The organism is Shewanella algidipiscicola (assembly GCF_003605125.1).
Lineage (GTDB): Bacteria > Pseudomonadota > Gammaproteobacteria > Enterobacterales > Shewanellaceae > Shewanella > Shewanella algidipiscicola.
This window is the reverse complement of record NZ_QPQT01000001.1, coordinates 115,343-230,685: the sequence shown is the minus strand read 5'-3', so window position 1 is coordinate 230,685 and position 115,343 is coordinate 115,343. Positions and strand designations below refer to the sequence as shown.

The window sequence follows — 115,343 nt, the reverse complement described above, 5'->3', positions numbered from 1 at the left end:
TCATATTCAGAGGTGAGCCAATAGGTTAGGTTACCCACCTGAGCTGCGGTTTCTAAGCTGTAGGTCATCTCGACAAACATATCTTCGCTGTAAATGGCTGCGGCGACCGGCACCTGATTGCGCGCTAAAATATTAACATCGTATAGCATGGGCCAATCGGCTTTTTCGGCTAACAGGTGCGCGGCATGTTTGAGCGGTTTAAGGTTAGTAAATTGCTCAAAAAACCATGGGTATACCATTTCGCCAGTAAATAAAAATGGACTATCGGCACGGTAGTTAAACTGTTCGAATTGGCCTCGTACGCGCTGCGCCGCCCAGTTTGATGCGTGCTGCTGGCAGTAGATGCTCTCGTGCAACAAGGCAAAAATCGGGTTGGTATTAAAGTCGAGTAACTGGCAAAAATGGGCTAAAAACAGCGGATTCATCTGCAGGCCTTGGTCGCTCTCCATCAAGGCTTGCTCTAACAGATAATATACCGCTTCTGGGCCTTGCTCCATGCCAATATTGATCCCCAGCAGTTGCAACATTTCTACCGTAAGTCGCTCGCCTGTGGCGATACGCACCTCATGGGTACTGATATATTGTGCGAGGTTTTGTATTAATGGCTGCGCGTCGGGAAAGCGCGCGAAAAAGTCGCTATTTTTGCGTTGCACTCTTTGATAGGTGGCTTGATAGACCTCATCACAGCGGCGAGTGAGCGAGGGAATTCCGCCGGTGATGTAGGCCTCTTTGAGGCCATGGGGGGCATCGTTAAGGTATTTTAGGACACAAAAGCCGCCAAAACTTTGCCCAAGAATACTCCACTTTTTACCCGGACAAAGCTGCTGACGTATCGCTTCAGCATCGGCAATGATACTATCGGCGCGAAAATGGCTAAGGTACTCGGCTTGAGCAGTAGCGTCTAAATGGCTCAGCGACACAGCGTTAACGGGTGACGACAGCCCGGTACCGCGTTGGTCGAGGAGTAACACCCGATATTCTTGCAAGGCTCTTTTTATCCAGCCGCTGTTTGCCACAGGCCTTACGGCGCCAAATCCTGGGCCACCTTGAAAAAACACTAGATAAGGCAGTGCTTTATCGCTGTGGCTGGGTGAGACGAGTTCGCGAGCAAACACACTGATGCGCGGCCCATTGGGCTGTTGGTGATCCAATGGCAGCATAAAGGTGTGTTTAATGGATTGGATCCCAGACAGTATTTGGCAATTGCTCATGTGTATCCTTTTGATTTTCAGTGGATGTAGCCCGCAAGAATTGTATATAAAAACAATAGCGTGGCATAGATTATCCTAGATCAATATATTGATAACCGATATTAGTTAAAACTGACGTGTTATCCTAATCTATGCTTAATTGAAAGAGTGGAAGTAGCAGATGAAATATCAAATTGTGCCGGTCACACCTTTTCAGCAAAACTGCAGTATTATTTGGTGTGAAAAAACCAAGTCAGCTGCAGTTGTCGATCCCGGTGGCGATATCGCTCGTATCGAGCAGCAATTGGCTCATCATGGTTTAACGATAACGAAAATCTTGTTAACCCATGGTCATATCGATCATGTTGGCGGTGCAAAAGCGCTCAGTGAAGCCACTGGCGTCGATATTATTGGCCCTCATAAAGACGATGAATTTTGGTTGACTTCGTTAGCGGAGCAGAGCAAACATTTTGGTTTTTTACCGGCACAGCCTTTTGTCCCCAACAGATACCTTGCGGCGGGTGATACCATCTCGGTTGGCGAACAAACATTGCAAGTCTTGCATTGCCCCGGACATACGCCTGGGCATATTGTGTTTTTTAATCAGCAAGCGAAGTTGGCGTGGGTGGGCGATGTGCTGTTTAAAGGCTCTATTGGTCGCACCGATTTTCCGCAGTCAAACCATCAACAGTTAGTCGAGTCGATAACCCAAAATTTATGGCCATTAGGCCGCGATGTGACCTTTATTCCGGGCCATGGACCTATCTCTAATTTTGGCGCCGAGCGCGAGCAAAACCCTTTCGTTGCCGATCAGCTATTAGCCTAACCTTTTCATACTGGCCTCATCCTTGCCATTAGTCGCCATCGTTTCATGACGAGTGGCGACTTAGTGTGCCGTTGATTTTGACATAACAATAATGTGAGTTTGCTTATCTGTGCTTTGTTAGGGTAGGTTGTAACCTGCAGTGGATTGTAACGCGTCACACGCAGGAGGCTGACGGCAATGTCACATCATATTGAAGATCTAGTGAACAGCTGGCAAGCGGCGCCCGATGACGACTGGGTGCTGGTAGTGATCACTCGGGTTGAAGGTTCGGCCTATCGTAAAGTGGGTGCCATGATGCTGATCCACTCTCTGGGCAAGAGCGTTGGGGTGATCAGTGGTGGCTGTTTAGAGGCTGATTTAAAACGTTACGCCCAAAAAGCATTACAAACTCAGCAAGCGCTGAGTGTCTGTTACGATGCCAGCGACGAGTCTGACGCCAGCTATCAACTGGGTTGTGGCGGCGTGGTGCACTTGATGCTAATTCCCCTGTGCCGTGAAAATCACTACCTTAATTTCCCCACCCTGAGTCAGGCGTTAAAGTTGGGAGGGCGGTGCTATTACCAGCTCAGCTTGTGTCATTCGAGGGCGCCGCAAGGGGCGATAACCACAGCGGTATGGGCCAGTCAGGCACAAATTGATAAACAAGCGCTTAGCCTACAGTTGAGTGACTTTAACCGAGCGGGGATTCATCAGAGTGAACAGGCTACCTTAGTGATCCCGCTGCGCAGTCGTTACCGTATTGCCATTTTTGGCGGCGGTCTGGACGCCCAGCCAGTGTGTCGTATCGCCATGGAGCTAGGGTGGCAGGTTGATGTGGTCGATGAACGCACCAGTTATGCGCGTAGTCATGATTTCGTCGGTGCCCGCGTGCTTAAGCTGCCAATCGAGGCGCTAGATGCGTCATTTTGGCACGGCCTCGATGGGGCGATTATTATGCACCACAATTTATCCCTCGACGCTAAGGCCTTGGCTTCGCTACATACCAATGGCGTAAATATCGCCTATATTGCCCTGCTTGGTCCTGGGCATAGGCGCGATTGCGTGCTGGCGTTAGCCGAGCTCACCTCTGATGCGATTAAACCATTTTTTTCGGCGCCGGCAGGCTTGGCCTTAGGCGGAGAGCTGCCCGCATCGATTGCGCTGAGCATCTTGTCTGAGTGTCATGGGGTGTTGCATCAGGCCAAACTTGGGGCGTTGCAAGAGGTGATGTTATGACGCAGACAACTCAATCGCCATTCCAAACTCAGTCGCCATTACAGATGATCGCCTTGCTGGCCGCAGGCGGGAGCCGCCGTTTTGGTGGGGCCAAATTAGCCGCGCCCATTGAGGCTGACAACTCAATTGATGACTCACAAACGGGCCACAAACAGACACTTCTTGGGGTCGTGTATGGGCGTTTGTCTCAGGTTGCCAGCCATGTGGGCGCACAGTTAGTGGTGGTGGTCGGTGGGCATCGTGAGGCGGTGATCGACGGTTTACCTGTCGATGCCAAGGTATTGGATAACCGTCACTGGCAACAAGGGATGGCCAGCTCCATTGGCGTTGCGACTGAGTATGCGCAGGCAAGGGGCGCCGAGTCGTTAATGATCACCTTGGGCGATCAACTTGGCTTACAAGTTACCGATTACTTAACCCTGTATGGCGCCCGCGCGCAAGCCTGTACCCGTGTTAGCGCCTATTATGCCTCGGCCCCTGCGGTGCCCGCGATATTTCATCGTGATGACTATACTGCATTACTCACATTAAAAGGGGATAGGGGGGCCAAGGCGCTGCTTAGACGCCGGTATCAAGAGGGCAAACTGATTGCCGCAAGCTTACCTCGTGCTGAACTTGATATCGATACCCAAGAGCAACTGCATGATTTTTATAAGATATAGGTGCTCAGTACCTGTTTAACTAGTCGAACACCCTGTAGTCGCTGTCGGGGTTATCAAGGAGAAATAAGATGTCCAAGAATTCATTAGGACTCAAGATTAACGGCAAAGATTACACCTTGGATGCCGACCCCAATATGCCTGTGCTGTGGGCCATACGCGATATTGTTGGGCTCACTGGTACTAAATTTGGTTGCGGTGCAGGCTTATGTGGCGCCTGTACTGTCCATGTCGATGGTCAACCTCAACGTGCCTGTTTAACCAGCCTAAAACAGGTACAAGGTAAGCAGGTCACCACCATCGAAGGCTTGACATTTGAGCCGTTAAAACGGGCCTGGCGTGAGCATAATGTGCCTCAATGTGGTTATTGCCAAGCGGGGCAGTTGATGTCGGCTGCGGCCTTGTTAACTCAGACGGCGCAACCGACAGAGCGCCAAATCGATGAGGCGATGGCAGGTAACCTGTGTCGCTGTGGTACCTATACGCGCATTAAGGCGGCGATTCAAACGGCATCGGGTCAAAAAGTCAGCCAAACCGACGCCCGTAGCGAGTCTGAGCAGGAGGCACAAGCATGAGTCAATTCACTGCAGTACAAAATTTTAGTCGCCGCGACGTATTAAAGCTGTTTGGTGTTGCCGGAGGCGGATTAGCCTTAGGAGCCAGTGGCGTAAGTTGGAGCCCGATGGCGCTTGCACAGCAAGGCACGTCAGAGTCTCGGCTTAATCTGTTTATCGCTATCGGTGAAGATAATCAGGTGTATTTAACGTGTCATCGCTCAGAAATGGGTCAGGGGATCAGAACCGGGATCCCGCAAGTGTTGGCCGATGAGTTGGGTGCTAAATGGGATAATGTGGTGGTGGTACAAGGGCTGGCGGATGAGCGTTACGGCAGCCAAAATACCGATGGCTCGCGCAGTATTCGCCGTGGTTTCGATAAGATGCGTGAGATGGGCGCGATGGCTCGTACCATGCTAGAACAAGCTGGTGCAGAGCGCCTCAAGGTGCCCGCCTCTGAGCTAAGCTGCATTGACAATGAGGTGGTGCATTCTGTCTCTGGTCGACGCCTGAGTTTTGGTGAGCTCGCCTTAGCGGCCGCTGCGCTGCCCTTGCCCGATCCTGCTAGCTTAACGCTGAAATCGGCGGGGCAGTACACCCATATTGGTAAATCCCATGGGATTGTCGATATGGAGGATATTCTCACTGGCCAAGCAGAATTTGGTTACGATGTGCAGCTTGATGGGATGCTATATGCCAGCATTACACGCCCCCCCGTGGCGGGCAGCGTCCTAAATCATCTGGATGACACTCTGGCGCGTGCCACCGCTGGCGTGGTCGATGTGATCACCTTGCCAGTGCCTATAGGTGCGCCGAGTTTCCAACCCCTAGGCGGCGTGGCGGTTGTTGCAACCAATAGCTGGAGCGCCATCGAAGGGCGCAAACAACTGAGTATCCGTTGGGGGAAATCGCCAAATGACGCGCATGACTCACAGCAGTATTTAGCCGAGCTCAGTGAGCGGGTGAAGCAACCGGGCAAAGTGGTACGCCAACAAGGGCCTGTCAATACTGATTGGCCAAAAGAGCAGACCATCAGTGCTCTCTATACCGTGCCTTATCTGGCCCATGCCATGATGGAGCCCCCGACAGCCACCGCCAGAATGACTGCCGATGGTGTTGAGTTGTGGGCATCGACTCAGACCCCGCAAAGTGCGCAGCAAACCGTGGCTAATGCGCTGGGGCTCAAAGTTGAGCAGGTGATCATTCATGTGACCTTGCTCGGTGGGGGATTTGGGCGTAAGTCGAAACCCGATTTTTGTGTCGAGGCCGCCTTATTAGCCAAACAAACTGGTAAGCCGGTGAAGGTCAGTTGGAGCCGCGAAGATGAGCTGCAAAACGGTTATCTGCATGCCATTAGCGCCCAGTATTTTAAAGGCAAAGTGGGGGCCGATGGCGTCGAAGCCATACTGCAACGCAGTGGTTTCCCGAGCATCAGTTCTACCTTTAATGCCAGTGTTGATGAGCCTAGCGCCTCAGAATTGGACATGGGCTTTGTCGATGTGCCGCTGAGTATCAACAGCTTACGCTGCGAGTCGGTAAAAGCGCAGGCTCATACACGTATCGGGTGGCTGCGCTCGGTGTGTAATATTCAGCACGGGTTTGGCATTGGCTCATTTGTCGATGAATTGGCACATAAACGCGGCCTACCCACAGTGCAAATGTGGCGCGAATTGCTTGGCAGCGATAGGCACGAAACCTTTGAAAACCAAGGGTTCACCTATGGTAACTATGGTGACTCTCTGAGTCGCCACCCTGTGGATACGGCGCGCTTTAAAGGGGTGATCGATGCGGTCGAACAGGCCATGGCTCGTCAACCTAAGCCCACGTCGGGTCAAGGGTGGGGGTTTGCCGTGCACCGCAGCTTTACCGCGTTTGTCGCCACTGCCACCTTGGTTGAGGTGACGGATAATAAACTCAAGGTGCTTAAGTCGATTATTGCTATCGATGCCGGTACCTTAGTTAACCCAGATCGCGTTCGCTCTCAGCTTGAAGGGGCGGTGATGTTTGGTTTGACCCTCGCCTTAATGGGGCAAATCAGCTTTAAAGCGGGGCGGGTAGAGCAGTCTAATTTTCATGATTACCCATTGTTACGTATGTCACAGTGCCCTGATATTGAGACAATCATCATCGCCTCGGATGCCGTGCCTGCTGGGGTGGGTGAGCCAGGCGTACCACCGGTGGCGCCAAGTGTCGTTAATGCTATTTTTGCTGCGACGGGCAAACGTATTCGGCAGTTGCCAATTAACGCCCATATGTCGGTGTAATGTCACGTCAATAAACTGCTCCAGGTTAATTGGCATGACGTAAGCGCAACCTAAACTATGCCCCGTTATACGTGAGAGCGGGTTACTTAAGTGTTACTTGGGCACATCAGCATGCTGTGCCCAAGTGATTTTAGTGTAATTGTTTAAAGATTTGTCATTAAAATCGATAGTCGATGTTGATCGCCTCTTGAGTGTTGCATCACTTTTGTTATGGGTGTTAATATCGCCGCCATCTTACCTCCCTTGATTTTAGGTGCGCTCAGCCGTTTGGCATCATGCTGTTTTGACTTTGTGGGTATGCAACAGCTAACACCATCTTGAGCATGGCGTTAAGCCTCACAAGCTAAGGTGGCTTGGCAGGTGTGTTCCCTAAAGCCTAACGCATCGTCTATGTCACATTTTCTTCCGCTATCCATACAGTAAAATCTTGCCTAGCCGATATAAATCTTCGACATCGTCAAGACTTCAGCTGCTAATGCGGAAAACGTTAGTCTGTGAAATAGCTAGAGGCTCACCTCGTCGTATAAAAATAAGTGGACTCCCATGAAAGCAATCGAATTTAGAAAGATAGATGCATTAATGATTAAGTTAAGCCTCAATGGTAAATTTGGGGTGGTGTGCGCTATGGTCAGCCTCATTACCTTAAGTATCGCCTTGCTTAATCTCAATCAACTTACCCAATATGCCCACAGCAGCTCTGTCGCACGGGCGCAGGCCAGTCTCGATGCCTATGCCAATATCGCGAAATCACAACAACTCACTGAATCAACACTTGCGCAGTTTGCCACGCAGCACGGATTGAGCTTAGCCAGTCGTGCCGTTAATACGCGTCAGGGCGATAATGTCACCGTCAGCGCTCCAATTGCAGGTCAATTTTTACAGACGAGCACCAATGTGGCTCAGTGGGAAAAAGAGATTAAGGGCGATGCGTGGTGGATGTTTTGGTTGGCGTTGATTGGCTTATATCCTTTGTATCAACTCAGTTACTGGATCTCGACATCACTTGGGGCCGGCTTATGGGACATGTATGCTGCCATCAAGCGTTTAGCCGATGGTGATTTATCATTTAGGCTTAACTTTTTCGGTACCGATGACTTCAGTCTGATCGCCCGCGAAATCGATCGCAGCGCCGACAATATGAGTGAAATGGTCACTGCCATTGGTAATAATGCGGCCACGCTTGCCAATGCCGCCGATGAATTTAATCAACAAGCGCAGCAAAATGATGAACTGGCTAAATTTCAGCGGCAGTTTCTCGACACTGTGGCGGTGGCGATGGATCAAATGACTGCTGCCATTAGTGAAGTATCTCAAAATGCAGCCAATGCCTCAGATCATACTAAACAAAATGCCGATGCGGCGGCCGACAGTAAATTACGCATCGGTGAGGCGATGGCGCGTATTGGCCAGCTCAGCGAGCAAATCGCCTCGGCGTCTAGCGCGGTAGATACACTGTCAACCAATGCCAGCGAGATTGGCGCTGTGGTTACCACTATTAACGGCATTTCCGAGCAGACCAACTTATTGGCATTAAATGCGGCCATTGAGGCGGCGCGTGCGGGTGAGCAAGGCCGCGGTTTTGCCGTGGTGGCAGATGAGGTGAGAACCTTAGCCGGCCGCACTCAGCTGGCGACGGTTGAAATTCAATCTATGATTGAAGGCTTGCAAACGGGATCTGGTCAGTTGGCCAGCATTACTAATGAGATTGTTGAGCAGGCCGAACTTGGCCGCAGAGCCATAGAAACTGTGGGCGTTGATATTGATAATATGGCTGATTCAACCGATCATGTTTTTGATATGAATTCACAAATTGCGGCGTCAGCCGAGCAGCAAAGTGTGTCGGCCCGTGATATTGGCGGCCAGTTAAATGATATTCGTCAGCAGTCGCAAACCATTAAAGAAACCGCCGAACGCTCAGTGGTTCTGGCCACCTCACTTAAGCAGTCATCGACTGAACTTGAGGGGATTTTAAGCCAATATCGTTTGAGTTAATGCCGCTAATTAGGCTGTAAGCGGTGACGTACAGAATAAAAAGCAGTACAAAAAAGGTTCAATGACGTCTTGTTAAGACGATATTGAACCTTTTTTAAATGGGGTACTTTACTGGTGCTGCGCTTAATGACTCAATTTGCTAAGCAGTCCGTTACCCCTTTGGCTCCCTCTAATTCCCTTTTACTCGCTTTAAGTTGCGCTAACAGCGTGGCATCTCAACAATATGCGTTTCGCTCGGGCGTATGACAAGCCCCCCTGTTGGCACAAATGAGCGTGAGATAAACGGCCGATTTCTCATCAGCTTATCTCATCAGCTCTTGAAAGCGCTGGTTATTTAAAGGTGCTCCAAATTGGCGCATGATCCGACGGCTTTTCGATAGCGCGCAGCTTGTAGTCGACATCAGATTCGATTAAGCGCTCAGCCAGTGATGGCGTGGCTAAAATCACGTCGATACGCAGACCGCGGTTATCATCAAACCCCTTGCTGCGATAATCAAACCATGAATAGCGTTCACAGCGAGTGGGGTGTAATTGCCGGAATGTATCAACTAGACCCCAATCGAGTAGCGTGTTGAGCCATTGACGCTCTTCTGGTTGAAAACTGCACTTACCGGTTTTTAACCAACGTTTAGCGTTCACCTCACCGATACCAATATCCAAATCGATGGGAGAAATATTGATATCCCCTATGATGGCTATATCATCTCCAGGATGACAATGGGTATTGAGATAGTGCATTAAATCTTGATAAAACTTACGTTTAGCGGGGTATTTCGTTTCATGGCTGATGTTTTCGCCCTGAGGGAAATAGCCATTTATCACGGTTAACGGTCTGCCATTGTCTTGCTCAAAAGTGGCGATGATCATGCGGCGCTGAGCATCGTCCTCGTCGGTAGGAAAGCCTTTTTGTACACAGAGCGGCTCGCGCTTAGACAGCATGGCTACCCCATAGTGTGCTTTGCCACCGTGGTAGTGCACCTTGTAGCCCATAGCTTCGACGTCTGCGAGCGGAAACGCTTCATCATGGACCTTAGTCTCCTGTAAGCCGATAATATCGGGGGCATGGCTATCGATCAGGGCTTGAAGCTGGTGCAGTCTTGCCCTGAGGCCATTGATGTTAAATGATACGATTTTCAATGTGTTTGATCCTGTAAATGCTATGGCAATACGCGTTTAAACGGTTTGACGATGACATTGGCATAGACACCTGCGGCTACGTATGGGTCTTGATCTGCCCAGGCTTGTGCGGCTTCCAATGAGTCAAACTCTGCCACGACGAGTGAGCCAGTAAAACCAGCCTCACCCGGGTTTTCATTATCGATAGCGGGATGGGGACCGGCCAGCATCAGCCGACCTTCGTCGGATAGCTCTTGTAGCCGCGCCACATGTGCAGGACGCACTGATAAGCGTTTTTCTAAACTATTTTCAATATCTTGAGATGAGATCATATACCACATTATTTGAGTTCCTTTTTATGTTCTTCTGGCATGTGTTTATAGAGATAGACCACAGTAACTACAGTGTTAAGTAGGGTAAGTGCCGTAAGGCCAAACACTTTAAAGTTAACCCAAGTCTCTTGAGGTAGGCTAAAGGCGACATAAATATTCAGTAGAGCACAGCCCACAAAAAACAGCACCCAATACCAAGTAACGTGTGCCCATATGTTATCGGCGACAACCAACTCTTTGCCCAGCATGCTCTTTAAAATAGGCTTATTAATGAATTGACTGACAGCCAAAGCGAGTGCAAAGAGAGCATATACCACGGTCACTTTCCATTTGATAAAGGCATCATCATGAAAGACTAAGGTTAATGTGCCGAAAAAACTGACCATGACGAAGGTGATAAGGTGCATCTTTTCAATTTTTTTGTACATCAGATAGGTGACGATCAATTGTAACGCCGTTGCCGCTATCAGGGCGCCGCTGGCGATATAGATATCGAAAAATTTGTACACTGCGAAGAAGATCACTAATGGCAAAAAGTCGAGCAGTTGTTTCATAAGTTTGGTTTCAATGAGTCAATAAACAGATTGGCCGAAGTGTAGCACGCATGCTAAGTGTGAAAAAGATATCCACTGGGCAGAGGCGGCTAATTGCGATGAATTTAAATTAATCGGCTCAAGCAAGCCTTTATCTGGCATGCGCGCTCATGTTGGCTGGCGGCAGAGGCGATACCATTGGCTGTGGTCATTCCTCAAACTGCAACTGTAATGAATGCAGTTCGAGTTGGAAATCTCCCGCCTGCTTGTCGCTGATTAAGATCCCCACGGCGCTCAGTTGATTAAAGTCGGGTTTGGGGCGCGTAGGGTAGTCGCGGCCACGAAAGGTTTCGATAAATTGCTGCGGGGTAAATTGCCATTGCTGTGGCGTCCCGTTTAAGGGGGTAAAACCTGCCTTATAGGTAGTTTGGGCCATACCATTACCCGTTTTGATCCGCAGTTGATAGCGCTTACCGTCACCTTTTGCCGTAAGAGTAATGCGGATTGCGGCGCTTTTTTGCGCCACAAGGGCGGCGGATGATGTGTCTTTACCCTTCAGTTGCCGGGGCGTTATCGGCTGGTTGATGGAGGCAAATCCGCCATTGTTTTCCAGTGAAACCGTGCCAAAAAAAAGCAAGGTGTCGCCATGATTATTTATTCGACTGCTTGAGCGTCCGCCCATCACGCCGTCATTAACTATGCTCCACTGCTGTTGTGGCGTGTCAGCGAGATTCAGTAGTTCGATACAGTACATGTGAGCTCCTGCGTTGGCAGTGGCGTAAATATCATCAGCAGTGTTCATTTAATTACGCGCACAGCGAAATTAATGGCATGGCTTGCAACAACTGCTGTAAATCGCGGTACACAAAACGTGCCTGGTGTTGATAGGCTTTGTGTTCGTCAAAGGTCAACAGCACCGATTGCATGCCAGCGCGATTAGCCGCATCGACGTCATAATGATGGTCACCGACAAAGGCAATTTTATCCGCCGCTAGCCCCCATAGGGTTGCCACTTGTATAAGACTGGTGGGATCAGGTTTGGCTGGGCCATCTTCGCGGCTTAGAATAAGGTCAATGGGAAGATTGTTTTGCTCCACTTTTTGCAGCGCCGCCGCTTTACTGTTGCGGGTGACAATTGCCATAGGGATCTGCTGCATTAAAAGGAAATCCAATAAGGCCTCGGTGCCATTGAGCAGTCGCGCTTGCTGCGCATCAAGCTGCTCCGCTTGTTCAATAATGCGTTGGGCTTGGGCCGCTTGTACAGCAGGTAGCCTGGCAATAAAATGCAAAATATCTTGCTCGACTGGGCACTGAATCGCTTGACGTAATGCACTAAAATTCAAATTAGAACTGACTAACGTGCCATCTAAATCGAAAATAACGCCTTGAAAGCTGTGAGTGAAACGTTGCATCCTAATTCCTTATTTGACCTCATTGGCTAGCTTATTCAGTTTCTGGATAAAGGCAGCTAACTTGGCGTCGCTTGGGTAGTCGAGCAAATATTTCCCATGAAATAATAAGGTCAGAGTAACCTGATTATATTTCAGGTAGGCGGTATACCCGTCATAATCGCTCCAAGCCAGCATCTCTTCATAACAGTAACTGTCGTCACTCTCAGTGTTTAGCTGTTGGGTATTTGCCTGCTGTGAGTCTTGGGCTTTAGTGCCTTTATCGATCACCAGCGCATAGACTCGTAGCGCTTGGGTCATATTAATGGCGTGATTCATTGGGCGTCCATTTAACTGCAGTATTGAGTTAGAGGGATAATTCAATACTGGTTTTGTTATCGTGTTGGGGCGTCACGCCAATCATCTCATCATAGGCGGTATAAAGTTCAAAAGTGGCTTTACACACCCCCATCTGTTTCAACTGCACTTTGGCTTGCTCCAGAGACTGATATTGCATCGGGCTGAGATCGTCATAGGTTAACTGATAAAAATTACCTTGGGGATCTTCGCCGCCAACAAGGTAGTGGGTGGCATCGGCGGTGTTAATGATGGTGGGTGAAAGGTGCTTTGCTTTAAAGAGTTCAATCAGTTCATCTTGCGTCATGTCTAACTCCCGAGACCATAATGGTCATGGTATTACGCGAGCCCGATATCAATCGATCACTTATCGACAGTCGCTTCGTTGCTTTATGTTAAAGCACAGGCAATAGCCCACGTCTGTTGCATTATAGTCGTCATCAGAGGTGAATAATGTCTCCAAGGTGCTTTTGTTTTGTTAACAAAAACCTATAATGGCAGAGCAGATCAAGATTAAAACAATAAAATGAACAAATTGGAGTGATATTGATGATTAAACAGTTTAATACTGTTAAGCAGGCGATAGCGTTATCGCTGGGGATTTTCAGTTTTAGTAGTAGCGCCGCAGATGTGTTAACGGCCGAAGAGGTCATAGGCCTACAGCAGGTAGCCCAGGTGCAAGTGAGCCCATCGGGCGATAATGTGGCATTTACCCGTTATGTGCCTCGCCAATTGTATAAAGAAGAAAATGGTGCCCATTGGGCCGAGCTTTACTTGGTGGACGGTAAGGGGGTTGAGCGTCCTTACATTACTGGGCAGGTGACCATCACCAATATTCAGTGGTCTGCCGATGGTTCGTTGGTCTACTTCTTAGCCAAGATGGGCGAAGATAAACACACCGCCCTGTATCGAATCCCTTTTAATGGGGGGCAAGCGGTTAAGACCTTGTCGCTAAAGGGAACGGATGTCGCTGACTATGCTCTGAGCCATAATGGTAAGCAAGTCGCCTTAATCGCTAAACCAGCCAAAGATAGCAGTGTCGATGAATTGAAAAAACTCGGCTTTATGGCCGAAGTTTATGAAGAAGACTTAACCACGAAACAGTTATTTGTGCTGGACTTGGCCGTTAGTGATAAGCCGTTAACCCCTGTTGCTTGGCCAATAGATGATGTGGTGTCTGCAGTGCAGTGGTCGGCAGATGACAGCCAGTTATTGGTGAAAACTCAGCCCACCGCGTTGATTGATGATCAATACATGAAATCTCAATGGCACATTGTCGATGCCAACCAACAAAAGATCATGACCTCTTTTATCACCGAAGGTAAATTAGGCTCGGCAGAGTTTTCTTATGATGGGCAATACGTGGCGATCCTAGGGGCGCAGGACAAGCACGATCCCGCGTTAGGTCGTCTCTATCTGGCCGAGACGAAAACAGGCAAGATCAGCTCATGGTTACCTAATCACTTAGGTCATGTGAGTGATTTTGAGTGGAAAAACAAGAGTAACGAACTGTATTTTATCAGTAATATTAACACCGACTCCATCGTGGGTTTACTCAGACCCGGGAGCAGCGATTACCGCACGGTAGTCAAACCTGGGCAGCTTATCGCCTCACAACTGAGCTTATCTGACTCGGACAAGACCCTAGTGATGCGTGCCAATAACGCTAAGCACCCTAATGAGGTCTACCGGATTGGAAGCCGTGACTCTAGCGCCACGCGTTTGAGTAATTCTAATCCTTGGCTAGACAATAAACGCTTTGCGAAGCAAGAGTCTATCTCATTTACCACCAGTGACGGTGTCGATATTGGCGGTGTTCTTATCTACCCATTGAACTATAAAAAGGGGCAGCGATACCCTTTAATCATGTCGGTACATGGGGGGCCAGAGAGCCATGATAAAGATGGATGGTTAACCAACTACTCGCGTCCAGGGCAGCTAGCAGCGGCGCAAGGCTACGCAGTGTTTTATCCTAATTATCGCGGCAGTACAGGTAAGGGGGTTGATTACTCTAAGCTTGGGCAAAACGATTATGCCGGTAAAGAGTTTGACGATTTAGTTAGCTTTAAAGATCACCTTGTGGATATGGGGCTGGTGGATGCCAAGAGAGTCGGCATTACAGGCGGCTCCTACGGCGGTTACGCCTCTGCGTGGGCGGCGACTAAGTTAACTGATCATTTTGCTGCCAGTGTGATGTTTGTTGGGGTGACTAATCAACTGTCTAAGTTTGGTACGACAGATATCTCCAACGAGATGCACCTAGTGCATGCACGTTCATACCCATGGGAAAAATGGCAATGGTATTTAGAGCGTAGCCCTATTTATTGGGCGGGTCAGTCTAAGACGCCTCTGCTAATCATGCATGGCAAAGAGGATCCTCGGGTGCATCCGGCGCAGTCAATGGAGCTGTATCGCTATATGAAAGTGCAAGGTAAAGCGGTACGTTTGGTGTATTACCCTGGCGAAGGTCACGGCAACCGTAAAGCGGCGGCTCAATATGATTATCACCTGCGTTTAATGCGCTGGATGGATCATTACCTTAAGCAAGATGCAAGTGACCTGCCTAGCTTCGAGTTAGATCATAAAGCTAAGCTAGAGGCGGTAAAAACCCAAGCTTAAAGCATGGCGTGTGAGCCTGATTGACGCTCAATTAAGTCAACATTAACTCTCATTACGTCGATAAAAAAAGCGCCTGATATTAGGCGCTTTTTTTGTTGAGTCATACGATGAACATGAGTACCGATTCAGCTTGGTTACATTAAGGTGGCGGCTTTCATATTTCGGGTAAATTCGGCTAATGTGGCCAGTAACCTTGCAGGATCATCTTGATGCTCGGCGATGATCTTAACTACGGCAGAGCCCGAAATCGCCCCAACAGCGCCGGCGTTAATCGCCTCGCGTACCTGTGCAGGTTCGGCAATACCAAACCCCAGCAGGGGCGGCGCGCCATTAAAGGCCTTTAGGCGGGCTAAAATATCGGCGATGGGCATGCCCGCCTTCGACTCGGTGCCCGTCACGCCTGCACGAGATAACAGATAGGTATAGCCTTTACCATGCTCGCTCACCTGTTGCAGGGTATCGCTGTCGGCATTGGGCGGCGCAATAAAAATGGGCGCTATGCCATGGTGCGTTGCCGCCTTGATAAAGGGTTTGGCTTCCTCCACGGGCACGTCGGCAATTAGCACCGAATCGACACCGGCCGCCTTGGCCTTGGCATAAAAAGTGTCGATGCCATTGCTATAGACTAAGTTAGCGTACAGTAGTAGGCCAATGGGGATATCGGGATACTTGTTTCGGATCTGGCTTAACATCTCAAAGCAGTGGCTGGCGGTGGTGCCTCTTGCCAGCGAGCGCAGATTTGCCCCTTGGATCACTGGGCCATCGGCGAGCGGATCGGAAAATGGGAACCCCAGCTCTAAGGCATCAGCGCCATTATCGACCAAGGTGTCGATTATTTGTAGCGACAATTCAGGGCTTGGATCTCCCAAGGTAACGAAGGGGACAAAAGCGCCCTGATTAATAGCCTTAAGGGCGCTAAACGTGGCGTCATAACGGTTACTCATTGCCGCTCTCCTGTGGTGCTGACTTGACTTGTTGTTCGAGAATGTCGGCGACGGTGAAGATATCTTTATCACCACGGCCCGACAGGTTAACCACGAGCAGGGTCTCTTTGGTGGCTTGTTTGGCCAGTTTAACGGCGTAGGCGAGTGCATGAGCCGACTCCAATGCCGGAATAATGCCCTCACAACGCGCTAATTGTTGAAACGCTTCTAAGGCTTCATCATCGGTGGCAGACTCATAAGAGGCTCGTCCCGTTGCCGCCAAATGGGCGTGCTGTGGCCCTACCGAGGGGAAGTCCAGCCCTGCCGAGATAGAGTAAGACTCCTCAATTTGGCCCTCTTTATCCTGCATTAGTGGCGCTTTCATGCCAAAGAAAATGCCAGTTTTACCGTGTTTAAGCGGCGCGCCGTGCATCGGCGTGTCTATGCCTAAGCCCGCAGGCTCGACACCGATAAGCTGCACCGAGGGTTCATCGATAAAGTCGGCGAACATCCCAATAGCGTTTGACCCGCCGCCGACGCAGGCGATGACGGCATCGGGTAGGCGTCCTTCGCGCTCGAGGATCTGTTTTTTGGTTTCGGCGCCGATCATCCGCTGAAATTCACGCACTATGGTAGGGAACGGGTGCGGCCCTGCCGCTGTACCGAGTAAGTAGTGGGCTTTGTCATAGCTGCCAGACCAGTCACGCATGGCTTCGTTACAGGCATCTTTTAAGGTGCTAGAGCCTGATGTCACCGGAATGACTTCGGCGCCCATCAGTTTCATCCGAAACACGTTGGGGGATTGACGTTCGACATCTTTGGCACCCATATACACCTTGCATTTTAACCCCAGCAGGGCACAAGCCAGGGCGGTCGCGACGCCGTGTTGGCCTGCGCCCGTCTCGGCGATGATCTCTTTTTTGCCCATGCGTTTAGCCAGTAAAGCCTGACCTAACACTTGGTTTGTTTTGTGGGCGCCGCCATGGAGTAAATCTTCACGCTTTAGGTAGATTTTGACTAAAGGGTTGGGACTTAAATTACGGGTTAAGGTTAAGGCGGTAGGACGCCCGGCATAGTTTTTCAGCAGGTCATTAAATTCGGCTTGAAAGGCTTCATCTTGCTGCGCATCGACAAAGGCCGACTCCAGTTGCTTCAATGCTGGCATCAATATTTGTGGTACATACATACCGCCATATTCGCCAAAGTAAGGGTCAAGCTTAGTCATAATCGTGTCCTAATGTGTTGCCCAGAGTGAGTGCTGGGCGAAATATCAATAAGTGTATGGTCAATCTGCTTAATATTGGCGTAACGCCTTAAAGGCAGCGTTCAGTTTATGGCTATCTTTTAGCCCAGGCGCGCTCTCAAGGCCGGAGTTAAAGTCCAAACCGAAAAATCCTTGTGTTGCCGCTTGTGCAGCGTTTTCGTCATTGAGCCCGCCAGCTAACATGGCCTGTGCTTTATGGGGCAGGGCCAACTGCCAATTAAAACACAGCCCAGTGCCGCCAAATTGGCCAGCGTTATCGACTTGTTTGTTAAGCCGTTGGCTGTCATACAGTAGTCGATCAACCATGGATGGCACTTCGATGTTAAGGTTTGCTGTGCCGCTATCGACGCTAATGGGGAGCGCTTTCCATATCTGCGCGTTGCAATCGAGAGCCTTGAGTGCCTGTTGCAGCGTAGCGATATCTTCGGCGGTTTCCTTGCCATGTAATTGCACCGCAAACAGGTTAAGCGAAGCCGCAATCGCGGCAATAACCTCAGTGGCCTCATTGACAAAAACCCCGACAAATCGTAACGCTTTACCTCTGGCACGTTGGCGCTGTACTAGCTCAAGTGCGCGCGCTGGGCTGATATAACGGGGAGATTTGGGGGCAAAAATCAGCCCGCCGTAGACGGCGCCGGCGTCGGTTGCAGCTTGTATATCAGCATCACGTGTCAACCCACACACCTTGTTGTGTCCCAGTGTCAACATGCGACACGCGATATCTAAATCGTCCTCGGCCATCAAGGAGCTGCCCACCAAAAAACCATCGACTAACGGGCTCAAGCGGCGTACCTGAGCATGCTGGTAAATGCCTGACTCACTGATGATCACCCGATCTTGTGGTATGGCGGGAGCGAGCGCCTCTGTGGTGGCTAAATCGGTGGATAGATCGCGAAGATTGCGATTGTTTATGCCAATGATGGCGGCATCGAGCGCGATGGCTCGCTGCAGCTCGGCTTCGTTGCTCACCTCTGTCAGGATATCGAGTTGATAGACCTGCGCTTGCTGAGCCAGAGTACGATACTGCGCATCATCGAGCACAGATAACATCAGCAAAATTGCATCGGCACCTTGATGCGCCGCCAGCTTGACTTGGTAAGTGTCGACAAAAAAGTCTTTACACAAAATCGGTTGTGCAACGCGCGCCCGCACCTTAGGGATATAATCCATATCCCCTTGAAAAAACTGCTCATCGGTCAGTACCGATATTGCCGCAGCGTAATGGGCGTAAACGTCGGCAATGGCTTCAACATCAAAGTCTTGGCGAATTAGCCCTTTAGACGGACTGGCTTTTTTGCATTCAAAGATAAAACCAGCATTAGGCGCTTTTAATGCATCAAATAGACTGCGATCCGACTGTTTGGGCTGAAGTGATGCTTCAGGAAAACGCAACTTAAGCGCGGCAATATGTGCCGCTTTGGTCGCAACAATACGGGTTAATACGTTACTTTGGCTTGGCGCTGCTTGACTACTCACAATGACTCCTCGTATTAATTGGCAGGGCGGCTGGCGGTGGCGAGCTGCTCGAGTAAGGTGAAGGCTTTGCCACTGTCGAGTATGGCTAAGGCCTGCTTTACCCCCTCGAGGGGAGTGTCGCTGTGGCCCGAAATATAGAGCGCGCACCCAGCATTGACGGCCACAGCATTGCGATGTGCTTGGCTGCCTTGCCCCTGTAAAATGGCGCGCGTGATGGCGGCATTTTCCGCTGGGGTGCCACCTTCAAGCTCGGCTAATGTCGCTTGCTCAACCCCTAATGCCGCTGGGGTTAGGGTATATTGGGAGATCTGCTTGTCTTTGAGCTCGCACACTAAGGTGTCACCATGCACAGCCACTTCATCTAAGCCACTGCCATGCACCACCATGGCCCGCTTGAGCCCTAATGTGTTGAGCACATTTGCGATAGGCTCAACTAACTCACGGCTATACACGCCCAGTACAATATAATCTGGGTTGGCAGGGTTGATAAGCGGACCTAACAGGTTAAACAGGGTGCGGGTTTTTAATGATTGACGCACCGGCACGGCATGGCGCACTCCGCCATGGTAATGGGGCGCAAATAAAAAACATAACCCCAGCTCATCGAGGCAGTCGCGAGCCGTCTCTGGCGCCATGGCTAAGTCGATACCAAATTGCGATAGTAGATCCGATGAGCCTGATTTACTCGATACGCTGCGATTACCGTGCTTAGCTACTTTGGCGCCAGCAGCGGCAGCCACAAAGGCTGCAGTGGTGGAGATATTGATGGTGTTATGACCATCGCCGCCAGTGCCGACTATGTCGACTATTCCTTGGCGACGAGTGGTGGCGTTGGGGATCGGAAACACCTTGGCGGCGGCGCGTAGCGCGTCGGCGGCACCGGAGATCTCATCGATGGTTTCACCGCGCATCTTCATGGCGACCAACATGCCAGCCATAGTGGCTTCACCCATTTCACCTTGAATTATGGCGCTAAAGAGCAAGTTAGCTTGGTCGCGACTGACGCTCTGACCTAAATACAACTTATCGATAATCGCTTGTAGGTCGCTCATTTACAGTGCTCCTTTATCAGTACTTAACCCGAGTTTGTCACCTGTTAGATAGTCCAATGTTTGGGTTAACAACTGGCTGCCTAAGGTGGTCAAAATCGATTCGGGGTGAAATTGAAAGCCAATGGCTTTGAATTCCTTATGGCTAATAGCCATCGGCATGGTGTCTGTGGTGGCTATCACCGCTAAACAGTCGGGTACTTGGGTGGCGACTAAACTGTGATAGCGGGCCACCGGCAGCGGCGAGGGCAATCCGTGGAAGATCCCTTGGCCGCTGTGCAGGGTTGGGCTGGCCTTACCGTGTACCACCTGTGTGGCGCGCTCCACTTTACCGCCAAAGTGTTCAACCATAGCTTGATGGCCTAAGCAGATCCCCAGCATAGGGACTTTGCCCGCCAGCAGGCCAATAAGCGCCATTAAGCAGCCTGCTTCATGGGGGGCTCCAGGGCCTGGTGATAAGATTAACGCCACGGGCTCGGTTTCACTGAGCAGCTTATCGGCGATAAAGCTTGCCGCCACATCGTTACGGTAAATAATCACTTCACAACCTAGGCTGCGAAATTGATCCACCAGGTTGTAGGTAAATGAATCGAAATTATCCAGCAGATACAGTTTCATTGTCCGCCTCCCATCTTGATGGCTGTAATGACCGCTTGTGCTTTTTGGCGGGTTTCATCGGCTTCGGCCTGGGGATCGGAATCAAACACGACCCCTGCGCCGGCTTGAATATGCGCCGTTCCCTGTTTCACAAAGGCTGCGCGGATCACTATGCAGGTATCCATATCGCCTAGGCCATTGATGTAGCCAACGGCGCCGCCATAGCTGCCGCGCCTCGCTTGTTCGGCGCCGCGGATCAATTGGGCTGCACTGACTTTTGGGGCGCCCGTTAAGGTGCCCATGTTCATGCAGGCTTGGTAAGCGTGTAGGGCATCGAGGTCGCTGCGCAGTTGGCCGGTTACGCGGCTGACTAAATGCATCACATGGGAGTAGCGATCCACTTTAAGTAGCTCAGGCACTTGGCGACTGCCGCTTTGGCTAATACGTGCGATATCGTTACGGGCAAGATCCACTAACATCAAATGTTCAGACAGCTCTTTTTTGTCCAGTCTTAATTCCAGTTCGATACGGCTGTCTAGATCAAAATCGATGTCACCATTGGCTTTTTTGCCACGTTTGCGTGTGCCGGCAATGGGATAAATTTCCACTTGATTGGTTGCCGCCTCATATTTAAGGGCGCTTTCGGGTGAGGCGCCAAACAAGGTAAAATCATCGCCGCGAAAATAAAACATATAAGGGCTAGGGTTGGTGAGGCGCAGTGCGCGGTATGCCCCTAATGTGTTCGGGCAAGGCAAGCTAAAGCTGCGTGAAGGCACTACTTGAAAAATATCGCCAGCGATAATATGTTCTTTTAAGTCGTTGACTATGTTTATAAAAGCCTCATCATCAATATTGACTTGGGTGGGCGCATCAATTGGGATTAAGACATCGATAGGCTTGAGTGTGTGACAGGCTCTTTTTAGGGTCTCAGTACGGGCTGCCAGCACTGCCTGAACACTCGCTTGTTGGCTAAAATCATGGGTTATCAAGTTGGCAGTTTGCTGCTGGTGATCGATCAAAATGAGGGTTTCAGCTAAATAAAACAGGTAATCAGGACAGCTATTTTCACTCTCAGGCACCGAGGGCAGGGGCTCGACGGTATCGATAAGATCATAGGCCAATACGCCGCCTAGAAATAACGACTCAAACTCGACATCATCACCGCAATCGATATGTTGCACTAAAGTCCTAAGACCATCTAAAGGTGAGGTGGCTTTGAGTCTGGCGTCTTCATCGAGCTGGGCTGGCGCCTGATTGAGCGTCAGGGTTAAGCAATTACCCTTCAGTTTGGCATTGTCGAGGTTAAAAAAAGCTTTAATGGGCGCTAGCAATGACTGACCATTAGCATTGAGTGCAGTAAAGGTTAGGCGAAATCCTTCACAGCGTATCATCATCGCGGCGTGCGTCATCACGATGCTCTTAAGATGGTCTTTACTGTCTACTTCTGCGGATTCGAGCAACATGGTGTGCGGCGCATTTTGGGTAAGTTGTTGATACAAGTTGAGTGGATCGTCTTGGTAAGTGATCCGCTCCTTTACTGTGTTGACTCTTGCCAAAGAGGGTAGCGCCATGTGTCTGCTCCTGCGTCAATCAAACCGTTAATTTGATTGGTATAAATTAATAAAATACATTAATGAAATTAAACCCTTAAATGCAAAAAGCCCGCATTTAATGCGGGCTTTTTGTTTAAATCTAGTCTCTTTTACATGAGCACAGAAATTCACACCACCCGCTATGTTGGGAAGTGCCACCACCAAATGATGTGATTAAATTGCTGTGTCATAAGATTGTGTCTCTAAAAGTCATGTAAAAGTTAAATTATGTCGTTGGCTATATAAAAGCATCAGCATGGTAGTGATGTCAATGGAATATTTTTCTATTTCTAAAAATAGTGATTAATGCCAAGGCACTGCGCTATTTGAGCATCAATGTTTGTGTAAATAAGTTAAGCCAATTAGATGTTTCTAATGGCAAACTCGAGTAGAATATACGGATGACAGATGAAACGCTTTTAATCGATCTACACAGCCACACCACCGCATCTGATGGCCAATTAACGCCATCCGAATTAGTCGCTCGTGCCCTTGAAAAAGGGGTGCAGGTGTTGGCCATTACTGATCACGATACGACGGCGGGCCTCGATGAGGCGCACCATTTTAACAATGCGCAGCCTAAGCCGCTAAAATTGGTGGATGGCACCGAGATATCGACTCGTTGGAATAACTTTGATATTCATATCGTTGCCTTAAACATCGATAGAACAAACGCCACGCTTGATGGGTTTCTCTGTCAGCAGCGCTCCCTGCGCGAAACCCGCGCTAAAGAGATAGGTCTTAGGTTAGAAAAAGCCGGTATCGAAGGGGCTTACGAAGGTGCAAAAGTGTTCGCGGGTGGCGCGGCATTAAGTCGTGGCCATTATGCGAGATGGCTGGCAGAACATGGCTATGCGGTCAATCAGGCGTCGGTATTTAAGAAATACCTTGCCCGAGGTAAAACAGGTTATGTACCTAATAATTGGTCCGACATGGCCAGCGCCATTGAGATTATTCATCAGGCTGGTGGCGTTGCGGTATTAGCGCATCCAAGTGGCTATAAGTTGTCGGCTAAATGGCTAAAGCGTCTAGTGCGCGACTTTAAAGCGGCTGGCGGCGATGCCATGGAAGTGGTGCTGGGTCAGCAAACTTTAGATGATCGCAATAATTTAATTGCCCTTAGTAAACTTAATCAGCTATTCGCGTCCCTTGGTAGTGATTTCCACTTTCCGGGTAGCTGGATTGAGTTGGGTAAAAATATGTTCCAACCCCAGGGGGTAGACTGGGTTTGGCAAATGGATAAATGGATGGAAAGCCGATGAGTCAATTTTTTTATGTTCATGAGGAAAACCCACAAACGCGGTTGATTAACCAAGCGGCGCAACTGATTAAGCAAGGTGGAGTGGTAGTTTACCCCACCGATTCTGGTTACGCCTTAGGGTGTTTATTGGGTGAAAAGGAGGCGATGACGCGTATTGCGCGCATTCGTCAGATTGATAACGATCACGATTTCTCCTTGATGGTGCGTGACCAGTCTGAGCTGGCAACCTACGCCCGCGTCGATAACCAAGCTTATCGTGTGCTTAAAAACAACACACCTGGGCCGTTTACCTTTATTTTTAAGGCGACCAAAGAGGTGCCTAAGCGTCTACAAAACCCGAAAAAGAAGACCATAGGTATTCGGGTACCCGACAATATTATCGCGCTGGCCTTACTTGAAGCGTTGGATGCACCGCTGATGTCGACCAGTTTGATCATGCCAGGAGAAGAGTTTACCGAATCTGATCCCGAGCATATCCGCGATATTTTAGAGCACCAAGTGGATGTGATTATTCATGGCGGATATTTAGGACAGAAACCCACCACAGTGATCGACTTGTCTGAAGGGGAGATTGAGATACTGCGCGTTGGGGCGGGTGATGTGAGTCAGTTTGGTTAATTTCCTGTCTATTGGGGGATTAAGCAGGTATAATCGCGCGTTTGATAAAAGCCATACCGTTAAGATGGTGCTGGTGACTATCGTTTTACCCTTTGAAAAATAAGGGAGTATTGGGAGAGCGGATGCAGGGTACACAGCAAAGTCTACCTTTAGCCGTGGTACGCGGTGAAGTGGTGAAACACTTACCCGCCGATCTTTTTATTCCTCCCGAAGCGCTCGAAGTATTTCTTGAGTCATTTGAAGGTCCGCTCGACCTGCTGCTGTATCTGATCCGCAAGCAGAAACTCGATGTGGTAGATTTGGCCATTTCACCAGTGACGGATCAATATCTTGAATATATTGAACTGCTGCAAGGGGCTAGGGTTGAATTAGCCGCCGATTATCTGGTGATGGCGGCGACCTTGGCCGAGATTAAGTCTCGGCTTTTGCTGCCTAAACCTGATATGGCTGATGAAGAAGAGGACGATCCTCGCGCGCAATTGATTAGGCAATTAAAAGCTTATGAAGTGATCAAAGAGGCGCAGTTGCGCCTAGATGAATTACCCCGTTTAGAGCGTGATATTTTTCAAGCCAGAGCCTTACCTGCTGCCGATATTAAGCCAGTATTGGTGCCGCCTTCGGTGTCGTTAGTCGAGTTGGCCAGCGCGTTTGCCGCTGTGCTAAAACGGGTTGAAGCGACTGAGCACCATCATGTTCGTCGGGAAACCTTGTCGACACGTGAACGCATGATCCAGATCTTGGCTATGCTAGAAGGTAAGTCTTACGTCCCGTTTGAACACCTGTTTGATGTTGCCGAAGGGCGCAGTGGTGTGGTGGTGAGTTTTCTGGCGCTGATGGAGCTGGTCAAAGAGTTACTGGTTGACGTCATTCAGGCCGAGCCGTTGTCGACCATCCACGTTAGGGCGTATTGAGTTGTCGAAAAATAAACTGCAAATCAATCCAGAACAGCTTAAGCAGCTAATCGAGGCGAGCTTATTTGTGATGGCGAAAACGGTATCGATAAAACATTTAAGCGAGAGCGTGCTGGCCAATTTTAACGTTTCACGGGTTAAAATTAAGGCGGCGATTGATGCTTTGCAGCAAGACTATCAAGGCCGCGGCGTTGAATTAGTTAAAGTGGCAGGGGGCTATCGATTTCAGAGCATTGAAACCTTAAGTCCTTATTTACAACGTTTATGGCAAGAGAAAGCGCCGCGCTATTCAAGAGCGACGCTAGAAACCTTGGCGGTGATAGCCTACCGTCAACCTGTGACACGTGGCGATATTGAGTTTGTCCGCGGTGTAGCAGTCGGTAGCCATATAATTAAGAGTTTGTCCGATAGACATTGGATAAAGATTGTAGGCCATAAAGAGGTGCCGGGACGGCCCGCTCTGTATGCGACTACAAATGAATTTTTAGCCTATTTTGGCTTAGATACGATAGCAGATCTTCCTGCTTTATCTGATGCTGAGTCATTAGCGGCGCTGTTTTCTGGTGTGACCCGTCCTGAGACGGACATAGACGCGCCAGAGTCCGCGCCCAAAACTACAGAAGAGTCTACTAATGAGTGAAAAATTGCAGAAAGTCTTGGCCCGTGCAGGCCATGGCTCCCGTCGTGAGATGGAGGCATGGATTGCTGCAGGTCGAGTTAGTATTGACGGTGAAATTGCCAAGCTTGGCGATCGTATCGAAGCTGATGCCAAAGTGCGTATCGATGGCCGCAGCGTATCGGTTAAATCTGAAGAAGATTTAGTTTGTCGTGTGATTGCTTATCATAAGCCTGAAGGTGAGATTTGCAGTCGTAAAGATCCTGAAGGACGTCCAACGGTATTTGACCGTTTGCCTCGTACGCGTGATTCACGCTGGGTTGCAGTGGGTCGTTTAGATATCAACACCTCTGGGTTGTTGCTGTTTACTTCTGACGGTGAATTGGCTAATCGCCTCATGCATCCGTCACATGAAGTTGAGCGTGAATATGCCGTGCGTACTTTTGGTGAAGTGTCTGATGCTGTTATTCAGCGCCTTCGTAATGGGGTGACTCTGGAAGACGGCCCTGCTCACTTTGATAAAGTAAAGCCTGCGGGCGGCGAGGGCATGAATAAGTGGTGGCATGTGTCACTGGCTGAAGGCCGTAACCGTGAAGTGCGCCGCTTGTGGGAATCTCAAGAGGTGCAGGTTAGCCGTTTGATCCGTATTCGTTACGGTATGATTGAGCTGCCAAAGACATTGCCACGTGGTGGTTGGGTAGAATTGCCGATTGAGCAGGTTAATTACCTACGTAAATTAGCCGGACTCGAAGAAGAGACCCGTACCTTAATGGGTACCGATAAACACAGTGTTGCCCGCTCTAAAGTGAAAAGCGCCAAGATCCGTCGTGCGGTGCGCAAGCACAAGACCACTGCGGGTAAGACGCCTCGTCAACGCACTTAAAGTGAGCTGCTGAGCACTGAGGCATAAGAGCCTTACGCTATTGACTGAAAAACGTTTTTACTACTCCACTTACCGTCTAAAAACACGCATAGCTGTGGTGTTATTTTACTTGTATACACAGCTAGCGTGACGCTCACAAAAAGCCGCTTCAGCGGCTTTTTTTGTACTTGGCCTGTGGCATTTGCTCATTAACCCTGATGCTGGTCATTATGTCATTCATTGCTCGACTGTGCTGGTTTACCTAGCCTTAAACTGAGTGATTAGCATTACTTTAGTAACGCTGCTGATCCTCCTCTTCACCTTTAGCTTGTGAGTAGAGTGTCGCCAGAACCTTGCTAAGCCGTTTCTTCGCACATTTTCTATTGCGCTATTTCTTCCCACCTATATTTACTACGCTATGGTTTATCGATAAAAATTGACTCATGTGGCTTGATTTAGTCATGCCGATTTATGCATGAGGGTTAGGCAGCTTAAGGAGGGGCAAAGTTGAGCCGTCGTGGTGATGGCGTGACGTTTACTCTCTTGGTATCTATTTGTCAGTTGCCGTTGAGTCTGTGATGGTTGCACTTATCGCGCAGTTCACGCTTAATGGTGGACGTGATAAAGGTAATGAAGGGTATGTCATGGCGATGAGATTAAATTGGGTGAATAAGATCTGGGACAAGGGAGCACATAATGCCTTTAGCGACCTCACCTTGTTTAAACAACGACTTTATTGTGCTTTTAGAGAGGGCAGTGCACATGTCTCGCCCGATGGCATGATTCGGGTGTTGGCATCATCTGATGCCGGTGTCACTTGGCACTTAGTGGCAACATTGACCCATAGCGATGCCGATCTACGTGATGCCAAGTTGGTGGTGTTTGAGGGGCAACTGTATCTGTTTAGCGGCGCGACCTTCGCCAAAGGCCGCTCGCCGCGCATTCAATCTTATTATTGGTATTCTCATGATGGCTGCACTTGGTCTAAGCCCGTGGCTGTGGGCGCTCAAGATGAATGGTTATGGCGGGTGACTGCCCATCAACATCGCTTACTTGGTGTTGCCTATTATGCCGATGAACATGATGGATATGTACGGCTTTACCAAGCACAGCTTGCCGAGGATGCATTGCTCGACTGGCAACCGATAGTCAGTCACTTAAATCGGGCTGGATATGTCAATGAGGCGGGATTAAGCATTGATGAACAAGGCGTTGCCTACTGCTTATTACGCCGCGATCCACTGTGGCAAACCGATGAACGGGCGTTGTTAGGGCAGTCAACAGCGCCCTATACTCACTGGCAGTGGCGGGTATTAGACAAACGTATCGGCGGACCGGTAAGTTTTATCTACCGGCAGCGGTTGTACGCCATTGTGCGTCTATATGACAAGATAGTGAGAACATCCTTGGTGGAAATAAAATTAGATACAGGCACTGTGGTTGAGTGTTTGAGGTTCCCATCGGGGGGTGATACCAGTTATGCTGGCATTGTGCAGCAAGGTGATGAGTTATTGGTCAGTTACTACTCATCTCATGAAGGAAAATGCGCCCTCTATTTTGCCAATGTGACGCTTAGTGCGAGTTAAAATAGTAGGCTAAAAACAGTAGCGCTAACATTTGGTTAACGCTGTTTTTATCAGTGGGTTAGCCTGAGCTCGTGACGATGCTCATGGGCGTGTTCTGCCGCACATTGTTGACAACGTTGCTCCAGCGGGTTGAGGGTTAAGCGCTGCGCTTCTATGTCTGCCTCACAGTCGGCGCATAAGCCATAGAGACCAATATCGAGCTGGCAAATTGCCGCATCGAGCTGGGTGAGTTGTATAAATAATGGCTCATCACAGAGTCTTGCTGCGGTTAAGGCATCGATCAATGCCGATAACGAGAGTGTCTCACTATCAATCGATAGCTGGTGTAGCGCTAGCAGTTGGCCTAACTCTTCCCTGAGATTAGCTTCAAGCTCTGACAGTTCATGTCTGATATAGGATCTGCTCACAAATCATTGCCTAGTTTAATCGTGTTAGGTAGCCAGTCTAAACCGCTGACTCAACTTGACTATGACGAAGATCAAAAGTGAGTGATATTTTGTTAAATATCGACACCAATCGAGCGCGCTGTGTCGGTCTTTGCCAACTTACCAGTGGATCACGCTAGCTGCTGCGCAGTAGCGACAGGATTTCAGCAGTATTTTTTAGCACTCTAACCTGTAAAAATAAGGCTTCACCTTCTAGGTAATGACGGGCAATAAACCTCAGCCACTGTTTTATGCGAGCGGGGTAATATTTCTCTTTTTCGCTGACAATTTCAAACTCTGAATATTGGATCAGTAGCGCTTTTACTTCGGGCCATGTCATTGGTAATTGGTTGCCTTTAACAACATGGGCTAGATTGGGCACAGTCAATGCTCCGCGGCCAAGCATCACATCATCACAACCACTGGCCTCTTTGCAATTAAGGTAATCTTCTCGGCTCCAAATTTCGCCATTGGCGATAATGGGCAGGGAAGTCGCCTGTTTGATTTTTTGAATATAGTGCCAGTGTGCAGGAGGTCGGTAGGCCTCCTCTTTAGTGCGAGCGTGTACTGTGAGTTCACTGGCGCCTGCAGCTTCAATGGCCTGTGCAATCTCAATGCAACGGCTTTTATCATCCCAGCCCAGGCGGATCTTAGCCGAAACCGGTTTATCTAACGGCACCGCGTCTCGCACCGCTTTCGTCACTTGATATATGGTTTCGGGCTCTTTTAAGAGCGCGGCGCCGCCATTGCTGCGGTTAACCATAGGGGCTGGGCAGCCATAGTTGATATCGACACCACGAGAGCCCAGTTCAATGGCCCTGAGCGCATTTTCAGCCATCCAATTAGGGTGTTGTCCCAATAGTTGTAACCTCACAGGCGTACCGGCTTCGGTATGACATTGATATCTTAATTCGGCGCACAGTCGATAGAACACTTTTTCTGGCAGCAGTTGGTCGACGACGCGAATAAACTCGCTTATCACCATGTCATAGCCGCCCACTGCAGTGAGTAACGCGCGCATTGGTGCATCTGCAACACCTTCCATTGGGGCTAAAACTACTCGCATCGACTCGGTTCTCTCTTATCACTCGCGTTCTGATCGTACTACAAGCACGGTAAACAACGTGCCGTGTTGCTGCCCGCGGTAGTAAGTGTATCTAGCATTACTACGCAGCGGATTAAAGGGCGCTAATTCTACGCCATGGGCGGAGGACTTACAAAAATATTACGGGTGACTCATCAGTCAATTGCGTTTAAGTGGTGCTAAATTGAGTTGCACTACCACAGCATTTGCACCATAACTGTGATGCAGGATAAGTTTTTGCAATAAAATGTGATGGTGTCAGGTCATATGATACGAGCCAGCAACATTATGGAGTTGGCAACCAATTGCATACCATTGGATGAAGGAAGGAAAAGATTATGAAATTAGTTAAACAAACTGCGGTCGCTGTTGCTTTAGGTACTGTTTGTGTCGGTTCAGCTTTTGCGGCGCAAGCACAAGCTAACCCATTTGGTTATAGCGAAATGCAGGCTGGTTACCAACTTCTCGACGGTGAAGGCAAATGCGGTGAAGGTAAATGTGGTGAAAACATGAAGAAAGCCGCTAAAGAAGGTAAATGCGGCGAGAACATGAAGAAAGCAGCCAAAGAAGGTCAGTGCGGCGAAAACATGAATAAAGCCATGAAAGAGGGCAAATGTGGCGAAGGTAAATGTGGCGCAGAGAAAAAAGCCATGAAAGAGGGCAAATGTGGTGAAGGTAAATGCGGCGCCGAGAAGAAAGCCATGAAAGAAGGTAAATGTGGCGGTGAGACCAAAGTGAAAGAAGGCAAGTGCGGTGGCAATCAGTAGGCATGACAAGTCAATGTGTTGTGACTTCATGTTATAACACATGACTATAACATTGATTAAGCGCATTTATTTACTAAGTGGTGAGTTAATACGCGCAAGGTTAATGGTTATATCGTAAGCATAAAATGCTCTCATGCCTTTTTAGGTCAGTGTTTACTGGCCTAGTTTGTTTACTATTGTGTTGTATATTTATGGGGTTAATGATGAAGAGGACCTTATGGCTCAAGTAGCAAGCGTTGGTTTAGGCTTACGCCGAGAGATGCTCAATGAATTTTGCCAATCGGTACCGAGTGGGATCAATTTTTTTGAGGTTGCGCCTGAAAACTGGATGACCTTAGGCGGTAAGTTTGGGCGTCAATTTCGTCAACTGACAGAGCAACATCCATTTTTTTGTCATGGATTATCACTTTCAATTGGTAGCCCTGCGCCGCTGGATACCGATTTTGTGCACCGGATTAAACATTTTTTAGACATGCATGGTATCGAGATCTATTCCGAGCATTTAAGTTACTGCTCTGGCAGTGGCCATCTGTATGATTTAATGCCGATCCCCTTTACCGATGACGCGGTTATTCATGTTGCTAAGCGTATTAAGCAAGTGGAGGCGATACTGGAGCGGCCATTTATTCTTGAAAATGTCTCCTTTTATGCGGCGCCCGCCAGCCAGATGAGCGAACTGGAATTTGTCAACGCAGTATTAAGCGAGGCGGATTGTCAGTTATTACTCGATGTAAATAACATTTATGTCAATTCAATTAACCACCAATATGATGCTTTATCCTTTTTACAGGCCATGCCCACCGAGCGTATTGCCTATTTGCACATTGCCGGACATTACCAAGAAGCGGCTGATTTAATGGTTGATACCCATGGCAGCGATGTTATCACCCCCGTGTGGCAGTTATTGCAACAATGCTACGCCCACCATGGCGTGTTTCCAACACTATTAGAGCGCGACTTTAACATCCCCAAGACTGAAATACTGTTGCAGGAGATTAACCAAATACACGCTTATCAAGCGGCGGCCTTGTCACAACAGGAGCGGCGTGCGTAAATGAATTTTTTAACGGTGCAGCAAGCCTTTATCGATTACATTCGTGATCCCGCTTTACCTTTACCGCCGGGGACAGATAAACGCCGGATGCAAATTTATCGAGAGCTCTTTTTCAATAATATTAAGGGATTTATCTCAAGCGGCTTTCCGGTACTTTGTTCTTTATATGAGGAGGATGACTGGAATGCGCTGGTGCAAGACTTTTTTATGCATCATGAGTGTCAAACGCCTATCTTTATTGAAATTGCACAAGAGTTTTTGCTGTTTTTACAGCATGAATATCAACCTAATAAGCATGACGCGCCCTTTATGTTGGAGCTTGCACACTATGAATGGCTTGAGTTACTGGTGGCGACGGTGCCTGCACAACCAATACAGCACCCATTTAGCTCATCAGAGCTTGAAAATACGACACTGTGCCTGAATGTCGCGGCGCAAGTGGCGCAATATCACTTCGATGTGCAGCATATCAGCCCCAGTTATCGCCCGTTAAATCCGGGCACTCAGCCCCAATTTTTCTGTATCTACCGAGATGCACAGGATGAGGTGTGTTTTTTACAATTAAATCCATTAACTGCACAGGTATTGGCTTACATTGGCCAGAGTAATGGTGTGACTTTTAGAGAAGTCTGTCAGTGGCTTAAACAGACTTTTAATCAGATGGATGGCGATATGTTGGTTAATGGCAGTCGGCAGATGTTAATTGAGATGAGTGATAAAAATATTGTCTTAGCGCAGCGCGGTTAATTTGTGGCTCATAAGACTTTCTATCTCCGGCACATCTCACTATAATGGCCGCGAAAATTGATCTAGATCAATAAAAGTCATTAATCTCGAGTGAGGAAGTCATGAGTCAGCCGTTTAAAGACCCGTTTAATATTGTTTATTTTGTTGGATTTTTGCTCGTATTGATGCTGCCAACATTACCCGCTACGCTATCTTGGTTGAAGCACCTACAACTGCTGTAGTCTCAATTCTGAACTCAGGTATACTAGCCACTCATTTCTGAGTGGTTTTTTTATGCGAGGGGCTAATGGCGTTAAAGCGTGGTGTGTTGCTAATGGTTGGCCTGATAAGTTTGCTTTTGGGGGTTATTGGTATTGTCGTACCTTTACTGCCAACAGTGCCATTTATCTTATTAGCGGCTTTCTGTTTTGCCCGTTCGAGTAGTCGTTTACACGCATGGTTAATGCGTCATCCTTGGTTTACTGATGCTTTGCAAGATTGGGAAAGCAAACGTGCGATGCGCAAGGGGTTAAAACGTAAAGCGTATGTGGCAACCAGCATAAGTTTTGCCATCAGCATTGCCCTAGTGCCACTGTTGTGGGTGAAAGTGATGTTGCTATGCATGGTAACGTTGTTACTGCTTTATTTACGCCAGATCCCTGAGTTGGAAGAGTAACCCTAGTAAGCTTTATTGCGTCATGGGGCAACGACACTATTTTGGTTAGTTTGCAGCAACGTCGTATAAAACAGAGCTTAAATGGCGAATGGTGATATGGCGCGCCAGTCTTGACTGCGCTTTGTGACACCCGTTGTTGCAACCCTTCGCAAAGGGGCTTAAGCTTTAGCCGAAAATTCTTATCTAACTGGCCTTATGGTCAGTTTTTCCCGTAAAGGGGTTTAATTGACAAAGATGGTAGCAATGAATATAGACAAGTTAGCCTTGATCAAAGAGAGCATTAAAACAATTCCTGATTATCCCAAACCAGGTATCATGTTTCGCGACGTGACTAGCCTGATGGAAGATCATAATGCCTATCAAGCAACCATTGAAATGTTTGTACAACAGTACAAAGACAGTGGATTTACCAAGGTTGTCGGCACTGAGGCTCGTGGCTTTTTATTTGGGGCCCCTTTGGCATTAGAACTTGGCTTAGGATTTGTGCCAGTACGTAAACCGGGTAAATTACCGCGTGAAACCATTTCAGAAAGCTATGAGCTTGAATATGGTCACGATATGTTAGAGATCCATACCGACGCCATTAACGCCGGTGATAAGGTATTAGTGGTCGATGATTTATTAGCCACGGGCGGTACTATCGAAGCGACAGTAAAACTCATCCGTAAGCTCGGTGGTGAAGTGAGCCACGCTGCCTTTGTGATCTCCTTACCCGATTTGGGCGGTGAGCAACGTTTAATTGATTTAGGCCTTGAACTTATGACGTTATGTGAGTTTGACGGCGAATAATATCCTGATTATCTCCTTTTAAATGCTACGATACGCCGACGTATTCGTAGCATTTTTGTTTTTTAATGCCATATTTATCTGATTGATTTTCAAACACTCATTACGACTTTTTAACGTTATTGATTAAACATGCTGCGACGGTAGCGTAATGGTTAAAAATAACCTTAACCAAGGCCGCTGCTTGCTAGCGAGTTACGCCTTAGCGTGTTATTGTTTGCCCATTGTCGGAAGCGAGTTCCGTTATTGATTGATGACACAGTTGGGGAGTTCCATGTCATATCAGGTGTTAGCCAGAAAGTGGCGCCCTGCCAAGTTCGAGCAAGTTGTCGGCCAGTCACATGTTTTACATGCTTTGACCAACGCCTTGACACAAAACCGCTTACATCATGCTTACCTGTTTTCAGGCACCCGAGGTGTCGGTAAGACCAGTTTGGCGCGGTTATTTGCTAAGGGACTCAACTGTGAGCAAGGGATCACGGCCACGCCATGTGGCGAATGCAGCAGCTGTGTAGAAATCGCTCAGGGACGTTTTGTTGACCTCATCGAAGTCGATGCGGCGTCACGTACTAAAGTTGATGATACACGCGAACTGCTCGATAACGTACAATATCGGCCATCACGTGGGCGTTATAAAGTCTACCTTATCGATGAAGTGCACATGCTGTCTCGCAGCAGTTTTAATGCGCTGCTTAAAACCCTAGAAGAACCACCAGAACATGTGAAGTTTTTACTGGCAACCACCGACCCTCAGCGACTGCCAGTTACCGTACTATCGCGCTGCCTGCAATTTAACTTAAAAAGTTTAACACTCGATGAGATCTGCCAGCAGCTTGCCACTATTTTGGCTCAAGAAGAGATAGCGTTTGATGATGGCGCGATAAAACTGCTGGCTAAGGCCGCCAACGGCAGTATGCGTGATGCCTTAAGTCTGGCCGATCAAGCTATTGCCTTTGGTGCAGGGCAGGTGCAACTGAACCAAGTGCAAACCATGCTCGGCACCATAGACGAGCACTATGTCATTGTATTGCTTAAGGCATTGTGTGATGGCGATGTGGCTAATTTGATGCAGGTGACTGATGAAGTACTCTCTTATGGCGCCGATCCGTTTGAGGTGTTACGTAGTTTACTGGAGTTGTTGCACCAAATTACCTTAACCCAATTTGCCCCCGCCGCCGCGCAATTATCTCGTTATGCCGAGCAGATTAAGGCGTTTGCCGAGCAGCTACGCCCTGAGCAAGTGCAGCTTTACTATCAGTTACTGTTAACTGGGCGTAAAGATCTGCCCCATGCACCGGATCCCAAATCAGGATTAGAGATGGCGTTACTGCGCGCTATCGCTTTTGTCCCAGAAGCGCCAGTGAAACGCTGGCAAGTGGAAGCTAATCATAAGGTTACTTTGCCAACCAGTGCTGCTAACGCTGCTGAAGTAGCGACAAGTGAGGTGCGTGATGATAGTCAAGCTAAACATGACCATGTTAGCAGTAATGAGACAAGCCAAGCGTTAGCCAGTCAGCCCAGTGTTGCGGTGAGCAAACCTGCCCTCGATACTGCCGCTCAGGCGGGCGATGAGCACTCTAAACATCTCTCAAGTGGCAGCGATATCGATGAGGCCAGTGAGCCGGCTCAAAAGCCGGGCAATATCGATTGTGATGACACCGCCTTGCTTGCAGAGCAAGCGCTTATTTTAAGCCAAGCGCAAAGCCAAGGGCTGCCTGTTGCCGCTGAAGAAGCAGATGATTATTCGATACCACAAGGGTATTTGGATGATGTTGATGAGGTGAATGACGCCGATCCTAGCGATTATGAAGCCTACCTTGCTAGCCAAATGCAGGCCAATGACAGTGGTCAAACGGCAGTGGCTGACGCGTATCAAACGCCTTGTGGCACAACACATGAGCCTGTCAGTTCAGCCAACGATGAAGCAGGCGCTAACGCTGACTTAGCGTTAAATCAGGCACCAGAGCAAGAAGCTGACCTATTTTCAGATGATGATGTACTCGATGCCGTTCTTTCAGCGAGGCAATCCTTGCTCAGCGACTTAGATGAAACCTCGTCTAAGGAGAGTGACACAAAAAAGCCTGAAGCGGGGCGACAGGCGTTCGTGCCACCTAAGCGCGAAGCGTCATCATCTCAAGCTGATGAGCTGGCCGCAGTCGTAAGCGAGGCAGCCTCTTTAACTCATAAAAGTGATCAAGCCTCAGCCCTTGAACATACGGCTGGCAATAGCGTAATGGTTAATGAGCCTGATGATAGGCCACCATGGGAAGCGCCTGTACAGGCTCAGGATCCAACCACAGACGACAAAGCGTTGTTGACACCAGACACATCACATGAGCCAGAGTCGCAGTTAACCCAGGCTCAGTCGTCAGCTGCCGCTGGTGCAACACAGACAATGATGTCCCAGCAAGCTGAACCTGAAAATATTCGAGCTGTTCTAGACAGTATGCAGATGCCTGAGGCAAGTGAACAGACTCACTTGCCCACGCTTACTGCTGACATTAGTGGTAATGAAATCGATCTGCAATGGTACCGACTCATGTCGGCACTCGACATAGGGGGCAGGGTACGGCAATTAGCGGTTAACTCAGTATGTCAGCAATTTGTTGACCCGTTGCCGCTCGTGTTAAAACCCAACCAAAAGCATTTGGCGGCGCCTGGCGCGGTGCAGCAATTGGAAGCGGCGCTATCCAAAGCCTTAGAGGGCGAATGCACGGTTACCATTACCGTTGGCATGGAGTCCAATCGTGAGACACCACTTGAGATCAGGCAGCGTTTTCATCGAGAACTGTTAGGCTTAGCGCATCATGAATTGCTTAATGATGATAATATTCGCTGGTTGAGTGAGACCATGAATGCGCAGATGGAGCCTGATAGTTTAAGCTATGCTCCAGAGCGATTAGGCCAACGTGGCAAGACGATTGCGCTTATTAATAAATCGAACTTTATTGCTAAAGCAGAGTCATAATGGCAGTCGTGATGTGTATTAAGTTCGTGGGTATTTAGATCATAAGTTTGTAGATTGGTGATCAGCATTGATTGCTTCTTGGTGCTAATTAAGTAAGATTAGCCAGTTTTTTAATATTGAAGAGAACTCGATATGTTTGGAAAAGGCGGTATGGGTAACCTGATGAAACAGGCCCAAATGATGCAAGACAAGATGGCCAAAGTGCAGGAAGAGATTGCACGTATGGAAGTGACGGGTGAAGCCGGCGCGGGTCTTGTAAAAGTCACTATGACAGGCTCTCACAGTGTTCGTAAGGTTGACATCGATCCTAGCCTGCTAGAAGACGATAAAGAGATGCTAGAAGATCTGATCGCAGCAGCCTGTAATGATGCAGCGCGCCGTGTTGAAGAAAATCAAAAAGAGAAGATGGCTGAAGTGACCGGCGGTATGCAACTACCCCCTGGCATGAAGATGCCATTTTAAGCTAGCATCATGATGTAATACCTGTTGATGGCACCTCTTCCGTTGATGGGTAAATAGGGATGCGATAGATAATAATGCAGTAAAAGCCTAAGCAAGTCTTAGGCTTTTTTGTTGCCGAAAATCGATAAACCCCATTTATTCGCAATTGTATTGACTAACTTAATGGATCTTATTCAAGCTGTTCAACATCGGTGAAATGGCATTGGGTAGTACAAGTCAATCGACCGGTTAAGTTCGGCACTAAATAGGACTCATCATGCCGATGATTTATGATAATATCCTGCGCATAATTTGATGAGAAGCCATTGGTCATATCAATGAACGACTTATCACTATAGCCGTTTTAACCAGTAGGATGCCCGCTTAATTATGAAATTTAGTCCCTTGGTCGATGAGTTAATTCAGTCATTACGCTGTTTACCCGGTGTTGGCCCTAAGTCGGCGCAGCGCATGGCGTTTCAGTTGTTGGAACGCGATCGTAAAGCGGGGCAAACCTTAGCGCGGGCGCTGGCCAGTGCCATGAGCGATGTGGGTCACTGCAGTGCGTGTCGTACTTTTACTGAAGAGACCTTGTGCCCTATTTGCGCCAGTAGCAGACGCGGCCAGTCCGATCTTATCTGTGTGGTGGAAACCCCTGCGGATGTGTTAGCCATTGAGGCGGGCGGGTATTTTTCTGGTCGTTATTTTGTGCTCTTAGGGCATTTATCGCCCCTCGATGGCGTCGGGCCCGAAGAGTTAGGTCTTAGTCTACTTGAGCAGCATCTGGCTAGCGGTGAAATTAGCGAGTTAATTTTAGCGACTAATCCCACAGTGGAGGGCGATGCAACGGCACACTTTATTGCCGACATGGCACGGCAACATGCTGTTAATGTCAGTCGCATTGCCCATGGTGTGCCAGTGGGGGGCGAACTCGAATATGTCGATAGCACCACATTAGCCTTGTCCTTCAACGGGCGCTTACCGCTGTAATTATCATAGGTTTATCGTGATTTTTTTAAATCCAGCACCTAGATGCTGGATTTTTTTTGAGCAAATGAACAGTGCTGACAACTTTAAGCTTGAAAAGCAAAATTCTAACCCCATCTCTTAAGCCATAGAGCGTCATTTGTGAAATTTAAGAAGGAATAATCGATGTCACAACAAGAAACCCATGGCTTTCAAACTGAAGTCAAACAATTACTTAATTTGATGATCCACTCTTTGTATTCAAACAAAGAGATTTTCTTGCGTGAATTGGTCTCCAACGCCGCCGATGCTGCCGATAAGCTCAGATACCAAGCATTGACCAATAATGATCTGTACGAAGGTGACGGAGAGTTACGCGTCCGTGTGAGCGCCGACAGTGAAAAGGGCACCATCACCATTGAAGATAATGGTATTGGTATGACTCGCGATGGCGTGATTGAGCACTTGGGTACCATTGCGAAATCAGGCACCGCGGAGTTCTTTAAAAACCTCTCTGGCGATGAGTCAAAAGATTCACAGCTCATTGGTCAATTCGGTGTGGGCTTCTACTCTGCCTTTATCGTGGCCGACAAGGTAACCGTTCGCACGCGTGCAGCCGGTCATGCTGCCGATGAAGCAGTACAGTGGGAATCAGCTGGCGAAGGTGAATTTACCGTTGAAAACATCGTTAAAGAGACTCGCGGTACAGAGGTTATCTTGCATCTTCGTGAAGAGGAAAAAGAGTTTGCCAATGACTACCGTTTGCGCTCAATCATCACTAAATACTCAGATCATATCTCTGTCCCTGTAGAGATGTGGCAAGAAGGAACACCAGCGCAAGAGGCGACAGAAGAGGGTGGCGAAGCCATTCCAGCCACCGAGGGTTACTGGAAGCCGATGAACAAAGCCACCGCGCTTTGGACTCGTAATAAGAGCGAAGTGACCGACGAAGAATACCAAGAATTTTATAAACATATTTCCCATGATTTTGTCGATCCATTGTTGTGGAGCCACAACCGCGTAGAAGGTAAGCAAGAGTACACCAGCTTGCTCTATATCCCGGCAAAAGCGCCGTGGGATCTATGGAATCGCGATCGTAAACATGGTTTAAAACTGTTTGTGCAGCGCGTGTTTGTGATGGATGATGCCGAGCAGTTTATGCCAAGCTACTTGCGCTTTGTGCAAGGTCTGATTGACTCTAACGATCTGCCGCTCAACGTATCGCGCGAGATCTTGCAAGACAACAAGATAACCACCGCACTGCGCACTGCTGTGACCAAGCGTGTATTAAGTATGCTTGAGAAACTCGCAAAAAATGAGCCTGAAAAGTATCAAACTTTCTGGGCAGAGTTTGGCCAAGTGCTTAAAGAAGGCCCAGCTGAAGACTTTGCTAACAAAGAACGTATTGCAGGTTTACTGCGTTTTGCATCGACTCACACTAATGAAGCTGCGCATACCGTATCGCTCAGTGACTATGTGAGCCGCATGAAAGAGGGCCAGAGCAAGATTTATTATATCGTTGCTGACAGCCATGAGGCGGCCGTGAATAGCCCACACCTTGAGTTGCTTCGCAAGAAAGGGATTGAGGTGCTATTGATGTCCGAGCGCATCGATGAGTGGTTAATTAACCACTTAACCGAGTTTGAAGGCAAGCAACTTCACTCAGTCACACGTGGTGACTTAGAACTGGGCGATCTTGAAGATGCCGAGGAAAAAGAAGCTCAGAAACAACTGGAAACGGAATCTGAAGGCTTAATCAAGCGAGTGAAAGCCGCACTGGGTGACAAGGTTTCTGATGTTAAAGTCACCACGCGTTTAACCGATACCCCAGCTTGTGTGGTGGCGGGTGAAGGCGAAATGTCATCACAGATGATTAAACTGATGCAAGCCGCTGGTCAAGCTGTGCCTGAAACTAAGCCCGTGTTTGAACTTAACCCAGAACACCCATTGGTCGCCCGTTTAGATAACGAGCAAGATGATGAGGTGTTTGGTCAATGGTCTGAGCTATTATTACAACAGGCGCAATTGTCTGAAAAAGGCAGCCTAGCCGACCCATCGGCATTCATTAAGTTAATGAACAAGATGTTGCTGGCGGGCATGAAGTAATTAGCCGTCAAACGCAAGAGGCAGTTTAACTGCCTCTTCTTATATGCGCTTAATCTATGCGAAGGGATCTTATGGATACGGTATTGGATTTAACTAAAGAGAACATCCAACAAGTGGTTGATGCGTCAATGCAACAGGTGGTGGTGTTGACTTTTTGGAGTCAGCAAAGCCCTGAAAGCATGACATTGGTACAGACACTAGAGCAAATGGCCAGCGCACAGGCGGGTCGTTTTGTACTCGCAAAGGTCAATTGCGATGCCGAGCTGGAAATTGCGAATTATTTCCAGATCCAGAGTGTGCCGACGACCTTGCTGCTGCGCGATGGTAAACCAATCGATGGCTTTGCTGGCGTTCAAGAGCCTGCCCAAATTGAAGCCATGTTTGAGCCGCATTTGCCACAAGTTTGGCAATTACAACTGGCAGAGGCCAAAACCTTACTCGCCACAAATGAGGTTGAGCAAGCCTTACCGCTATTGCAGCAGGCCTATCAAGCCAATCAACAAGCGGAAGTTGCCTTGGTCTATGCCGATGCGCTATTAAGCCTTGGTAATATCAATCAGGCTCAAGTACTACTCGATGGCGTAGGGTTGGCAGATCAAGATGGTTATTATCAAAGTTTACGTGCGAAATTAACCCTCGCGCTCGATGCTGCCGATACACCTGAAATTCGCCAATTGATGGACAATGTCGAGGCCAATCCACAAGATTTGAGTTTATTGCTCTCTTTGGCAAAAGCCCTGCATGGTGCTAACCGAGATGAAGAGGCACTGGAAAGGTTATTTGCTGTGCTGCGGCAAGATATCAGTGCTCACAACGGTGAGTTGAAGCAGTTATTTATGGATATTTTGACGGCAATGGGGCAAAGTAACTCGATTGCGAATCAATATCGACGCAAGTTGTACAGCTTGCTGTACTAGTCATTGCTACTTGCTATCTGCTTTATGGCTTTTAGTGCTGTTTAATGATTAAAGGGCAGTTGATTTAACTGCATCAGCCTAAAGTCGAACTAAAACGAGCGTTTCTTCACTTCAAAAGGGCGGCCATATGTGCGAAGATCGCCGCCCAATGATAAAAATAATTCTAATTGAATCATCAAAACTAATAATCAACTCTATGCGAAATAAGAGGACTCTCAGATGCGCATTATGCTATTAGGTGCCCCAGGTGCCGGTAAAGGTACTCAGGCCCAGTTCATCATGGAAAAATATGGTGTGCCACAAATTTCAACAGGCGACATGTTACGTGCCGCGGTTAAAGCTGGAACGCCACTTGGCCTTGAAGCAAAGAAAGTGATGGACGCAGGACAATTGGTGTCTGATGAGCTGATTATTGGCTTAGTTAAGGAACGTGTTGCACAAGATGATTGTGTAAAAGGTTTCCTGCTGGACGGTTTCCCACGCACGATTCCACAAGCCGATGCTATGGCGGCCAGCGGTATCGAAATCGATCATGTGATTGAAATCGATGTACCAGATGAAGAGATCGTTAAGCGCATGAGCGGACGTCGTGTTCACCCAGGCTCAGGCCGTGTTTATCACGTGGTGTTTAATCCACCTAAAGTGGAAGGCAAAGATGATGTGACGGGTGAAGACTTGGCGATCCGCCCTGATGATGAAGAGAGCACAGTGCGTAAGCGTCTTGCGATTTATCATGAGCAAACTAAACCATTGGTTGACTATTATGGCGCCCTAGCAGCCAAAGGTGGCGTGACTTACAATAAGTTTGACGGTACTCAAAGCGTTGCCTCTGTTAGTGATGCGATTGTTAAGGCCATCGGTTAATCACTAGATTAAACGCACTATACAAGCTCACTTCGGTGAGCTTTTTTGTGTTTAACCCCCTACAATTTACTGGTTACAGATGTAGAGCCTGTTACTGTTTTAGAATGCATTGGCCATTTAGCTGTCCTCATTGATGATATCGCCTCAGCGCGCCAGTGCTAACACATTAAGCTCAGCAGTATTCATCTGGTATAAACAGCCTGTGGATGATGTATGTTGACGCGGTCGTCATGGACTTGGCTTGTTTGAATACGCATTCAATGTCATTACAGGCGTATAAATCACTGCTTAGTCGTATTTTATATGGTAGAATCTGCCGCCATTTTAGTAGGGTAAGGGCTGTCGTCATTTTCATTGACACGGTTCTGTAAATAGTGAATTAAGAGGGTCTGGTTTACTATTTACTTCAATTTGATTTTGCATGGATGCGGCACAAGTGAGTTAGGTATGAAGTTTCCTGGTCAACGTAAGTCTAAGCATTACTTTCCAGTAAAAAATCGCGATCCATTATTAGCGCAGTTAACCCTGCAGCCACAACATATTACTACCCATATCAGTGGTATTGATCAAACCTTGGTTGATATCGAAGCCAAAGTCGAAGATGAGTTGCTTAGCCGCTATGGATTGCCCAAAGGTAATTCCACACTTATTAACGATGAGAAGGCGCAACAACTTTATATCGAACTCAAGCAATCAAACATGATAAGTGACGAGTTTGCCGGCGGTACCATTGGCAATACCGTTCACAACTACTCTATCTTAGCTGACGATCGCTCGGTGTTATTTGGGGTCATGAGCAACAATATTGAAGTGGGCAGTTATGCTTATCGTTACCTCTGTAACACCTCTTCAAAAGTTGACCTCAATTATTTACAACCCGTTGATGGCCCTATTGGCCGCTGTTTTACTTTGATCTCTGCTTGTGGTGAGCGCACCTTTGCCATCAGTAAGGGGGCTATGGATAAGTTGACCCCAGAGTTTATCGATAAAGAGGTGGTACAGAGCTCATCGGCGTTAGTGTTAACGGCTTATTTGATGCGCGCCAGCGGTGGTGATCAGATAACTGATGCAGCGTTAACAGCCATTAAATACGCCAAAGAGGCCGATGTCCCAGTGGTATTGACATTAGGAACGCGCTTTTTAATTGAGGAAGATCCACAATGGTGGATTAATTTTATCAAAGAAAATGTTTCTATTTTGGCGATGAATGAAGATGAAGGTGAAGCGTTAACTGGTTGTCGTGATCCGTTAAGTGCTAGTGATGCCGCATTAGAGTGGTGTGATTTAGTGTTAACCACAGCTGGCCCACTAGGCTTGTATATGGCGGGCTATACCGAAGATTCAGAGAAACGAGAAACCAGTCATACCTTGCTACCTGGCATCATTCCTGAGTTTAATCGTTATGAGTTTTCTAGACCCAAACTTAAAAACGATTGTGATACCCCAATTAAGGTGTTTGCTCATATTCCACCTTATATGGGCGGGCCTGAAGTGATCCGCAATACTAACGGTGCCGGTGATGGAGCCTTGGCTGCATTGCTGCATGATTTGGCCTCAAACACCTATCATAAAGCTAACGTGCCAGGTTCGAGTAAACACAAACGAGACGGGTTATGTTACTCCTCATTTTCCCAGGTCTGTAAATACGCTAATCGTGTGGCTTATGAGGTGCTCGCCCAGCACAGCCCACGCCTTTCTCGTGGCTTACCAGAAAAAGAAGACAGCTTAGAAGAAGCTTACTGGGAACGCTAAATCCCAGAAGGGTGATTGTCAACAAAGGCGTCCAATGGACGCCTTTGTTGCCGTTAGGCTTGGTGATATGTTGAGGTTCCAATATATACCTTTTTATCAATGATTTACCCTGTAAGTTTATCACTTGTTATCGCGAGTATCATGGCCTCACTCTTTGGCTTCGTAATTGACTTGGTCAACAAAGCTGCCAGTGGTTTTACCGGCTTGGGTATCGTGAAACACCACTTCGTTAAATGCGCCTTCTGATTTTGCAATCACCAATGTTGCCACTGAATCACCAGTTACGTTGACGGCCGTTCGTACCATATCTAAAAGACGATCGACCCCCATAATGAGCGCTATTCCTTCAACTGGTAGACCCACCTGATTAAGTACCATAGCGAGCATGATTAAGCCCACACCAGGCACGCCTGCAGTACCGATGGAGGCCAGGGTTGCGGTGACGACGACCATGGCATAATCGGTGATGGTTAAATCGATACCGAAAACTTGCGCGATAAATACGGTCGCCACGCCTTGCATAATCGCCGTACCGTCCATGTTGATGGTTGCGCCCAATGGCAAAGTAAAGGATGCCACTTTATTGTCAACACCAAGACGATGTTCACAGGTTTCAATGGTCACGGGCAGTGTTGCATTTGAACTGGCTGTACTGAATGCAAACAGTTGTACATCGCGCATTTTGCGAATAAATAACAGTGGGCTTAAGCCAGAGAAGGCTTTTAGTAAAGTGGGGTAAACAACAAAAGCATGAATTAGCAATACGCCCAATACCACAAAGAAGTAGTTAACAACACTTTCGAACGTTTCTATACCAAGGGTTAAGGCCAATTTAGCCATTAAGGCAAAAATACCATAAGGTGCGAGTTGCATAATTAAGGTTACAACACGCATGATCACTTCGTTTAAGTCGGTAAATAATGCCGCAACCCGTTTACCTCTTTCACCAATGTGGGCAACCGCAAAACCAAAAATAACGGCAAAGATAATAATTTGCAGCATGTTACCTTCAGTCATGGCTTGTATTGGATTACGAGGAACTAAGTTGATCAATACATTGGCAAGGCTGGGCGCTTCCTTGACGCTGTATTGCATATTTTCTGCCGCCAAAGAGGCATTACCCGGATGAATAAGCAGCGCAATAATAATCGCCATACTCAGCGCTATAGCGGTGGTAAATAAGTAAAACGCGATGGTTTTTCCTCCCAGACGTCCTAGAGTCGAGGGCTCGCTTAACGAGCAGGTACCACAGACCAGTGAGATAAATACCAAGGGAACGACAAGCATTTGTAAGCTGGAGATAAAGATAGTGCCAATAACATTTAAGATCCCATCAGTAATATAATCTTGAAGAAACTGACTTTCGGGAAATAAGTTGCGAAGAAGTAAGCCAAATAAAATCCCTGTCCCCATACCAATGAGTATCTTACCGGTTAAACCAAGCTTCTTTTGTTGAGTTTGCGCCATAGTGTGTCCTGTATTATTTTTATACTTCTCATTTATTTATAAAGCCAAGTAAGACAAAACGTGTAACTGGCTAGATTGATTTTATTTAAGTTACCTGTTTGAGTTTGTTTTGTAAAAAATAAGTGCTAATTATATCCCAGTGGTTACAATGGTGTTTTGCTATCTGTAGCCGCAAGTAACGCGCTTATGTTAGCAGTAATAATTATAGATGAATTGAGTAACAGGGAGTCTGACACTGAAGTCAGCGTATAAAGTTTTTACCTCATATTTCTTTTTGTTTTTTATCGTAGCTTGTAGTGGTGGGGGCGGCACTGATGGTGGCTCGGACGGAGGGACACCTCCGGCTGTTGATGATGTTTATAGCCTGACATTAGTGTTGACGGATGCGACTGGACAGGTCATTAACGATATTTCTAATGCCACACCAGGTAAATTAAAAGCCACACTGTCCAAAAATGGTAGTTCACTATCTGGTGGGCGTATTGTATTTACCCTTGAAGGTGAGGGGGCGTTAACACCTGATAGTGGGGTATCCGATAGCGCAGGGCAGGTTACTGTTGATGTATTACCAGGTGATAAATTGGGTTCAGGCAGTGTGACTGCCACTTATAATCCTACCAATGGGGGGACTGTAACGGCATTGGTCTCCTTTAATACATTGGGAGATGGCGGAGCACCAACCGATGGTGCTCAAATATCCCTCATTTTAGTTGACGATCCTGCCACTCAAAAGTCTATCGACACTATTTCATCATTATCATCTGGTTATTTGGTGGCAAGCGTATCTGGTATCTCTAAAACAGCGATTGTACAGTTTTCCAGCACCTTGGGTGAGATCCCGATCGATACCGCTGCCACCGACAATGGTAAAGCTTATGTGCAAATTTTAGCTGGCACCACACCTAGTGCAGGTACTGCGACGGCGACCTTATTGTCTGGTGAAAAAGCGGATTTAGTCTTTAAAATCGGTGCAACCAATGTTGAGATGGGCAGTGGCACACCGTTTCAAGCTGGTGTCGCTTCAGTTTCGCCAGCTGAAGTCTCAGCCGGTGGTACGGCCAGCATTTCAGTATCACTGCAAAATGATACTGGAGCCGTATTTACTGAGCCTGTGGAAGTGAATTTTTCATCTACATGTTCAACTAAAGCAGAAGCTGAAATTAGCTCACCGGTATTGGCGATCAATGGCGTGGCAACCACGACCTATTTGGCTAAAGGGTGTGTGGGAGATGATGCGATAAATGTCAGTGCTAATGTGGGAGGGAAATCACTTTCAGCCAGTGCTTTGGTGAATGTGTTGCCTGCAAGTGTCGGCAGTATTGCATTTGTCGAAGCCTTGCCAGAGGTGATTAATCTTAAAGGTACCGGTGGGGTTGAGTCCTCAACAGTCAAATTTAAAGTATCAGATAAAAACGGTATTCCCGTCAGTAATCAAAAGGTTCTTTTCTCTTTAAATACCGATACTGGTAATGTGGAATTAGATCCTGATTTTGCAACTACTAATGCTCAAGGTATCGCTCAGACAGTGGTTAATTCAGGTACGGTGTCTACATCAGTCAGAGTCACCGCGATTGTGGATGGTAGCTCGCCTGAAATATCGAGCCAATCTAAACTATTGGTTGTCTCAACTGGGTTACCAGATCAAGACAGTTTTTCTCTGTCTGCCGATAACCTGAATCCTGAGGGGTGGGATTATGACGGTGTTGAGGTGAATGTGACGGCGCGCTTAGCCGATGCCTTTAATAACCCTGTGCCAGATGGTACCGCCGTGACCTTTACCGCAGAAGGCGGTGTCATTGATCCGTCATGTGTCACTGTCAATGGTGTATGCTCGGTTAAATGGACCAGCCAAAACCCAAGACCTACAGGTAAAACCTTATTCGATTTGGCTCAAGAGCCATCTCTAGATGCAGATATTGGTCAGCCCTATGGTGGACGGGTAACCATTTTAGCCAGAGCCATTGGTGAAGAGTCGTTTCCTGATCTCAATGGTAATGGTCGCTTCGATGCCAATGAAGTCGTCAATTTTAGAACCAAGCTTAATGTTTCAGGTAAACCTTATGATCTAGATGAGGCATTTGTCGATCATAATGAAGACTCATTGTTTAACCCAAGATTTACCGGTGAAGCGGGTGGTGACGCAGAGACCTTTGTTGATTTTAACAATAACAAGGTATTTGATATTGCTGATAACTTATATAACGGCAGTCTATGTACGTTAGATGCTAATGGCGACGGGCACGATGGCTGTTCAAGCGTTAAAAAGTCACTCAATGTGCGTGCATCGATTGTCTTAGTGATGGCTGGTAGTGATGCGGTGTCATCGACACCAGTTATCGAAGATAGCTGCATCGATGACAAAAACGTAGCGGATCCATGTGACGGATTTAATGATAACCAGACCTTAGATATTATCGGCAAATCAACCGGTGGCGTATCCATCATTATTGGCGATTTGCATAATCAGCCTTTACCAGCAGGTACTAAGATAACCTTTACACCGTCAGCGGGCAGCCTTGCGAGTAAAGGTGAGTTTACTGTCGAATCGACTAACGATAATCGTGCGGGTATTTACAGCGTGGTGATTAAAGGCGCTGATCAAGCTGATTCTGGAACATTAGTGATTGAGGCTGTCACACCGAAAGGAAAACTAAGTCAAGTGGCTACCATCCCTGTGATTATTCACTAGATAGCATAGGCTGAAGCTCATCAAGTTCAGTTAAAGGGACAGTAAAGTCAGTAAAAAGCGCACTTCAACGTGCGCTTTTTTATTGATTATTAAGGATTCAAGTTTTAGTTTATTTTTGAAATTGATACACACTACCCAGTTTCATAATTTGCGTTAGCTCATCAAGGGCGGTACGCGATTCGATAACAAGCTGGGGATCGGCAAGATCATCAACGGCCAGCTCATCACGATAATGCTTATCGACCCAGAGATTAAGGCGAGCAAAAAGTGCATCACTCATTAATGTATGCTGGTTTACGGCCGCCACTTCCATCTCATTCATGGCCACACGTAAACGCAGGCAAGCTGGGCCACCGCCATTTTGCATACTCTGCTTCACATCGAAGTAATGCACCTGCTTAATGGGGGTGCCTAAGGCAACGACCTCATCAAGGTAAGCTGCAACCGCTGGATTATCTTGGCAATTTGTAGGTGCAATAATGGCCATCTCACCACTGGGTAACGTAATGATTTGAGTATTAAAAAGGTAGCTTTTAACCGCATCGTCAATGCTGATCTTGGCAGTGGGCACCTCAATAAAGTGCAACTCTTGACCATTAAATTTACGCTGGATCTCGGCGATTTTCGCTTGAGTGTCGACAAACGCTTGTTGATGATAAAACAGTACATTTTGGTTACCCACGGCGATGACATCGTTATGAAACACCCCTTGATCAATCACATCAGGATTTTGCTGGATAAATACCGCGCTGTCATCATCGAGTTGGTGTAAGCGTGCTATCGCTTGTGACGCTTCTAAGGTTTGCCTAGCAGGGAAAAGCTTGGGCTTGGCCGCTAAAGGGTTGGTCGCTTCTTGGCCGTAGACAAAAAGCTCGAGCCCAGCATGACCATATTCACTGCATAAACGGGTATGGTTAGCCGCGCCTTCATCACCAAAACTGGCATGTTCTGGTAGATGTTGGTGGTGGCTAAAATAGCGAGAGTTATTAAATGTGGCCTTAAGAATGTTGCCTGTGGTGATTGGTTCTATGCTGCGGTGTAATTTATCGACTAAGTTAGCGGGAGTAAAATGTAACTTACCATCGTGGGTATCGGCACTGGGCGAGACAGTGGCCGCATTTGCCGTCCACATACTGGATGCGCTACAACATGCTCTAAGGACCGCAGGGGCTTGCTTAGCCGCGTTACTTAATACTTGTGCATCGCTGCCGGAAAAACCAATTCGACGCAGTGTATGTAGGTCTGGTCGCTCCTGAGGGGCCAGCATGCCTTGAACCATTCCCATATCTGCAAGTGCTTTGGCTTTCAGTAAGCCTTGTTTAGCGGCCGACTTTGGACTTGAGGTCGATGCGGCATTGTTTAGTGAGGCGACATTGCCAAAGGAGAGGCCTGCATAGTTGTGTGTTGGTCCAACGAGTCCATCAAAATTCGCTTCGTAATGCTTCATTCCCATTCCTTCAATATCATTATTATTGTAGGCAAACCATTAATACGGTACTTGATGATTTGCTGAATTTGGGCACCAGTATACGTAAGGTGACGTGCTTAACAAGTTGCCACTTTGGGCATGTGAGTGTCGATAGGGTTATAAGTGCATAAGTATCACTTATGAGTGCACAATAATGGAAAATTAGCATGTTATGGCGAAATATTATTTTTTACATTTTTTTAAGAAATGGTTAAAAATTGGCTGTCTGTGACAAATAAAACAGGGATTTGCTTGAAACTCGGAGTACAACACTCTATATATGGAGCCAATTTACAGAATTTTGAGACTTTTTGGCGCAGATCATTCTATGGGTAAATCGCTAGTTATTGTCGAATCACCGGCCAAAGCCAAGACTATTAATAAATATCTCGGCAAAGATTACATCGTGAAATCGAGTGTGGGGCACATTCGTGACCTACCAACATCTTCCACCAGTGAGGCGAAGTCTTTGACGAAAACGCCCGCTGAAGTGCGCAAGATGTCTCCTGAAGAAAAGGCAATTTATAAAGCCGCAAAAGCCAAGCAAGCTCTCGTCGCTCGCATGGGGGTAGATCCTGAAAATGGCTGGAAAGCCCAGTATCAAATTCTGCCCGGTAAAGAAAAAGTCGTCAAAGAATTACAATCTCTTGCTGAAAATGCCGACCATATCTTTCTCGCAACCGATTTGGATAGAGAAGGAGAGGCGATCGCCTGGCATTTACAAGAAGTGATTGGTGGGGATCCGGCGCGCTATCAGCGCGTTGTGTTTAATGAGATCACCAAAACTGCCATTCAAGAGGCCTTCAGCCATCCCTCCAGTCTAGATACCAATATGGTTAATGCTCAACAAGCACGTCGCTTCCTCGACCGTGTTGTTGGCTTTATGGTATCGCCGCTGTTGTGGAAAAAAGTGGCCAGAGGCTTATCTGCGGGTCGTGTGCAATCGGTTGCGACTCGCTTAGTGGTTGAACGCGAAAGCGAAATTAAAGCCTTTGTGCCAGAAGAATTTTGGGACATTCATGCTCAGCTAAACACGCTCAGTAATGAATCGCTTAAAATGCAGGTCAATAAGTACAAAGGCGATGCCTTCAATCCGGTAAATGAAGCCCAAGCCATGGCGGCGGTGGCGGCCTTATCTGGTGCCACTTTTGTGGTGAGCGATCGTGAGGACAAAGGCACGTCGAGTAAACCGTCTGCGCCCTATATTACTTCGACCTTGCAACAAGCGGCGAGCACCCGATTGGGTTTTGGCGTCAAGAAAACCATGATGATGGCGCAGCGTCTCTATGAAGCTGGTCATATTACTTATATGCGTACCGATTCAACCAACTTGAGTCAAGAAGCGTTAGATAATGTTCGGGAAATGATCGCCAATGACTTTGGTGATAAGTATTTACCCGAAGCCCCGATTCGATACGGTAGCAAGGAAGGCGCACAAGAGGCCCACGAAGCGATTCGCCCCTCCAACGTAAAAGTGACGGCTGCGAGCCTTTCGGACATGGAGCGTGATGCTCAGCGTCTTTATGAGCTGATTTGGCGTCAGTTTGTGGCTTGTCAGATGACACCTGCTAAATACGATGCTACTCGCTTAACCGTATCGGCTGCCGATTATGAATTAAAGGCGACTGGTCGTACGCTTAAATTTGATGGTTGGACGCGCGTACAAACCGCCATCAAGAAGAAAAACGAAGAAGATAACACCTTGCCGTTTGTTGCCAAAGGTGACAATTTGGCGCTCGAAGAGTTACTACCCAAACAGCATTTCACCAAGCCGCCCGCGCGTTACAGCGAAGCGTCACTGGTGAAAGAGTTAGAAAAACGCGGAATTGGTCGTCCATCGACCTATGCCACGATCATCTCAACCATCCAAGACCGTGGTTACGTCAAGGTGGAAAATCGTCGTTTCTACGCCGAGAAAATGGGTGAAATCGTGAGCGAAAGCCTCGTGGGCAGTTTCGAAGAGTTAATGAGTTACGACTTTACCGCGGGCATGGAGCAAACGCTCGATAACGTGGCCCAAGGCCAGCTTGATTGGAAAAAAGTACTCGACAACTTCTACAAAGATTTAACGGCGCAATTAGAAAAAGCCGAGTTACCACCAGAAGAGGGCGGCATGCGTCCTAACGAGATGGTGCTAACTGATATTCAATGCCCAACTTGTCAGCGTCCTATGGGTATCCGCACAGGCACTACCGGGGTGTTCTTGGGATGTTCTGGTTATGCCTTGCCGCCTAAAGAGCGTTGCAAAACCACCATGAACTTGACCCCGGGTGAAGAGGCGGTGAGTGAAAACAGCGAAGATGCCGAGACGGATGCGCTGCGGGCCAAACATCGCTGTGGTGTCTGTGGCACAGCCATGGATAGCTACTTAATTGATGAGAAGCGTAAGTTGCATGTGTGCGGTAATAACCCTATGTGCGACGGCTATGAAGTCGAACAGGGCCAATTTAAGATTAAAGGATATGAAGGTCCTATCTTAGAGTGTGACCGCTGCGGTAATGACATGGAGCTTAAAAACGGCCGATTTGGTAAATATTTCGGTTGTACTAATAGCGAATGTAAAAATACCCGTAAACTGCTTAAAAGCGGTGAAGCGGCGCCACCAAAAGAAGATCCGATTCATCTACCCGATCTTAAGTGTACTAAGTCCGATGGCTACTTTGTATTACGTGATGGTGCAGCGGGTATTTTTATGGCGGCCAGTACTTTCCCTAAATCACGTGAAACTCGTGCTCCCTTAGTCGAAGAGTTGGTTAAATACCGCGAACTATTATGGCCTAAGTATCAGTATCTTGCCGATGCTCCAGTGACAGATGATGACGGGAATAAGGCGTTCGTGCGCTTTAGTCGTAAGACCAAAGAGCAGTATGTGGCTACCGAAGTTGATGGTAAGGCTACAGGTTGGACCGCTAAATATATCGATGGTAAATGGGTGACAGAGGCCAAGCCTAAAGCGAAACCCAAGGCTAAGCCAAAAGCAAAATAGCTTGCGATAATAAAAAGCCCTAACCTTGTTAGGGCTTTTTTTATGGCGATTAATTTCGCGCTTCAACGCATTTTATAATAGGCTAATATAGAAATAACCATCAGTGTAATAGCTTGATATTGGTTAATGGAATTACAGCTAACTCAATGGAGCGTGAAATGAAAACAGTATTATTAGGTATATGGGCCGCCGTTATGAGCCTGAGTGTGTTTGCCTCAAATTGGCAAGTGAATAATCAAGATTCAGTGGTCAATTTTATGTCGTTTAAAAATGGCGATATTGCAGAGATCCATAAGTTTACTCAGATCACCGGTGAGTTAGCTGCTAATGGCGATTTTTCTTTATCGATTCCATTAACCAGTGTATGGACCAATATCGATATCCGTGATGAGCGCATGAAGCAGGTATTATTTGAAACAGCGCAGTTTCCAACCTTGTCATTAACCGCCGCTATTGATGCTCAGACGGTAGATAAGCTGGCGGTGGGCAGCATGGACACCATGGCTATCCCTGCTAAGGTTATGTTGCACGGTCAATCTAAAGCGTTAGATATTACGGTGCGGGTTGCCAAACTGAATCAAAACACGCTGTTAGTTACCAGTGAAATGCCTCTTATCATCAATGCCGCCGATTTCGACTTAGCAGCAGGGGTCGAGAAGCTACGCGAACTCGCCGGCTTAAGCGCTATTAGCCAAGCCGTGCCAGTATCATTTGTGTTAACTTTAAACCGTTAACTAAAAACGTGCACTTTAGACGAGACTGACTACGCGATTTGTACCATAATAGCGGCAATTACCGAATTTAAGAGCATGGGTGAGAACATGCTCTTCAATTAATGTTTGTTAAGGCGAATCATGGTTACAGATAAAGACGGATATATCCATCTCATACAATATCTCACCGAGCATCTGGGGCTTTTTGAGTCGTCAGATAGCACCATAATTGGCGGCGACACTGTGATGGAGCTGTTTGAAGAGCAGCTTGCGGCGCAGATTATTATGGTGTGTGGTCAAAACCCTGCATTAACCTTTGCTCAGCGTAATACCGTCATACGAGAAGTCGATGCGATTGTCTATGATCTAGAAGAGATTTTGGCTAAAGTTGCGCATCATAATGCCACCTCTGAGCAAACGCTGTTTATCACTGAGTTTTCAGGCTTAATCAAAAATTTATTTGACCAAGAAATTGCAAAGTTACAGTAATGTCCTTTGAGCGGCTTGCCTTACCAATCCCTGATAAACTGACCAAACAATGATTTGTCAATGTAGCACCGCTGCGTGAGAGGTTGCTAAAGGCAAGACACCATGAGTTTTTGACCTTGTAGAAGACGTTAATCTTCGCCATAAGTCAGTGGTTATTGCCGGTTGCTCTTTGCATCGGCATTTATCGAATAGGGCCATTTAATCGGCACTTGATTAGACAAGGAGTAGGCAATGATCGAGTTACTCGATGGGTTCAGTCATGAAGTGATAGCAATGAAGGTGGATGGCGTACTGACTAGTGATGATTATAATCAACGGTTATTGCCTGCTATCGAAACCAAGTTAAAAGATCATGCAACGATTAAGCTGTGGTATGAGTTGGATGAACACTTTGAAGGAGTGTCGGTTGAGACACTTTGGGATGATGCAAAATTAGCGTTTTTTCATTTGACTGATTTTTCACGAGTTGTCATTATCACTGGGCGTGATGCACGTATGGCTTCAGTGCTAGCCTGCATGGTGCCTTGTCCTGTTAAAGTCTTTGAGCGTGACAATCGGGATGCAGCGCGTAAGTGGTTAACCGACCACGAGGTGATCGAATAAAATAATACATTGCCATTAAGCCGACTCAAATTGTCGGCTTTTTAATTGATTAGAGATGAGGTGTTAGATGCTTAAAGTCATTTGTTTTTGTGCCGTCTTGCTTACCATGCCAAGCTGGGGTGCACAAAAAGAGATCATTGGACAAACGGCTCAATTATCTGTTGAAGAGGTGGGCCTCATCTACGATGCACGCATGGACACGGGAGCGGCAAATACCTCATTACATGCCATCGATCTAGAGATTGAAGGTGGTAGCGCGGCCAAAATGAAAGATAACATCGGCAAAACCCTTTGGTTTACGACACAAAATGAAGCCGGTGAAGCACGGCGTTTAAGTGCCAAAATTATCCAAGTGTCCACAGTGAAAAATTCACAGGGAAGAGAAACGCGCTACATGGTGTCATTAAACGTTGGTTTCGATGGCAAGGAGCGTCAAGTGAAAGTGAACCTGCGCGATCGTAGCCATATGGATTACCGTTTACTGGTTGGTCGTAATTGGCTTAAAGATCACTATATTGTTGATGTTGCTGAAAAGCAGCTGATAGGCCCAGTGGCAACGATTAATATCGTGGAGGCAGGATTAGGGTATAAGACTCGTATTGATACGGGAGCGGTTGAAAATTCACTGCATGCTGTTGATCTTAAGATTGAAGGCGGCGTCGAAGATATGGAAAAAAATGTCGGTAAGATGATAGCTTTCACCACTGAAAATGAGCAGGGTGAAAGACAGCGGGTGCGTAGCCGCATCGTGGAAACATCATTGATTCGAAACGCCCAAGGCAGCGAGATCCGCTATATGGTTGAGCTTAACGTGGGCGAGCCAGGTAAAGAGTATAAAACCAAGGTGAATTTACGTGATCGCTCAAAAATGACCAATAAACTGCTTATTGGGCGCAATTGGTTGCAGGGGCATTATATGGTCGATGTCTCGCGCTAGTATACTTTCATGACGGTAGACAGTTTAACGTTGACTAGCTTGGGCGCCATTTGTGCGCCTATTTTTTGCCTGTCGATATTATAGTTATCAATCCAGATCGCTTTTAAATGCTTATCGATACGCTAACTGCCGCAGCTCAACTTTAACCTCATGTTTATTCGTTAAATTATTTCGGTGTCAATCAGAGTCAGAACAGCCTCCCTTGCCAAAGCTTAAGCTGTCAGTGCTTGTTTCAGCGGGTCTACGCTACTACAAAAATAGCTAATAGCAGCAGTTATCACGAAATGTAAGCCTTAAGCCGCTTGCCTAGTCATATGGCTTATCCCTGTTTATGGCTGAGTTGAGCAATATTAACTGCAATGTATTTGCTGGCCACTCAAGGGGATCTGGCAACGTATCTCAGTAAATTGGCGGGCCAGCGATGTGATACTTATTTCGCCCTCATAATGGGTGGCTAACCAACGGTTAAGTGCTATTAAGGTGCCATAACCTTCATGGTTAGTCAGTTGTGCTTGTAATTTAGTTAAGGCACTGCTCGAGAGACCAATACCATTATCGCGCAGTGTGATGGTGAGCTTGCCCTCTTGGTAGCTCACAGCAAGATGTAACGTTTTTGGATTGTCGAAAGGGACTTCATTGGGGAAAGCGTGTACTAGTGTGTTATTGATTAAGCGGTAACTTAGATAAAACAGGTGCCAAGAGGGCAGAGACACCGCCAGTGATTGCTCGCTGTTTACCTGCCACTGCACTTGTTTCTGTTTCAGTTGCGGTGCAAGCATCGCCAACATATCTTGTAAATATTGTTCGATCTGGATGGATTTTGTTTCTTGATGCTCGTTAAGCAGTAGTGGTTGCGTATGACGTAAGATATCAATCTGCTCGGCTAACTCGTCTATTAGGTGCTCGTTTGTGCCGTTTTGATTAGTCGCGCCGGTAGCGATTCTTTGCAGCCGAGTAAATAGATGCTCGAGTGCAATTAATTGTTGCTTATTAAGTTGCTGCACTAAGTGCAATAAGAGCTGTTGTTGCTCGTGTTCGCTATTAGCCGTTGCAATGGATGAGTTATTCGCTGCAAAGTTGTGGCGATTAGCGGTTGTGGCCGTTGCCTGTAATTGACTCTGTTGCTGCGCCAAATTGAGCGCTTGTTGTAACTGTGCATTTTGTTGGGCTAGTATTTGAATGCGCGTATCTAGTTCTAGCTGGCGTGATTTTAAACTACTGATATCCATTGCCATGGCGCCCAAAGCCATGAGATTTCCGTCGGCGTCGTTGATAGGGTACTTAGTCACTAAATAGGTTAACTCACCATGTATGGTGGGTATGGGTTGCTCGAAGCTCTGCGCGTTGTCATTATTTTTAATAATGGCATCATGGTGTGCCACTATCTCTGCAATATGTGGTGGGTAAATATCACTGTCTTTTGCGCCCAGTATCTGCTCGCGCTCTAAGCCTAATATTTCACAAAACTTGTCATTGACTAAGGTGTATCTACCGCTCATGTCTTTGATGCAAATTAGGTTCTGGGATGCATTAAGCAGCGAATTAATCAGCTCTTTTTTATTTTCTAACTCAGCTTGAGCCTGTTGTTGCATCGATAATTGTTGCTCCAGTGCAAGGTTACTGGCATCTAGGCTGGCGTAGGCTATCTCTAATTGGTTACTGCGGGCGACAAAGGCCTTCGCGAGCTGACCAATTTCGTCTTGACGTGCATTGGCATCGAGGGCCAACCAGCCCAAATTGCCACTTTGTAAGGCTGATGATATTTGAAAGATAGGCCGAATAAACAGCTTATGCTGAAAGATAAATAAAATGATCAATGCCACCAGTTGTGACAGTAACAGAAACGCCCCTACCTTCACCGCGATTGCGTTGGCTTGCTGTGATAACCCAGAGATAGGGGTCACTAGAATGATCTTCCATAAGGTCTCTTCCATGGTGAGGATCGAGATCAATACGGGTTTGTTGAGTAGTGGACCAGAGTCAAGCTCTAAGGTGACCACAGATTGTTTAATGGCTTTAGGTTGCAGCGAGGCATTGATAACTGCCACGAGTCTGTCATGCTGCGCCTTAGCTGTGTGGTCAAGTAATGGCTGTAACTGTGCACTTTGATAAGCCGGTTTAGCCATGACGTGTTGATAAAACTGCTTATCCATCTGTTCAATCGCCGCGCCAAGCGGGGCGAGAGCTGGGTAATGGCTCACTAAATTGGTAAAGGATTTACCTAAATGTTGTGATTCATTGGCGTGGTTTTTAAATGGATCGCTAAGCAGGTTATTATAGGCATCTAACGCGATAATATAACCTTTAGAAAGCGGGTTTTGATCTGAAAAAGTAAATTGTTTATCGATTCCGCTCAATGCCATATCCACAGATGCGGCGCCGATAAATTGATGATTAACGCGCATCGGGATGGTGGCGGTGATCATCAATTGTTGGGTGTAAGGGTCGATGTAGGATTGCGACCAATGGGTATGACTATCTTGTAAATATTTCGCCGGAGTATACCAGCTCGTTTTATCGTAGCTTGGCCCTGCGCCCGTTTGGTTATAGCCATCAACTTGCCGAAAATGTTGGGTGTCATCTTTAGCCCAGAAAAAACCATTTAATGACGCTTCCCCTGACGCTTTTTGCGGCTCAGGCCAAATGCCACCGCTAACAATCAGCTGCTGATCATCTTCCATCGTCAGCAGTGGCGGAATTAATTTATTAATTTGTGTAGCTTGACCTTGGTAAGTTTCACCGACTGTGCCGAGTGAACGGGCTAAAGTTTCCACTTTAGAGGTCACTTGTTGTAATTGAGCGATAACAGCGTGAGCATAGCTTTGGCTTAAGGAGAGTTGGGTGTCGATATGATGCTTTTTTTCTGCGGTAAAAATAAACCAAGTACTGGAGGCTATGATGAGTGCGGCAACAACAAATTGAACGAAAGTAAATTTAACCGTCAGGCTGTTTTTCCATCGGGTATTGCGCATTGTTGTATTGTGTTTAGTGTGAATAGCCATTTTCAGTAGCAGTTCCTTTTACCCAACGCGATATAATCGAGTTTAATCAAAGCAGACTGAGATTAAATAGTAAAGCAAAACAGTGCGCTAGCCTTATAGTTAATAAGGCTAGCGTCGGTTAGGTATTAAACGTTTAGGCCGATGAGCAGCCGATCTAATTGCTCTGCGGTGGCGTGTAATTCATCACAACCTGATACAGATTGGTTAGCCGATGTCTCAACCTCATGAGATTGATTGCGTATTTCCATGAGGTTTGTGGCTATTTCGTTAGCCACCGCAGATTGCTGTTCGGCAGAGGTCGCGATCATGACGCTCATCTCGTACACCTTTTCACTATGGTGGGCGATGGCTTTCAAGTCATTACCGGTATCGAGTACATGTTGCTTCCCATTTTGCGCCAATGCCACGGTGCGCTGCATCACTTGAGTTAAATTTTGCGAGCCACTTTGTAACGCTTCAATCATGGTTTTAATTTCGACGGTAGCGGCTTGAGTCCGCCCTGCCAAGGTACGCACTTCATCGGCGACCACGGCAAAGCCTCGCCCTTGTTCACCGGCGCGAGCAGCTTCAATGGCGGCATTTAATGCCAGCAGGTTTGTTTGTTCAGAAATCGCATTAATGGTCGACACTACTTCATCAATTTTGCTGGCATTCTCATTAAGCACATTAACGGCATGTGAGGCGCCACCAATCTCGTTGGATAACGCACCAATTGCATCCACGGTAATCTCAATATCTTTAGACCCCGTCTCAACTTGTTGGTTGGCTTCTTGGGTTTCGCTCGACGATAACTCGGCGTTATGTGCCACCTCTTTAACTGCGGCTGTCATCTGCTCCATCGCTGTGGCGAGTGAGTCTAAATGTTGACGTTGGCCCGCGGCCAAGTGCAATCCTTCTTCGGCCGTCTGCCTAAAGTCTTGAACCACTGAACGAATTTGGTTACTGGCTTGTGATAGCTGACGGACAAGGTTGTGCTGACGCTCAACTAAGGTATCTATGCTGACTGCCAAGATGCTAAATTCATCTTTCACTTCGAAGAAGTTAAGCCGGCCGGTGAGATCGCCATCGGCGGCGCGCTTTAGGGCCATTACGCTGGTGTAGAGCGCGCCGCCAACAAAGGTTGAAATATAATAGCAAGCGATCAAGATGATTAGGGTCAACACGACTAAAGTGGTCAATACATAGGGTTTAGCCGAATCAAGTGCCTGGCGTAAATCCTTGACCTGAACGAGGGCGATAAGCCCGCTATCTGTTATGCGGCTATAGGCGTTAATGTCGTCATCGATAAGGTTCACGCCACCGCCTTGTGACGCCATACGCGCCACATCGACAGTTAACGAGTCCGATGGTGTGGCGATACCTTGTTGAACTAAGGCACGTTTGAAGGCTAATTGCTGTTCTATCGGGATGTGTTGATAGCTGATCTCTATTGCATCGGCGAGTTGCTGTGCATTATTAATGCTAGTGACTTGATGACTTTGGCTCAGTTGATGATTGAACAGCCCATATAAAACCAGGGCTAAGCCAATGAGGGTCATAATGGGAATAATGGCTAAAACGGTAAATTTTGTTTTTAAGCTCATGTGGATTAGGTATTGGTCTATCCATCTAAACTTGACTTCTTTCATCGAAATACTCGTTTGCGGTGCAAAGTGGTAACCATGTTATCGGGTTGAATTGTAATTACTTTATAGCAAATGCAACTCGCAATGACTGCTTGTTGTTTATTTGTACGCATTTGTCTTTGTTGTGGTTACAGGGGAAGATCACACCATAGGCAGCATTTCAGCCCTATTTTTAATCTTAAAACCCGTTATCCTTCTGCCTCAGCAGCTTAGATCCGCGAAACTCTAAGGAAAAATAGCAAATAAGCCCTAGTCAAACGGCTTAGGCTCACGTAAAATTTGTCTCTTTTTCTATTTTCGCAAGATAAATAGTCAGCATATAGAAAGTCTTGGCTCTCGAACTCGGGAGCGGGCGTACTGGAAGAGATGATGTCACAGTTAACAGAAATCGTAGAACAGGCCTTGCAGGCCATCGAAGGGACTGATGATCTGAAAGCCCTCGATGAGCTTCGTGTCGATTACCTTGGTAAAAAAGGTAAGATCACCGACATGATGAAAATGATGGGGAAGCTTAGTGCAGAAGAGAAGCCTGCTTTTGGCCAAGCAGTTAACCAAGCTAAGCAAGCCGTGCAGCAGAAGTTATCTGAGCGTATAGACGGGCTGAAATCAGCCGAACTTGAAGCCAAATTAGCGGCAGAAAGTATCGACGTGACCTTGCCAGGACGTCGTATTGACAATGGTGGACTACACCCAGTTACGCGAACTATCGAACGTATTGAAACTTTCTTTGGTGAACTGGGTTTTAGCGTCAAGCAGGGGCCTGAAATTGAGGATGATTTCCATAATTTCGATGCACTCAATATTTCGGAGCATCACCCGGCACGTGCCGATCATGACACCTTCTACTTTAATCCTAAGTTGATGTTGCGTACTCAAACCTCGGGTGTACAGATCCGTACCATGGAAAACGAAAAGCCGCCGCTGAGAATTATCTCTCCGGGCCGAGTTTACCGTAATGACTATGATCAAACCCACACGCCGATGTTTCATCAGGTCGAAGGTTTACTGGTTGATGAGCAGGTAAACTTTGCCGAGTTAAAAGGGATCCTGCACGATTTCTTGCGTAACTTTTTTGAAGAAGATTTACAAGTACGCTTCCGTCCATCTTACTTTCCTTTCACTGAACCTTCAGCGGAAGTCGACGTGATGGGTAAAAACGGTAAGTGGTTAGAAGTATTGGGTTGCGGCATGGTACATCCTAATGTGCTGCGCAGCGTAGGAATTGATCCTGAAAAGTATCAAGGCTTTGCCTTTGGTATGGGAGTTGAGCGTTTATCTATGCTGCGTTATGGCGTTAACGATTTGCGTTCATTCTTCGAGAACGATCTGCGCTTTCTTAAGCAATTCAAATAACGGAGCGAGTAAAAATGAAATTTAGCGAATCTTGGCTTCGTGAATGGGTTAACCCAAGTGTGACCCGAGAAGAATTATCTCACCAAATTACCATGGCAGGTCTTGAAGTCGATGGAATCGACGCCGTTGCAGGTGAGTTTTCTGGCGTGATTATCGGTGAAGTGGTCGAATGTAGCCAACATCCAGATGCCGATAAATTGCGCGTGACTAAAATTAATGTGGGTCAAGATGAGTTGATCGACATTGTTTGCGGTGCACCTAACTGTCGTTTAGGACTGAAAGTGGCCGTGGCTATGGTCGGCGCCGTATTACCGGGCGACTTTAAAATTAAGAAGGCTAAACTTCGTGGTCAGCCATCATTTGGTATGCTGTGCTCCTATGGCGAACTGGGTATCGATATCGAAAGTGATGGCATTATCGAGCTACCATTAGATGCACCAATTGGTACCGATGTTCGTGAATACCTAGATCTAGATGATGCCGTGATTGACGTTGATTTAACAGCTAACCGCGCCGATTGTTTAGGTATGGTAGGTCTGGCTCGCGAAGTCGGCGTATTAAATCGTCAAGCAGTGACCGAGCCAACATGGGAAGCGGTAACTGCGACGATTACTGATGCGGTTGTTATTGATAACAAAGCTCCTGCGGCATGCCCACGTTACTTAGGCCGTGTGGTTAAGAACATCAACGTTAAAGCACAAACACCAGTATGGATGCAAGAGAAGCTGCGCCGCAGTGGTATTCGTTCTATCGATCCGATAGTCGACATTACTAACTATGTGTTGATCGAGTTTGGTCAACCAATGCATGCATTCGATTTAGCCACGCTTAACGGTGACATCGTGGTGCGTTTGGCTGATGGTGAAGAAAAACTGACCTTGCTTGATGGCAATGAAATTACGGTGCCGGCTGATACTTTAGTGATAGCCGATCAACAACAAGCACTGGCGTTGGCTGGTGTCTTTGGTGGTGAAGCATCGGGCGTGGGTGCGCAAACACAAGACATTTTACTTGAATGTGCTTTCTTTGCGCCACTGGCCATTATGGGCAAATCGCGTCGTTTAGGCTTACATACCGATTCATCACATCGTTTTGAGCGTGGTGTCGATCCTGAGCTGCAAGCTAAAGTGATGGACAGAGCGACGCGGCTAGTACTTGATATCTGTGGCGGCGAAGCCGGTCCAGTGGTTGAGTCAAAATCCGATGAGCATTTGCCCAAGCCTGTTAGCATTACGTTACGTCGCAGTAAGCTTGATCGCGTATTGGGTCATCATATTGCTGACAATGATGTCACTGAAATTCTGCAACGATTAGGTTTTATCGTTGAGGCGATCGATGGCGCTTGGAACGTGACCACGGCGACTTACCGTTTCGATATGGCGATTGAAGAAGACCTTATCGAAGAAGTGGCGCGTATTTATGGTTACAACAACATCCCTAATACGGCCCCAATAGCAGCGCTGCGTATGCCAGATCATAAAGAATCTGACATTGATTTAAAGCGTGTGCGGGCAATGTTGGTGGCGCGTGGTTTCCAAGAAGCGGTGACATATAGTTTTGTCGATCCTAAGCAGCAAGCCCTGATCCATCCTGATGCGCCGGCAATGATCTTGCCTAATCCTATTTCGGTAGAGATGTCAGCGATGCGTTTGTCGATGTTTACTGGCTTATTGACCGCGGTAGGGTATAACCAAAGTCGTCAGCAAAACCGTGTGCGTCTATTTGAAACTGGCTTGCGCTTTGTACCAGATGAGACGGCAGAGTCTCAAGTACGCCAACAACCAATGTTGGGAGCGGTGATTTCAGGCAACCAAAATGATGAACATTGGTCAATGGAATCTAAAACGGTCGACTTTTTCGACCTTAAAGGTGACCTAGAAGCCATTATCGGCTTGACAGTATCTGATGAAGAATTTACTTTTAGATCAGCATCTCACCCGGCATTACATCCGGGGCAATGTGCTGAAATATTAAGAAATGATCGCGTCATAGGTGTCATTGGTGCCGTCCATCCGAGCTTAGAAAAGCCATTTGGATTAAACGGTAAAACCATTATTTTTGAACTTGAATTAGACGCTTTATTGCATGCAAGTTTACCGCTAGCCCAGGCTGTGTCTAAGTTTCCAGCAAACCGTAGAGACATTGCCATTGTTGTTGATGAGCAGGTTTCAGCGGGCAATGTTATAAATTTGATAAGAAAAGTTGGCGAAAATCAGTTGGTTGGCTTAAACTTGTTCGATGTATACCAAGGTAAAGGTGTTGAACCGGGCAAAAAGAGTCTGGCGATAGCACTTACACTACAAGACAACGCTCGTACACTTGAAGAAAAAGAAATTGCTGAGATGGTTGAAAAAGTAGTTTCTGAACTCAAGTCAGAGTTCAACGCATTGTTGAGGGATTAAAAGTATGGCACTTACCAAAGCCGAAATGGCAGAACATCTTTTTGAGACACTTGGTATTAATAAGCGAGTCGCAAAAGAGATGGTAGAGACGTTTTTCGAAGAGATTCGTCAAGCACTCGAAAACGGTGAGCAGGTCAAGTTATCTGGTTTTGGCAACTTTGACCTAAGGGACAAAAACCAAAGACCGGGAAGAAACCCAAAAACAGGCGAGGATATTCCAATTTCTGCTCGTCGTGTGGTGACTTTCCGTCCAGGACAGAAGCTCAAGAGCCGAGTCGAAGAGGCTAATAAAGCCGATAAATAACGTTAGTTATCGAGACAGTTAAGGCCACTCAAAGAGTGGCTTTTTCTGTTTTTTATTTGCCGATTCATCTTACTTTTTTGCAAGTTTAGAGGTTTAATTACTTGTCTAGAAAACCCAAATATTTTGATCGCCGCTTTAAGCTTAGCTTGTTACACCCCAAACTTTGGCCAACATGGCTGGCGATCGGTGTGTTGGTCATTTTTGGTGCAATGCCAGCACGAGTGCGCGATCCCATAGCGCGCATGCTCGCCAAATTAGTTAAAAAAGTGGCTAAAAAACCGCTGCGCATTGCAAGGGCTAACCTAGAAACCTGCTTTCCAGAAAAATCACAGAGCGAAATTAGTCAGTTACTCGATGAGAATATCGCTAATTTTGTGATGATCTTGCTGGCACAATCAGAGTTACTTATTCGCTCGAGCGATAATTTACGTCGCCGTGTCATGCTTGATGGCTTTGAGCATGTACAGCGGGCGCGCGATGCGGGCCAACCCGTTATCTTTATCATGCCCCATGTATGGGGAATTGAGTATGCGGGGCTGCGTTTGAATCTCGAGTTGCCTATGGTCTCTATGGCTAAAGCGCACCGCAATACACTCTTTGATTGGTTTAATAATCGCATGCGCAGCTCACAAGGTGGCAATATCTATATGCGCGATGCTGGCATTCGGGCACTACTTTCTGAACTTAAAAATGATAACAGTTTCTTTTATCTGCCCGATGAAGATTTAGGCCCAGAAAAAAGTGTATTTGCGCCTTTTTTTGCCACGGTAAAAGCCACGCTGCCTGTGGTGGGAAGATTAGCATCGGCTGGAAACGCTCAGGTGATGCCTGTTAAAATTGGCTACGATCAACAGCGCCGCAAATTCCAGTTAACTGTCATGCCGGCGATTTCTCCCGATGAGATGCAAGGCAAAGAAAATGAAGCCTTAGCGCTTAACCGCGCAGTAGAGCAGGTCATTTCAGCGTATCCAGAGCAGTATATGTGGTTTTTAAAAGTCTTACGTACCCGCCCGCCGGGAGAGGCGCCTATTTATTGAGGTGCGACTCACCCAAGTAAACTTGAGAAATCTCAGAAAACAGGTGGCTCGACAACAAGTGCGATCCACCTGTTTTATATGGTGACTTTGGATCTGTTAAATCGTTGCTTGTTGTCATTAGGCTTGCTGAAATAAGGCATTACACCGTGTGCACGATGACAGAATCACAATATTGAGCGCGGGCTAGGCTACAGCAAAATGTTATTGAGTCATTATTTTCATGGCACAATAAGGCACCAGATTTAAGATCAATATCGCCAATTTATAGTGTGCTAAAAATGAGAAGTAAAGCCCGTTTAGCTGTTCTTTAGGGATAAGCATTATACGGCTATGCAAGCGCTTGATTGGTGCATTAAAGGCGATAAGCATAACTGCCATATAACAGAACAACACGATATTGAGTATCGTACACCAACCTAAAAATCCACAGATGTAATTGATAGTATCTAGATTAAGAGTATTCATAGGTGTCCCACATTAATGAATTATTATCACTTTATTATAAGTGCTGTGGGCAAGCTTATGAGTTAATTTATGCTGGGTGATTTGAAGGTATCATTTGCCATTAAAGTGGTTACTTAATGCTGAGGTTTGGTGATGACGATAAAGATGCTCATGTCGCAGCGGGAATATGATTTAAAGCTAAGAAGCTAATACCTGAGCTTCATTTTGGCATAAAAAAACCGTAATGGAGCAGTTACCATTACGGTTTTATCATTGACGCTGGTGCAAGGTGTCAGCGATTAATTCACAATTAATTGATACTCATCACGCAGGATATTAATGACTTCTTGACGCGGGTTGTCACTTAAGATGAGTTTCTCACCAATAATGGTTTCTGCGATACCAACATAGGTATTTGAGATATCCATCATTACTTCTGTTGGCAGCTTATTATCGCGGGCGAGGGCAAAACGCTCAGGCATGCGCTCTTTATTGAGCAAGATGTCGGGATCGGGGAAATGGTTTAGTAACCACTGGCGGAAACCCTCTTTTGATTTCTCGACGATTTTGCCGTTACGATGTGCTTCACCGTCCCAAATACGTGATGAATCAGGTGTACCGACTTCATCCATATAGATAAGCTTCTCTTGGCCGCTGGCATCTTTTACATAGCCAAATTCAAATTTGGTATCGACAAAAATTTGATCTTGTTCTGCTAGTGCATCACTGATCACCGCAAAGCCTTCTTTGAGGAGTTTTTCATATAAGTCGATGTCGCTGATTGAACGAAAGTTGAAAGCGTTAAGGTGACGCTCAAGATCGGCGCGCGACACATTTACATCATCGGCTTCAGGTACGCCTTCAAGTCCGGTTAGCACCCCTTTGGTCGATGGGGTGATTAGTACTTCATCCAGCTTTTGATCTTTCTTAAGCCCTTCAGGTAGGGTAATACCGCAAAAATCACGTTCGCCTTTGCTATATGCTCGCCACATGGAACCGGTGATGTATTGTCTTGCGATCGCTTCAACCATTACCGGCTTCGCTTTTTGTACTATCCATACAAATGGATGCGGCACATCAAGAATATGGCTATCTGCTAGTCCTTTCTCTTTGAACAGTTTGAACCAATGGTTTGAGATGGCATTGAGTGCGGCGCCTTTTCCGGGTACGCCATTAAGGCCATTCTCGCCTTGCCAAATACAGTCAAAGGCTGAAATACGGTCACTGATCACCATAATGGCTAGCGGGGTATCGGCAGGCACATCGTAGCCTTTTTGCTCGATAAGACGGGCGCTATCGGCTGCGGTTAACCAATATACGCTGCGCACTTTACCTGAATGGACAGCCTTATCGGTACGAATTGGCAGATCATCATTAACGGCTAAAACTTTGTTTGATTGATTCATAGGGTATTATTTTTAGTTGTCATGTTAGAGGATGAGATAACGGCGCAATTGTAACAGAACTGACAGGTGGCAACAGTCTTTTCGGTGGGATAACTTACTTGAAAACAGAGTGTTTTGTTTAATGAATTATCGCTGATGATGTTAGTTGAGCATTGCTGATTGTGGCTGACGTAGCGTATAAAAAAGAGCCCGAATGGACTCTTTGCATAATGGTTTGCTATGTACGGAGTGACTTACTATCGACTACTTATTATTTGCTATTTGCTATTTGCTACTGGCTCGATTGACTGTGGCGCTTGAGCAGATTAGCGGTAATGTCGGCAAGGCTGAGTTCTTGATCTTCTAGCAGCACTAACAAGTGATAGATAAGATCGGATGCTTCATCGATTAGTTCGGGTTTATCATGCGTCGCCGCGGCGAGCGCGGTTTCTAATCCCTCTTCGCCAACTTTCTGCGCAATACGTTTAGTGCCACGCTCAAATAGATGAGCAGTGTAGCTCGACTTGGCATCTTGGCCCTTACGTGAAGCAATGAGCTTAGTAAGGTTATCGATAAACGGATGGGCATCCCCGTCTGGCCAGCAGCTTTCACGTTCCAGGTGGCAGGTAGGCCCATTTGGGATCACTTGCACTAATAAACTGTCATTGTCGCAGTCACAATCGATGGTCACTAAATCTAGGGTGTTACCAGAGGTCTCACCTTTGGTCCACAGCCGCTGTTTACTGCGACTAAAAAAGGTCACCATTTTGGTGTCTAGGGTTTTTGTTAATGCGGCTTTATCCATATAGCCGAGCATTAATACTTTACCGGTAAGGTGGTTTTGTACCACGGCAGGAATAAGTCCCTGCTGTTTATCCCAATCTAAATTGGAAAAATCTTGTCTGTTTTTCATTGTTGATCCTTATCAGCTTGCGGTTACAAACGCATCTGGATGCCATTATCTTGTAGGTAACGTTTTAATGCTTGAATGTCGATGATCCCTTTATGAAACACACTGGCGGCTAATGCCGCATCCACTTTGGCCTCTTCAAAGACTGCTTTAAAATGCGCCATAGTACCTGCACCACCTGAGGCAATTAATGGGACATCGCATATCGCTCTGATCATCGAGAGCTGTTTTATATCATAGCCTTGGCGCACGCCGTCTTGGTTCATCACATTGAGTACGATCTCGCCGCAGCCGCGTTTTTGCACCTCTTCGACCCAGTCTTGGGTATACCACTGGGTATCTTTGGTGGCGGCTTCATCACCAGTAAACTGTTTGACTTTGTAGCAGTCACTGTCGGCATCATAATAGGAGTCGATACCGATGACGATGCATTGGCGGCCAAACTCATCTTGCAGGCGATCGATAAGGCTAGGATCACTTAAAGCCGGTGAATTAATCGAGATTTTATCGGCGCCAAAGGCAAGCTTTTCTCGCGCCTGAGCAATCGTTTTTATCCCACCCGCAACACAGAAGGGGATATCTATCTGCTCGGCGACGCGGCTGACCCAGCTTTTATCGACAACCCGATCGTGGGCGCTGGCAGTGATATCATAAAACACCAGTTCATCGGCGCCCTCAAGGGCATAACGTGCGGCAAGTGGCACTATGTCACCGACAATTTCATGGTTACGAAACTGCACGCCTTTAACCACTTTACCTTCGCGAACATCGAGACAGGGAACTATGCGTTTGGCCAACATGCGATAGCCTCCTCGACACTAAAGTTTTCAATTAACAGGGCTTTGCCGATAATAATACCGTTGGCGCCACTGTCTCTTACTGCGGTAACGTCCTCGAGAGTAGCAATACCACCAGAGGCTTGCCATGCAATATCGGGATAAAGCTGAGCGATCTCTTGGTATAATTCGGTGTTACTGCCCTTAAGGGTGCCATCACGACTAATGTCGGTCACCAGTGCGTGTTTTAGGCCATAAGGTTTAAAAGCTTCCACCAATGACTCTAAGGTTTTACCGCCACCCGATTGCCAACCCGAAACGGCAACGATTTTTTCACCTTGCTCGTTGATATTAACATCGAGTGCTAAGCAGATGGCGTCGCTACCATATTTGGTAAACCAGCTTTGCACCAGCGCGGTCTCATTCACCGCGAGCGAGCCGATCACCACCCGTTTGACGCCGATTTCGAGTAGCTCTGCCACTTGCGCCTCACTGCGAATGCCGCCGCCTACTTGAATATTGGCATCGAGTCCGTTTACTAACTCGGCTATTAATGCTGTTTGGCGTTTTTCAGGTGCTTTCGCACCAGTAAGGTCGACAATGTGTAGCCATTTGGCGCCTTGAGCTTGATAAGATTGCAGTTGGCTTAATGGGCTTAAGGCAAAAGTTGTTTGCTGGTTATAGTCGCCTTGATAGAGGCGAACCACTTGGCCGTCGATAAGATCGATTGCGGGGATGATCATTGGGCGACCTCCGCTGTTTGTGGGCTAAGACTGTCACGGGTCATTTTCATAAAGTTTTTCAGTATTTGAGCGCCAATGGCGGCGCTTTTTTCAGGGTGAAACTGCACCCCCATAAAATTGTCTTTCGCGATTGCAGCGCTGAAGGCTTCACCATATTCACTCTGGGCTATGGTGTATTGGCTGATTGGTGCGCGGTAGCTATGAACAAAATAGACATAGCTGCCAGCGGCAATTCCTGCAAACAGTGGGTGGGCCGTTGGCGTTATCTGATTCCAGCCCATGTGCGGCAGTGGCAGTCCATGGCTATCAAGGTCGCTAATCTCGGTATCGATAAGCCCTAAGCAGCGACAACCGTCAGTGCTGTTTTTTACTGCAAAATTACCGCGCTCAGTCGATGAGTTAGTCATCATCTGCATGCCAAGACACACGCCAAGTACGGGTTGGGTTAATGACTTAATGGTATCGAGGAGGGCTTTGTCATTAAGTGATGCCATTGCCGCTTGAGCGCTACCCACACCGGGCAGTATTACGCGGGTGGCGGCGTTGATTTTGGTCAAATCGTCACTGATTTGAACATCGGCGCCGATACGCTCAAACGCATAGCGGACCGAGCTTAAATTGGCGCAGCCAGTGTCGATGATAATGGTGCTGTCTTTATCATTGCTCATAGCACACCTTTACTTGATGGCAAGGCATCACCTTCGACTTTGACGGCTTGGCGAAGGGTGCGACCCAGCACTTTAAAGAGACTTTCTACCTTGTGGTGATCGTTATCGCCATTGGTGGATAAGTGCAGGGTGCAGCGCAGCCCATCGGCGAAAGAACGGAAAAAATGCGGCACCATTTCGGTAGCCATTTCGCCCACCATTTCACGTTCGAATTGGCCGTCAAACTTGATGAACGGTCGCCCTGATAAGTCCAGCAAACAAGTGGCACTGGCTTCGTCCATAGGGATGCTAAAGCCAAAACGGGCGATGCCACGCTTGTCACCTAGGGCTTGCCTTAGTGCGTCACCAATGGCCAACGCGGTGTCTTCGACGCTGTGATGGTCATCTATTTCTAGGTCGCCATCGACGCTAACATCCATCTTAAAGCTGCCGTGGGTGGCGATTTGGTCGAGCATGTGATCAAAAAAGCCAATGCCAGTATTGATGTCGCTTTTCTGCTGGCTATCTAAATCAATGGTGACGCGAATGTCGGTTTCTTTGGTGGTGCGCACGACCGTGGCAACGCGATCGCTGCAAAGGAGCTTATCGGCAATCGCATCCCAGTTTAGGGTCTCACGGTTGTACTGCAGTCCGGCTATTCCCATGGCATCGGCAAGACCTAAATCGGTTTCTCTATCGCCAATCACCGCAGAGGCGGTAAAGTCGACGCGGCCTTCGGTGAGGTAAGATTTGACTAAGCCCAGTTTGGGCTTACGACAGCTGCAGTTTTCATCATTAAAATGGGGGCAGATCAGCACGTCATCGAAGACTATTCCTTGGCTGGTTAAGATCTGCATCATCATATTTTGCGGTGCATCAAAATCATCTTTCGGGAACGAAGGTGTGCCTAATCCATCTTGGTTACTGACCATCACGAGTCGATAACCCGCTTTTTGCAGCTTAAGCAGCGCAGGGATCACCTGTGGTTCAAAGACTAACTTGGCTAAGCTATCAACTTGCTTGTCAGTAATAGGCTCTTCGATGATGGTGCCATCTCTATCGATAAAAAGGATCTTTTGCTTCATCTTTTGTCTACCTTCAATTTCAATTCTTATTCTGTGCCACTAGTTAGGGTTATATGGGGCAATGTCAGTGTTTCGCAGCTATTAATCGACCAGCAGTTTGATTAACGTATCAGTTTGTTCATCACTGGCAAAACTAAAGCGAATGCTGTTGGCAAGAGCGGGATCTTTATAGGCGCGGGCCACGACGCCCCCTTGCTTAAGTTTATGTCGGATATCGGTCACATCACTAAAGGTCGCCAACACAAAGTTGCCATTGGCTGGCAGCACGCTAGCGCCGATGCGCAGCAAGGCCTCACTGAGTCGTGAACCATTTTGTTTCAGTTGACTAACCTGTTGTTTCATGGTGTCGATGCCTTGTAGGCTTAGCGCCTCGCAAGCAAGATTCGATACTGGTAAAGGTACAGGGTAGGGCGCGATGACTCGCATCACCATCTCAATGATCATCTCATTGGCGAGCATAAAGCCGCAGCGTGCGCCAGCCAATGCAAACGCTTTGGACAAGGTGCGCAGCACCACAAGGTTGTCAAACTGGTCGATAAGGTTGGCAACGCTATAGTCGGGGCAAAACTCAATATAGGCTTCATCGACAACGACGAGTGCATCAGGCAGCTTTGCGATAACCTGTGCTATTACCTGTGGGCTAATGACAGTACCAGTTGGATTGTTGGGGTTACAAATAAACACTAGCTTGGCATCGCTAACTTGCTCTGCGATATCATTTGGCAGTTGATACTCATCATTGAGGCGCAGGGCGTTAACGCCGACATTAAAGGTTTGGGCGCTAATGGCATACATGCCATAGGTCGGTCCAAAACAGGCGATGCTATCTTTGCCCGGCACGCAAAATGTGCGGATTAACAGCTCGATAGCTTCATCGGCGCCGCGACTGGTGATGACTTGTTCACTGCGCACTTGGGCGTATTGCGCATAGGCGTTAATGAGCGCTGGTGGCTGACATTCAGGGTAACGGTTGAGATTATCGACATCACTGTTGTTAAAAGGCGACTCATTGGCATTGATCCAAATTTGACCCTCGCCCCCAATGCGGCGCGCAGACTCATAGGGCTGCAGTGTCAGCAGCTCTGGGCGTGCAAGTCGCTCGGCAATAGTTAACTTCTGCTGACTCATATTACGCTCCTTTATCCATACTCGTTTCGGTTTCAATGCTAAGCAGGCGCACTGCAATGGCATTTTTGTGGGCATCGAGTTGCTCGGCGCTGGCAAGCGTCATCACGCTTTGTCCTAGCCCCATTAAGCCTTCTGCACTGAGTTCTTGCACGGTAAAGCGGCGGCTAAAATCGGCAAGCGATAGGCTAGATACGGCTCTGCTATAACCGTAGGTGGGTAACACATGATTGGTGCCACTGGCATAATCGCCAACCGACTCAGGTGTGTAAGCCCCTAAAAAGACCGAACCCGCTGCGCGAATTTGCTTAAGCAGCTCACGGGGCGCATTGGTTTGAATAATTAAGTGTTCAGGGCCATAACGGTTGGCCACCTTGGCCGCTTCATCCATATCTTTAACCAATATGGTACGGCTGCAACTTAGCGCCGTTGTGGCGATATCGGCTCTAGGTAATAGAGCAAGTTGTTGTTGCAGCGCTTGATTGACCTCATTGGCCAAATTTTGACTGTCGGTGACCAGCATCACTTGAGAGTCTGGGCCGTGCTCCGCTTGAGATAATAGGTCTGCGGCAATAAAGCTGGGGTTCGCGTCTTTATCTGCGATAACTAATACCTCTGATGGGCCCGCTGGCATATCGATACTCACCACGCAGCGACTGTCTTGGGATACCAGACGTTTAGCTTCGGTGACATAGCGATTGCCTGGGCCAAATATTTTATCGACCGCAGGAATTGCCTCTGTGCCTAATGCAAGGGCGGCGATGGCTTGGGCGCCGCCCACTTGGAATATCTGCTCTATACCGCAAGCGTTTGCGGCATAGACAATGGCATCATCAATTGGCGGGGGGCTGACGAGTACGCGTTGCTCACATCCTGCAATTTGGGCTGGCAGGGCGAGCATCAATACGGTGGATATTAATGGCGCACTGCCGCCAGGAATATAAAGCCCCACTTTCTCGATGGGCTCACTGCGAAGTTCGCAGCGCACGCCGGCTTGAGTTTCAACATCAATGCCTTGAAAGGCTTGCGCTTTATGGAAGGTTTCAATATTGCCCATAGCTTGGGCTATGGCGGTTTTTATTTCATCGCTAACTCTTGCGCAGGCAGCCTTTATCTCAATGTCAGACAGTGCAAGCTTATCTAACTCGACGCCATCAAACTGCTTTGACAATTGCTTGAGCGCGACATCGCCGTCGTTAGCCACCTTATCAATAATGGTTTTGACACTTTGCTCTAGCGCCAAATCGCCAACGAGGGGAGAGCGTTGCAGTGCTTGTTGTTGCTCGCCAAGGCTTAACTCTGCCCACTTAAGTTGTTGCATCTCGACCTTAATCGCATCGGTACTTGTCGTTAATGTCATAGTGTTAACCCATCATTTTTTCGATTGGCATGACCAGTATTGAACTGGCTCCGAGCTGAGTGAGCTCCTCCATGGTATCCCAGAACAGATCTTCAGTGCTTACCGCGTGGATAGCGACGCGATTGGTATCATCGTTAAGGGGCAGTACGGTTGGGTTTTCAGCGCCGGGTAATAGGGCCACAATTTGATCGAGGGTTTCGGTAGGCGCGTGCAGCAGAATATATTTACTCTCTTTAGCGCGTACAACGCCATTGATACGAGAAAGAATCTTGTTGATCAGCGCTTGTTTGTCAGGGGTTTGCTCTTGCGTCGATTGAATGATGCAGGCCATAGAGCGGTAGATCACCTCAGTTTCGTACAGGCCATTTGCTTCTAAGGTGGCGCCAGTTGATACCAAGTCGCAGATCCCATCAGAAAGGCCCGCGCGAGGGGCAACTTCGACCGAGCCCTTAAGCATACAGTCGCGATAACTTATGCCTTTTTGCTGCATATAACGGCGAAGTAGGTTCGGGTAAGAGGTGGCGATGCGCAGTCCTTCGAGTGAGGTCGCATCTTGATAATTAAATTCATTAGGTACAGCCAGCGATAATCGACAGGCGCCAAAATCGAGTTCTCTTAGCTTGAGGCATTCAGCTGGTTTGCCTAAGGTTTGACGTTCAATCTGTTCCTCTTCAAGCACGTTTTCACCTATGATGCCCAGATCAACCACGCCATCCATCACAAGGCCAGGGATATCATCATCACGCACCCGCAGCAGATCGATAGGCATATTGTCAGAGTGGGCAATAAGGCGTTGTTCGTTAACGTTAAACTTAACCCCGCAGCTTTTTAATAACTTTTGTGATTCTTTTGATAGTCGGCCTGATTTTTGGATGGCGATACGTAATCTGCTTGACTCTGACATAACTGACTTCCTCTATGGTTGATTCTATAATTTTTTAAAAACTGTTTTAAAACAAAATATTAAGCTAGAAACTAAAAACCCCCGGAATTCCTTCCAGGGGTTTTTGATCTGTCTTGAATCAACCGCCAGAAGGAAATAGTCCTCCGGCAGTAAGCGTCCGAAGGCTACCGCATATGATGGTGATGATGGATAGTGTTCAAACGCTGTGTCATGTTCTTTTCTCGTGTAATCATTTGCTAAAGCGGCGATGCTGTCGCCTAAGTTGTATTTAAACTAATCAAGATTGGATATTTATGCAACCCCTAATTTGCATCATGAGTGATCTTCATCTTCAAGCTGCGTGGGGAAAAGGCGTTGTGCATAGTCAAAATGGCTTTGGTGGTAGGGAAGTCGCGTTGTCCGTCGTAAAATCGGTTGGGTGGTGAGCCGTAAAGGTAACAAGTTTTGACAGTGAGATAATGCCGACCACTTGTGCTCAGAGATGAAACACGGATAATGCCCACACGATAGCACTGACAACCCTATGATGGATTGAGATTGACGAGCAGCAGATTAACCCAAGAAGTGGCGCGTATTTTCGCTGATGACGGTGTTATAGCCCAAGGCGTTAGCGGCTACAGTTGCCGCCCACAGCAGCAACAGATGGCAGCTTTAGTCAGCCAAGCGATGTCGCGTGCAGACAACTTGGTGGTTGAAGCGGGCACTGGTGTGGGTAAAACCTACGCGTATTTGGTGCCAGCACTGCTCAGTGGTCAGCAAGTTATCATCAGCACCGGCAGTAAAAACCTACAAGAGCAATTGTTCTTTAAAGATATTCCTGCATTGTTGTCGATGCTCGATATTAAACTAAACGTCGCGTTACTCAAAGGCCGCAGCAACTACCTTTGTCAGCTCAATATGGAGCGGCAACTCAACGGTGCAGATGTGATGGACAGCCAAGTCCTTGACGATCTGCTGCGTATCAATCAATGGGCAGGACAGACTCAAGATGGTGATATCGGCGGTCTTCATAGTGTGTCAGAAAACTCAGCAGCCTTGCCTTTGGTGGTCAGTTCAAAAGAGAGTTGTATTGGTAAAGCCTGCGAGCATTATGAATCTTGCTTTACCCGTAAAGCGCGGCAAAAGGCGATGGATGCCAAGGTGATAGTGGTTAATCATCACCTGTTTTTTGCCGACAGCGTGTTGAAAGAGACTGGCTTTGCCGAGCTGTTGCCCGATACCGACGCCGTTATTTTTGATGAGGCACATCTGCTGCCCGATATTGCGGTCACTTACTTTGGTCAGCAGCTGAATATTAAAAGCGTGATTAACCTAATCGAACGCTTTGCCCAGCTTTACCGTGAATCGATGACTGACTCAGCGCAGATAGCGTCGATGACGGCCCGCTGTTACACCTTGATAGAGCAATGGCAAGCTCAAGTCTTTGCTACCGAACAAGTCAATTGGCGTTATCTGCTGGCCGATAAAGCGATAATGACAGCCTCATGGGCGCTGTTACAAGAGCTGACCGCTTATCAAACCCTGTTAATGGGGTACCTTGGCCGTAATGAAGAGTTCGATGATAGCGTCGAGAAACTTAATCAGCAATTAAGTAAATTAGCGGTGTTTTTTCAATGCGATAATCACAACAGTGCCTACAGTATCGAATACGGTTATCGGCATATGACGCTGCGAATATCGCCAATTAATGTGACTAAAGAGTGCCAGGCATTATTTAGGGCTGATACCAGTTGGATTTTCACCTCGGCGACGTTACAAATTAATCGTGATTTAGGCTTATTTACTCAGGCGTTAGGATTAAAAAGCGCGCCAACGGCGATCTTAGACAGTCCATTTGATTATGCGCGCCAAGCGCTATTTTGTGTGCCACGTCATCTTGGCAGCGTCAGTCAACACGACAATGCCACTAAGCAGTTGGTTGATGTGGCGATAAAAGCCATCAATGCCGCTAAAGGTCGCACTTTTATGCTGTTTACTAGCCATCGAATGCTTAATCAGGTGGCCCAAGCGCTGCACGGGCGCGTGCAATATCCTTTATTAGTACAAGGGCAGGCGGGCAAACAAACCTTGCTGAAAAAGTACCGCCAATTGGGTAATGCTGTCTTGTTGGGTACGGGGGCATTTTGGGAGGGGGTTGATGTGCGCGGCAAACTGTTAAGTTGCGTCATTATCGATAAACTGCCGTTTATGTCACCCGATGACACCTTGTATAAGGCGAGAGCCGAGGGGGTCATGCGTGATGGGCTCGATCCCTTTATGAGTTTGTCATTGCCCCAAGCGGTGATCACTTTAAATCAAGGCGTTGGTCGATTGATCCGTGATGAAAAAGATCGCGGCGTGTTGATTTTATGCGATAACCGCATCGTTAATCGCCCCTACGGACAGGCGTTTATCAACTCATTGCCACCTATGCACCGCACCCGGGATCTTGACCAAGCAATTGCCTTTTTGCAGCAGATAGATTGAGCCCCAACAGACGGTAACGTTCGCTTTTAAGGCTGACATTGATAGCTGACTCTTTAAGTGCTTAAGTTAAAATACTTAAGAAAAACGCATAAGTGAAATCGATTAGATGTTCATCTTGTCTTACTGCTATTTGTGCAAATAGCGACTTGGCGGCTCAAATAAACAGAGCATACAGGCTGTTTATTTGAGGATGCGAGTGATTGAGCTTAATGCAACTTCATTCTGGGGCGCACTACGCGCATCATTTTTTCTGCCATCCATAATGCCAAGGTTTTCGGTATGCCATGGATCGCCTTTTGATGCATACGGTATAGCGAGATATACATAAAGCGAGCGATCTTCCCCTCAACAAACATGCTGTTTTTGGTTAAGTTACCCATCAAGCTACCGACGGTACTGTAACGCGATAGATTGACTAAAGAGCCGTGATCGACATAAACATAGTCTTGCAATGGCAGTTGTTTTATCTCGGCAAGCATATTGTGTTCAACACATTGGGCCATCTGATGTGCCGATTGTGCGCGCGGTGGGACAAAACTGCCATCGGCTTGCTGGCATGCACAGCAGTCACCAATCACATAGACGTTATCATCTTGGGTACTTTGCAATGTGCCTTTTACCAGAATTTGGTTGGCGCGGTTAAGGTCGAGCCCCTCAATCTGTTTAATAAACTCGGGGGCCTTAACCCCCGCAGCCCACAACATCAGGTGCGCATCGATGAGCTCATCATCGGCGGTGATAAAACCTTGCGCCGTGGCTTGATTAATACGGGTGTTTTCTCTGATATTAACGCCCAGTGCCGTTAACTCCCGCGCCGCACTGGCGGCAATCCGTTCAGGTAACGCAGGTAAAATACGCGGGCCCGCTTCAATCAAGCTGATGCTCAGTTTATCGGCGGTCATCTTACTTAAACCGTACATTTTGAGTTGCTCGGTGACATGGTATAGCTCTGCCGACAGCTCAACGCCTGTGGCGCCGCCGCCAACAATGGCAATTTTTAGTGCGCCGAGTTCATCCGATTGATGCACCCGAGTAAAGCTGTCTAACAGTCCATTATGGAATCGATTGGCTTGCTGGTGGGAGTCTAAAAAGTAGCAGTGCTCTTGTACCCCAGGGGTGCCAAAATCATTACTGACACTGCCAACAGCGATGACTAATTTATCATAACTGAGCTGCCTGCTTGGGAGTAGAGCTTCCCCATTAGCGTTCATTATCGGGGCAAGCGTGATGCACTGAGCCTTAAGATCGACATGATTGAGTTCGCCTAATTGAAATTGATAACCGTGGCGCACAGCATGGGCCGAATAGACCACACCATCGAGATCGGCATCGAGTGAGCCGGTGGCGACTTCATGGAGTAGCGGCTTCCAAATATGGGTACGGTTTTTATCGATTAAGGTGATCTCCGCTTGGCCTTTTTTCCCCAGTTTATGCCCCAATTGGGTTGCAAGGCCTAGACCTCCAGCGCCGCCACCCACAATAATGATCTTAAGAGGTGGTGTGCTCATACTTGTATCCTGTGTCATGGTGCTGCCGATCCTTGTGGTCAGAATGTCTTATGGGCTGAGTATTTTGGCTATATGGCCTTTATGGTATCGTTTTTCATCAATTTGACCATGAAATAATTTTCAACAAAGTGACTCTTGCCAATTGGCCCAAAATACGAAAGCCTTTTTACGTACCGCGGTTGCGTGATGTTAATGATAGCGATTTATGAGGTGCAGCTTGATGTTATTGACTTATGTTGCTTATATCGAGAGGTTATGATGCGGGAAGGTGAACACAAGTGCGCAAAGCGGCGCAATATCTTGAGTTAGCTTTAGTCTATGCACGCTTTTGGGCTATACCTGATTTGAATTTACGTTATAATCGGCGTCATTCAATATGTTATTGTCACTCGATTACTGGAGCGAGTCATTTCGCGCTGCGATACTGGTTACCTTAATGAACATCGATTGACGAACTACATGCGCTTTTATTCCTATTTTGGTTAGATTAATGCCTGATAATACAGACAATGCTTCATCTTTGACACTGCTTGCACTAGACACCTGCACCGAATCTTGCTCGGTGGCCTTAAGGTATCAGGGGCAAGTGTATGCCCAGCAGGCCGATGCGCCGCGTGAACACAGCCAAAGGCTATTACCTATGGTCGATAAGGTGCTCAATGATGCCAATATTGGGTTAAGTGATGTTGACTTGATAGCCTATGGCCGCGGCCCAGGCAGTTTTACCGGTATACGCATCTGCACATCAATGACTCAAGGATTAGCGTTAGGCCAAGACTTACCTGTAGTGGGTATTTCAACTTTACAGGCGATGGCGCAGGCGACAATGGATATCCATGGCACGGCGCAAGTCGTGGCTGCCATCGATGCCCGTATGGGTGAAGTCTATTGGGGCGAATTTATTAATCAGTCTGGTGTAGCGACACTGATAGGCCGGGAAAGCGTGTGCGCTCCTGCTGAAGTCAGCCGTGCTTTAGATTATCAGTACGCGGTGATGGCATGTGGCACCGGCTTTGATGCTTATCCTGAGTTGCTTATCGATGGTATGGTGGTGGCACCAGAGGCCAAGTTTCCAGAAGCTAAATATATGTTGAAACTTGCTGATATCGCCCATGGTGCAGGGCAATCTACAGATGTAGAAGGACTTGAACCGGTTTATTTACGTGATACCGTTACGTGGAAAAAGTTACCCGGCCGTGAGTGATCTGTTTTAAACTTATAGGAGTTGTAGGAGTTGGCTTTGAGGTTAACCCTAACAAGTTTACAATGCTAAAAGCTAGGGGCTGTTGTAACGAGTAATACATGAGTCAATATCGATAATCTAATCGTTGTCGTGGCGAACTGCATATATCAAGCGCCACGCTATGAGGTAAGTGAATGCAGATCCAATCAGGTCATGTGCTGCGTAGCAATACATTGCCAAGCGCAACAACCATCAGTGACAGCATTGCGCCGCTCAAGGCGGCGCAAGACTTGCCTGCGATTATTGATGTCAAAGCGATTGAGTCTAGCGATCTATTGCGTCAACAAGGCCAGTCAGGCGCCGCTGAGGTGGCACTTGACAATGCTGATAATGCAGACAACTCAAGAGTTATGCAACTCGATGCCCGTCTCGATGCCAAGCTCGAATATGAGCAGAACACTCAGGCCAAGCAAGGCGCGATTTCTACTTATCTTCACCACGAACATGCCGCCCAGCGAGAAGCGATTTCGCAAATGGTGGGTATCGACACTTATGCTTAAGCGGCTCAGCGTGGGCAGGCTTTGGGTTGATTTTACTTCTTTTGTCTCTATCTGGAGATTAACCGTTTCTGCTGGGCTGAAATCGCTTTTGTCACCTGATGTCTTAGGTTATGTACGCGATTTAAGTTGCTATTGCTTAAATAACAATAGCTTAATTAGTCATACCGTAAATCACAGTTACTACTTGCCTAGGCTGAGTCACTAATGGCGCCGCTTGGTCAATTACCAGCACCTAGTGCAATCTCAATCCCAAGTCGTGGTCAGTTTATCGTCGAACTGTTGCTGGCACTGGTGCTAACGCGTATTCCCTATATCAGCGTGCCATTTAAATGGTTAGAGAGTTATTTTCATGAGATCTCTCATGGCTTAGCGACCTTGATAACGGGCGGCGTCGTTAGCCATATCCAACTGTTTCCTAATGGCGCGGGGCTGTGTTTTAGCCAAGGTGGTTGGCCTGTGGTCATAGGTTTTGCTGGGTATTTTGGTGCAGCCTTATGGGGATTACTGATTTTTAATTTAGCCACGTGGCGGCAGTGGATACGGCTTAGTTTTGCTGTTTTAGGCTTAGCGGTATTGTTGACCATGTTACTGTGGGGGCGCGATCTGCTGACGCTTGGTATTTTGTCGCTATTAGCATTGCTGTTTTTATTACCGCTAAAGTTAAGTCACAGTCCAATATTGACGTTATCACTCAGGGTGATGGCATTGATGGTGATGCTAAATGCTTTGGCCAGTCCAACGGTATTATTTGGCTTAACAGGTCTGGGAGATGCCGCGATGTTGGCACAGCTGACATGGTTGCCAGCGGTGTTTTGGGTGACACTCTGGGTATTGACCAGCCTGCTGATGTTGTGGTTGTGCTGGCGGCGTATCGATGACGCTGCCAAATAACGAATAACTCAATACCAAAATATAACTCGGATCTGTTGACCTTTCTACGGGGGCGAAGTTAATGACAATTTTGCAAGTCGGCGGTTATGACCTTTAGCCTTAGCCAAAAGAAGTCGCTCCATGTAAGTAGCCTAGCACACAGGCAACAAAGCCAATAAACGCGATCCTGTGAGTTTATTTCAATCCTGTTGTTACGCCGTTACGCACCTGTAGGTTAACCCGTTGAGCATCATTGTTCATGCTTGGCAATAACAGCATTGCATTAGAACAAACATCAAGCGCGAAAGATCAACTGATCCTAACTGTTTATTTAGGTATTATTTATTGGCTGAGGCTGATAGGTTTAAGGTTTTATCAGGGAGAATTATAATGAAAAAAATGACATTAATTGCCGCGTTATTAGTGCCATCGCTGTTGGGAACAGTGGCAAATGCACAAACCGAAGTGAATCCACAATTGACCGCAGCTTTAAACAATGACCTACGCCAAGAGGCAAATCTTCAGCGAGATGTATATCGTCATCCCGGTGAAACCCTCACTTTTTTTGGTATTAAACCCACAGATACCGTGATTGAATTGTGGCCTGGTGGACGCTGGTATGCAGAGATTTTGGCGCCATATTTAGCCGCCGAAGGACATTATATTGCGGCAAACTTCGACGCCAACCCGCCAGAAGGAGTTAAGTTACCTGACTATCAAATTCGTTTAGGTAAGGCATTAGAGCAGTGGCTTGATGAAAATCGCTCAATGCTTGGTCAAGCTTCATCTTTGGCATTTGCTCCACCACGCCTGACCGAGTTAGGTGAAGATAACAGCGTCGATGCGGTGCTGACTTTTCGTAATCTTCACAACTGGGCGAGTTCAGATCAGTTAGAGAATGTGTTTGACAGTGCTTATCAGGTGCTAAAACCCGGTGGAGTACTGGGGATTGTTGAGCATAGGGCTAAGCCTGGAATGGCGTTAAGCTCTGGTTATATGGTGCAAGATGAGATCATCGATTTGGCGCAGCAATCAGGCTTTACTTTAGTGTCTAGCAGCGAAATTAACGCCAATGCCAAAGACAGCAAAGATCATCCTAAAGGAGTGTGGACCTTACCGCCAAGTCTGAGATTAGGTGAGCTAGATAAGCAAAAATACCTAGCAATAGGCGAAAGCGATCGCATGACGCTCAAATTTATCAAAAAGTAGTAATAAATGCCTGACAAAAAGAGCCTGCTATGGCAATCTTGCGGCGCAGAAAATGAGGTAACGATTCAGTTACCTCATATTCGTTTGGCCGCAAGAGTATGGGGAAGCGACGATAAGCCATTGTTACTGGCGTTGCATGGTTGGTTAGATAATGCCAACAGCTTTGCGCCATTAACCCAGTATCTTGATAACTTTCAAGTGTTGGCCATTGATTGGCCAGGGCACGGTCGCTCACAACATCGACCCGGCGCCTATCCGCTGCATTGGATTGATTATCTTTATGATGTCGATATCTTGCTGGATGCTGTGATGGCGATTAAACCGGTTTATGCGGTGATAGGCCACTCACTCGGCGCCATTGTGACCTCTGCTTATAGTGCTGCATTTGCCGACAAAGTGCCCCACTGGATATTGATTGAAGCAATGGCACCACTATTTGAAGCGCCAGCAAATAGCCGGCGACGTTTGGTTCGCAGTTTTCAAGGTTATCGCCGTTTGTTGACCAGAAAGAGCGCGCCATCGCGCAGTTTTACACTTGAGAGTGCCGTAACGGCACGGCATCGTTTAACCGGACTGGCAACACCTTGGTGTCGACTTATCATCGAACGTAATGTTAATGATGATGAAGCACTGATGCGATGGCGCACCGATCCAAGGCTGACTTTGGACTCGCCGATGCGGCTTAACCTCGAACATCTGACTGGATTAATGCAAGGCCATACTGGCCACGTGTTGCTGATTACTGCTCGTGATGGTTATCAACGCGAGCCTGAAATCGCCCAGCAAGTGCTTGATTGGTACGATGCAATAACCCATGTAGAACTCGATGGTGACCATCATCTGCATATGGGGAATGCACAGCAGGTGGCACAGCATATTTGTGAATTTTTAAGCTGACATGAGTCAGTCGACTGAATAATCATCGGTACGCAAAATTAGTCTAGGATTTTTACTCTATTTATGTGATGATGTTCAAAATTAAAACGCCTGTATGATTTTTGGGTGTTACTTACAATATTGATAAGTCAGTGTTTAGTTTCTGTTTTTTGAAACGATTAGTGATTGATTTCATTCACAATAACTCTGCCTCGGGATTTAGGAGAGATCTAGTGGAACAGCTTTGGACGAAAAATTTACCCGATGATGTACCCGCCATTATTAACGAGAAACAGTACAGTTCGCTAATCGATCTGTTTGAAAGTTCAGTGGCAAAATATGCCGATCAGCCTGCATTTGTAAATATGGGCGCGACACTGACTTACCGCAAACTCGAAGAGCGTAGCCGTGCGTTTGCCGCCTACTTACAAAATGAACTTAAGCTGCAAAAAGGCGATCGCGTTGCCATCATGATGCCAAACTTGTTGCAATATCCTATTGCACTGTTTGGGATTTTGCGTGCCGGGATGGTGGTGGTTAACGTCAATCCACTGTATACCCCTAGGGAATTAAAGCATCAGCTTAATGATTCGGGTGCCAAAGCGATTATCGTCGTCTCTAACTTTGCCAGTACGCTGGAAGAAGTGGTTGAAGATACTCTTGTTGAAAGCGTGATTTTAACTGGGCTTGGCGATCTGCTGAGCGCGCCTAAACGCACCCTAGTGAATTTCGTGGTGAAATATATTAAAAAGATGGTACCTAAGTATCACCTCCCACACGCCATTTCTATGCGCCGTTCGTTATCGAAAGGGCGCCGTATGCAGTATGTAAAGCCCACGCTTAATGCCGATGATGTGGCCTTTTTGCAATATACAGGTGGTACCACAGGGGTGTCTAAAGGTGCGATGCTGACCCATGGCAACATTGTCAGTAATTTATTGCAAGCCGATGCCGCTTACTCCCCTTTACTGGAAAACGGTAAAGAGTTTGTGGTGACGGCATTGCCCTTGTACCACATCTTTGCATTAACGGTTAACTGCTTATTGTTTCTTCATAAAGGGGCCAATAACCTATTGATCACTAACCCTAGAGATATCCCAGCGTTTGTGGCTGAGTTAAAGAAACACCCCTTTACGGCACTGACAGGGGTGAATACGCTGTTTAATGCCTTGGTGAACTCTATGGAGTTTCAGACATTAGATTTCTCTGCACTTAAACTGTCAATTGGCGGTGGTATGGCGGTGCAACGTGCAGTGGCCGATAAGTGGCAGGGGATCACCAAGACAAAATTACTGGAAGGTTATGGATTAACTGAAGCCTCACCTCTGGTGGCTTGCTGCCCTTATAATCTTGAAGGTTATAACGGATCTATTGGTTTTCCTGTAGCCAATACCGATATGCAGGTGCGTGATGATGACGGTAATGTATTGGCACAAGGGGAAACTGGAGAGTTGTTTGCTAAAGGCCCACAAGTCATGAAAGGCTATTGGCAACGTCCAGAAGAAACGGCAAAAGTCATTGATGCCCAAGGCTATTTGGCAACCGGTGACATAGGCTACATGGACGAGCAAGGATTCTTCTTTATTGTTGATCGTAAAAAAGACATGATTTTAGTGTCTGGCTTTAACGTGTTTCCTAATGAAGTTGAAGAGGTAGTTGCACTGCATCCTAAGGTGGTGGAAGTCGCAGCCGTTGGCGTACCGCATGAGGTGAGTGGCGAGTTGGTGAAGATTTTTGTGGTCGCGAACGATAAATCTTTGACCGAAGAGCAGCTAATTAAGCATTGTCGTCATCATTTGACGGGATATAAAGTGCCTAAGCTGGTAGAATTTAGAGATGAGTTACCTAAGAGTAATGTCGGCAAAATTTTGCGCCGCGAATTACGCGATGAGGCCAAATCAGCGTAGTTAAGCTTAGGTATCAGTCATTAGGTATCAACCATTAGGTACCAACCGTATTAATGTTAACTAAAAGCCGGCGCTTATTGCCGGCTTTTATGTTAATTGCGGTGACATTAAGTGATCGCATGCTGAGTTAATGTCGCTGCGATAAATAGATCCGTGTTTGGGGAGATGAGATTGTTAGCGTTTCAATATGTAGAGGATGATGCAAGCTTAACTGAGCTTGTAGCGCAGTATAGTCAAGCGAGTGTGCTGGTGCTGGATACCGAGTTTGTTCGCACACGCACTTATTATGCGCGTTTAGGCTTGATCCAGGTGTACGACGGTAAATCGTTGGCCTTAATCGATCCATTGGCAGTTAACGATCTCAGCGGCTTTTGGGCGCTGTTTCAGCGCGATGATATTATTACTGTGTTGCACTCTTGCAGTGAAGATCTCGAAGTGTTGGCAAAATATGGCCTCTGCCAACCTAAGGTCTTGTTTGACAGCCAAATTGCCGCGGCGTTATGTGGCTTAGGGCATGGTTTAGGTTACGCTAAGTTGGTTGAACATTGCTTAAATGTCACGTTAGATAAAGGTGAGTCTCGCACCGACTGGCTCAAGCGCCCTTTGAGCGAGGCGCAGTTACATTATGCGGCCAATGATGTCGAATACTTGTATCAGTTATACCCGCAACTGGTAAGCAAGCTTGAGGCATCCGGCCGATTGGCTTGGCTTTATGAAGAAGGAGAGCGCATGACGCAAGGGCGCTTGGATGCTCCCGATGGTGAAACGGCTTACCTTAAAGTTAAAAATAGTTTTCAGCTTAACCCTAAACAGCTGGCGTATTTAAAAGTGCTGGCTAAGTGGCGCCTTGAGAAAGCCTTGGCTAAAGATTTAGCTTTGGGTTTTGTCATTAAAGATCACGCATTGATCGCGTTAGCTAAAAAACAGCCTAAAACGACTGCCGATATCTTTAAGATGTCGGAGCTTACTGAGCAAGAAAAGCGGGTGCATGCTAAGGCGATAGTCGCTGTGATGGCCACAGCAGATCTGAATAATCTGCCCAAAGCGATTGATGTGATTGCATTAAAGCCGGGTTATAAGTCGGCCTTTAAACAGCTTAAAAACTGCCTGACAGAGATTGCCGAGCAGCACGATGTACCGATGGAGCTAATTGGTTCAAAGCGTCATATTCATGAATATTTACAGTGGCGCTGGGAAGGGCAAACGGGTGATTTACCACTCTTGTTATGTGGTTGGCGAGCTTCACTCACCCAAGATAAGTTGCAGCAGTTGACCATTTAACTTAAGTAGGCAGTTAGTCTAACATCATGATCTTATTTGGCTAATTAACAAGTCATCATGACAATTCGCTATAAATAAGCCCTCATTGATGAGGGCTTATTTGTCTTTGTAACCATTTACTGTTTGCCATATTCATTAGCTTAAACAGCGTCATTGGTGAGGTTACGACTATTTTTCAGGCAAGGTCACGTTGAGCTCAAGCACGGATAGATGGTCATCGTTTTGATCTAACTGCACAGTGACTTGGTCTGAGTCAATCTGCACGTATTTACGGATCACTTCGATGATCTCTTGCTTCATCGCAGGAAAATAGTCAGGCACATCACGCTCTCCACGTTGGTGGGCCACGATAATTTGCAGTCGCTCTTTGGCTGTCACTGCTGTGCTCGGTGTTTTCTTGGTTTTAAAATAATCGAGTAAAGACATAATTAGCTACCAAATATCCTTTTTAAGAATCCTTTTTTCTCTTCGGTGACAAAACGCATTGCAACATCTTCACCGAGTAAACGTGCCACACTATCACTATAGGCTTGACCTGCATCACTTTCTTGATCGACGATAACGGGAATACCAGAGTTAGAGGCTTTTAAAACCGCTTGTGATTCAGGAATAACCCCTAAGAGTGGGATGGCTAAAATTTCTTCAACGTCAGCGACGCTAAGCATTTCACCAGTCGCCACTCGAGTAGGTGAATAACGGGTTAACAGTAAAAATTCTTTGACTGGTTCTAGCCCGTCTTCTGCGCGCTTAGATTTACTCTGTAACATACCCAAGATACGGTCCGAATCGCGGACTGAGCTGACTTCTGGATTAGTGGTAACGATCGCGATATCTGCAAAATAAAGTGCCATCATTGCGCCTGTTTCAATGCCGGCAGGAGAATCGCAAATAATGTACTCGAACTCTTTACGCAGCTCGTCGAGCACTCGGCCAACCCCTTCTTTGGTCAGCGCATCTTTATCTCGAGTCTGCGACGCGGGCAAAATATACAAATTGCTGGTGCGCTTATCTTTGATTAAGGTCTGATTTAAATTGGCTTCGCCGTTAATCACGTTGACGAAATCGTAAACAACCCGACGTTCACACCCCATGATCAGATCGAGGTTACGTAGGCCGATATCAAAATCGACAACGACGGTTTTATGTCCTTTTAAGGCCAACCCAGTGGCTATCGCTGCGCTAGAAGTGGTTTTGCCCACTCCGCCTTTACCTGAGGTGACAACAATGATTTGTGCCATGTGCATTTCTATCCTTAATGTGTTGCTATAGCGATAATGCGTCGAGGGTAAGGCTGTCACCTTCGAGCCGAATACAACCGCTTTTTATCGTGGCATGTGCCTGAAGATTTTCGGTTAGCCAATATTGCCCTGCGATGGACACCAGTTCCGCGTCCAGCGTTTGTGCAATAATGACGGCATTTCTGTCACCATTGGCACCCGCCATGGCTTTACCTCTTAGACTACCGTATATGTGTATGCTGCCATCTGCAATCACTTCAGCACCATTACCCACGGCGCCAACAATAATGAGATCGCCATTTTGAGCGTATATCTGCTGTCCTGAGCGAATATTTTGCTTCACTATTTTGGTGGTTCTCGGTAATTGCGGTTGATTGGCGCTTTGTTTGCCAGATTTAATGATGGCCAGTCCAAGGGATTGAGCCTGGTTAGCTATGGCACTGGGAGCCCCTGTGATCCCCACAATGACTAAGTTACGCGACAGCAACAGATCCTTAAGCCCTGCTAATGGATAATTAGCATCTTGAATACTACTTAAGTTTACCACTAGAGGTGCACCGATAAAAAATTGCGGCGCAATCGCTAATTTGTTGTCCAATTCAGCGGCAACTTTATTGAGATCAGCATGATTAATGTGCAGTACTGAAAGCGTAAAAGAAGAGCCTTTTAATTCGAGGCTAGGTTTCTGCATTCCTAATTTTGCTCTTTATAAAATAAACCGGCTAACGCCAGTTAGATATTATTATAATCCTAGGCCACATGGTATAGTGTGCCTCATTTGCTGGCAAGTTGAATCAACAGGAATTTCACTCAATATGATCTGTGCAGTATACAAAAGTCGACTTAAAGCGGACTCTTATCTGTTTGTTGAAAAACGCAATGAATTTGAACGGGTACCTGAGCAATTGATGCAGATGTTTGGTGCACCAGAATTAGTCATGATAGTGCCACTGGATAAGCGTCAACATTTAGGGATTGCCGATATCAATAAGGTAAAGGTTGAACTCAAAGAGAAGGGCTATTATCTTCAGTTACCACCACCACCGATAAACCTACTCGAAGAATATAAAAAAGAGATCGGCTATAGTCGTGACTGATCCATTACGTGGCTCATGATGAAAGGAATGTGCATGTTTGCAAATACATTGTGGGGAAGCCTACTGTTATCCTTAGTAATATCTCTATCTGCTGCAGAAGCTGCCCCATCAGACTTAATGTTTGAGCAATACCTGGATGTGTTGCAACAACAGGCGCTTGCTGAAGGGATCTCTGATGCTACCGTTAGTGCTATTTTTCCGCAAATTAAGTTATTTAAGAAAGCGTCGTTTAATCTAGAGCCCCCGAGTATCCCTTTGACTTTAGAGCAGCATTTAGAACAGGTAACGAGCACATTAATCGAGCAGTCGAGAAGCTTATATCAGGCCAATAAAGCCCAATTTGATCGCTTAGGTGCTCACTATGGTGTGCAGCCTCGATTTGTCATCGCCTTATGGGGATTGACGTCAAAATCGGGGAATGATGTGGGTCATTATCCGATATTAGCTGTCACGGCTTCTAATGCATATCATGGCGATAATGTTGCTGAAAACCGACAAGCATTTATGGATGCGCTTAAAGTGATTGAGCGTAAGCAGATTGATTTCAATGCATTAAAGAGTAACGCCTCAGGAAAAATGGGCTATGCGCATTTTTCTCCTAGCGATTATAACCGTTTTGGCCAAGATGCTGATGATGATGGCATCATCGATGTTTGGCATAATCTCAATGATGCGTTTGCATCGACAGCCTATTATTTACAGCAATTAGGTTGGAATGACCAGCAGACGTGGGGGCGCCAAGTGCAAGTGCCTCAGGCTATTCCACTCGATCTTATTGGCATAGAGACACGCAAGAGCTTTGCGCAGTGGCAGGCATTAGGGGTTAAACGTTTCGATGGTACTAACTTGCCGAACAAACAAGATATGCAAGTATCGCTCATTATGCCTGACGGCATTAAGGGACGGAAATACTTGGTGTATGACAATTATCGTGCGCTAACCCAGTGGAATGCATCTGATTATGACCTGCTGTCTTTGACCTATCTGTCTGAGCGGATCAAGTATCCAGCCATACAATAATAGGACGTTGCTATCAGCCATACCGGGCTAAAATAATGTCAACCCGTCTGCGTGTGCAGGCATTGTATAGAATGAAAAACATGGCGTTTTGGAAAGAAAAAACCTTGGCACAGATGAACAGTGAACAGTGGGAACTGTTGTGTGATGGCTGTGGCAAGTGTTGTTTAAATAAGATTATTGATGATGAGACAGAGGAGTTGTATTACACCAACGTCAGTTGCCAATTGTTGGATGCGCAGCAGTGTCAATGTCGCCACTATGAGCAGCGTTTTGACTTTGTTCCCAGCTGCACTAAAGTGACACTGGATAATATCGCTGAGCTGACTTGGTTACCCGATAGCTGTGCATATCGACGGTTATATCTAGGGCGCAGTTTACCCAGTTGGCATCCGTTAGTGACGGGCGACAAACAGCAGATGCATGCGCTGGGGATGTCTACCCAAGGTAAAGTGGTTAATGAAACGAAAGTGAAATATTTAGAGGATCATATTGTGTTATGGCCGCTCAAGGACAGCGACTAGTCCTTCGCTTTCTCGTTAAAGTGAGCAAAATGTGGTTTTAGCTTGCTGGGTAATTGTTCTGATATGGTGCTCCTCATTTTTAGTAGCGTCTGGCGAGTTTGATTATTTGGTAACATTTCTAAAACCATAACTCACGGTGTGTCAATTGCCTGCGGCAGGCTCATGTGCAGATACGCTTGTGAGACGCCGTAAATACCTCCTTGTAGGCTCTGCCGTGACATCCCTGTCACGGAAGCTCACCAGCGTATCTACACTGGGTATCTAACGTTTCTTCGATTTAGCATTGTTTGAAAGCTTTCCAGACTTATTGATTGAGTTTTTCTGGATATCAATGTTTGCAAGTCGTTTTATATAGCTAAATAATTAATGTGTTAACTCGATACACCTTGATAAAATAGGTTTGGAAAGCGTTCATACTTATTCTTTCGCATGGCGTATTTGATGAAAAGCTGATAACTTCCTTTTATTACAGTTAGTTAAACAAGAGTATTTTACTGATTTTAAAAGATTAACACGCATGTGCACTAGTAAAATGTTCTTGACCTGGTAAGCCCCTAGAACAGTAGACACTTCATAGAGTTATAATGAACCAAAAAATATGAGGTGTTATATGCGCGGAAAACGTTATCCTGATGAGTTCAAAATTGAAGCCGTCAAACAAGTCACTGAACGTGGTTATAAAATCGCTGATGTGGCAGAAAGGTTAGGTATCACAACTAAAAGCTTGCACAACTGGATTAACAAGTTCGATAAACCAGAGAAGCAACACATCACTATCGATAATCAGCAAGACGAAATTCGTAAACTAAAAGCAGAGCTTCGGCGAGTCACGGAAGAGCGAAATATACTAAAGGAGGCCGCTGTAGATTCAACCTGTCAACGCAACACTATTTTTAATTACTTGTTCAGGTGTTTTAAAGTCCAAACACTTTCTGGGTCTATTATTTAATTGAGCTGCCACTTCATTAAGGCGATCTTGTGAATGTTGCCCTAAACATGTCTTTTTGGGGAAGTATTGCCTAATTAAGCTATTAGTGTTCTCATTAAGACCTCTTTGCCAAGGACTTTGAGGGTCGCAGAAGTAAACAGGAATACCTGTTTTGTCTGTTAATTCGACATGTTTTGCTAGTTCCATGCCTCGGTCCCAAGTTAATGTTTGTCTTAGCTTTTCTGGAAGAGTGCTGAATTTATCAATTAGAGCATCATTTACTGACTGAGCATCTTTTCCTTTTAATTTGAGAATAAAAGTATATCGAGACTTACGGTCAACCAATGTTGCAATATGTGTATTTTTTGAACCCGTCACCAGATCCCCCTCCCAATGGCCAAGTGAACGACGATTCTCGATGTGCTTAGGACGTTCATGAATCGAGACACCATTAACAATATTGATGGTGCCACGTTCGCCTTTACGAGAATGCTTTTTACTGTGGCGAAGACTGTGGCTACGACGTAAATGTTTTGCCATCAAATGGCTTAATACTAAACGAGTGCGGTAATAAATAGTTTTGTATATGGTCTCTGCTGAAATCTGCATTGATTTTCGTCTAGACATAATCTTTTTAAGCCAGCCTGATATTTGCTCTGGAGACCATTTTAATTCAAGTTTATCAATGACTATGCCCCTTAACTCAGTGTTCGACTCTAAGAGGCATTGCTTAGGTCTTTTAGCCATTCTCCAAGCTCTATTGTTAGCATCAACAGCTTTATAATAACGACGACCTCGGTTACGCTGAACTTCCCTAGAAATGGTTGATGGCGAACGATTTAATAAGCGGGCAATCGCTCTAATACTCATTTTTGCAGATAAGCTAACGCGTATCTCTTCTCTTTCTTCTAAGGTTAAATGTTTAGCTTTTCGCTGACGAGTTGGGGGTTTAATTCCACCAGTATCTCGAAGTAGAGTAAAAATAGTGCCTGGTTTAGAATCTAGCAGACTAGCTATGTCACTAAACCCTATTCCTTGCTTCCATGAATCGAAAACAAACTCTTTTTCTTGTGTTGTAAATGTACGTTTCATTCAATAATCCTCCGCAAACCAATATTTTCATATGATTGTTGCGTTGACCAATTGAATCTACAGCCGTGTACTTTGCAAGCGAGTCAAAGAAAGGTACACGTTCATAAAGTCTCGACTCGACCAATATCCAATAGCCGTACTGTGCCGAGTGCTCAATGTTCATCGTAGTGGTTTTTATGCTTGGCTAAAGCAGCCCTGCAGTAATCGAACCATTGAAGATAAGCGCCTTCTGGGCAAAATTAAGCAATTTTGGCTGGAGAGCGGTTGTGTCTACGGCTATCGAAACCTGACTTTAGATTTAAAAGACGATGGCGAAAGCGTCGGGAAAAATCGTGTTTATCGAATAATGAAGGAAGCGCAAATAAAGGCCATTCGAGGTTACAAACGCAATCCAAGCTTTGGAGGTGGGAATATTAGCCACACTGCACCAAATACGTTAAATCGTGGCTTTGATGTCGCAAAACCCAACAAGGTTTGGGTGACCGACTTTACCTATATCCGTACGCATGAGGGCTGGCTATATTTAACTGTTGTTATTGACCTCTTCTCTCGTCAGGTCGTAGGCTGGACGATGAAAAACACACCTAAAGCTGACTTGGTAATTGATGCACTATTAATGGCCATCTGGCGACGTTCACCGAAATCTAAAGTGCTGATACATTCCGACCAGGGAGTGCAATATACCTGCTCTGATTGGCGTAGCTTCTTAAAAGAGCACAATTTAGAAGCCAGTATGAGTCGACGAGGAAACTGTCATGATAATGCTGTCGCGGAAAGCTTTTTCTCGTTGCTGAAGAAAGATAGAGTTAAGAGAAAAATCTATAAAAACAGAGATGAGGCTCGCTCAGAAATATTTAACTATATCGAATATTTCTATAATCCAGTGCGTCGTCATGGTAGTAATAATGGACTGTCACCTGTGCAGTTCGAAAAGCAGTACTTTGAGAAACAGTTAAGTGTCTAAGATATTAGGGGCTTACCAACATGCAGAGGAAAGCCAAATACATTGTTTGTGGGAGGATGCTCGACAGCACATAGTTAATTCCGATGCAAAATTAGCAGTAATATGCTCCAGTTTAATGAAGTTACATGGCTACAAAACATAACAAGTGACAGTAGCGTTTAGCCTATTTATCTCAGTTTTTGCACATCGTAGCTCCTCATTCTTAAGCAGGAGGTTGTAGCTCGAATCCCTTTCTTATCTCCTTTTCATCGCCAATGCCGCTAAATCGAAGAGACGTTAGACATCCAGTGTAGATACGCTGGTGAGCTTCCGTGACAGGGATGTCACGGCAGAGCCTACAAGGAGGTATTTACGGCGTCTCACAGGCGTATCTGCACAGCCCCCGCCGGGCAGGCGTTAGGTTGCAGTTTGGGTATGATTCAAGACCGCCTTAATAAATGACCTTGTAGGTTGTCGTTACTCAAGTAAATTAAAGGGCCCAATTATGGGGCCAATAAAAAACGCCCGCTAGGGGCGTTTAATCTAAGCAATGGCCGATTGCGCTATCGGCTCAATTAGTCGCGATTAGGCCTTTCTCGTTGGCATCAACGCCGGAATAATAAACACCACCAAGGCAATCAGGTAAGTGCTGAAGGCAACCACCATCCATTGTGACATGGTGACACCAAATAGCTGCCATGGGATATCGGTACACATGCCTGTTGGCATAAATACCGAAGGTAACCATTCATGTAGGGGCATCCATGCCGGAAATTCCGGTAGGAAAGAGCAGGTCGAAAAAGGCGATGGATTCGTCTGCATATCCACCAATTCAATGGCCAGTTTTAAGCCCCATGCGGCGCTAACCCCCCATAATATAATGCTCATTAGACGCACTACACGGTGGCGATAACCTATACAGCCCAATGCAGCAGCAAACAACACGCCAAATAGAGCTAGGCGCTGATAAATGCACATCACACAGGGATCAAGTAACATCACATATTGAAAATATAAGGCACAGCCTTCGAGTGCCGCCGCACTGGCAAATAATATTAACCATGCGGTACGAGATTGAGCAAAACGAGTGAGTGGACTCAAACAATCTTCTCCTATAAAAAACGCCTCTCACATTGAGAGGCGTTTTTACGACTTTACGAAACAACGTCGCTGAGGTCAATCAACAAATTAATGACCGCTAACAGCACCTTGACTCACTTCGGCTACTGAATGATGGATCAGCATCTGTGAATCATAGAGGTACTGGGTCATATCAGTTAAATACCCGGTTTCAATCGCCAGCACGCCGACCACCGATAACACGATAGTGTAAGGTAGTGCCATCCAGACCATACGGCCATAGGAGAGGCGAATGAGCGGTGCGATGGCAGAGGTCAACAGGAATAAGAACGCAGCTTGACCGTTAGGGGTCGCAACTGACGGTAAATTAGTACCGGTATTAATCGCCACCGCGAGTAGATCAAACTGATCGCGGGTAATTTGACCATCCAATAACGCTGCTTTTACTTCGTTAATGTAGACGGTACCCACAAACACGTTATCACTGACCATCGACAGTAAACCGTTAGCAATGTAGAAGATCACTAATTGGGTGTTACCTTGATAACTTAATGCCCATTGGATCACTGGAGCAAACAGTTGTTGATCGATAATGACACCCACAATAGCGAAGAACACCGCCAGTAACGCCGTGAAAGGTAGGGCTTCTTCAAATGCTTTACCTAAAGCATGTTCGTTAGTGACACCATTAAATGCCGTGGTAATAATGATGACTGATAAGCCAATTAAGCCAACTGATGCCAAATGGAATGCCAAACCAGCAATCAACCAAATACCCACTAACGCTTGGATAGCTAGCTTCATTTTGTCGTGTTTAGTCCGACGTGCATCCTCGTATGAAGAGTAATCAGCCAAGATCTTGTGTACCGCTTCTGGTAATTGTTGACCATAGCCGAACACTTTAAACTTCTCAACTAAGAAACAGGTGAGGATACCGGCAACAAACACGGGTACTGTCACTGGTGCCATACGCAGAGCAAACTCACCAAATTGCCAATTGGCTTGGGCTGCGATGATCAGGTTTTGCGGCTCACCCACCATGGTACAAACACCACCTAATGCCGTACCTATACCTGCGTGCATTAATAGGTTGCGTAAAAATCCGCGGAAAGCTTCCAGTTCATCTTCACATAAAGAGTGCCCATCACCATGCTGATCACTGGTGTGATCATGATCATCGGAGAAATTTTTGCCCGACGCGACCTTGTGATAGATCGAGTAGAACCCGACAGCGACGGCAATGATCACTGCAATAACGGTCAATGCATCGAGAAACGCCGATAAAAAGGCCGAGGCAATACAAAACATCAAAGAGACGATAATTTTCGAGCGTACCTTAGTGATCATCTTAGTGAAGACAAATAGCAGTAGCTGCTTCATGAAGTAGATACCGGCGACCATAAAGATCAACAGTAATAACACTTCAAGGTTGGCTTCAATTTCATGCAGCACTTGGCTAGGGGAGGTCATACCGATGATCACGGCCTCAATGGCTAATAGCCCCCCAGGTTGTAGCGGGTAACATTTTAATGCCATAGCCAAGGTGAATATGAACTCGACCACCAATAACCAACCCGCCACAAATGGGTTGATATAGAATACGATGGGATTAATCACTAGAAACGATAAAATTGCGATTTTGAACCACTTAGGAGAATTTCCTAAGAAGTTATCAATAAACGCCCGACTCATGGTCACAGGCATGGCACCCTCTCAAATGTTTAATTGTTTTTGATAGAAAAAGATCAAGGAACAGACTGAAGTTCGCCACAGTGTAGCCCAATGATATCTATAAATTAATACTTTTTTGACGCTAAAGTTTAAAAACTAAGATTTAGGACAATAAGTTAGCAAAACGATGCTTGATCGACAGCACGCTTAGTGAATATTTGAGAACTAAGTCATTTCTGGGTGAGTAAGTAATGTCGCAGATTAGGTTTCCATTTTTCGTCGCTCTGGTATGATCAGTGCCAAAATTACTCTCATAGATTTGGAATAGTGGCCTGATGACAACTGTCCCCCAAGCACCAGTACCGCCGAAAAACAAAGATATAATTGAAGCGAAAGGGCCCGCAAGCTTTGCCGAAAAATATATTGTACGTTCTATTTGGGAAGGTAAATTCCCTCCAGGATCTATTTTACCCGCAGAGCGCGAGCTGTCTGAACTTATCGGGGTGACCCGTACCACTTTACGCGAAGTATTACAGCGATTGGCTCGTGATGGTTGGTTGACTATTCAACATGGTAAGCCTACTCGGGTTAATGATATCTGGGAAACTTCCGGTTTAAATGTATTAGAGACCATTGCCGAACTTAATCCAGCTGGCGAGCCTGTCTTGTTAGAGCAACTATTGTCGGCGCGTACCAATATCAGCGCTATCTATTTTAAAGGGGCCGTACGTTATAACCCTGATAAAGTGCTAGAAGCGTTAGCGCCATTAGCCACCTTAAAAGATGAAGCAAAAGCCTATATCGAATTCGATTATCAACTGCATCATACCCTAGCTTACCATTCGGGAAATCCACTTTACGTATTGATCCTTAATGGCTTTAAAGGCTTATATAGCCGAGTGGGTAAAGAGTATTTTGCCATCGATAAGGCTCGAGAGTTGGCGCTTGATTTTTATCAGGCACTCGAGGCGTTAGCCAAAGAGCATAATCATAATGATATCCCGGTGTTGATGCGCAGCTACGGTATTAATAGCGGTAAAGTCTGGCAGCGCTATAAAAATGACCTCCTGTTACAGGCAGAAAAATCATTGTGATACCTGTGTGGCTAACCCCATTAGGGCCTGTTGACTCTTTGCTGGTTGAATGTTGTTCGAGACAAAAACGTTTTAATCGAGGCGAGTGGATCGCAGCCTAGTCATCTAAGCAAAATTCACTTAACAAAGAGTAAAACGTTTTTAGCCGACCCCTTCGGGCAGCGTTTGTTGGGTATTTTTACTGCGTTCTCAGCTTTTTATGTAGAATAACTACACTACAAAGCTTCTGCCTTGTATCAATACCCAGCAATTCGCTGCAACAACAACCTTAAAAGATCAACAGGCCCTAGTAAGAGGTGTCTCTTACTAAGCACTAGAATGTGTATAGTGCTAAATAAATGCAGCGAGTCCATGGCCAAATCAATAAACAACAAACCGCGCTTACATTCGCTGTGAGTCGCGGTTTTTTTGTGGCTGTGTGATGCTTTGCTTATATCGATAGTACTTGATTCGCTTTATGAGTTGGACTCATATACAAAAGCACACATATCCATAAGCACACATATCTAAAGTCTAAAGTCTGCCTGCGTGGTGATGCACAAAAGGTCAGATTAATGCCTTATCAACAGCCTAGCTTGTCAGGGGGATGGTTCTAGCAAAATGCGCTTAGCGTAACGTGTTAATACAAGCTGCTAATCGATATTGAAGTTGTAATAGATATCGAGTGATTTTTCGACCGTGCCCGAGACACTTTCTAAATAGAGTTGAGAGAGCAGGTAGTAGCGTACTGTCATCTCATAACCTGGATTAAATACGCCAATACCATATTTAACCATCAAGTTATCCCCTATAAAACCACTGATAGCTACTTTACCATCATCATTGGTATCGAGCTGTACGTTGGAGAGACCAAATTTTTCTACAATGCCTGTGGCCGAACTGCCTATGCTATTGACCGCACCGCCGCCCAATTGATTACCAAGGGTTAATGCCGCTCCCATCATTAAGGCGTTATTTTGGGAGTCGTTATTATTGTTAAACCCAGTGCCTTTAACTATGTATGACAAGATCTCTGCTTGCTCTTTGGCAGGAGATGAGAATAGCGTGACTATGGGTTTTAAAGGCGTACCACTGATGCGCACTCCAGCGATAACATCTTCGCTTTTAATGACGCGCACCGCTTCAATGTTGAGGTTAGGCACATCGATAGGACCGACAAATTGCACTTCACCGGTGTCGATTGACAATTTTTGCCCCATAAATTTGTAAAAACCATCCACGACTTTGACATCGCCATACAGTAGTGGCGGTTTAAAGGCTTCTTGACGTAGGGTCAAAGTACCTTGTAATCGACCCTTTAAGCCCATGCCATCAATGGTTAACTGATCACCGACCTTGATGTCTATTTTTGAGGTGGTAGCCACTGGGCTAGTGGTTTTTTGCGCACTCGCCATACTGTCGTTAAAGACCACATCGCTGGATTCGGCCACGCCACCTTCTGGCAATTGGACAATGTTGATATGGCCCGATGGCACTACAATTTTACCGCTAATGTCGAGTTGCTTAGGTCCAAATTGAATATTGAGCGCAGGCGATACATCTACAATGACCATGGGAGGTTGGATCACGGCTAGCTTGTCGCCATTGACCGTTAAGTTGCCTTGAAACGCTTTCCCCCTCCAATCGATCTCCCCGCCGACGCTCGCTTTACCATCGCCCATTTTCCAGCCGCCTTGAATATGGGCCGTTTGTCCCTGCAGCTGGATAGCAATATTGATGGCATCGAGTAGGGTGGGGTTGGCTGCTGCCAATAGCTGTCCCTGTCTTAAGTGGATGTTGCCGGCAATCTGCGGTTGGCTCAGCGATCCCGATAACGTTAGCTTACTGTCGATTTCACCTTTTAATGTTTCTAATTGTGGAGTGAAGTTGGCCAGTGCTTGTAGGTCAATCTTATCGATATTAATGCTACCTGATAAGCGCTTATCAGGGCCTACACCTATCTCAATATCACTGGTCAGTTGTGCCAACTCCTGTGCATCAAGCTGTGTGGTTAACATGAGCTTATCGGCGTCTAATGAAGCGTTGACCTGCAGTTGCCGATAATGGGTTTCCAGTTTGCGCTTGCTGGTTTGTAATAACACATGCCCAGCACTAAAAGTTAAATCGACCCGAGCTTGAGGTTTTTGCTGAGGTGCCCAGCTAAAGTGTGAGTCCAATGTTGCCGGGCCTTGCCAAGCGAGGTTTTGTGGCAATATAGGTTTAAGGATTGCCCCCACATCACCGTTAAACTGCACATTGGCATCGCCGGCACTGCCGAGTTCGACTGTGTCACCGAGGCAGAGTTTTCCATGTTGATGCTGCCAGCAAAATGGTGCAATCTGCCCTTGCTGTATTTGATTATCCCAATCGAAGATAATGGGCTGATCCAGCTGTACTAATCCCATCTGCGAATTAAGGTTAAGCCTATCCACAGACAGTGCTAATCGCTGTTTTACGCTATCAAACGTCGATGCCATAACGGTATCAAGCTTAACATCACCATCACTTTGTAGGCTCAGTTGCTGCGTTGCCTGATCGCCTTTGATGCTAAGGTTGATGGTGTTGAGTTTGATCGCTGGAGTCGATATATCCGATGCTTTTATCGATAACGCCAATTGGTGATCATCTAACGGGCGATAGAAGGCTTTTATATTGGTTTTGTGGATTAAATAGTCGCTAAAACTGAGCTCGTTACTGTCGACATTGGCTGTCACTTCAGGATGGTCGCTGTTACCAGAGACATTAATGTGAGCCTGAATATTGCCTTCGGCCTCAGGGTGCCATAAATTGAGTGCTGGCACAGACAATTGACCCTTGAGAGCCCATTGCTGGTCAACGTGGCCCGATAAAGCTAATTGAGCATCCAGTGCATGGATGATCAAGCTGTTGGCATTAAGCTGCCATTGATTGTTAACTTTAATATCACCCTCTAGTCGGAGCGGATAGTCATCGACATGGCCTTGAAGCGAGGCCTCTCGAATGCCAATTTGCCACGCTTGTCCCGTCACTTTGCCCTGGCTGGTCAGTGAGCCGGTAATATCTGTGCTGGGTAGCACAGTGTCGCTATTAAGCTTAAGGTCGGCCAGTTGCAAAGCCTCGCTTGTTAGTGCTAAATCCCATGAGATTTCATCGCCGTAACTGACCGACCCAGTTGCCTGTAACTGACCCATGTCGCTGACAATATCTAGCTGGCTTAGCGCAATAGTCTGTTCGCTGTGGCTTAACTTGGCCTCCAGTTGCAAGCTAGGATGATAAGGCGTCAATACCTGCGCGCTGACCTTAGCTTGCTGCTTGCTGAGTGAGCCTTGAGTGTCGAGTGTGACAGCTTTGGCTTGATACTGTGGCGCATCGAGTGGCCACATCAATCGCTCGCTAGACAAATTGAACTGATAAGGGATCTCGGGGTCGACTAAATCAATTTCACCTTGTAAGTCTAAGTTAATATGCCCTTGGCCCGTTGCGGTTAACTGTAACTGCTGCAGATCGCCGCTAAGCTCAAGGCTGAGCCCTTGCTGGGTCAAGCTTGGCAGTTCGGCTATCTTATCGATTGCCGTTTCAAGGTGAAGTGTCATGGGATAATGGGCGTTAAGGGTAATATCACCATCGAGACTGACTTGGCCGTAATCGTGTTTGACTTGCAGAAGCTCTAGGGCAAGACGATAGTCAATGTAGTTGGCTTGTAAGCGGATTTCGGCGAACTTGTCAGTGCGACTGCCCAGTTGCAATTGGCTGTCGTTGAGCTGTAAGTTATCGATAAAAATCGGCATGGGCATGGCCACTTGGGGCAAGGAGGCTAGGGGCCATGGGCTATCATTGGTAGCTGCGACTTCTGTTTGTGGCTCACTCTTCGGGCTCGATGTGGTCGCGGACTCCTGCTGATGGGGAGGGGCGACGTTATTGTCCTTGGGTGCGGTCTCACTTGGTGAGAGAGAGACGAATAAGCCTAGACTGTCCAGAGAGTGAATGCGTAAGCCATTGCTTAACCAGCTGGCTTTGCCACTGAGCTGCTCGGCATTAAATTGCATCTCATTAACCGTCACCTTGATCTGTTGCAATTGAGCGTGGGTTAGTAAGATAGTGACAGGCAGCTGTAGTGGCTGCTGTTGGCTAGCATCATCTACAGTGGGTGCAGGTGAGTCAGCACTAAGTTGGTCGGTATCAATGTCGACGCTCACCGCCGTGGCGGTTAATGCCTCAACACAGACCTGACGTTGTAGCAAACAAAGCGGCCGCCAATTAAGGACTAAGTCGTCAATGGCAACATTGAGGCCATCCATTTGCCAACGGGCATGGGTCAGATTCAGTTGCCTATTAAGGGTGCCAGATTGATAGCTAAGTGCCAATCCATCGACAAGGGTATCGGCGATATTCACGGCAATTCGACTGCCAAACGGGGTGCCGAACAACACTGCCACTATCACTAACAGTAAAAGCGGTAGGTAGAGCACCAAGCGGATGGTGTTTTTTAGCCAGCGCAGTAATCTGGCGCTTAAGGTCTTGGTTTTATGTGTTGTTTTGGCTGGTAAGTCTGAGTTCGATGACTCTTGTGTCACTTGGGTCATAACTCGGCTCCCATCGACAAATGGATGCGCCAGGAGCGGTCAACGGTTTCAGACTCGTTAAGCCCTACCCCTAAATCGAGCTTAATTGGCCCAATGGGGGAGATCCAATGGATCCCCGCGCCGACGGCCACAATTGGCTCAACTTGATCGACATCAAAGGCGTTACCGCCATCGACAAAGGTCGCGACCCGCCAAGTTGGAGTCACATAATATTGGTACTCAATACTGCCCACCATTAAATAGCGTCCGCCGACCACCATGCGAGCTAATTGATTATCTTGTGTTTGGTAGTCGATATAGGGGCCCAGTTCATTAAAGCTGTAACCACGAATACTCTGATCGCCACCGGCAAAATATCGTAATGAGGGAGGGATATTCGCTAAGTCACCTTCGGCGGCAAGGTTGGCACCTAGATCCATACGAGCGACCAAGCGGTGTTTGTCGAAAAAGGTATCAATCCACTTAAACTTGGCTTGTAGCCGTGTTAAACGCACTTCTGAGCCCAAGCTAGGATCGGCATATTCAAGACTGTAATACTGAAAGAAACCTGATTTAGGATCCAGCGAGTTATCGCCGCGATGGGTGTGGCTTAGGCTCGTGCCCATGAGCAAAAAATTAGGATCGTAATAGATATCTGATTGAGTGTAAGACTCTTTAAGGGCATCGAGTGAATAGGTGAGCAACCAATTATTATCGAGGCGCTTTTGCCTTAACACCCCGGCGCTTCGTTTAGTAGACTCTAACTCCCCTGTATTGACGTATTTGCGATCGTTAGCGTCATACACTTGCGTTATACCGTATTTGTCGCGCAGCAAACCGACACGAATTTTAAGTTGATCGTCAAGTGGGTGGCTAAGTGGAATCGTATAAGTGGTCAGAAATTTGGGGCGATCGGGTGACCATTCGACACTGGTTTCTTGTGAGTGGCCATAGCGATTGATCTGCGGAGTACGCCACGTGACCCGCACTCTAGGTTCGACGCTATTGTTGGCCGAACTTCCAATATCGACACCCAGTCCCAATTTGATCGAGTGGCTGGGTCTTGGCGTCAGTTCGACTTTAATAGGAACTTTATGTTGTTCAATTTTATCCAGTTGCGGCAATACTTTGATGTTAGTGAAGTAACCCGTGTCGACCAATTCCCGGTTTAAATCCCCCAGGGCGCCAGTGCTGTAATCGCTGTTGGGCTCGAAGGGAATTAATTGTTCGAGTAATCCTGGGATCAGAGTGTCGCCGCTAAAGTTAACACTGCCCATTTTATATCGTGGTCCAGAATCATAATGCAGATTGATTTGGGCACGATTGAGATCACGGTTAACCACTATGGTATTGGTGACATAGTGGCCATCAAAATAACCTCTGGCTAATGCCAAGGTAAGCAGTTGTGACTTGATGGTTTCATACTGGCCATGGTTAAGGATATCGCCAGGTTTCATTTTGAGTTTAGCTAGCCATCTGTTGACGGCTTTATCTTGGCGAATTTCACCGCTTAGTTGAATATCAATCCATTGGACAAGAGTCGGCTCACCCGGCGTCACGGTTAAGATCAGTTGCCAGGGACCTTGCTCTGGGCTGGCTAATTGTTGTTCTACCACGCCGTGGTAGTAACCGAGGGAATGCAGTGCCGCATCCAGGTTATCCGCGGTATTAAACAAAAAAGCGCGGCGTTGTACCTCTGATGTTGGTAAAGGGCTTAAGTGGGCATTGATATTTTGAGTAAGCGCCTCATTAGCGCCCACCACATTAATATTAAGCCATTGATTTGCTGATGCTAGTGATGTATGAATGCCTAGCCAAGTGACCACTAGGAGGAGAAGCGACTTAACGAAAAAAATTCGCAACAAAAAAGCCTTTGTCTAATTGAAAAGTGATTAAGCTTTATTGTCGCAGATTATTACGGCCAAGCAAGATGATGATTGTAATTAATAATTAAAATCGGTACAAACAATGCGAACCATAATAAGGAGCCTTAGGTGAACAGCACTATCAAATTATTTAGCTTAACTGCACTCTTGAGTATCGTCGCCACAACGGCCAGCGCGGCGTCATCTTCCCAGCCATTTTCGATAGCCATTCATGGCGGTGCTGGCACAATTTCACAAGCTGAGTTGACTGATACACAGCAACAAGCTTATCGCGCCAAGTTAAAGCAGGCGGTTGATGCGGGTTATCAAGTATTAGAAAAAGGTGGGGATAGCTTGAGTGCCGTGACCGCCGCCATCAGTATCTTAGAAAATAGCCCCTTGTTTAATGCCGGTGTTGGCGCGGTATATACCTTTGATGGCCAACATGAGATGGACGCCGCCATCATGGATGGCCGCACCTTAAATGCCGGTGCAGTGGCGGGGGTTAAACACATTAAGAACCCCATCACGCTCGCTCGCAATGTGATGGAGCATTCGCCCCATGTGATGTTGGCAGGTAGTGGCGCAGAGGAGTTTGCGTTGACCCAAGGCTTTGATTTAGTGCCAGTGACGTATTTTGATGATGACCATCGCTATCAACAGTTACTCGATGCCAAAGCCAAGCTCAAGGGTGCTGATGAGCGCGGCGGATCACAAGGCGCCGGATTATTTGACGACCCGGCTCAGCTTGATTATAAGTTCGGCACCGTAGGCGCCGTTGCATTGGATAAGCAAGGTAATTTAGCTGCAGGCACCTCTACCGGAGGCATGACTGCCAAACGGTTTGGCCGTATCGGTGACTCGCCCGTTATCGGCGCTGGCACTTATGCAGAAAACAAGGTGTGCGCCGTGTCGGCAACGGGGCATGGAGAGTATTTTATCCGTTATCATGTCGCGGGAGATATCTGTGCGAAAGTGAAATACCAACAAAAATCGATTATTCAGGCCGCCGATGAGGTGATTAATCAGCGCTTGATCACCGCTGGCGGCACTGGAGGGGTAATTGCTATCGATCAACGTGGCAACATTGCCACGCCGTTTAATACCGAAGGTATGTACCGCGCGACGCGAAAAAGCGGTGAGCTTGCGCAGGTTTTGATCTGGAGCAATAAATAACAAGTATCAGTATTTGTGTTGGGCTAAGTGACCGCTTAGCCTACGCCCGCTATTGGCCAGACCTCAGATAATTTTGCCCGCTTTGATAACAGTGGCCGCACATGTGTCAGCCCCAAGATGAGCCCTATCGCCTATCTTGGTTAACGGCGTTGCATCTTCTGGGCACCGCGGCGGCCAATGAACCCACAGAGATAACCCGATTGTTGCAGCAGGCCGATGAGTACATCTATCGCCATAATCCCCAAAAGTGCTAACGGCTGGCTGTATAACCTCTGGTGAGCCAACTCACCGACAGTACTTGATCAGCCCCCATAACCATACGGCGGAATAACTAAGCACAACCGGTTTAATTTAGTGATGAAGGCCTTACTTGTAAATGGGGCTTAATGCATAGGTGGATGCCGCTAGTCATAACTTAATAGCATCTCGATTAATTATTAAGCGATGACCTCAAGCATTGCAGCGATGACAGCATAGAGGTTAAGTCGTGGTTTGCTTAGTCAAAGCCTTATCCTAAGAGTAGTTCGCCAAAAACAAAGCCAAGTAGCACTGAGGTGCTAATGGTCACCACACCGGGAATAAAAAAGGGATGGTTAAAAACCCAGCGACCTATGCGGGTCGAGCCAGTATCGTCCATCTCGACAGCAGCCAGTAAGGTTGGGTAGGTTGGCAACACAAATAATGCACTGACCGCGGCAAAAGAGGCTATCGCCGTCATAGGCGCAACACCAATGGCCAGCGCAGCAGGCATCAATGCGGTGGTGGTCGCACCCTGTGAGTAAAGCAGCATAGATGCCAAAAACAGCGTTAATGCCAATAACCAAGGATACTGCTGTAATAACTCGGCTGCGACGTCTTTAATTTCATCAATATGACCCGCGACCAAGGTGTCGCCAAGCCAAGCAACGCCCAATACGCAAACACAGGCGCTCATTCCTGACTTAAAGGTTGACGCTTCAGAGATCTTGCTGGCATCGATGCGAGTAAAGGTTACAATCGCCGCGGCCGCCGTTAACATAAAGACCATGATCGCATCGTTACGGCTCAAATTGGGGTCGGTGATCAAGGCGACTGAGTCTGAGATAAGAGTGGCGTATAGGATGACACAAACAATGGCACTGATAAAAATGGCCGTCGCGAGTTTGGCACTGGGGGCTATCTCCTGCGTTTTACCTTGTTGCTGGCTAATCAGCCCTTGGGCTAAACGCTGCTGGTAAATCGGATCGTCTTGTAATTCACAGCCCATCACATTGGCTACCATGGCACCCACCATACAAGCACACAAGGTCGCGGGAATACAGATGGCCAACAACGTTAGATAATCAACCCCGAACGGTTCGAGTATGCCTGAAAAAAATACCACAGCGGCAGAGATAGGCGATGCGGTTATGGCGATTTGTGAGGCGACAACGGAAATGGATAATGGTCGAGACGGACGGATCCCTTGCTCTTTAGCGACTTGCGCAATGACGGGAAGGGTCGAAAATGCGGTGTGGCCAGTGCCAGCGAGTAACGTCATTAAATAAGTTACGACCGGGGCGTAAAAAGTGATTCGTTTAGGGTTTTTTCGTAAAAAAGCTTCGGAGAGTTGCACCAGCCAGTCTAATCCTCCTGCGACCTGCGACCTGCATGGCTGCAATGGCGGCGATCACCGACATGATGATTAAAATCACATCCACCGGAATATGGCCGCTATCTAGCCCTAAGATGAGGGTGAGCACCAGTACGCCAGCGCCGCCAGCCAGACCGATACCTATTCCACCCATTCTCGCGCCCAGATAGATAAATGCCAGTACTACAAATAGCTCAGTTGCGATCATAAAAACTCCACGGTGTTAAAAAACCAAAAGGACGGGTATGAGAGCAGGGAAGCTTATTAATAGTATGACTTGCTTATGCGATAAGCCGATTTTACGCGCTTTAGCGCAATAGTAGCGCTACCTAATTCACTTTTTCTGCACCATGTGAGCGGGTTCACGCCAACGTATTAAGCCTAAGGACTGAAGTCACAAATGAGTGATTAGCCCTCTTGGTCATTGTGATTTGCATAGTGGCGTTGCAAGGTGGCTTAAGTTGCCAAATTGCATGTTGGGGTATATGCCATTACTTAGCGACAATGGATGTTGCCAGCTTAGCTCAGGCAGCCGATTTCAGAGGGACACAGACCCCGTGTTTTTTGCTGCAGGTCGCGTTAATGGTATTTTTATCAATAACAATAACAATAATAAGCACTTAATACCAATGTTAGGCTCTAAAGTCTGTTGACAGACTTTAGAGCCTAGATAACTGGGCCTAAAATGATGTTGATTCTCTTTTTTAAGTCAAAAACATTATAAACAGCAATCATTTTCATTATCAGGTGTTTGTCGCTAGCCCAGTGTTTATGGGGGAAACTGCCCAAAATAACCCATGATGCTAAGCTACAATTAGGTTTCACCCATGGCAAAGATGGATCAGTTATGGACAGCTACAAACGATTGTTAGTGGTTATTGATGAACACGATTTTAGTTTTAGAGGTATTTCAAGAGCGGCCTATATGGCCAATAAGAGCCGAGCTCATATTTTAGTCATGCTGCTTGAACACAGCCATTTCGTTACCCGATTAGTAGAGACATTCCACCACAGTCAAGCATCAGATCCCAGCAAGGTAGGTAACCTCGCGCAAACGATTAGCGCTAAACGTCACTGTCTTGCCGACTTTATTCAGACTGTGGCTCAGACTGGCGTCGCCATATCACCTGCATCAACATCGTGTCACTGCATTGATGATGTGTTGCAGTGTTGCCGAGATTTTCAAGTTGATGCCGTGTTGATTAGTGCCTCTACGCGCCAGTTATGGCATTGGTTGGCGATTAAATCATTAGATGTGAGATTACTTAAAGAATCACCGCGGCCAGTGGTGATAGTGAAAGATCATGCGTGGCAGCCCGGTGGGCGCATTGTATCTCTGGTGGAGCCCTGCGCAGAAGGGGGGCAAAAATCCATCAACGAAGCGGTCTTACAAACAACCGAACATTTTACCCAACTGCTAAAGGGAGATTGTCATCTGCTCGATTGTTATTACGGTGACAGTCCCAGCATCTCTTTTCAACAACCTGTCATGCCAGAAACCGATGAGCAGTATCATTTATGCCAACTGTCACTCTATTCTAGCCGCTATCATCTTCTGCCTAATCAGAGTGACCGTCATGTGTCTGCCAGCCATTTCCATGTAATAAAGGCCTTGCCTGAAGATGCTATTGCCAAGTTGGCGAAACAGGTGGATTCTGAATTAGTGATAGTGGGGGACTGCGGCCAATCGAATTTGCTTTCTAACATGTGCGGTAATATTGCCGAGCAGGTGATCGATCGTATCGATTGTGATTTGCTGGTGGTGAAACCCCACTCATCGGCGGTTTATCATTAGGCAAAATAAAAGGCGCCAATCGAGGTTGACGCCTGAGTTTAGTGCATATACCGATCACTTAGTACCAAGTATTCGTAAGGATTATTTTTTAACCCAAACGCCCTGTGGTGTTTGGATATACTCGCCTTTATCTGCAGCACCAATGGCTTTTTCTGCAGCCAGTTTAGCCACATCTTCGACGCTAATACCATTTTGAGTCGCAATCTTTTGATAATGGGCACGGCGTTTGGCATTGACCGAGTCAGCCAGTTGTTTGGCTTCGCTGTTGTTGACTACGAGCCCTAAATAACCATTAGTCTGCTCACCCACAAGGCCTTGACTCTTGGCCTCTTGTAAGGAGATAGCGAACGCATTTAGGCTCAACAGTAAGCCGGTTATGAGTATAAGTATTTGACGTTTCATGATGATCCCCTGATCTCAAAATGGGTTAAAATAGCTCATTGTTATTCAGCAATTCATCAAGCTCTTTATCGACCTTGATTTTGATCTCATGTTCAATTTTAACATTGAGATTAATCACAATAGGCTTATCGGGCGGCTCGATTTTAACCGTGGGGGTACACCCTATGGTACTTAATAGCGCGGCCGCTATCGTGGTGCGTATTAACGTCGGCAATATTTTCACTGGTGATTCCTTTTTCTGTAGCGATGATCGTGTAAGGATCATCCAAGATGAGCTCAGCTTAATCCTTTATAGATGACCATAACCTGAACAAGATAGGGCACGTTTATTGGGCCATCGACTGTTCAATACCCTGTTGTAGCCGATCACCTATCTGTAAACTCTTGAGCAACTGCAACATATTCTCTTCTTGAGCGTAGTTCAAGTGAATAGGGCGTTCAATATCTTTAGCTTGACCTTTTACATTGACATGCAGCACGGCATCGCCATTAGTGGCCATATCAAAACGACTCGATAGCTCGCTATAGTGCAGTTCTTCGAGTGCAGAAAAGGCAAAATCCAAATAGGGCTGAGAGGCGCGCATCTGTATCACGGCAGGATTATTGCTGACTTTAATTAGGCCACCCTGAGCACGCGCGGCCAATTTACCGCCTGTGACCGACACTTTGCCATCGACAATCTGCAAAGGTAAAACACCGTCGAAAATACCATCGGCGTAAATGCCTTCTTGTGGTTGAATGGCCAGTAGCTGGGCTAAATCTAACGCCTGTAACACCAGATACGCCTCCGAGGGGTGATGTAAGTCGAGCGAGAACTTGGGCAGTAGCAGATGGCCTCCTAGGGTATCAGCACTGGCGTTGATATTGATATAGGCCGAGTCTAGCAGTTGTGCGCCAGCGCCCTTAAACGATGAAGCGCTTTGAGAAGACCAATTAAATTGAGAGTCTGCATTGATATTATTGAGCACCACTCCTGGATTAAATGCCTGTGCTTGAAGGCTTAGCCTATCACAGGCAATAGAGTGTTTGCTCGGACGTAGCTGAGCGATATTCGCATTAAGATGGCACTCGCCTGCAAGCTTGACCTGTTCAAAGGGCAGTAGGTTAATACTACCTTCGCTTATTTGTATGAGTGGTGTTAGCTGCATTGAAAAATCGAGCTCATCGGGCTGCCATGTCAGTTGATGGCGGCTTGTTATCTGAATATCACCTATGGTCGCGATAGGCATATTGAGAGCAAAACTGCTACTGAGTTGGTTTATCAATTGCTGAAGATCGCTATTATGGGTGAACTCACCTTGTAGCGCTGCACTGTCGTGGTGTTTTTGCAGTGTTAGTTGCTGATGGCTGCGCATCGATAATTGTCCTGCCATCCATTGCTCAGCCGTCCTGAGTCGATAGTGGCTGGCACTTGCTTGCCAATCGAGTTGTTGAGTCAGTCCCAACTGGGTGATAGCGAATAGGTTACGTTGGCGTCGTTTTTTAAATTGATAATACTGCTGATTAACACTGACATTCTCAAGTTTCAGCTCAAGTTGATTGTGCCATGGTGCGTTAAGAAGCTGCGCGGCCAGCGAGTTTGATGATGCATTCTCCTTTGACTGCACGCTCGTGTTGGCTACAGCGTTTTTAAGTTCAGTAATACCTTTGTTGTCAGCAGGACTGATATTTACAGCAGAGGAGGCTGCAGGCTGCATGTCGACGGCACCCATATTTAGGTGTGCGGCGCCTATGTTAGTTGTGGTGGCAATAGTCTGTTGCTGCTCATTCATACGCTGCTGCGTCAGTTGTGTCGCCTTAAGTTGTAGGGTAAGTGGCGGTAGATAAAGTTGAGTCGCGCTTGAGTCCGCTTGTGGCGGTGCAGGCGAAGTGACAGATGCAACTAACTGCTGATTAAATGTCACCGTGTTAGCTGGCGAGGTGGCGACTCTGGCCGCAACGCCAGTTAATAATGGGGTTGTATCATCGCGCTTAGCGGCGAGATGCAGGCGCAGCGCTGCTTTACTGCTTAGCATAAGCTCAGAGCTGGTCAATGTAGTTGTTGGCGGCGCCGTGATGGTTTCGCTGAATTGGCTCAGTTGTGGGTTTACCGTGGCGATGGTTAAGGGGTGCAATAGCCACTGGCTTGCGCCGCTGGTCTGCCTGCTGAAATGGCCACCATTTAGCTGCAGCGAGCTACGCTCACTGGCAAGTTGGTACTGCTCGCCAGCGTGGGTGAAGGTGAATTGATTGTCACTGCTGCCTATATCAATATGACCAAATTGCAGTTTAACCGCATCGGCAATGTTAAAGCGTAACGGCTCTATGAGCGCAAGTGTAAACCGTGTTGAGGCGACATCAAGAGATTGATGACGATAATTTGGCCCGTCGATTATCAATTGTGCATTAGGCTGCACCGTCAAGGCAAAGCTCGATGCAGCGAGCGCTGCTGTGGGGGAGGTTGCACTGGCGCTGCCTGTTGCCGACAATGCCACCTCATCGGCGCGTAACTGCAGCTCTTTCCTCGTATCACAGGGGGCAATAGGGGCTGGGTCTTCTTGCTGCGTTAACAAATCGACACACAAGCTTGATGGCAGCAACAGTGTCAGCTGCCAATCAGTGGTGATAGTCGTTTCATCATTTTTTTTAACGCTATTGAGATGTTTTAGCTCAGTATTAAGCTGTAAATTACCCCATGACAGCTCAGCTTGTAGGTGATCGATGCTTAATTGCTGTGAATTAATTTGATAGCTTAGCGGGCTGGCGAGTCGCAACGTAAGATAAAGTGGCTGGCCAGTTAGCACGTCGCCAGTTTGCTCACCATGTTGAGTGCGCAGAGATTGCTGAGAGTCCAAAGTGTCCTGAGCTGGGGGAGAAGGGGGGCGGTGATTATCAGCCGAATTGTTATCAGCTACGTTGCTTTCAGACAAGGCGGTTGTACTCAATAGCCTATCGAGTGAATTGAGCAAAGGCGCGAGGGTCGTTGCCCCGCTATAGAATGCCTGACGTTGTAATGGCGATATTGCCAGTTCAAGTTGGGTTGGCGCAAGGTTTACGCTCAGATCGCTAACTGGACCTGTGATCTCGAAGGCAATGCTATTTGATGGCAACGAGTTGCTTGGCGTCGAAACGGAGGTTGAGTCAGCACCGCCCTCAACCGGCAGCGCTTTTGGAACTAATTGCAAGGGTGAGCTTAGTACTGTACCAGCCAAGCCGTTAAGTGTTAGCGAAAACGGCTCAAGTTGATGGCTGGAATCGATGCGGGCCTTGGCAATATCGAGCCGAGTAGATGAAATAAGCTGGCCGCTCACATCTATATGCTGGGTATCTAACTGGTGTTTTAGCGCGATAAATTGGCGCAGCGGTGGCGTGTCTTGCTGCTGTGCTGGCGCCGATGCTATCCACTGAGTCATGAATGTTTGGAGGGTATCTAAGGATAGGCGAGTGTCGAACTGCCAGCTCTTGTCAGATAGTTGTGCATCGAGACCAAACAGAAATTTATCATGATGACTTAACTGGCTGGTTACTCTTCCTTGATTATCGATATTAAGATAATCCAGACGTAGGCTCAGTTGTTCACTCGGGATCTGCTGTACACTCAGTTGCGTTTGTCCTATGGCTATTTTAGGTAATGCTGCCATATCGAACGATAGCGCTGGGCTGGTTGTCGGGGCAAACTCTGTACTGGGACGGGGATAAAATAGCGTGGGTGATAGCAGCACCTCAATGCGCCTAATGGCCAGCGTGTCGATATGCTCGAGAGAGAAGTGTGTCCATTCAACAGCATCATCGAAGGTCAATTGCAGATCGCTGATGGCGATATGACTGTCGTTGACCTGTAAATCTAACCGTGCAATATGGCCGTTGAGCACACCGTCAAGGCCAACATTGAGGGCACTGATTTGGGTGTTGGCCGGTAATAGGTAACGATTCGCTAGGCTTTGGGTGATACCACTGAGATTGACAACCACTAAGCTAAGAGCGACAACCACTAGCAGCGCCGCGATCAGTAGCGCTGCCATTAGGCGTGATTGACTCAGTCGTTGCCACATCTATCCCTGTCTCTTTGTCATTTGGTTCGCTTGCTGCCCTTAATGTCGTTGGTTAAACACGCTGCGCCACAAATAGAGTCGTTACGATCAGTCTAGCAGTTAAGTCAGTCAGCCCTCAATTGGCGCAACATAAGCTGCTAATGTTAGCTATTTGTGGCCAATGTTGTTAGTTGGCCCAGCTGATCTCAGTCGTTAAGGTATGACTGCCATAGGGGGCTAGTGTGACGTTATCCTCAAGCACATTGGCCGCTTCGAGACACACCATGGTGAGATAATCATCATGATTAAAGCGTGCGAGCTGCTTGGATTTATCAATCCATGGGTTCCACAGTACCGCTGACTGGCTATTGCGGCGACAGACATTAATCACCCCTTGTGGCGTATGTAGCTGCTGTTGGGAGCCAAGGGCATTATAAACCCTATCGGTTTCTTGGTTGAATATCACTTCATCAGTGGCCTGCGCATAGGGCCCCTCACCAAATTCAATGTAATGGGCACCACTAAAGCCTGTAGCCTTAAGTTGGTGAATGTCGCCAATAGGGAAATAAGTATGTAAGGCTTGTGTTAGGCTCACGGTTTCATCGCTGAGATTGGTATTGATTAAGCTGACACTTAAGGTATCGCTGAGGGTAAATAGCAGCTCGACTTTGGTGTCATGGGGCCAGCTGATCCTATCGTCATCGTTGATGGATAAACTAAATTTCAGTTCGGCTATGTCATTGCGCAGCTGCACCGAATCGAGCGTCCAAATACGAGTGCGCGCAAAACCATGTTGTGGCCATTCTGGATGATTACTCATACCAAACCAAGGCCAGCACACGGGAATACCACCACGAATACCATGTCCTGGCTGATAATCATCGGCGCTCGATACCCAGAGTAACGGAGGCTTACCCTTAGGGGTAAAACGGTCGATCTGCGCGCCTTGCATAAAGATCCGCGCCTCGCATAAGGGCGTGTCGATTTCGACATAGTCGAGTCCGTTAGGGTGTTTTTTGGTGGTAACAGAAGCCATCGTCTTATCCTTATTGCCCAATATTGGCCTGAGGCGGCAGAGATGTTAGCTTAACGTTTTTTTTATTTAAGCATAAGTATCGCATTGATTTTTTTTGCTGCTTTATTATCCCCGCTCAATATTATTAGTCTTATCAGTGCTGTATTTTTAGGCTGATTTGGTTAAAGTGAGGGAGCGAGATCAAGTGCCATGTTTAGCTTGTCTCTTGACGAACATATTGACGCTCAAGTTCGATGCATAGGTGTGCAGTGGCCGTTACTGTGACTACATGGGTGGTGATGCAATCGTCTTTGTCACGTAACAGAACTTAAGCTCGGTATGACGTAATGGATGAAATAGCGATTAATAAGGATGATTCAATGCCTATCTATCAAGCTCCGCTTCGAGATTATCAATTTATATTAAGTGAGTTACTGTCGATTTATCAGCGCCGCGATCTACAAGGATTCGATGAGATTGATGCGCCATTAGTGGACGCGATTCTACAAGGGGTTGCAGATTTTACTACCGACGTGATGTTGCCATTAAATAGCAGCGGCGATGTCGAGGGCTGCGAAATTGTCGCCGGGCAAGTACGCACCCCAACAGGTTTTAAAGCGGCCTATCAACAATATGTAGACAATGGCTGGGCTACATTGACCAGCGATCCTGATTATGGTGGCCAGGGGCTTCCCGAGTCGGTGGGGATATTTGCTACAGAAATGAACACCTCCACCAATATGGCGTTTGCCATGTACCCCGGCTTAACTCATGGGGCGTATGCGGCGATTCATGCCCACGGCAGTGAGGCGCTTAAAGCGAAATATTTAGCCAAATTGGTCAGCGGTGAATGGAGCGGCACCATGAACTTAACGGAATCCCATGCGGGAACCGATCTGGCGCTACTTCGCACCAAGGCACACGCGATTGATGAGCAATATTATGCTATTAGCGGCGAGAAAATTTTTATCTCATCGGGCGATCATGACTTGGCCGACAACATAGTGCATTTGGTCTTGGCTCGTCTGCCCGATGCGCCTGCTGGGGTGAAAGGGATCTCCCTATTTGCGGTGCCGAAATATCGCGTCAATGACGATGGCAGCTTAGGCGAGCACAATGGGGTGGTCGCTAGTGCGCTGGAACATAAAATGGGCATTCATGGTAATTCAACCTGCGTGATGGTGTTTGATGGGGCCATGGGGGAACTGGTGGGCAAACCCCATCAAGGTTTACGTGCCATGTTTACCATGATGAATGAGGCGCGCCTTGGGGTGGGAGTGCAAGGCCTTGGAGTATCGGAGATTGCCTACCAAAATGCATTAGCCTATGCCAAAGAGCGGACTCAAGGTCGCGCGCTGAGCGGTGTTAAGGCACCCGAACAGGCCGCCGATCCTATCTTAGTGCATGGTGATATTCGGCGTATGTTGATGGCACAAAAGGCCTTTAATCAAGGGGCGCGCGCCTTAATGGGCCAGCAAGCACTGTGGCTCGATGAGTCCCATCGCGCTAACGATAAGTCACTGGCTGCTAATGCCAGTAAGCTGGCCGCGTTATTTACCCCAGTGGTCAAAGGCTTTGTGACCGACCAAGGATTTAAGGCCTGTGTCGATGCTCAGCAGGTGTTTGGTGGCCATGGGTATATCCATGAGTGGGGCATGGAGCAATTTGTACGCGACAGTCGTATTGCGATGATCTATGAAGGCACTAATGGCGTGCAGGCATTGGATTTAGTTGGGCGTAAAATACTCAGCGATGGCGGTGCAGCTTTAGCCCTATGGGCTGAGATAGTGACCAGCTTTATTGATGAGCATAAAAGTAATGATGCCATGCTTCCCTATATTATGCCGCTACGTGATGCTTTAGAGGATCTGCAACAGGCCACAAGTTATATCAGCACTCATGCTGGGCACAATCCCGATATTATCGGGGCGGCGTCTATGCCCTATATGCAGATGTTTGGCATTGCCGCGTTAGCTTGGATGTGGGCGAGGATGGCGGCGGTGGCGTTGGCGGCGCTCGAGCATTCCTCGCAAGAGCAGGGGGTTTATCAGGATAAACTGAAAACCGCCGCGTTTTACATGGCGTATTGGGCGGTGCAAACTCGCAGTTTGGGGGTGCAAATTGAGTCCAGTAGTGAGCTTATCTGTTCACTGACCGAGGCCGATTTCTAAGGCACCATTTTTAATGACTGCTAGATAATGATATGCCGTGGTCACGCGGCATATCAGGGGGAATGATCACGCCTCTTTTAAAAATTGCAGTAAGCGATTGTTGGCAGGCATCTCATTATCAGCCATTAAGCGCATACCTGCGCGGGCGGCAAGCTGGATTATCCACTCAATGTCGCGAATACCACTGAGGGGATCGCGAGTCTTTAGCCAAGTATCAAATTCACGATTACTGGCGCTGCTGTAGGCTTGTTGATAATTAAACGGCCCGTACAGGCAGCATACTCCTCCTAGAGCTAAATGCTGCGATATCCCCTCAAACATGGCTTCTACCATGGCTTTACTCATAATATGCAAGGTGTTAGCGCTAAAGAGTGCATCAAATTGTTGCGACTCGCAGGGCCAAGGCTGCATAACATCAATAGTTAACGGCAGGGCAAGATTATCAAG

The 115,343-nt window shown here is 47.0% G+C and carries 95 protein-coding genes, 3 pseudogenes and 1 other annotated feature (2 of these 99 running past the window's edge); of the genes and pseudogenes, 53 read left to right on the top strand and 45 right to left on the bottom strand.

Translation table 11 applies throughout. From position 1 onward, the window contains the following. On the bottom strand, window positions 1–1,211 hold the 5' portion of the coding sequence (locus tag DVO77_RS00980) for an alpha/beta fold hydrolase (protein WP_119976953.1). The gene continues 79 nt to the left of window position 1, outside the view; only the first 1,211 of its 1,290 coding nucleotides appear in the window; its start codon is at window positions 1,209–1,211; its stop codon lies off the left edge, out of view. A 160-nt stretch (window positions 1,212–1,371) separates the two neighbouring features. Here DVO77_RS00980 and DVO77_RS00975 point away from each other — a divergent pair, with 160 nt between their 5' ends. The 6 genes from DVO77_RS00975 to DVO77_RS00950 all read left to right on the top strand — a co-directional run bounded on the left by DVO77_RS00975 (window position 1,372) and on the right by DVO77_RS00950 (window position 8,700). Further along, window positions 1,372–2,016 (top strand): MBL fold metallo-hydrolase, encoded by a 645-nt coding sequence (locus DVO77_RS00975; protein WP_110458087.1) that lies wholly within the window; start codon window positions 1,372–1,374, stop codon window positions 2,014–2,016. Window positions 2,017–2,193: 177 nt separating this feature from the next. Beyond that, entirely contained in the window at window positions 2,194–3,231 is a 1,038-nt protein-coding gene (locus tag DVO77_RS00970) for an XdhC family protein (RefSeq protein ID WP_119976952.1), read from the top strand. Then, complete coding sequence (locus DVO77_RS00965; protein WP_119976951.1) at window positions 3,228–3,893, top strand: nucleotidyltransferase family protein; 666 nt, start codon at window positions 3,228–3,230, stop codon at window positions 3,891–3,893. Before DVO77_RS00970 ends, DVO77_RS00965 begins: the two co-directional genes overlap by 4 nt. A 68-nt stretch (window positions 3,894–3,961) precedes the next feature. Continuing rightward, the gene (locus DVO77_RS00960) at window positions 3,962–4,465 is read left to right on the top strand and encodes a (2Fe-2S)-binding protein (protein ID WP_110458084.1); all 504 of its coding nucleotides are present in this window, start codon (window positions 3,962–3,964) and stop codon (window positions 4,463–4,465) included. After that, on the top strand, window positions 4,462–6,708 hold the full coding sequence (locus DVO77_RS00955) for a xanthine dehydrogenase family protein molybdopterin-binding subunit (protein ID WP_119976950.1): 2,247 nt from the start codon (window positions 4,462–4,464) through the stop codon (window positions 6,706–6,708). The genes DVO77_RS00960 and DVO77_RS00955 overlap by 4 nt, the downstream gene beginning before the upstream one ends. Window positions 6,709–7,251: 543 nt before the next feature. Then, window positions 7,252–8,700, top strand: a complete 1,449-nt coding sequence (locus DVO77_RS00950; protein ID WP_119976949.1) for a methyl-accepting chemotaxis protein — start codon at window positions 7,252–7,254, stop codon at window positions 8,698–8,700. A gap of 330 nt (window positions 8,701–9,030) precedes the next feature. On the opposite strand, the gene xthA is transcribed toward DVO77_RS00950, so the two are convergent. The 7 genes from xthA to DVO77_RS00915 all read right to left on the bottom strand — a co-directional run bounded on the left by xthA (window position 9,031) and on the right by DVO77_RS00915 (window position 12,733). Continuing rightward, window positions 9,031–9,837 (bottom strand): exodeoxyribonuclease III, encoded by an 807-nt coding sequence (gene xthA / locus DVO77_RS00945; RefSeq protein WP_119976948.1) that lies wholly within the window; start codon window positions 9,835–9,837, stop codon window positions 9,031–9,033. Window positions 9,838–9,857: 20 nt separating this feature from the next. Then, window positions 9,858–10,157 carry a YciI family protein gene (locus DVO77_RS00940; RefSeq protein ID WP_119976947.1) on the bottom strand — a complete coding sequence of 100 codons (300 nt, stop codon included), beginning with the start codon at window positions 10,155–10,157 and terminating at the stop codon, window positions 9,858–9,860. Then, window positions 10,157–10,702, bottom strand: a complete 546-nt coding sequence (locus DVO77_RS00935) for a septation protein A (protein ID WP_119976946.1) — start codon at window positions 10,700–10,702, stop codon at window positions 10,157–10,159. Before DVO77_RS00935 ends, DVO77_RS00940 begins: the two co-directional genes overlap by 1 nt. A 187-nt stretch (window positions 10,703–10,889) precedes the next feature. Beyond that, window positions 10,890–11,435, bottom strand: coding sequence for a CIA30 family protein (locus DVO77_RS00930; protein ID WP_162924119.1), 546 nt, complete (start codon window positions 11,433–11,435; stop codon window positions 10,890–10,892). A gap of 52 nt (window positions 11,436–11,487) precedes the next feature. After that, window positions 11,488–12,093 (bottom strand): HAD family hydrolase, encoded by a 606-nt coding sequence (locus tag DVO77_RS00925; RefSeq protein ID WP_119976944.1) that lies wholly within the window; start codon window positions 12,091–12,093, stop codon window positions 11,488–11,490. A 9-nt stretch (window positions 12,094–12,102) separates the two neighbouring features. Continuing rightward, the gene (locus DVO77_RS00920; protein ID WP_119976943.1) at window positions 12,103–12,408 is read right to left on the bottom strand and encodes a DUF3081 family protein; all 306 of its coding nucleotides are present in this window, start codon (window positions 12,406–12,408) and stop codon (window positions 12,103–12,105) included. Window positions 12,409–12,436: 28 nt separating this feature from the next. After that, complete coding sequence (locus tag DVO77_RS00915; protein ID WP_110458075.1) at window positions 12,437–12,733, bottom strand: DUF6482 family protein; 297 nt, start codon at window positions 12,731–12,733, stop codon at window positions 12,437–12,439. A gap of 242 nt (window positions 12,734–12,975) precedes the next feature. On the opposite strand from DVO77_RS00915, the gene DVO77_RS00910 reads away from it, so the two are divergent. Continuing rightward, entirely contained in the window at window positions 12,976–15,045 is a 2,070-nt protein-coding gene (locus tag DVO77_RS00910; protein ID WP_119976942.1) for a S9 family peptidase, read from the top strand. A gap of 134 nt (window positions 15,046–15,179) precedes the next feature. On the opposite strand, the gene trpA is transcribed toward DVO77_RS00910, so the two are convergent. From trpA to DVO77_RS00880, 6 genes are all read right to left on the bottom strand, one after another. Beyond that, complete coding sequence (gene trpA / locus DVO77_RS00905) at window positions 15,180–15,989, bottom strand: tryptophan synthase subunit alpha (protein ID WP_119976941.1); 810 nt, start codon at window positions 15,987–15,989, stop codon at window positions 15,180–15,182. Beyond that, window positions 15,982–17,193 carry a tryptophan synthase subunit beta gene (trpB, locus tag DVO77_RS00900; RefSeq protein ID WP_119976940.1) on the bottom strand — a complete coding sequence of 404 codons (1,212 nt, stop codon included), beginning with the start codon at window positions 17,191–17,193 and terminating at the stop codon, window positions 15,982–15,984. Before trpB ends, trpA begins: the two co-directional genes overlap by 8 nt. 69 nt (window positions 17,194–17,262) lie before the next feature. Beyond that, on the bottom strand, window positions 17,263–18,708 hold the full coding sequence (gene trpCF / locus DVO77_RS00895; RefSeq protein WP_119976939.1) for a bifunctional indole-3-glycerol-phosphate synthase TrpC/phosphoribosylanthranilate isomerase TrpF: 1,446 nt from the start codon (window positions 18,706–18,708) through the stop codon (window positions 17,263–17,265). 14 nt (window positions 18,709–18,722) lie between these two features. Next, a complete protein-coding gene (gene trpD, locus DVO77_RS00890) occupies window positions 18,723–19,760 on the bottom strand; it encodes an anthranilate phosphoribosyltransferase (protein ID WP_119976938.1) in 1,038 nt (345 codons plus the stop codon). Beyond that, on the bottom strand, window positions 19,761–20,375 hold the full coding sequence (locus DVO77_RS00885; RefSeq protein ID WP_119976937.1) for an aminodeoxychorismate/anthranilate synthase component II: 615 nt from the start codon (window positions 20,373–20,375) through the stop codon (window positions 19,761–19,763). Continuing rightward, window positions 20,372–21,925, bottom strand: a complete 1,554-nt coding sequence (locus DVO77_RS00880; RefSeq protein ID WP_119976936.1) for an anthranilate synthase component 1 — start codon at window positions 21,923–21,925, stop codon at window positions 20,372–20,374. Before DVO77_RS00880 ends, DVO77_RS00885 begins: the two co-directional genes overlap by 4 nt. A gap of 422 nt (window positions 21,926–22,347) precedes the next feature. On the opposite strand from DVO77_RS00880, the gene rnm reads away from it, so the two are divergent. From rnm to DVO77_RS00850, 6 genes are all read left to right on the top strand, one after another. Further along, on the top strand, window positions 22,348–23,208 hold the full coding sequence (gene rnm, locus DVO77_RS00875; protein WP_110458067.1) for an RNase RNM: 861 nt from the start codon (window positions 22,348–22,350) through the stop codon (window positions 23,206–23,208). Next, entirely contained in the window at window positions 23,205–23,825 is a 621-nt protein-coding gene (locus DVO77_RS00870; RefSeq protein ID WP_110458066.1) for an L-threonylcarbamoyladenylate synthase, read from the top strand. The genes rnm and DVO77_RS00870 overlap by 4 nt, the downstream gene beginning before the upstream one ends. 122 nt (window positions 23,826–23,947) lie before the next feature. Then, window positions 23,948–24,736 (top strand): segregation and condensation protein A, encoded by a 789-nt coding sequence (locus tag DVO77_RS00865; protein ID WP_110458065.1) that lies wholly within the window; start codon window positions 23,948–23,950, stop codon window positions 24,734–24,736. A 16-nt stretch (window positions 24,737–24,752) separates the two neighbouring features. Continuing rightward, complete coding sequence (gene scpB, locus DVO77_RS00860; RefSeq protein WP_110458181.1) at window positions 24,753–25,376, top strand: SMC-Scp complex subunit ScpB; 624 nt, start codon at window positions 24,753–24,755, stop codon at window positions 25,374–25,376. Then, a complete protein-coding gene (gene rluB / locus DVO77_RS00855; RefSeq protein WP_110458064.1) occupies window positions 25,369–26,235 on the top strand; it encodes a 23S rRNA pseudouridine(2605) synthase RluB in 867 nt (288 codons plus the stop codon). The genes scpB and rluB overlap by 8 nt, the downstream gene beginning before the upstream one ends. Window positions 26,236–26,792: 557 nt before the next feature. Continuing rightward, on the top strand, window positions 26,793–27,800 hold the full coding sequence (locus tag DVO77_RS00850) for a sialidase family protein (protein WP_249038076.1): 1,008 nt from the start codon (window positions 26,793–26,795) through the stop codon (window positions 27,798–27,800). A 50-nt stretch (window positions 27,801–27,850) separates the two neighbouring features. Here the strand turns inward: DVO77_RS00850 and DVO77_RS00845 are convergent, their stop codons facing one another. Together DVO77_RS00845 and dusC are read right to left on the bottom strand one after the other, a co-directional pair. Next, window positions 27,851–28,207 (bottom strand): TraR/DksA C4-type zinc finger protein, encoded by a 357-nt coding sequence (locus tag DVO77_RS00845; protein ID WP_110458063.1) that lies wholly within the window; start codon window positions 28,205–28,207, stop codon window positions 27,851–27,853. A gap of 154 nt (window positions 28,208–28,361) precedes the next feature. Then, a complete protein-coding gene (dusC, locus tag DVO77_RS00840; protein ID WP_110458062.1) occupies window positions 28,362–29,291 on the bottom strand; it encodes a tRNA dihydrouridine(16) synthase DusC in 930 nt (309 codons plus the stop codon). A 356-nt stretch (window positions 29,292–29,647) separates the two neighbouring features. Here dusC and DVO77_RS00835 point away from each other — a divergent pair, with 356 nt between their 5' ends. From DVO77_RS00835 to DVO77_RS00780, 12 genes are all read left to right on the top strand, one after another. After that, on the top strand, window positions 29,648–30,076 hold the full coding sequence (locus DVO77_RS00835; RefSeq protein WP_110458061.1) for an HvfA family oxazolone/thioamide-modified RiPP metallophore: 429 nt from the start codon (window positions 29,648–29,650) through the stop codon (window positions 30,074–30,076). 217 nt (window positions 30,077–30,293) lie between these two features. After that, a complete protein-coding gene (locus DVO77_RS00830) occupies window positions 30,294–31,130 on the top strand; it encodes an HvfB family MNIO-type RiPP peptide maturase (RefSeq protein ID WP_110458060.1) in 837 nt (278 codons plus the stop codon). Next, on the top strand, window positions 31,131–31,877 hold the full coding sequence (locus DVO77_RS00825; protein WP_119976935.1) for an HvfC family RiPP maturation protein: 747 nt from the start codon (window positions 31,131–31,133) through the stop codon (window positions 31,875–31,877). It abuts the gene before it with no gap. Window positions 31,878–32,163: 286 nt separating this feature from the next. Continuing rightward, window positions 32,164–32,532: a YbaN family protein gene (locus tag DVO77_RS00820; RefSeq protein WP_110458058.1), complete on the top strand. Its 369-nt coding sequence runs from the start codon at window positions 32,164–32,166 to the stop codon at window positions 32,530–32,532. Between the two features lie 234 nt (window positions 32,533–32,766). Then, window positions 32,767–33,321 (top strand): adenine phosphoribosyltransferase, encoded by a 555-nt coding sequence (gene apt, locus DVO77_RS00815; RefSeq protein WP_204165136.1) that lies wholly within the window; start codon window positions 32,767–32,769, stop codon window positions 33,319–33,321. 271 nt (window positions 33,322–33,592) lie between these two features. After that, window positions 33,593–36,286 carry a DNA polymerase III subunit gamma/tau gene (gene dnaX, locus DVO77_RS00810; protein WP_119976934.1) on the top strand — a complete coding sequence of 898 codons (2,694 nt, stop codon included), beginning with the start codon at window positions 33,593–33,595 and terminating at the stop codon, window positions 36,284–36,286. A 132-nt stretch (window positions 36,287–36,418) separates the two neighbouring features. Beyond that, window positions 36,419–36,748 carry a YbaB/EbfC family nucleoid-associated protein gene (locus DVO77_RS00805; RefSeq protein ID WP_069672062.1) on the top strand — a complete coding sequence of 110 codons (330 nt, stop codon included), beginning with the start codon at window positions 36,419–36,421 and terminating at the stop codon, window positions 36,746–36,748. 369 nt (window positions 36,749–37,117) lie between these two features. Next, on the top strand, window positions 37,118–37,717 hold the full coding sequence (gene recR, locus DVO77_RS00800; RefSeq protein WP_110458055.1) for a recombination mediator RecR: 600 nt from the start codon (window positions 37,118–37,120) through the stop codon (window positions 37,715–37,717). Window positions 37,718–37,879: 162 nt separating this feature from the next. Next, window positions 37,880–39,799: a molecular chaperone HtpG gene (gene htpG, locus DVO77_RS00795; RefSeq protein WP_119976933.1), complete on the top strand. Its 1,920-nt coding sequence runs from the start codon at window positions 37,880–37,882 to the stop codon at window positions 39,797–39,799. Window positions 39,800–39,870: 71 nt separating this feature from the next. After that, window positions 39,871–40,716 carry a tetratricopeptide repeat protein gene (locus DVO77_RS00790; protein ID WP_119976932.1) on the top strand — a complete coding sequence of 282 codons (846 nt, stop codon included), beginning with the start codon at window positions 39,871–39,873 and terminating at the stop codon, window positions 40,714–40,716. Between the two features lie 219 nt (window positions 40,717–40,935). Continuing rightward, a complete protein-coding gene (adk, locus tag DVO77_RS00785) occupies window positions 40,936–41,580 on the top strand; it encodes an adenylate kinase (RefSeq protein WP_119976931.1) in 645 nt (214 codons plus the stop codon). A 447-nt stretch (window positions 41,581–42,027) separates the two neighbouring features. After that, window positions 42,028–43,332, top strand: a complete 1,305-nt coding sequence (locus DVO77_RS00780; RefSeq protein WP_119976930.1) for an inosine/guanosine kinase — start codon at window positions 42,028–42,030, stop codon at window positions 43,330–43,332. A gap of 147 nt (window positions 43,333–43,479) precedes the next feature. On the opposite strand, the gene DVO77_RS00775 is transcribed toward DVO77_RS00780, so the two are convergent. Further along, complete coding sequence (locus DVO77_RS00775) at window positions 43,480–44,799, bottom strand: dicarboxylate/amino acid:cation symporter (protein WP_119976929.1); 1,320 nt, start codon at window positions 44,797–44,799, stop codon at window positions 43,480–43,482. A gap of 235 nt (window positions 44,800–45,034) precedes the next feature. On the opposite strand from DVO77_RS00775, the gene DVO77_RS00770 reads away from it, so the two are divergent. Then, a complete protein-coding gene (locus tag DVO77_RS00770) occupies window positions 45,035–47,488 on the top strand; it encodes a hypothetical protein (RefSeq protein WP_119976928.1) in 2,454 nt (817 codons plus the stop codon). Window positions 47,489–47,597: 109 nt separating this feature from the next. Here DVO77_RS00770 and astB read toward each other — a convergent pair whose 3' ends face one another. Next, window positions 47,598–48,935 (bottom strand): N-succinylarginine dihydrolase, encoded by a 1,338-nt coding sequence (gene astB, locus DVO77_RS00765; RefSeq protein ID WP_119976927.1) that lies wholly within the window; start codon window positions 48,933–48,935, stop codon window positions 47,598–47,600. Window positions 48,936–49,284: 349 nt separating this feature from the next. Here astB and topA point away from each other — a divergent pair, with 349 nt between their 5' ends. From topA to DVO77_RS00740, 5 genes are all read left to right on the top strand, one after another. Then, a complete protein-coding gene (topA, locus tag DVO77_RS00760) occupies window positions 49,285–51,942 on the top strand; it encodes a type I DNA topoisomerase (protein WP_119976926.1) in 2,658 nt (885 codons plus the stop codon). A gap of 158 nt (window positions 51,943–52,100) precedes the next feature. After that, window positions 52,101–52,676 (top strand): YceI family protein, encoded by a 576-nt coding sequence (locus DVO77_RS00755; RefSeq protein WP_239473305.1) that lies wholly within the window; start codon window positions 52,101–52,103, stop codon window positions 52,674–52,676. A 120-nt stretch (window positions 52,677–52,796) separates the two neighbouring features. Next, complete coding sequence (locus DVO77_RS00750) at window positions 52,797–53,144, top strand: DUF3802 family protein (RefSeq protein WP_110458045.1); 348 nt, start codon at window positions 52,797–52,799, stop codon at window positions 53,142–53,144. 231 nt (window positions 53,145–53,375) lie between these two features. Beyond that, a complete protein-coding gene (locus DVO77_RS00745; RefSeq protein WP_119976925.1) occupies window positions 53,376–53,747 on the top strand; it encodes a SpoIIAA family protein in 372 nt (123 codons plus the stop codon). 67 nt (window positions 53,748–53,814) lie between these two features. Then, window positions 53,815–54,684 (top strand): putative ATP-dependent zinc protease, encoded by an 870-nt coding sequence (locus DVO77_RS00740; protein WP_119976924.1) that lies wholly within the window; start codon window positions 53,815–53,817, stop codon window positions 54,682–54,684. 350 nt (window positions 54,685–55,034) lie between these two features. Here DVO77_RS00740 and DVO77_RS00735 read toward each other — a convergent pair whose 3' ends face one another. Together DVO77_RS00735 and DVO77_RS00730 are read right to left on the bottom strand one after the other, a co-directional pair. Then, window positions 55,035–57,686: a PAS domain-containing protein gene (locus DVO77_RS00735; protein WP_119976923.1), complete on the bottom strand. Its 2,652-nt coding sequence runs from the start codon at window positions 57,684–57,686 to the stop codon at window positions 55,035–55,037. A gap of 125 nt (window positions 57,687–57,811) precedes the next feature. Continuing rightward, on the bottom strand, window positions 57,812–59,314 hold the full coding sequence (locus DVO77_RS00730) for a methyl-accepting chemotaxis protein (RefSeq protein WP_119976922.1): 1,503 nt from the start codon (window positions 59,312–59,314) through the stop codon (window positions 57,812–57,814). Window positions 59,315–59,680: 366 nt separating this feature from the next. Here DVO77_RS00730 and pheS point away from each other — a divergent pair, with 366 nt between their 5' ends. The 4 genes from pheS to lpxM all read left to right on the top strand — a co-directional run bounded on the left by pheS (window position 59,681) and on the right by lpxM (window position 64,407). Beyond that, window positions 59,681–60,664: a phenylalanine--tRNA ligase subunit alpha gene (gene pheS / locus DVO77_RS00725; protein WP_110458040.1), complete on the top strand. Its 984-nt coding sequence runs from the start codon at window positions 59,681–59,683 to the stop codon at window positions 60,662–60,664. Between the two features lie 14 nt (window positions 60,665–60,678). After that, window positions 60,679–63,066, top strand: coding sequence for a phenylalanine--tRNA ligase subunit beta (gene pheT / locus DVO77_RS00720; protein WP_119976921.1), 2,388 nt, complete (start codon window positions 60,679–60,681; stop codon window positions 63,064–63,066). Window positions 63,067–63,070: 4 nt separating this feature from the next. Beyond that, the gene (gene ihfA, locus DVO77_RS00715; protein ID WP_110458038.1) at window positions 63,071–63,370 is read left to right on the top strand and encodes an integration host factor subunit alpha; all 300 of its coding nucleotides are present in this window, start codon (window positions 63,071–63,073) and stop codon (window positions 63,368–63,370) included. A gap of 101 nt (window positions 63,371–63,471) precedes the next feature. Next, window positions 63,472–64,407, top strand: coding sequence for a lauroyl-Kdo(2)-lipid IV(A) myristoyltransferase (gene lpxM, locus DVO77_RS00710; protein WP_110458037.1), 936 nt, complete (start codon window positions 63,472–63,474; stop codon window positions 64,405–64,407). A gap of 201 nt (window positions 64,408–64,608) precedes the next feature. Here the strand turns inward: lpxM and DVO77_RS19400 are convergent, their stop codons facing one another. The 10 genes from DVO77_RS19400 to hisG all read right to left on the bottom strand — a co-directional run bounded on the left by DVO77_RS19400 (window position 64,609) and on the right by hisG (window position 73,786). Next, entirely contained in the window at window positions 64,609–64,872 is a 264-nt protein-coding gene (locus DVO77_RS19400; protein WP_373317374.1) for a DUF6868 family protein, read from the bottom strand. Between the two features lie 278 nt (window positions 64,873–65,150). Continuing rightward, the gene (locus DVO77_RS00705) at window positions 65,151–66,257 is read right to left on the bottom strand and encodes a phosphoribosylaminoimidazolesuccinocarboxamide synthase (protein ID WP_110458036.1); all 1,107 of its coding nucleotides are present in this window, start codon (window positions 66,255–66,257) and stop codon (window positions 65,151–65,153) included. A gap of 271 nt (window positions 66,258–66,528) precedes the next feature. Continuing rightward, window positions 66,529–67,149 (bottom strand): bifunctional phosphoribosyl-AMP cyclohydrolase/phosphoribosyl-ATP diphosphatase HisIE, encoded by a 621-nt coding sequence (hisIE, locus tag DVO77_RS00700; RefSeq protein ID WP_119976920.1) that lies wholly within the window; start codon window positions 67,147–67,149, stop codon window positions 66,529–66,531. A 23-nt stretch (window positions 67,150–67,172) separates the two neighbouring features. Next, window positions 67,173–67,946: an imidazole glycerol phosphate synthase subunit HisF gene (gene hisF / locus DVO77_RS00695; protein ID WP_119976919.1), complete on the bottom strand. Its 774-nt coding sequence runs from the start codon at window positions 67,944–67,946 to the stop codon at window positions 67,173–67,175. Beyond that, the gene (hisA, locus tag DVO77_RS00690) at window positions 67,928–68,665 is read right to left on the bottom strand and encodes a 1-(5-phosphoribosyl)-5-[(5-phosphoribosylamino)methylideneamino]imidazole-4-carboxamide isomerase (protein WP_119976918.1); all 738 of its coding nucleotides are present in this window, start codon (window positions 68,663–68,665) and stop codon (window positions 67,928–67,930) included. Before hisA ends, hisF begins: the two co-directional genes overlap by 19 nt. Then, on the bottom strand, window positions 68,662–69,333 hold the full coding sequence (gene hisH, locus DVO77_RS00685) for an imidazole glycerol phosphate synthase subunit HisH (protein WP_119976917.1): 672 nt from the start codon (window positions 69,331–69,333) through the stop codon (window positions 68,662–68,664). Before hisH ends, hisA begins: the two co-directional genes overlap by 4 nt. Further along, window positions 69,330–70,397: a bifunctional histidinol-phosphatase/imidazoleglycerol-phosphate dehydratase HisB gene (hisB, locus tag DVO77_RS00680; protein ID WP_119976916.1), complete on the bottom strand. Its 1,068-nt coding sequence runs from the start codon at window positions 70,395–70,397 to the stop codon at window positions 69,330–69,332. Before hisB ends, hisH begins: the two co-directional genes overlap by 4 nt. A gap of 81 nt (window positions 70,398–70,478) precedes the next feature. After that, window positions 70,479–71,525, bottom strand: a complete 1,047-nt coding sequence (gene hisC / locus DVO77_RS00675; RefSeq protein WP_249038075.1) for a histidinol-phosphate transaminase — start codon at window positions 71,523–71,525, stop codon at window positions 70,479–70,481. A gap of 1 nt (window position 71,526) precedes the next feature. After that, a complete protein-coding gene (hisD, locus tag DVO77_RS00670; RefSeq protein ID WP_119977080.1) occupies window positions 71,527–72,843 on the bottom strand; it encodes a histidinol dehydrogenase in 1,317 nt (438 codons plus the stop codon). A gap of 43 nt (window positions 72,844–72,886) precedes the next feature. Next, window positions 72,887–73,786: an ATP phosphoribosyltransferase gene (gene hisG / locus DVO77_RS00665; RefSeq protein WP_119976915.1), complete on the bottom strand. Its 900-nt coding sequence runs from the start codon at window positions 73,784–73,786 to the stop codon at window positions 72,887–72,889. A gap of 68 nt (window positions 73,787–73,854) precedes the next feature. Continuing rightward, window positions 73,855–73,975: a sequence feature (His leader region), on the bottom strand. A 342-nt stretch (window positions 73,976–74,317) separates the two neighbouring features. Between hisG and yoaA the strand changes: the two genes are divergently transcribed. Continuing rightward, window positions 74,318–76,252: a DNA repair helicase YoaA gene (yoaA, locus tag DVO77_RS00660; RefSeq protein ID WP_119976914.1), complete on the top strand. Its 1,935-nt coding sequence runs from the start codon at window positions 74,318–74,320 to the stop codon at window positions 76,250–76,252. 206 nt (window positions 76,253–76,458) lie between these two features. Here the strand turns inward: yoaA and DVO77_RS00655 are convergent, their stop codons facing one another. Further along, window positions 76,459–77,760, bottom strand: a complete 1,302-nt coding sequence (locus tag DVO77_RS00655; protein ID WP_119976913.1) for an NAD(P)/FAD-dependent oxidoreductase — start codon at window positions 77,758–77,760, stop codon at window positions 76,459–76,461. Window positions 77,761–78,250: 490 nt separating this feature from the next. Between DVO77_RS00655 and tsaB the strand changes: the two genes are divergently transcribed. From tsaB to rnd, 7 genes are all read left to right on the top strand, one after another. Further along, a complete protein-coding gene (tsaB, locus tag DVO77_RS00650; protein WP_119976912.1) occupies window positions 78,251–78,964 on the top strand; it encodes a tRNA (adenosine(37)-N6)-threonylcarbamoyltransferase complex dimerization subunit type 1 TsaB in 714 nt (237 codons plus the stop codon). 173 nt (window positions 78,965–79,137) lie between these two features. Then, entirely contained in the window at window positions 79,138–79,503 is a 366-nt protein-coding gene (locus DVO77_RS00645; protein ID WP_119976911.1) for a hypothetical protein, read from the top strand. A gap of 204 nt (window positions 79,504–79,707) precedes the next feature. Further along, window positions 79,708–80,394 carry a M50 family metallopeptidase gene (locus DVO77_RS00640; protein ID WP_110458024.1) on the top strand — a complete coding sequence of 229 codons (687 nt, stop codon included), beginning with the start codon at window positions 79,708–79,710 and terminating at the stop codon, window positions 80,392–80,394. 369 nt (window positions 80,395–80,763) lie between these two features. Continuing rightward, the gene (locus DVO77_RS00635) at window positions 80,764–81,582 is read left to right on the top strand and encodes a class I SAM-dependent methyltransferase (RefSeq protein ID WP_119976910.1); all 819 of its coding nucleotides are present in this window, start codon (window positions 80,764–80,766) and stop codon (window positions 81,580–81,582) included. A gap of 6 nt (window positions 81,583–81,588) precedes the next feature. Beyond that, window positions 81,589–82,479 (top strand): alpha/beta fold hydrolase, encoded by an 891-nt coding sequence (locus DVO77_RS00630; RefSeq protein WP_119976909.1) that lies wholly within the window; start codon window positions 81,589–81,591, stop codon window positions 82,477–82,479. Between the two features lie 212 nt (window positions 82,480–82,691). After that, the gene (gene fadD / locus DVO77_RS00625) at window positions 82,692–84,365 is read left to right on the top strand and encodes a long-chain-fatty-acid--CoA ligase FadD (protein ID WP_119976908.1); all 1,674 of its coding nucleotides are present in this window, start codon (window positions 82,692–82,694) and stop codon (window positions 84,363–84,365) included. Between the two features lie 171 nt (window positions 84,366–84,536). Then, window positions 84,537–85,646 carry a ribonuclease D gene (gene rnd / locus DVO77_RS00620; RefSeq protein ID WP_162599210.1) on the top strand — a complete coding sequence of 370 codons (1,110 nt, stop codon included), beginning with the start codon at window positions 84,537–84,539 and terminating at the stop codon, window positions 85,644–85,646. A gap of 168 nt (window positions 85,647–85,814) precedes the next feature. Here the strand turns inward: rnd and minE are convergent, their stop codons facing one another. From minE to minC, 3 genes are read right to left on the bottom strand one after another with little or no spacing between them, the layout of a single operon-like run. After that, complete coding sequence (gene minE, locus DVO77_RS00615) at window positions 85,815–86,072, bottom strand: cell division topological specificity factor MinE (RefSeq protein ID WP_110458020.1); 258 nt, start codon at window positions 86,070–86,072, stop codon at window positions 85,815–85,817. Between the two features lie 2 nt (window positions 86,073–86,074). Further along, window positions 86,075–86,884: a septum site-determining protein MinD gene (gene minD / locus DVO77_RS00610; RefSeq protein WP_110458019.1), complete on the bottom strand. Its 810-nt coding sequence runs from the start codon at window positions 86,882–86,884 to the stop codon at window positions 86,075–86,077. 25 nt (window positions 86,885–86,909) lie between these two features. Beyond that, a complete protein-coding gene (minC, locus tag DVO77_RS00605; RefSeq protein WP_110458018.1) occupies window positions 86,910–87,575 on the bottom strand; it encodes a septum site-determining protein MinC in 666 nt (221 codons plus the stop codon). 124 nt (window positions 87,576–87,699) lie between these two features. Between minC and DVO77_RS00600 the strand changes: the two genes are divergently transcribed. The 4 genes and pseudogenes from DVO77_RS00600 to DVO77_RS00585 form a co-directional block, all read left to right on the top strand. Continuing rightward, complete coding sequence (locus tag DVO77_RS00600) at window positions 87,700–87,981, top strand: YcgL domain-containing protein (protein WP_110458017.1); 282 nt, start codon at window positions 87,700–87,702, stop codon at window positions 87,979–87,981. 33 nt (window positions 87,982–88,014) lie between these two features. Continuing rightward, the gene (locus tag DVO77_RS00595; protein WP_162924118.1) at window positions 88,015–89,001 is read left to right on the top strand and encodes a lytic murein transglycosylase; all 987 of its coding nucleotides are present in this window, start codon (window positions 88,015–88,017) and stop codon (window positions 88,999–89,001) included. A gap of 80 nt (window positions 89,002–89,081) precedes the next feature. Then, window positions 89,082–89,522: a YcgN family cysteine cluster protein gene (locus tag DVO77_RS00590; RefSeq protein ID WP_119976906.1), complete on the top strand. Its 441-nt coding sequence runs from the start codon at window positions 89,082–89,084 to the stop codon at window positions 89,520–89,522. A gap of 610 nt (window positions 89,523–90,132) precedes the next feature. Next, window positions 90,133–90,378, top strand: a pseudogene (locus DVO77_RS00585) (transposase); the annotation flags it as partial. Between the two features lie 12 nt (window positions 90,379–90,390). Here the strand turns inward: DVO77_RS00585 and DVO77_RS00580 are convergent. Next, window positions 90,391–91,542, bottom strand: a complete 1,152-nt coding sequence (locus DVO77_RS00580) for an IS30 family transposase (protein ID WP_119976905.1) — start codon at window positions 91,540–91,542, stop codon at window positions 90,391–90,393. A gap of 64 nt (window positions 91,543–91,606) precedes the next feature. Between DVO77_RS00580 and DVO77_RS00575 the strand changes: the two are divergent. Further along, a pseudogene (locus tag DVO77_RS00575) lies at window positions 91,607–92,506 on the top strand (IS3 family transposase); the annotation flags it as partial. Between the two features lie 564 nt (window positions 92,507–93,070). Here DVO77_RS00575 and dsbB read toward each other — a convergent pair. Both dsbB and nhaB read right to left on the bottom strand, forming a co-directional pair. Then, the gene (gene dsbB / locus DVO77_RS00570) at window positions 93,071–93,586 is read right to left on the bottom strand and encodes a disulfide bond formation protein DsbB (protein WP_119976904.1); all 516 of its coding nucleotides are present in this window, start codon (window positions 93,584–93,586) and stop codon (window positions 93,071–93,073) included. Window positions 93,587–93,673: 87 nt separating this feature from the next. Then, the gene (nhaB, locus tag DVO77_RS00565; RefSeq protein WP_119976903.1) at window positions 93,674–95,269 is read right to left on the bottom strand and encodes a sodium/proton antiporter NhaB; all 1,596 of its coding nucleotides are present in this window, start codon (window positions 95,267–95,269) and stop codon (window positions 93,674–93,676) included. Window positions 95,270–95,571: 302 nt separating this feature from the next. Between nhaB and fadR the strand changes: the two genes are divergently transcribed. Further along, the gene (gene fadR, locus DVO77_RS00560) at window positions 95,572–96,330 is read left to right on the top strand and encodes a fatty acid metabolism transcriptional regulator FadR (protein WP_110458012.1); all 759 of its coding nucleotides are present in this window, start codon (window positions 95,572–95,574) and stop codon (window positions 96,328–96,330) included. A gap of 632 nt (window positions 96,331–96,962) precedes the next feature. Here fadR and tamB read toward each other — a convergent pair. After that, window positions 96,963–100,871 carry an autotransporter assembly complex protein TamB gene (gene tamB / locus DVO77_RS00550; protein ID WP_119976901.1) on the bottom strand — a complete coding sequence of 1,303 codons (3,909 nt, stop codon included), beginning with the start codon at window positions 100,869–100,871 and terminating at the stop codon, window positions 96,963–96,965. Next, on the bottom strand, window positions 100,868–102,658 hold the full coding sequence (locus tag DVO77_RS00545; RefSeq protein ID WP_373317397.1) for an autotransporter assembly complex protein TamA: 1,791 nt from the start codon (window positions 102,656–102,658) through the stop codon (window positions 100,868–100,870). The genes tamB and DVO77_RS00545 overlap by 4 nt, the downstream gene beginning before the upstream one ends. Window positions 102,659–102,883: 225 nt before the next feature. On the opposite strand from DVO77_RS00545, the gene DVO77_RS00540 reads away from it, so the two are divergent. Both DVO77_RS00540 and DVO77_RS18960 read left to right on the top strand, forming a co-directional pair. Then, window positions 102,884–103,891, top strand: a complete 1,008-nt coding sequence (locus DVO77_RS00540) for an isoaspartyl peptidase/L-asparaginase family protein (RefSeq protein WP_373317396.1) — start codon at window positions 102,884–102,886, stop codon at window positions 103,889–103,891. 101 nt (window positions 103,892–103,992) lie between these two features. Further along, entirely contained in the window at window positions 103,993–104,145 is a 153-nt protein-coding gene (locus DVO77_RS18960; RefSeq protein WP_162924117.1) for a hypothetical protein, read from the top strand. 254 nt (window positions 104,146–104,399) lie between these two features. Here the strand turns inward: DVO77_RS18960 and DVO77_RS00535 are convergent. Then, window positions 104,400–105,711: pseudogene (locus DVO77_RS00535) on the bottom strand (anaerobic C4-dicarboxylate transporter). Between the two features lie 639 nt (window positions 105,712–106,350). On the opposite strand from DVO77_RS00535, the gene DVO77_RS00530 reads away from it, so the two are divergent. After that, on the top strand, window positions 106,351–107,298 hold the full coding sequence (locus DVO77_RS00530; RefSeq protein WP_119976899.1) for a universal stress protein: 948 nt from the start codon (window positions 106,351–106,353) through the stop codon (window positions 107,296–107,298). Between the two features lie 81 nt (window positions 107,299–107,379). On the opposite strand, the gene DVO77_RS00525 is transcribed toward DVO77_RS00530, so the two are convergent. The 4 genes from DVO77_RS00525 to DVO77_RS00510 form a co-directional block, all read right to left on the bottom strand. Further along, window positions 107,380–107,700: a YdbL family probable chaperone protein gene (locus DVO77_RS00525; RefSeq protein WP_110458007.1), complete on the bottom strand. Its 321-nt coding sequence runs from the start codon at window positions 107,698–107,700 to the stop codon at window positions 107,380–107,382. Between the two features lie 25 nt (window positions 107,701–107,725). After that, on the bottom strand, window positions 107,726–107,923 hold the full coding sequence (locus DVO77_RS00520) for a YnbE family lipoprotein (RefSeq protein WP_162599208.1): 198 nt from the start codon (window positions 107,921–107,923) through the stop codon (window positions 107,726–107,728). A 103-nt stretch (window positions 107,924–108,026) separates the two neighbouring features. Continuing rightward, window positions 108,027–111,731, bottom strand: a complete 3,705-nt coding sequence (locus DVO77_RS00515) for an intermembrane phospholipid transport YdbH family protein (protein WP_119976898.1) — start codon at window positions 111,729–111,731, stop codon at window positions 108,027–108,029. Between the two features lie 166 nt (window positions 111,732–111,897). Beyond that, the gene (locus DVO77_RS00510) at window positions 111,898–112,746 is read right to left on the bottom strand and encodes a D-hexose-6-phosphate mutarotase (protein ID WP_119976897.1); all 849 of its coding nucleotides are present in this window, start codon (window positions 112,744–112,746) and stop codon (window positions 111,898–111,900) included. Between the two features lie 359 nt (window positions 112,747–113,105). On the opposite strand from DVO77_RS00510, the gene DVO77_RS00505 reads away from it, so the two are divergent. Then, a complete protein-coding gene (locus tag DVO77_RS00505) occupies window positions 113,106–114,896 on the top strand; it encodes an acyl-CoA dehydrogenase C-terminal domain-containing protein (RefSeq protein ID WP_119976896.1) in 1,791 nt (596 codons plus the stop codon). Between the two features lie 66 nt (window positions 114,897–114,962). Here DVO77_RS00505 and DVO77_RS00500 read toward each other — a convergent pair whose 3' ends face one another. Further along, a protein-coding gene (locus DVO77_RS00500) for a DUF938 domain-containing protein (protein WP_110458002.1) crosses the window boundary here: on the bottom strand, window positions 114,963–115,343 show its 3' portion. Its footprint extends 234 nt past the window's final position; 381 of the gene's 615 nt are visible here — the last part of the coding sequence; its start codon lies beyond the right edge, outside the window; its stop codon occupies window positions 114,963–114,965.

Coding starts and splice junctions, on each gene's coding strand:
- topA (WP_119976926.1), top strand. CDS start 49,285: ATGGGTAAATCGCTAGTTATTGTCGAATCACCGGCCAAAGCCAAGACT.
- DVO77_RS00920 (WP_119976943.1), bottom strand. CDS start 12,408: ATGAATCACGCCATTAATATGACCCAAGCGCTACGAGTCTATGCGCTG.
- DVO77_RS00630 (WP_119976909.1), top strand. CDS start 81,589: ATGCCTGACAAAAAGAGCCTGCTATGGCAATCTTGCGGCGCAGAAAAT.
- apt (WP_204165136.1), top strand. CDS start 32,767: ATGGTAGCAATGAATATAGACAAGTTAGCCTTGATCAAAGAGAGCATT.
- DVO77_RS00515 (WP_119976898.1), bottom strand. CDS start 111,731: ATGTGGCAACGACTGAGTCAATCACGCCTAATGGCAGCGCTACTGATC.
- DVO77_RS00950 (WP_119976949.1), top strand. CDS start 7,252: ATGAAAGCAATCGAATTTAGAAAGATAGATGCATTAATGATTAAGTTA.
- DVO77_RS00790 (WP_119976932.1), top strand. CDS start 39,871: ATGGATACGGTATTGGATTTAACTAAAGAGAACATCCAACAAGTGGTT.
- DVO77_RS00805 (WP_069672062.1), top strand. CDS start 36,419: ATGTTTGGAAAAGGCGGTATGGGTAACCTGATGAAACAGGCCCAAATG.
- minC (WP_110458018.1), bottom strand. CDS start 87,575: ATGCAGAAACCTAGCCTCGAATTAAAAGGCTCTTCTTTTACGCTTTCA.
- DVO77_RS00925 (WP_119976944.1), bottom strand. CDS start 12,093: ATGCAACGTTTCACTCACAGCTTTCAAGGCGTTATTTTCGATTTAGAT.
- ihfA (WP_110458038.1), top strand. CDS start 63,071: ATGGCACTTACCAAAGCCGAAATGGCAGAACATCTTTTTGAGACACTT.
- DVO77_RS00730 (WP_119976922.1), bottom strand. CDS start 59,314: ATGAAAGAAGTCAAGTTTAGATGGATAGACCAATACCTAATCCACATG.
- pheS (WP_110458040.1), top strand. CDS start 59,681: ATGTCACAGTTAACAGAAATCGTAGAACAGGCCTTGCAGGCCATCGAA.
- DVO77_RS00705 (WP_110458036.1), bottom strand. CDS start 66,257: ATGAATCAATCAAACAAAGTTTTAGCCGTTAATGATGATCTGCCAATT.
- hisA (WP_119976918.1), bottom strand. CDS start 68,665: ATGATCATCCCCGCAATCGATCTTATCGACGGCCAAGTGGTTCGCCTC.
- DVO77_RS00935 (WP_119976946.1), bottom strand. CDS start 10,702: ATGAAACAACTGCTCGACTTTTTGCCATTAGTGATCTTCTTCGCAGTG.
- DVO77_RS00510 (WP_119976897.1), bottom strand. CDS start 112,746: ATGGCTTCTGTTACCACCAAAAAACACCCTAACGGACTCGACTATGTC.
- trpA (WP_119976941.1), bottom strand. CDS start 15,989: ATGAGTAACCGTTATGACGCCACGTTTAGCGCCCTTAAGGCTATTAAT.
- DVO77_RS00505 (WP_119976896.1), top strand. CDS start 113,106: ATGCCTATCTATCAAGCTCCGCTTCGAGATTATCAATTTATATTAAGT.
- DVO77_RS00880 (WP_119976936.1), bottom strand. CDS start 21,925: ATGGCGCTACCCTCTTTGGCAAGAGTCAACACAGTAAAGGAGCGGATC.
- DVO77_RS00590 (WP_119976906.1), top strand. CDS start 89,082: ATGGCGTTTTGGAAAGAAAAAACCTTGGCACAGATGAACAGTGAACAG.
- hisG (WP_119976915.1), bottom strand. CDS start 73,786: ATGTCAGAGTCAAGCAGATTACGTATCGCCATCCAAAAATCAGGCCGA.
- DVO77_RS00750 (WP_110458045.1), top strand. CDS start 52,797: ATGGTTACAGATAAAGACGGATATATCCATCTCATACAATATCTCACC.
- DVO77_RS00965 (WP_119976951.1), top strand. CDS start 3,228: ATGACGCAGACAACTCAATCGCCATTCCAAACTCAGTCGCCATTACAG.
- DVO77_RS00655 (WP_119976913.1), bottom strand. CDS start 77,760: ATGAGCACACCACCTCTTAAGATCATTATTGTGGGTGGCGGCGCTGGA.
- pheT (WP_119976921.1), top strand. CDS start 60,679: ATGAAATTTAGCGAATCTTGGCTTCGTGAATGGGTTAACCCAAGTGTG.
- DVO77_RS00870 (WP_110458066.1), top strand. CDS start 23,205: ATGAGTCAATTTTTTTATGTTCATGAGGAAAACCCACAAACGCGGTTG.
- DVO77_RS00825 (WP_119976935.1), top strand. CDS start 31,131: ATGAATTTTTTAACGGTGCAGCAAGCCTTTATCGATTACATTCGTGAT.
- astB (WP_119976927.1), bottom strand. CDS start 48,935: ATGAAGCATTACGAAGCGAATTTTGATGGACTCGTTGGACCAACACAC.
- DVO77_RS00940 (WP_119976947.1), bottom strand. CDS start 10,157: ATGTGGTATATGATCTCATCTCAAGATATTGAAAATAGTTTAGAAAAA.
- DVO77_RS00595 (WP_162924118.1), top strand. CDS start 88,015: ATGTTTGCAAATACATTGTGGGGAAGCCTACTGTTATCCTTAGTAATA.
- hisC (WP_249038075.1), bottom strand. CDS start 71,525: ATGAGTCAGCAGAAGTTAACTATTGCCGAGCGACTTGCACGCCCAGAG.
- DVO77_RS00775 (WP_119976929.1), bottom strand. CDS start 44,799: ATGGCGCAAACTCAACAAAAGAAGCTTGGTTTAACCGGTAAGATACTC.
- DVO77_RS00975 (WP_110458087.1), top strand. CDS start 1,372: ATGAAATATCAAATTGTGCCGGTCACACCTTTTCAGCAAAACTGCAGT.
- DVO77_RS00865 (WP_110458065.1), top strand. CDS start 23,948: ATGCAGGGTACACAGCAAAGTCTACCTTTAGCCGTGGTACGCGGTGAA.
- adk (WP_119976931.1), top strand. CDS start 40,936: ATGCGCATTATGCTATTAGGTGCCCCAGGTGCCGGTAAAGGTACTCAG.
- rluB (WP_110458064.1), top strand. CDS start 25,369: ATGAGTGAAAAATTGCAGAAAGTCTTGGCCCGTGCAGGCCATGGCTCC.
- DVO77_RS00930 (WP_162924119.1), bottom strand. CDS start 11,435: ATGTACTGTATCGAACTACTGAATCTCGCTGACACGCCACAACAGCAG.
- rnm (WP_110458067.1), top strand. CDS start 22,348: ATGACAGATGAAACGCTTTTAATCGATCTACACAGCCACACCACCGCA.
- dnaX (WP_119976934.1), top strand. CDS start 33,593: ATGTCATATCAGGTGTTAGCCAGAAAGTGGCGCCCTGCCAAGTTCGAG.
- DVO77_RS00530 (WP_119976899.1), top strand. CDS start 106,351: ATGGACAGCTACAAACGATTGTTAGTGGTTATTGATGAACACGATTTT.
- DVO77_RS00830 (WP_110458060.1), top strand. CDS start 30,294: ATGGCTCAAGTAGCAAGCGTTGGTTTAGGCTTACGCCGAGAGATGCTC.
- DVO77_RS00910 (WP_119976942.1), top strand. CDS start 12,976: ATGATTAAACAGTTTAATACTGTTAAGCAGGCGATAGCGTTATCGCTG.
- fadR (WP_110458012.1), top strand. CDS start 95,572: ATGACAACTGTCCCCCAAGCACCAGTACCGCCGAAAAACAAAGATATA.
- DVO77_RS00835 (WP_110458061.1), top strand. CDS start 29,648: ATGAAATTAGTTAAACAAACTGCGGTCGCTGTTGCTTTAGGTACTGTT.
- DVO77_RS00635 (WP_119976910.1), top strand. CDS start 80,764: ATGAAAAAAATGACATTAATTGCCGCGTTATTAGTGCCATCGCTGTTG.
- htpG (WP_119976933.1), top strand. CDS start 37,880: ATGTCACAACAAGAAACCCATGGCTTTCAAACTGAAGTCAAACAATTA.
- minD (WP_110458019.1), bottom strand. CDS start 86,884: ATGGCACAAATCATTGTTGTCACCTCAGGTAAAGGCGGAGTGGGCAAA.
- DVO77_RS00745 (WP_119976925.1), top strand. CDS start 53,376: ATGATCGAGTTACTCGATGGGTTCAGTCATGAAGTGATAGCAATGAAG.
- DVO77_RS00580 (WP_119976905.1), bottom strand. CDS start 91,542: ATGAAACGTACATTTACAACACAAGAAAAAGAGTTTGTTTTCGATTCA.
- DVO77_RS00850 (WP_249038076.1), top strand. CDS start 26,793: ATGGTTGCACTTATCGCGCAGTTCACGCTTAATGGTGGACGTGATAAA.
- DVO77_RS00970 (WP_119976952.1), top strand. CDS start 2,194: ATGTCACATCATATTGAAGATCTAGTGAACAGCTGGCAAGCGGCGCCC.
- recR (WP_110458055.1), top strand. CDS start 37,118: ATGAAATTTAGTCCCTTGGTCGATGAGTTAATTCAGTCATTACGCTGT.
- DVO77_RS18960 (WP_162924117.1), top strand. CDS start 103,993: ATGTGTCAGCCCCAAGATGAGCCCTATCGCCTATCTTGGTTAACGGCG.
- hisIE (WP_119976920.1), bottom strand. CDS start 67,149: ATGAAAAACAGACAAGATTTTTCCAATTTAGATTGGGATAAACAGCAG.
- DVO77_RS00735 (WP_119976923.1), bottom strand. CDS start 57,686: ATGGCTATTCACACTAAACACAATACAACAATGCGCAATACCCGATGG.
- DVO77_RS00645 (WP_119976911.1), top strand. CDS start 79,138: ATGCAGATCCAATCAGGTCATGTGCTGCGTAGCAATACATTGCCAAGC.
- trpB (WP_119976940.1), bottom strand. CDS start 17,193: ATGACTAAGCTTGACCCTTACTTTGGCGAATATGGCGGTATGTATGTA.
- DVO77_RS00915 (WP_110458075.1), bottom strand. CDS start 12,733: ATGACGCAAGATGAACTGATTGAACTCTTTAAAGCAAAGCACCTTTCA.
- DVO77_RS00820 (WP_110458058.1), top strand. CDS start 32,164: ATGGCGTTAAAGCGTGGTGTGTTGCTAATGGTTGGCCTGATAAGTTTG.
- DVO77_RS00955 (WP_119976950.1), top strand. CDS start 4,462: ATGAGTCAATTCACTGCAGTACAAAATTTTAGTCGCCGCGACGTATTA.
- DVO77_RS00755 (WP_239473305.1), top strand. CDS start 52,101: ATGAAAACAGTATTATTAGGTATATGGGCCGCCGTTATGAGCCTGAGT.
- tsaB (WP_119976912.1), top strand. CDS start 78,251: ATGCCTGATAATACAGACAATGCTTCATCTTTGACACTGCTTGCACTA.
- hisB (WP_119976916.1), bottom strand. CDS start 70,397: ATGAAGCAAAAGATCCTTTTTATCGATAGAGATGGCACCATCATCGAA.
- minE (WP_110458020.1), bottom strand. CDS start 86,072: ATGTCTTTACTCGATTATTTTAAAACCAAGAAAACACCGAGCACAGCA.
- DVO77_RS00740 (WP_119976924.1), top strand. CDS start 53,815: ATGCTTAAAGTCATTTGTTTTTGTGCCGTCTTGCTTACCATGCCAAGC.
- DVO77_RS00600 (WP_110458017.1), top strand. CDS start 87,700: ATGATCTGTGCAGTATACAAAAGTCGACTTAAAGCGGACTCTTATCTG.
- DVO77_RS00640 (WP_110458024.1), top strand. CDS start 79,708: ATGGCGCCGCTTGGTCAATTACCAGCACCTAGTGCAATCTCAATCCCA.
- trpD (WP_119976938.1), bottom strand. CDS start 19,760: ATGAGCGACCTACAAGCGATTATCGATAAGTTGTATTTAGGTCAGAGC.
- tamB (WP_119976901.1), bottom strand. CDS start 100,871: ATGACCCAAGTGACACAAGAGTCATCGAACTCAGACTTACCAGCCAAA.
- dusC (WP_110458062.1), bottom strand. CDS start 29,291: ATGCGAGTAGTTTTAGCCCCAATGGAAGGTGTTGCAGATGCACCAATG.
- DVO77_RS19400 (WP_373317374.1), bottom strand. CDS start 64,872: ATGAATACTCTTAATCTAGATACTATCAATTACATCTGTGGATTTTTA.
- hisD (WP_119977080.1), bottom strand. CDS start 72,843: ATGCAACAACTTAAGTGGGCAGAGTTAAGCCTTGGCGAGCAACAACAA.
- nhaB (WP_119976903.1), bottom strand. CDS start 95,269: ATGCCTGTGACCATGAGTCGGGCGTTTATTGATAACTTCTTAGGAAAT.
- DVO77_RS00885 (WP_119976937.1), bottom strand. CDS start 20,375: ATGAAACTGTATCTGCTGGATAATTTCGATTCATTTACCTACAACCTG.
- DVO77_RS00780 (WP_119976930.1), top strand. CDS start 42,028: ATGAAGTTTCCTGGTCAACGTAAGTCTAAGCATTACTTTCCAGTAAAA.
- DVO77_RS00525 (WP_110458007.1), bottom strand. CDS start 107,700: ATGAAACGTCAAATACTTATACTCATAACCGGCTTACTGTTGAGCCTA.
- hisF (WP_119976919.1), bottom strand. CDS start 67,946: ATGTTGGCCAAACGCATAGTTCCCTGTCTCGATGTTCGCGAAGGTAAA.
- hisH (WP_119976917.1), bottom strand. CDS start 69,333: ATGAGCAATGATAAAGACAGCACCATTATCATCGACACTGGCTGCGCC.
- DVO77_RS00960 (WP_110458084.1), top strand. CDS start 3,962: ATGTCCAAGAATTCATTAGGACTCAAGATTAACGGCAAAGATTACACC.